Origin of the sequence: Pantoea sp. KPR_PJ (assembly GCF_041386365.1) — a bacterium.
Classification (GTDB): Bacteria; Pseudomonadota; Gammaproteobacteria; order Enterobacterales; family Enterobacteriaceae; genus Pantoea.
This window is the reverse complement of sequence record NZ_JABMIK010000001.1, coordinates 569,523-684,865: the sequence shown is the minus strand read 5'-3', so window position 1 is coordinate 684,865 and position 115,343 is coordinate 569,523. Positions and strand designations below refer to the sequence as shown.

General features: G+C 55.9%; 98 protein-coding genes and 1 pseudogene (2 of these 99 cut by a window edge). 57 read left to right on the top strand and 42 right to left on the bottom strand.

Annotated elements, in window-relative coordinates:
- The 5 genes from HP564_RS03215 to HP564_RS03195 all read left to right on the top strand — a co-directional run.
- Window positions 1–93: the end of a non-oxidative hydroxyarylic acid decarboxylases subunit B gene (locus tag HP564_RS03215; RefSeq protein ID WP_371240116.1), read on the top strand. The gene continues 492 nt to the left of window position 1, outside the view; 93 of the gene's 585 nt are visible here — the last part of the coding sequence; its start codon lies beyond the left edge, outside the window; the stop codon is at window positions 91–93.
- A 9-nt stretch (window positions 94–102) separates the two neighbouring features.
- Window positions 103–1,530: a non-oxidative hydroxyarylic acid decarboxylases subunit C gene (locus HP564_RS03210; protein WP_371240114.1), complete on the top strand. Its 1,428-nt coding sequence runs from the start codon at window positions 103–105 to the stop codon at window positions 1,528–1,530.
- A gap of 9 nt (window positions 1,531–1,539) precedes the next feature.
- Window positions 1,540–1,767: a non-oxidative hydroxyarylic acid decarboxylases subunit D gene (locus tag HP564_RS03205; protein ID WP_371240112.1), complete on the top strand. Its 228-nt coding sequence runs from the start codon at window positions 1,540–1,542 to the stop codon at window positions 1,765–1,767.
- Window positions 1,768–2,011: 244 nt separating this feature from the next.
- Window positions 2,012–2,560, top strand: a complete 549-nt coding sequence (locus HP564_RS03200; protein WP_371240656.1) for a GNAT family N-acetyltransferase — start codon at window positions 2,012–2,014, stop codon at window positions 2,558–2,560.
- A 367-nt stretch (window positions 2,561–2,927) separates the two neighbouring features.
- Complete coding sequence (locus HP564_RS03195) at window positions 2,928–3,323, top strand: VOC family protein (RefSeq protein ID WP_371240110.1); 396 nt, start codon at window positions 2,928–2,930, stop codon at window positions 3,321–3,323.
- Window positions 3,324–3,786: 463 nt separating this feature from the next.
- Here HP564_RS03195 and HP564_RS03190 read toward each other — a convergent pair whose 3' ends face one another.
- Both HP564_RS03190 and HP564_RS03185 read right to left on the bottom strand, forming a co-directional pair.
- On the bottom strand, window positions 3,787–4,176 hold the full coding sequence (locus HP564_RS03190) for a nuclear transport factor 2 family protein (RefSeq protein WP_371240108.1): 390 nt from the start codon (window positions 4,174–4,176) through the stop codon (window positions 3,787–3,789).
- The gene (locus HP564_RS03185) at window positions 4,176–4,424 is read right to left on the bottom strand and encodes a methyl-accepting chemotaxis protein (protein ID WP_371240654.1); all 249 of its coding nucleotides are present in this window, start codon (window positions 4,422–4,424) and stop codon (window positions 4,176–4,178) included. The genes HP564_RS03190 and HP564_RS03185 overlap by 1 nt, the downstream gene beginning before the upstream one ends.
- 575 nt (window positions 4,425–4,999) lie before the next feature.
- Here HP564_RS03185 and HP564_RS03180 point away from each other — a divergent pair.
- The 3 genes from HP564_RS03180 (at window position 5,000) to HP564_RS03170 (ending at window position 7,656) form a co-directional block, all read left to right on the top strand.
- Entirely contained in the window at window positions 5,000–5,482 is a 483-nt protein-coding gene (locus HP564_RS03180; RefSeq protein ID WP_371240106.1) for a glutathione peroxidase, read from the top strand.
- 654 nt (window positions 5,483–6,136) lie between these two features.
- The gene (locus tag HP564_RS03175; RefSeq protein ID WP_371240104.1) at window positions 6,137–6,850 is read left to right on the top strand and encodes a bacteriorhodopsin; all 714 of its coding nucleotides are present in this window, start codon (window positions 6,137–6,139) and stop codon (window positions 6,848–6,850) included.
- Entirely contained in the window at window positions 6,847–7,656 is an 810-nt protein-coding gene (locus HP564_RS03170; protein ID WP_371240102.1) for a Brp/Blh family beta-carotene 15,15'-dioxygenase, read from the top strand. Before HP564_RS03175 ends, HP564_RS03170 begins: the two co-directional genes overlap by 4 nt.
- Window positions 7,657–7,692: 36 nt before the next feature.
- Here HP564_RS03170 and HP564_RS03165 read toward each other — a convergent pair whose 3' ends face one another.
- Window positions 7,693–8,238, bottom strand: a complete 546-nt coding sequence (locus HP564_RS03165) for a GNAT family N-acetyltransferase (protein ID WP_371240100.1) — start codon at window positions 8,236–8,238, stop codon at window positions 7,693–7,695.
- 431 nt (window positions 8,239–8,669) lie between these two features.
- Window positions 8,670–9,236, bottom strand: coding sequence for a TetR/AcrR family transcriptional regulator (locus tag HP564_RS03160; protein ID WP_371240098.1), 567 nt, complete (start codon window positions 9,234–9,236; stop codon window positions 8,670–8,672).
- 129 nt (window positions 9,237–9,365) lie between these two features.
- On the opposite strand from HP564_RS03160, the gene HP564_RS03155 reads away from it, so the two are divergent.
- A complete protein-coding gene (locus tag HP564_RS03155) occupies window positions 9,366–10,775 on the top strand; it encodes an amidase (RefSeq protein ID WP_371240096.1) in 1,410 nt (469 codons plus the stop codon).
- 80 nt (window positions 10,776–10,855) lie between these two features.
- Here the strand turns inward: HP564_RS03155 and HP564_RS03150 are convergent, their stop codons facing one another.
- Complete coding sequence (locus HP564_RS03150; protein WP_371240094.1) at window positions 10,856–11,314, bottom strand: GNAT family N-acetyltransferase; 459 nt, start codon at window positions 11,312–11,314, stop codon at window positions 10,856–10,858.
- Between the two features lie 430 nt (window positions 11,315–11,744).
- On the opposite strand from HP564_RS03150, the gene HP564_RS03145 reads away from it, so the two are divergent.
- Window positions 11,745–12,296 (top strand): GNAT family N-acetyltransferase, encoded by a 552-nt coding sequence (locus HP564_RS03145; protein WP_371240092.1) that lies wholly within the window; start codon window positions 11,745–11,747, stop codon window positions 12,294–12,296.
- Between the two features lie 16 nt (window positions 12,297–12,312).
- On the opposite strand, the gene HP564_RS03140 is transcribed toward HP564_RS03145, so the two are convergent.
- On the bottom strand, window positions 12,313–13,233 hold the full coding sequence (locus HP564_RS03140) for an AraC family transcriptional regulator N-terminal domain-containing protein (protein ID WP_371240090.1): 921 nt from the start codon (window positions 13,231–13,233) through the stop codon (window positions 12,313–12,315).
- 105 nt (window positions 13,234–13,338) lie between these two features.
- Between HP564_RS03140 and HP564_RS03135 the strand changes: the two genes are divergently transcribed.
- Window positions 13,339–14,172: an oxidoreductase gene (locus tag HP564_RS03135; protein WP_371240088.1), complete on the top strand. Its 834-nt coding sequence runs from the start codon at window positions 13,339–13,341 to the stop codon at window positions 14,170–14,172.
- Window positions 14,173–14,446: 274 nt separating this feature from the next.
- On the opposite strand, the gene HP564_RS03130 is transcribed toward HP564_RS03135, so the two are convergent.
- Both HP564_RS03130 and HP564_RS03125 read right to left on the bottom strand, forming a co-directional pair.
- Complete coding sequence (locus HP564_RS03130; RefSeq protein ID WP_371240086.1) at window positions 14,447–15,904, bottom strand: MFS transporter; 1,458 nt, start codon at window positions 15,902–15,904, stop codon at window positions 14,447–14,449.
- A 106-nt stretch (window positions 15,905–16,010) separates the two neighbouring features.
- Entirely contained in the window at window positions 16,011–16,757 is a 747-nt protein-coding gene (locus HP564_RS03125) for a glucose 1-dehydrogenase (protein ID WP_371240084.1), read from the bottom strand.
- Between the two features lie 128 nt (window positions 16,758–16,885).
- Here HP564_RS03125 and HP564_RS03120 point away from each other — a divergent pair, with 128 nt between their 5' ends.
- A complete protein-coding gene (locus tag HP564_RS03120; protein WP_371240082.1) occupies window positions 16,886–17,767 on the top strand; it encodes a LysR family transcriptional regulator in 882 nt (293 codons plus the stop codon).
- A 79-nt stretch (window positions 17,768–17,846) separates the two neighbouring features.
- Here the strand turns inward: HP564_RS03120 and HP564_RS03115 are convergent, their stop codons facing one another.
- From HP564_RS03115 to HP564_RS03080, 8 genes and pseudogenes are all read right to left on the bottom strand, one after another.
- Window positions 17,847–18,149 carry a chorismate mutase gene (locus HP564_RS03115; protein WP_371240080.1) on the bottom strand — a complete coding sequence of 101 codons (303 nt, stop codon included), beginning with the start codon at window positions 18,147–18,149 and terminating at the stop codon, window positions 17,847–17,849.
- A gap of 156 nt (window positions 18,150–18,305) precedes the next feature.
- Window positions 18,306–18,890 (bottom strand): DUF308 domain-containing protein, encoded by a 585-nt coding sequence (locus HP564_RS03110; RefSeq protein WP_371240078.1) that lies wholly within the window; start codon window positions 18,888–18,890, stop codon window positions 18,306–18,308.
- 1,099 nt (window positions 18,891–19,989) lie between these two features.
- Window positions 19,990–20,580, bottom strand: a complete 591-nt coding sequence (locus HP564_RS03105) for a TetR/AcrR family transcriptional regulator (RefSeq protein ID WP_371240076.1) — start codon at window positions 20,578–20,580, stop codon at window positions 19,990–19,992.
- A gap of 99 nt (window positions 20,581–20,679) precedes the next feature.
- Entirely contained in the window at window positions 20,680–21,222 is a 543-nt protein-coding gene (locus tag HP564_RS03100) for a cytochrome b (RefSeq protein ID WP_371240652.1), read from the bottom strand.
- A complete protein-coding gene (locus tag HP564_RS03095; protein ID WP_371240074.1) occupies window positions 21,222–22,265 on the bottom strand; it encodes a catalase family peroxidase in 1,044 nt (347 codons plus the stop codon). Before HP564_RS03095 ends, HP564_RS03100 begins: the two co-directional genes overlap by 1 nt.
- A gap of 475 nt (window positions 22,266–22,740) precedes the next feature.
- Window positions 22,741–23,611: pseudogene (locus HP564_RS03090) on the bottom strand (VOC family protein).
- Complete coding sequence (locus HP564_RS03085) at window positions 23,608–24,738, bottom strand: amidohydrolase (protein ID WP_371240072.1); 1,131 nt, start codon at window positions 24,736–24,738, stop codon at window positions 23,608–23,610. Before HP564_RS03085 ends, HP564_RS03090 begins: the two are co-directional and overlap by 4 nt.
- A 2-nt stretch (window positions 24,739–24,740) precedes the next feature.
- Window positions 24,741–25,004: a hypothetical protein gene (locus HP564_RS03080; protein WP_371240070.1), complete on the bottom strand. Its 264-nt coding sequence runs from the start codon at window positions 25,002–25,004 to the stop codon at window positions 24,741–24,743.
- A gap of 328 nt (window positions 25,005–25,332) precedes the next feature.
- Here HP564_RS03080 and HP564_RS03075 point away from each other — a divergent pair, with 328 nt between their 5' ends.
- From HP564_RS03075 to HP564_RS03010, 14 genes are all read left to right on the top strand, one after another.
- Entirely contained in the window at window positions 25,333–26,334 is a 1,002-nt protein-coding gene (locus HP564_RS03075) for an MsnO8 family LLM class oxidoreductase (RefSeq protein WP_371240068.1), read from the top strand.
- Window positions 26,335–26,349: 15 nt separating this feature from the next.
- On the top strand, window positions 26,350–27,507 hold the full coding sequence (locus HP564_RS03070) for an amidohydrolase (protein WP_371240066.1): 1,158 nt from the start codon (window positions 26,350–26,352) through the stop codon (window positions 27,505–27,507).
- An 81-nt stretch (window positions 27,508–27,588) separates the two neighbouring features.
- Window positions 27,589–28,902 carry an LLM class flavin-dependent oxidoreductase gene (locus HP564_RS03065; RefSeq protein WP_371240064.1) on the top strand — a complete coding sequence of 438 codons (1,314 nt, stop codon included), beginning with the start codon at window positions 27,589–27,591 and terminating at the stop codon, window positions 28,900–28,902.
- Window positions 28,903–28,915: 13 nt separating this feature from the next.
- Window positions 28,916–29,857, top strand: coding sequence for an ABC transporter substrate-binding protein (locus HP564_RS03060; RefSeq protein ID WP_371240062.1), 942 nt, complete (start codon window positions 28,916–28,918; stop codon window positions 29,855–29,857).
- Between the two features lie 10 nt (window positions 29,858–29,867).
- Window positions 29,868–30,380: a GNAT family N-acetyltransferase gene (locus tag HP564_RS03055; protein ID WP_371240060.1), complete on the top strand. Its 513-nt coding sequence runs from the start codon at window positions 29,868–29,870 to the stop codon at window positions 30,378–30,380.
- A 9-nt stretch (window positions 30,381–30,389) separates the two neighbouring features.
- Entirely contained in the window at window positions 30,390–31,319 is a 930-nt protein-coding gene (locus tag HP564_RS03050) for an amino acid ABC transporter permease (RefSeq protein ID WP_371240058.1), read from the top strand.
- Complete coding sequence (locus tag HP564_RS03045; RefSeq protein ID WP_371240056.1) at window positions 31,303–32,097, top strand: amino acid ABC transporter ATP-binding protein; 795 nt, start codon at window positions 31,303–31,305, stop codon at window positions 32,095–32,097. Before HP564_RS03050 ends, HP564_RS03045 begins: the two co-directional genes overlap by 17 nt.
- Before the next feature lie 10 nt (window positions 32,098–32,107).
- Complete coding sequence (locus tag HP564_RS03040; protein WP_371240054.1) at window positions 32,108–33,007, top strand: ABC transporter substrate-binding protein; 900 nt, start codon at window positions 32,108–32,110, stop codon at window positions 33,005–33,007.
- A gap of 202 nt (window positions 33,008–33,209) precedes the next feature.
- Window positions 33,210–33,629 carry a DUF1090 family protein gene (locus tag HP564_RS03035; protein ID WP_371240052.1) on the top strand — a complete coding sequence of 140 codons (420 nt, stop codon included), beginning with the start codon at window positions 33,210–33,212 and terminating at the stop codon, window positions 33,627–33,629.
- A 174-nt stretch (window positions 33,630–33,803) separates the two neighbouring features.
- On the top strand, window positions 33,804–34,049 hold the full coding sequence (locus HP564_RS03030) for a DNA polymerase V (protein WP_371240050.1): 246 nt from the start codon (window positions 33,804–33,806) through the stop codon (window positions 34,047–34,049).
- A gap of 169 nt (window positions 34,050–34,218) precedes the next feature.
- A complete protein-coding gene (locus HP564_RS03025; protein ID WP_371240048.1) occupies window positions 34,219–34,779 on the top strand; it encodes a non-canonical purine NTP pyrophosphatase in 561 nt (186 codons plus the stop codon).
- On the top strand, window positions 34,776–35,570 hold the full coding sequence (locus tag HP564_RS03020) for an SIR2 family protein (RefSeq protein ID WP_371240046.1): 795 nt from the start codon (window positions 34,776–34,778) through the stop codon (window positions 35,568–35,570). The genes HP564_RS03025 and HP564_RS03020 overlap by 4 nt, the downstream gene beginning before the upstream one ends.
- A gap of 105 nt (window positions 35,571–35,675) precedes the next feature.
- Entirely contained in the window at window positions 35,676–36,017 is a 342-nt protein-coding gene (locus HP564_RS03015; protein ID WP_371240044.1) for a YebG family protein, read from the top strand.
- Between the two features lie 1,083 nt (window positions 36,018–37,100).
- A complete protein-coding gene (locus HP564_RS03010; RefSeq protein ID WP_371240042.1) occupies window positions 37,101–38,039 on the top strand; it encodes an omptin family outer membrane protease in 939 nt (312 codons plus the stop codon).
- Window positions 38,040–38,096: 57 nt separating this feature from the next.
- Here HP564_RS03010 and proP read toward each other — a convergent pair whose 3' ends face one another.
- Entirely contained in the window at window positions 38,097–39,557 is a 1,461-nt protein-coding gene (proP, locus tag HP564_RS03005) for a glycine betaine/L-proline transporter ProP (RefSeq protein ID WP_371240040.1), read from the bottom strand.
- A gap of 531 nt (window positions 39,558–40,088) precedes the next feature.
- Between proP and HP564_RS03000 the strand changes: the two genes are divergently transcribed.
- Entirely contained in the window at window positions 40,089–40,829 is a 741-nt protein-coding gene (locus tag HP564_RS03000; protein ID WP_371240038.1) for an SDR family oxidoreductase, read from the top strand.
- A gap of 32 nt (window positions 40,830–40,861) precedes the next feature.
- Here the strand turns inward: HP564_RS03000 and HP564_RS02995 are convergent, their stop codons facing one another.
- Window positions 40,862–42,136, bottom strand: a complete 1,275-nt coding sequence (locus tag HP564_RS02995; RefSeq protein WP_371240036.1) for a Glu/Leu/Phe/Val dehydrogenase — start codon at window positions 42,134–42,136, stop codon at window positions 40,862–40,864.
- A gap of 313 nt (window positions 42,137–42,449) precedes the next feature.
- Window positions 42,450–42,749, bottom strand: coding sequence for a hypothetical protein (locus HP564_RS02990; protein WP_371240034.1), 300 nt, complete (start codon window positions 42,747–42,749; stop codon window positions 42,450–42,452).
- Between the two features lie 314 nt (window positions 42,750–43,063).
- Between HP564_RS02990 and HP564_RS02985 the strand changes: the two genes are divergently transcribed.
- The 5 genes from HP564_RS02985 to HP564_RS02965 all read left to right on the top strand — a co-directional run bounded on the left by HP564_RS02985 (window position 43,064) and on the right by HP564_RS02965 (window position 47,597).
- Window positions 43,064–43,465 (top strand): hypothetical protein, encoded by a 402-nt coding sequence (locus tag HP564_RS02985; RefSeq protein WP_371240032.1) that lies wholly within the window; start codon window positions 43,064–43,066, stop codon window positions 43,463–43,465.
- Between the two features lie 402 nt (window positions 43,466–43,867).
- Entirely contained in the window at window positions 43,868–45,280 is a 1,413-nt protein-coding gene (locus tag HP564_RS02980; RefSeq protein WP_371240030.1) for a sodium:solute symporter family protein, read from the top strand.
- A gap of 2 nt (window positions 45,281–45,282) precedes the next feature.
- Window positions 45,283–46,452 (top strand): exo-alpha-sialidase, encoded by a 1,170-nt coding sequence (locus HP564_RS02975; RefSeq protein ID WP_371240028.1) that lies wholly within the window; start codon window positions 45,283–45,285, stop codon window positions 46,450–46,452.
- Window positions 46,449–46,919, top strand: coding sequence for a YhcH/YjgK/YiaL family protein (locus tag HP564_RS02970; protein ID WP_371240026.1), 471 nt, complete (start codon window positions 46,449–46,451; stop codon window positions 46,917–46,919). Before HP564_RS02975 ends, HP564_RS02970 begins: the two co-directional genes overlap by 4 nt.
- On the top strand, window positions 46,920–47,597 hold the full coding sequence (locus HP564_RS02965; protein WP_371240024.1) for an SDR family NAD(P)-dependent oxidoreductase: 678 nt from the start codon (window positions 46,920–46,922) through the stop codon (window positions 47,595–47,597).
- Here the strand turns inward: HP564_RS02965 and HP564_RS02960 are convergent.
- A complete protein-coding gene (locus HP564_RS02960; protein ID WP_371240022.1) occupies window positions 47,594–48,340 on the bottom strand; it encodes an SGNH/GDSL hydrolase family protein in 747 nt (248 codons plus the stop codon). The genes HP564_RS02965 and HP564_RS02960 overlap by 4 nt on opposite strands.
- A 661-nt stretch (window positions 48,341–49,001) precedes the next feature.
- Here HP564_RS02960 and HP564_RS02955 point away from each other — a divergent pair.
- Window positions 49,002–50,129, top strand: a complete 1,128-nt coding sequence (locus HP564_RS02955; RefSeq protein WP_371240020.1) for an acyltransferase family protein — start codon at window positions 49,002–49,004, stop codon at window positions 50,127–50,129.
- Between the two features lie 123 nt (window positions 50,130–50,252).
- The gene (gene corA, locus HP564_RS02950) at window positions 50,253–51,218 is read left to right on the top strand and encodes a magnesium/cobalt transporter CorA (protein WP_371240018.1); all 966 of its coding nucleotides are present in this window, start codon (window positions 50,253–50,255) and stop codon (window positions 51,216–51,218) included.
- A 43-nt stretch (window positions 51,219–51,261) separates the two neighbouring features.
- Here corA and HP564_RS02945 read toward each other — a convergent pair whose 3' ends face one another.
- Complete coding sequence (locus HP564_RS02945) at window positions 51,262–52,254, bottom strand: sugar phosphate isomerase/epimerase family protein (RefSeq protein WP_371240016.1); 993 nt, start codon at window positions 52,252–52,254, stop codon at window positions 51,262–51,264.
- A 576-nt stretch (window positions 52,255–52,830) separates the two neighbouring features.
- On the opposite strand from HP564_RS02945, the gene HP564_RS02940 reads away from it, so the two are divergent.
- Entirely contained in the window at window positions 52,831–53,154 is a 324-nt protein-coding gene (locus HP564_RS02940) for a hypothetical protein (RefSeq protein ID WP_371240014.1), read from the top strand.
- Between the two features lie 27 nt (window positions 53,155–53,181).
- Here the strand turns inward: HP564_RS02940 and HP564_RS02935 are convergent, their stop codons facing one another.
- The gene (locus HP564_RS02935; protein ID WP_371240012.1) at window positions 53,182–54,384 is read right to left on the bottom strand and encodes an MFS transporter; all 1,203 of its coding nucleotides are present in this window, start codon (window positions 54,382–54,384) and stop codon (window positions 53,182–53,184) included.
- 119 nt (window positions 54,385–54,503) lie between these two features.
- Between HP564_RS02935 and HP564_RS02930 the strand changes: the two genes are divergently transcribed.
- From HP564_RS02930 to HP564_RS02900, 7 genes are all read left to right on the top strand, one after another.
- On the top strand, window positions 54,504–55,067 hold the full coding sequence (locus tag HP564_RS02930; protein ID WP_371240010.1) for a TetR/AcrR family transcriptional regulator: 564 nt from the start codon (window positions 54,504–54,506) through the stop codon (window positions 55,065–55,067).
- 791 nt (window positions 55,068–55,858) lie between these two features.
- The gene (locus tag HP564_RS02925) at window positions 55,859–57,232 is read left to right on the top strand and encodes a NarK family nitrate/nitrite MFS transporter (RefSeq protein ID WP_371240008.1); all 1,374 of its coding nucleotides are present in this window, start codon (window positions 55,859–55,861) and stop codon (window positions 57,230–57,232) included.
- 34 nt (window positions 57,233–57,266) lie between these two features.
- On the top strand, window positions 57,267–61,001 hold the full coding sequence (locus tag HP564_RS02920) for a nitrate reductase subunit alpha (RefSeq protein ID WP_371240006.1): 3,735 nt from the start codon (window positions 57,267–57,269) through the stop codon (window positions 60,999–61,001).
- Window positions 60,998–62,533 (top strand): nitrate reductase subunit beta, encoded by a 1,536-nt coding sequence (narH, locus tag HP564_RS02915; RefSeq protein ID WP_371240004.1) that lies wholly within the window; start codon window positions 60,998–61,000, stop codon window positions 62,531–62,533. Before HP564_RS02920 ends, narH begins: the two co-directional genes overlap by 4 nt.
- A complete protein-coding gene (narJ, locus tag HP564_RS02910; protein ID WP_371240002.1) occupies window positions 62,533–63,222 on the top strand; it encodes a nitrate reductase molybdenum cofactor assembly chaperone in 690 nt (229 codons plus the stop codon). Before narH ends, narJ begins: the two co-directional genes overlap by 1 nt.
- A complete protein-coding gene (narI, locus tag HP564_RS02905; protein WP_371240650.1) occupies window positions 63,219–63,899 on the top strand; it encodes a respiratory nitrate reductase subunit gamma in 681 nt (226 codons plus the stop codon). Before narJ ends, narI begins: the two co-directional genes overlap by 4 nt.
- Before the next feature lie 221 nt (window positions 63,900–64,120).
- Window positions 64,121–64,897 (top strand): YoaK family protein, encoded by a 777-nt coding sequence (locus tag HP564_RS02900; protein WP_371240000.1) that lies wholly within the window; start codon window positions 64,121–64,123, stop codon window positions 64,895–64,897.
- Between the two features lie 54 nt (window positions 64,898–64,951).
- Here HP564_RS02900 and HP564_RS02895 read toward each other — a convergent pair whose 3' ends face one another.
- From HP564_RS02895 to HP564_RS02885, 3 genes are all read right to left on the bottom strand, one after another.
- Complete coding sequence (locus HP564_RS02895) at window positions 64,952–66,418, bottom strand: aspartate aminotransferase family protein (RefSeq protein ID WP_371239998.1); 1,467 nt, start codon at window positions 66,416–66,418, stop codon at window positions 64,952–64,954.
- Window positions 66,419–66,436: 18 nt separating this feature from the next.
- Window positions 66,437–67,819: a diaminobutyrate--2-oxoglutarate transaminase gene (locus HP564_RS02890; protein ID WP_371239996.1), complete on the bottom strand. Its 1,383-nt coding sequence runs from the start codon at window positions 67,817–67,819 to the stop codon at window positions 66,437–66,439.
- A gap of 441 nt (window positions 67,820–68,260) precedes the next feature.
- Window positions 68,261–69,145 (bottom strand): LysR substrate-binding domain-containing protein, encoded by an 885-nt coding sequence (locus HP564_RS02885; protein WP_371239994.1) that lies wholly within the window; start codon window positions 69,143–69,145, stop codon window positions 68,261–68,263.
- A gap of 99 nt (window positions 69,146–69,244) precedes the next feature.
- Here HP564_RS02885 and HP564_RS02880 point away from each other — a divergent pair, with 99 nt between their 5' ends.
- From HP564_RS02880 to HP564_RS02865, 4 genes are all read left to right on the top strand, one after another.
- Window positions 69,245–69,562, top strand: a complete 318-nt coding sequence (locus HP564_RS02880) for a carboxymuconolactone decarboxylase family protein (RefSeq protein ID WP_371239992.1) — start codon at window positions 69,245–69,247, stop codon at window positions 69,560–69,562.
- On the top strand, window positions 69,553–69,942 hold the full coding sequence (locus HP564_RS02875) for a tautomerase family protein (RefSeq protein WP_371239990.1): 390 nt from the start codon (window positions 69,553–69,555) through the stop codon (window positions 69,940–69,942). The genes HP564_RS02880 and HP564_RS02875 overlap by 10 nt, the downstream gene beginning before the upstream one ends.
- Window positions 69,939–70,457, top strand: a complete 519-nt coding sequence (locus tag HP564_RS02870; RefSeq protein WP_371239988.1) for a DUF4865 family protein — start codon at window positions 69,939–69,941, stop codon at window positions 70,455–70,457. Before HP564_RS02875 ends, HP564_RS02870 begins: the two co-directional genes overlap by 4 nt.
- 101 nt (window positions 70,458–70,558) lie before the next feature.
- Window positions 70,559–72,883 carry an FdhF/YdeP family oxidoreductase gene (locus HP564_RS02865; protein ID WP_371239986.1) on the top strand — a complete coding sequence of 775 codons (2,325 nt, stop codon included), beginning with the start codon at window positions 70,559–70,561 and terminating at the stop codon, window positions 72,881–72,883.
- Window positions 72,884–72,904: 21 nt separating this feature from the next.
- Here HP564_RS02865 and HP564_RS02860 read toward each other — a convergent pair whose 3' ends face one another.
- Together HP564_RS02860 and HP564_RS02855 are read right to left on the bottom strand one after the other, a co-directional pair.
- The gene (locus HP564_RS02860) at window positions 72,905–73,768 is read right to left on the bottom strand and encodes an aldo/keto reductase family oxidoreductase (protein WP_371239984.1); all 864 of its coding nucleotides are present in this window, start codon (window positions 73,766–73,768) and stop codon (window positions 72,905–72,907) included.
- 88 nt (window positions 73,769–73,856) lie between these two features.
- A complete protein-coding gene (locus HP564_RS02855; protein ID WP_371239982.1) occupies window positions 73,857–74,621 on the bottom strand; it encodes a hypothetical protein in 765 nt (254 codons plus the stop codon).
- Window positions 74,622–74,944: 323 nt separating this feature from the next.
- Here HP564_RS02855 and HP564_RS02850 point away from each other — a divergent pair, with 323 nt between their 5' ends.
- Complete coding sequence (locus HP564_RS02850; protein WP_371239980.1) at window positions 74,945–76,492, top strand: sensor domain-containing diguanylate cyclase; 1,548 nt, start codon at window positions 74,945–74,947, stop codon at window positions 76,490–76,492.
- 5 nt (window positions 76,493–76,497) lie between these two features.
- Here HP564_RS02850 and HP564_RS02845 read toward each other — a convergent pair whose 3' ends face one another.
- The gene (locus HP564_RS02845; protein ID WP_371239978.1) at window positions 76,498–78,996 is read right to left on the bottom strand and encodes an EAL domain-containing protein; all 2,499 of its coding nucleotides are present in this window, start codon (window positions 78,994–78,996) and stop codon (window positions 76,498–76,500) included.
- 447 nt (window positions 78,997–79,443) lie between these two features.
- Between HP564_RS02845 and HP564_RS02840 the strand changes: the two genes are divergently transcribed.
- Entirely contained in the window at window positions 79,444–81,105 is a 1,662-nt protein-coding gene (locus tag HP564_RS02840) for a methyl-accepting chemotaxis protein (protein WP_371239976.1), read from the top strand.
- 66 nt (window positions 81,106–81,171) lie between these two features.
- On the opposite strand, the gene HP564_RS02835 is transcribed toward HP564_RS02840, so the two are convergent.
- From HP564_RS02835 to HP564_RS02810, 6 genes are read right to left on the bottom strand one after another with little or no spacing between them, the layout of a single operon-like run.
- Entirely contained in the window at window positions 81,172–83,373 is a 2,202-nt protein-coding gene (locus HP564_RS02835; protein ID WP_371239974.1) for a glycoside hydrolase family 2 protein, read from the bottom strand.
- Window positions 83,370–86,060 carry a response regulator gene (locus tag HP564_RS02830; protein ID WP_371239972.1) on the bottom strand — a complete coding sequence of 897 codons (2,691 nt, stop codon included), beginning with the start codon at window positions 86,058–86,060 and terminating at the stop codon, window positions 83,370–83,372. The genes HP564_RS02835 and HP564_RS02830 overlap by 4 nt, the downstream gene beginning before the upstream one ends.
- Window positions 86,061–86,069: 9 nt before the next feature.
- Complete coding sequence (locus HP564_RS02825; RefSeq protein WP_371239970.1) at window positions 86,070–87,473, bottom strand: DUF3131 domain-containing protein; 1,404 nt, start codon at window positions 87,471–87,473, stop codon at window positions 86,070–86,072.
- On the bottom strand, window positions 87,458–89,008 hold the full coding sequence (locus HP564_RS02820) for a DUF3131 domain-containing protein (protein WP_371239968.1): 1,551 nt from the start codon (window positions 89,006–89,008) through the stop codon (window positions 87,458–87,460). Before HP564_RS02820 ends, HP564_RS02825 begins: the two co-directional genes overlap by 16 nt.
- Complete coding sequence (locus HP564_RS02815; RefSeq protein WP_371239966.1) at window positions 89,005–90,360, bottom strand: DUF3131 domain-containing protein; 1,356 nt, start codon at window positions 90,358–90,360, stop codon at window positions 89,005–89,007. Before HP564_RS02815 ends, HP564_RS02820 begins: the two co-directional genes overlap by 4 nt.
- On the bottom strand, window positions 90,357–92,177 hold the full coding sequence (locus tag HP564_RS02810) for a glycosyltransferase (protein WP_371239964.1): 1,821 nt from the start codon (window positions 92,175–92,177) through the stop codon (window positions 90,357–90,359). Before HP564_RS02810 ends, HP564_RS02815 begins: the two co-directional genes overlap by 4 nt.
- Window positions 92,178–92,532: 355 nt before the next feature.
- Between HP564_RS02810 and opgC the strand changes: the two genes are divergently transcribed.
- Genes opgC through HP564_RS02785 form a run of 5 tightly spaced genes read left to right on the top strand, consistent with a single transcriptional unit; the run spans window position 92,533 to window position 96,664 of the window.
- Complete coding sequence (opgC, locus tag HP564_RS02805) at window positions 92,533–93,711, top strand: OpgC domain-containing protein (protein ID WP_371239962.1); 1,179 nt, start codon at window positions 92,533–92,535, stop codon at window positions 93,709–93,711.
- Window positions 93,712–93,725: 14 nt separating this feature from the next.
- The gene (locus tag HP564_RS02800) at window positions 93,726–94,643 is read left to right on the top strand and encodes a hypothetical protein (RefSeq protein ID WP_371239960.1); all 918 of its coding nucleotides are present in this window, start codon (window positions 93,726–93,728) and stop codon (window positions 94,641–94,643) included.
- A gap of 10 nt (window positions 94,644–94,653) precedes the next feature.
- The gene (locus HP564_RS02795; RefSeq protein ID WP_371240649.1) at window positions 94,654–95,877 is read left to right on the top strand and encodes a PP2C family protein-serine/threonine phosphatase; all 1,224 of its coding nucleotides are present in this window, start codon (window positions 94,654–94,656) and stop codon (window positions 95,875–95,877) included.
- Window positions 95,867–96,211, top strand: coding sequence for an STAS domain-containing protein (locus tag HP564_RS02790; RefSeq protein WP_371239958.1), 345 nt, complete (start codon window positions 95,867–95,869; stop codon window positions 96,209–96,211). The genes HP564_RS02795 and HP564_RS02790 overlap by 11 nt, the downstream gene beginning before the upstream one ends.
- A 3-nt stretch (window positions 96,212–96,214) precedes the next feature.
- Entirely contained in the window at window positions 96,215–96,664 is a 450-nt protein-coding gene (locus HP564_RS02785; RefSeq protein WP_371239956.1) for an ATP-binding protein, read from the top strand.
- Here HP564_RS02785 and HP564_RS02780 read toward each other — a convergent pair.
- The 3 genes from HP564_RS02780 to ascF form a co-directional block, all read right to left on the bottom strand.
- Window positions 96,649–97,824 carry an alpha/beta hydrolase-fold protein gene (locus HP564_RS02780; RefSeq protein ID WP_371239955.1) on the bottom strand — a complete coding sequence of 392 codons (1,176 nt, stop codon included), beginning with the start codon at window positions 97,822–97,824 and terminating at the stop codon, window positions 96,649–96,651. The two genes, HP564_RS02785 and HP564_RS02780, sit on opposite strands and share 16 nt — an antisense overlap.
- A 96-nt stretch (window positions 97,825–97,920) precedes the next feature.
- Window positions 97,921–99,351 (bottom strand): 6-phospho-beta-glucosidase, encoded by a 1,431-nt coding sequence (locus HP564_RS02775; RefSeq protein WP_371239953.1) that lies wholly within the window; start codon window positions 99,349–99,351, stop codon window positions 97,921–97,923.
- A 7-nt stretch (window positions 99,352–99,358) separates the two neighbouring features.
- The gene (gene ascF / locus HP564_RS02770) at window positions 99,359–100,813 is read right to left on the bottom strand and encodes a PTS cellobiose/arbutin/salicin transporter subunit IIBC (protein WP_371239951.1); all 1,455 of its coding nucleotides are present in this window, start codon (window positions 100,811–100,813) and stop codon (window positions 99,359–99,361) included.
- Between the two features lie 254 nt (window positions 100,814–101,067).
- Between ascF and HP564_RS02765 the strand changes: the two genes are divergently transcribed.
- Together HP564_RS02765 and eptA are read left to right on the top strand one after the other, a co-directional pair.
- A complete protein-coding gene (locus tag HP564_RS02765; protein WP_371239949.1) occupies window positions 101,068–102,084 on the top strand; it encodes a LacI family DNA-binding transcriptional regulator in 1,017 nt (338 codons plus the stop codon).
- 684 nt (window positions 102,085–102,768) lie between these two features.
- Window positions 102,769–104,403: a phosphoethanolamine transferase EptA gene (gene eptA, locus HP564_RS02760; RefSeq protein WP_371239947.1), complete on the top strand. Its 1,635-nt coding sequence runs from the start codon at window positions 102,769–102,771 to the stop codon at window positions 104,401–104,403.
- A gap of 259 nt (window positions 104,404–104,662) precedes the next feature.
- Here the strand turns inward: eptA and HP564_RS02755 are convergent, their stop codons facing one another.
- Entirely contained in the window at window positions 104,663–105,763 is a 1,101-nt protein-coding gene (locus HP564_RS02755; RefSeq protein ID WP_371239945.1) for an NADH:flavin oxidoreductase/NADH oxidase, read from the bottom strand.
- 461 nt (window positions 105,764–106,224) lie between these two features.
- On the opposite strand from HP564_RS02755, the gene HP564_RS02750 reads away from it, so the two are divergent.
- Window positions 106,225–107,157: a glycosyltransferase family 2 protein gene (locus HP564_RS02750; RefSeq protein ID WP_371239943.1), complete on the top strand. Its 933-nt coding sequence runs from the start codon at window positions 106,225–106,227 to the stop codon at window positions 107,155–107,157.
- A 26-nt stretch (window positions 107,158–107,183) separates the two neighbouring features.
- On the opposite strand, the gene HP564_RS02745 is transcribed toward HP564_RS02750, so the two are convergent.
- The 4 genes from HP564_RS02745 to HP564_RS02730 form a co-directional block, all read right to left on the bottom strand.
- Entirely contained in the window at window positions 107,184–108,434 is a 1,251-nt protein-coding gene (locus tag HP564_RS02745) for an O-antigen ligase family protein (RefSeq protein ID WP_371239941.1), read from the bottom strand.
- A 645-nt stretch (window positions 108,435–109,079) separates the two neighbouring features.
- Window positions 109,080–112,835, bottom strand: a complete 3,756-nt coding sequence (locus HP564_RS02740; protein ID WP_371239939.1) for an NAD(P)-binding protein — start codon at window positions 112,833–112,835, stop codon at window positions 109,080–109,082.
- A gap of 424 nt (window positions 112,836–113,259) precedes the next feature.
- Window positions 113,260–114,027, bottom strand: a complete 768-nt coding sequence (locus HP564_RS02735; RefSeq protein WP_371239937.1) for an amino acid ABC transporter ATP-binding protein — start codon at window positions 114,025–114,027, stop codon at window positions 113,260–113,262.
- Window position 114,028: 1 nt separating this feature from the next.
- Window positions 114,029–114,679 (bottom strand): amino acid ABC transporter permease, encoded by a 651-nt coding sequence (locus HP564_RS02730; protein WP_371239935.1) that lies wholly within the window; start codon window positions 114,677–114,679, stop codon window positions 114,029–114,031.
- A gap of 291 nt (window positions 114,680–114,970) precedes the next feature.
- Between HP564_RS02730 and HP564_RS02725 the strand changes: the two genes are divergently transcribed.
- A protein-coding gene (locus HP564_RS02725) for an ABC transporter substrate-binding protein (RefSeq protein ID WP_371239933.1) crosses the window boundary here: on the top strand, window positions 114,971–115,343 show its beginning. The gene runs 392 nt beyond the window's last position; 373 of the gene's 765 nt are visible here — the first part of the coding sequence; it begins with the start codon at window positions 114,971–114,973; its stop codon lies beyond the right edge, outside the window.

Here is a 115,343-nt window from a genome sequence, read left to right as displayed (position 1 = left end):
ATCATCACCCGGGTTTTGGACCAGTTTGGCCTTAAATTCCCGGAGGCGAAGCGCTGGCAGGGTCTTAACGTCGCTGAAAAATCAATCAATTAGGAGATAGCAATGGCTTTTGATGACCTGCGTAGCTTCCTGGCAGCACTTGAAGAGCAGGGACAGTTGCTTCGCATCGACGAAGAGGTACAGGCTGAACCGGACATTGCAGCGGCGGCCAATGCGACCGGTCGTATTGGTGAAGGCGCTCCAGCCATTTCTTTTCAAAAAATCAAAGGGTTTAAACACGCACACGTCGTGATGAACACGATTGGTTCCTGGCAGAACCATGCAATATCTCTGGGTCTTCCCCCTAATACTCCAGTTAAACAGCAAATCGATGAGTTTATTCGTCGCTGGGATACCTTTCCAGTCGCCCCCGTGCGCAAAGAAAATGCGCCATGGTCAGAAAACACCGTGGATGGAGAAGACATCAACCTGTTTGATCTTCTGCCACTTTTCCGCCTGAACGATGGCGACGGCGGGTTTTATCTTGATAAAGCCTGCGTGGTATCGCGCGATCCGCTTGACCCGGACCACTTTGGTAAACAAAACGTCGGCATTTATCGCATGGAAGTTAAAGGGAAGCGTAAGCTCGGCCTGCAGCCTGTTCCAATGCATGATATTGCCCTCCATCTGCATAAAGCAGAGGAACGTGGTGAAGACCTACCCATTGCGATCACCCTGGGAAATGACCCTATTATCACCCTGATGGGGGCTACACCGCTGAAATACGATCAGTCTGAATATGAAATGGCGGGCGCGTTACGTGAAAGCCCATATCCGATCGCTACAGCTCCTCTGACCGGTTTTGATGTTCCATGGGGGTCTGAAGTCATTCTTGAGGGTGTGATCGAAGGCCGCAAACGCGAAATTGAAGGACCCTTTGGGGAATTTACCGGGCACTATTCCGGCGGACGTAACATGACTGTCGTTCGTATTGATAAAGTGTCTTACCGGACGAAGCCAATTTTTGAGTCGCTGTATCTCGGCATGCCCTGGACAGAAATCGATTACCTGATGGGGCCCGCCACCTGTGTGCCTTTATACCAGCAGTTGAAAGCAGATTTCCCGGAAGTTCAGGCTGTGAATGCGATGTATACGCATGGGTTGCTCGCTATCATTTCGACGAAGAAGAGATACGGCGGATTCGCGCGTGCTGTTGGACTACGTGCGATGACGACGCCGCACGGCCTGGGCTACGTCAAAATGGTCATCATGGTCGACGAAGATGTTGATCCGTTCAATTTACCTCAGGTCATGTGGGCATTGTCCTCTAAAGTCAATCCTGCGGGCGATTTGGTGCAGTTGCCAAATATGTCAGTACTGGAGCTTGACCCAGGTTCCAGCCCGGCTGGCATTACAGACAAACTGGTCATAGACGCTACTACCCCTGTAGCCCCGGATAATCGTGGCCATTACAGCCAGCCGGTAAAAGATCTTCCCGAAACTGCTGAATGGGTAGAGAAACTGACAGCACTGTTATCAAATCGCAAATAAGGAACAAAAATGATCTGTCCACGTTGTGCCGACGAAAAAATAGACGTTATGGCTAACTCACCTGTAGAGGGCGTCTGGACTGTTTTCCAGTGCCAACACTGCTTGTATACCTGGAGAAATACGGAGCCCGCGAGACGCACTGAACGGGAACATTACCCTGAGGCGTTCCGCATGACGCAGAGTGATATAGATAATGCCCCGGAAGTTCCCTCTATTCCGCCTCTGCTGGCGAAATAGTCATCCTGCGGCGGACATAGGTCCGCTGCTTGTATCTGTCCAGGCATATTGTTTGACCTGCTCCCCGATGACTGATACACCGCGATGCCATTAATGTCCGCTGTTCGCTCATAGCGGACACTGGCCAGCACAACATCCGATTTGTGCCGGGCGGGGACAGGAGCACAGTTAGATTGCTCGTGAAAGAAGAATTGTGCATGGTGGTAAAACAGCCTCATCAAATATGCTCAAACCAGGGGAAATGATGACTGCTCAGCAAGCGCCTCGACTTGAAACAGAACGACTGATTTTAAAGCAATTTACGCTCGACGACTTTCCAGCTCTTATGGCGTGCTGGAGCACTCCTGAAATGGCTAAAATTAATGGCGGTGAGAATCCAACGGCAGAAATGGTTTGGAGCCGCTTATTACGTTATATCGGGCACTGGCACGCGTTAGGATATGGCTATTGGGCCGTGTTTGAGAAAGCAACAGGTCGTTATGCTGGTTCGTTTGGCTTCCAGGATGCTCATCGTGATATCACACCTGAGTTAAGATACCCTGAAGCGGGTTGGACGTTGATCCCTGAGTTTCGTGGAAAAGGTTATGCGTCTGAAGCACTGGCCGCAGTTTTACTATGGGCCGACCAGATTTTTTCCTCCCCGGTGTGCTGTATCATTGATGAAGAAAATACGCGTTCCAGTTATCTGGCTGAGCGTTTTGGTTTCCAGTTTCACGATTATGTTAGCTATCGCGGTAAGCAGGTACGCATGCTTGTACGCCAGTCGTTAACCAAACCATTCATGCAAATTTAAGTGGGGCAGTGGGGGAATTTGACGTTAAAGATCTTCGTCGCTTCTGGTTAGTAAAAATCTGACTGGCACTTTTCTTTCGACGCTTTTTTGCCCGCTGTTGCTAACGGAATGTCCGCTTTTCGCTCATAGCGGACACTGGCCTGCACAACATCCGATTTGTGCCAGAAGTGGGCGTTTCTAACATCTGCGAGCACGGATCAGCAGAGAATGAATCTCACCGCATAACAATTCAGATGCGCCTAAATCTTCATAGCCGTTTTTCACGATATAGCCGGGGAGAGGTGCCGGAAACGGTCCGCACGCATCAGGAACGCGCTGAGGGCCTCTAAGGTATGTTATGGTAAATCATGATAAAAATGAGGTGTTTATGGCACTGCAACATATGAGGATAGCCAGACCTGTCAGCGCATTAAGTAAAAGCAGTGAAATGTACTGTAACGGGCTTGGATTAGAAAGAATCAGTGCTTTTACAGATCATGATGGATTCAGCGGATGCATGTTAGGGCTGGATGGCTTGTCCTGGCACCTTGAGTTCACCCAGTGCCATCATCATCCGGTCCTACCTTCACCCTCAAGTGAAGATCTCCTGGTTCTGTACATTCCTGAGAAAGACAGCTGGCGAACCACCTGTGAAAATATGGGTAACGCTGGCTTCACCAGAGTTAAATCATTCAATCCCTACTGGGATCGCAATGGCATTACCTTCGAGGATATGGATGGATACAGGGTTGTTATCCAAAACATGCACTGGGGCAAGCGCTGAGTTCAGTTCCTGGCCGGGATGTTATGCCTAATTTGCATAACATCCCTACCCTGTGAATTTGGCGTCCGTTTTTCGCTCAAAGCGGACCTTTAGCTCAGTTAGCTTGTCCGCTTTATGCCAGAAGAGGAGATCAAGAATGCCTAAAAGAGCCGTACTCCAGGTGAGATGGACACATTACCATCGTCGTTCATCACTCGGGCCTTAAGAGACTCGGCAATAGCTGACATTTTTCTACATAGCTGCGTGCTTAGCCATTTGGTGTAAATATTGCCGTCACTCCAGTCAAGCCATGTCTCTTTGTACTCATCGGCTGGACACAAGTCTGGCAACGGCTCAGGTTCACTGGAAGAACATCCTTATTGTGTATTCTGTATTTTGCTCAAGCGCATGCTGGCCGGTACGTGCGGACCTTGCTGACAAGATGCCCCGTTGCTATCAGCCGCTCTCTCACTTCTGCCCAAGATTAAGGCAGAGACGTCTCGTGAAGATGTCGCCAGATTGCATGATCCTCATCACCCCTTTCAAACACGGCTGTTGAAAAACGGCAAGTTGCTTCCTCTCCAGGTAACTGCTGTATTTCTTTATAGGTGACTGTGGCACCTCTTTCATTTTCAGCGATAACCTGCATATCACTAATTTCAATATTTAGTCCCTGCCGGGTACCACGCTGAGTAGAGAAGAAAGCTTTTAACGCGGCAAAATCGAGCAACACTCCACCCGGTGTCATCATCGAGAATGTTGGGCTGAAGCGTAACAGTAATTTGTCACAGATATCAGCATGCGCATCAGCGTCGCCTAACCAGTTCTGAATCAATATGTGTGTATCCAGCACTTCTTTGAAATAACTGTTCATTACTGCTCCTGATTAACTAAATAAATTACGCGCTGATTACTGAGACGATAACAGCACAGCACGGGAATAACGGCGCTGCATGCTGCTATTCCAAAGCAAAGATGATAAACCTGTTCTGCGGGCAGGTCGGTATTTTCAGCCTGATCCCGGGAAACATGAGCCAGACATCGCACTTCGCCAGCCACCACGGCAAAGTCTTTTCCGGCCTTACCCGCATGCGCAGCTCCGACAGCCGCATTGAGCGCCAGAATATTGGTCTGGAAGCGATATTGCTGATGTCGTGCGCAATCACATGGATGCCGTTTGAGAGGGTTTCCAGTGCGTCCATTTCCTCACCCGGACGTCCCTGTGGCTGCTGACTCTGTTTTACCAGATTGCCGTTGGTGCGAAGCGTCCTTTCGGCCAGCGTCAGCGCTTCCCCCTGATGCTGGGTGTCTGCTCCCAGCCCCGACAGCGCCTGAACGGCAGGGGCCAGCTCCTGCTGGTCGTTTATCACGTGCGACAGCACGCCCGACTGGACCCGGTTCAGTGCATCCCAGCGGACGAGTTTGTGTCAGGCGGACGGGGAATCGTCTGCATGAGCGGCCCCATGCGGCGTGTTGACAGGCCAGCTAATCTGCTGCAAGTGCCTGAGCTGGCAACTATAATAGGGGACTGAGTGTGGCTACAGCTACATCATGCTGTAGTGTGAGCCTGCTGGAACCGCAATGCACGTTGTCGTCACGGCAGTAACTAACAGAGGCGATGGCTCCCTCACTATTTTGCGCCTGCCAGCTTCACAGCCTGCGCAGCGTCAACTTGATCCTGTTCTGAGGAGTGCGATATGGCCCCCTTTTATCAGTTTACGGCCACCAGCCTGCGCGGCGAGCCTGTTTCAATGGCCGACTATGCGGGCAAAGTGGTTCTGGTGGTAAACACCGCCAGCCGCTGTGGATTTACCCCACAGTATGCGGGTCTTGAGGCGCTTTACAAAAAATACGCCGCACAGGGACTGGTGGTGCTGGGATTTCCCTGTAACCAGTTCGGTAAGCAGGAACCGGGCGGAGCGGATGAGATCGCACAGACCTGCTTCATCAATTATGGGGTGAGCTTCCCGATGTTCGGGAAGGTCGAGGTTAACGGAGCGGCTGCGCACCCGGTGTTTCGCTACCTGAAACATGCCTTGCCTGGCGTACTGGGTGAACGGATTAAATGGAATTTTACCAAGTTTATGATCGGGCGCGACGGCCAGCCTCTTAAACGTTTTGCGCCTGTCTCCACGCCAGAGAAAATCGAGGCCGCACTCCTTTCTGCACTTAAGGCCTGAATGCGGCACCGATATTCAGCGGATTACGTCAGAGCGTTAAAAAAAACCATGATGGAATTTATCGCATAATGCAAACAGGCTGGCAGTCGCTGTTATCAGGCTGCGGGTCTGTTCTCTGTTACCCGACGGTGCCCATTCTCTTTATTTATCTCCACCCGGAGATTGATCATAAAATCCGCATCATAAATAAAAATCGCTTGTGATCTTTGCTCAATCACTTTGAAGAGTAATCCTGCAGGATTTTTAATCTCCCTTAGCACAGATGGCTTATTTTCCCACAAGAAAATATAAAACTTGCAATCTTATCGCGCGCGAATAGTCGTGTGGATATACTATTTATCATTTTATATGATTGATTTTAATCACATTTTTATCATTAAGCGGTACGGTGATGATGTTGATACAGATTTGAATGACACTAAACGAAACACAAAATTACATAGAGAGGGCTTAGTTGCTATCGCGGGCATTTAAATCAGGGATAAATCTTTTCAGAGTGCTTCAGAAAAAAATGCCTATGGCTTGTTAATTAGCAGGCTGGCGATCCCGCCATATACTCAAAAGATATTCCTGACGGAATATGAGCGTTATTAACTTTTAATTTTGGCAGCGCAGCAGGCGCAATAAGGGCATCTGTGCTCAGGAGAGATTAACATGGATCAAACCGCATTCTTGATCGGCTTTTCGGTCATGGCAATTGCGTCACTGGTTATTTACGCCACCGGCGGCAAAAAATTTCCCTCTCGTCACCATACGCTGATGCACGCATCAGTTCCTTTTATAGCCGCGACCGCCTATCTGGCGATGGCGCTGGGGGTAGGTAACCTGACGCTGGACAGTGGCACGGTGGTTTATATGGCGCGTTATGCTGACTGGTCAATCACCACGCCGCTGTTGCTGGCGGGACTGGTGATGCTGGCCTTCCATGAGCAGGGCAAGCCGGGCGAAATGGGCGGCTTTCTGACCGCCATCATTGTGCTGGATGTGATGATGATCGTTACCGGTCTGCTCTCCGCCCTGGCGGAAAGTGCCGGTACCAAATGGGTCTGGTATCTCTGGTCTTGTGCGGCATTCCTCGGCGTGGTTTACCTGCTGTGGGGACCGTTGCGCGTGATGGCTACAGAGCGCGGCACTGCTCTGGCAGGGGCCTATGCCAAAAACGTGACGCTGCTGACGGTGGTGTGGTTTATCTATCCAGTCGTTTTTCTGGCAGGGCCTGAAGGGCTTAAAATTATTACCGATCCGTCATCGATCTGGGCATTTCTGGTGCTGGATATCATTGCCAAAGTATTTTACGCCTTTTACGCCGCCTCGAACCTGGAAAAAGCACTCTCGCAGACCCGGCATACGGCTGGCGCGAGGATATGATCCTGCCCCAGCGAGTCGGGTGGACAGGACTATGGGGGGCAGCACTGGCTGCCTCTTTTAGCCCGCTGTCCGGGCAACTGTTATTTGCGATTGTGGCGACGGGTATGATCGGCATGGCGCACGGTGCCAGCGATCTGGCCGTTGTCAGACAGGCGCGTCAGTTGCCCTTTCTTGCCCTCTATGGACTGGTGATGGTGTTCTGCCTGCTCTGGTGGCATACCAGTCCGTCTATGGCGCTGCCCCTGTTTTTACTCGCCTCCGCGGTGCATTTTGCGCTTGAAGACGCTCCTCAGGGAGGGGCAATGGAACGCCTGACGCGCGGCGTCAGCATGATCGCCACCCCCGCTGCGTTACACGCAGGCGAGTACAACATTATCCTGCATCAGGCAGGGCTGGCCGCTTCAGCGCCTGGCGCGCTGGCATGGGGTATCGCCATTACTGGCGGAGCCTGCGCAACGGGCCTTATAGCCGTGGGTCTACGCCGCTGCGACAGGCGCCTTCTGGCCGGGACGCTGGCGTTACTGATCCTTCCGCCGTTTGTCGGGTTTTCGATGGGCTTTTTAATTCTGCATGCGCTTCCACAGACCCGCCTGCGGCGCGATCGGCTGGGATGTGCCAGCTATACCGGCTACTTGCGGGCAACCTGGCCCGTGCTGACGGCGGCCATTCTGCTGGCGACGGCGATCGTTGTTATAATGCTGCCTGCGGACAAAGCAGGGATTCAGTCACTGTTTGCCGCACTGGCTGCGCTTGCTGTTCCGCATATGCTGATCACACCCTGGTTTGAGCCGCCACAGTCAACCTGACGCCGGGGGCAGAGCGGCTGTGAACCGGCGGGCCGTTTATGCGCCGCACTGCTTCCGGCGCGTCCACGCCTCGCGGGTGAGCGTGAACATCAGGTTGGCAGGGGGATCGTCCAGATTCTCAATCCGCTGAGTCAATACCAGCCCGGCTTTTTCCAGCACGCGGCGAGAGGCGAGATGATTTTCGCGGGTCACACCGACAACGTCAGCAAGCTTCAGCTCGTCAAAGGCGTAGCTCAATGCGCGACGGGCCAGCTCCGTTGCATAGCCTCTACCCCAGGCTGCGGGTTCAAAGCGGTAGCCCAGATTGTTGGTCTGTTCGCCATTAAATTCGCTGACGAACACGCCGCCAAAGCCGATAACCCTCTGCGGGTCACACTTTTCAGCCACTGCCCAGTCATCAAAACCGTAGCGTTCGCGGTCTGCTGCGCGCTGAAGGATCACGCGACGGCTCTCCTCAATGCTCTGATGGGGGCCGCGTGGATTAAACGCATGGGTTCTGACATCGCCATATATGCGAAACAGCGCGTCCACATCCGACATCCTCACGGGCCGGTAAAGCAATCTCTCTGACTCCCAGTACATGGGGTTCTCCTCCCTGAGTTGAGGCAATTTGCATTCGTTCGTCAGCAACAGCTGGAATAAGCAGAAGGGGGCCTCCCCCTGTTGCTTTCTTCGTTGTTTTGTCCGGCGCGGAAGCCGCTGAAATCAGCACTCTCGTCGACCTGTTCGCTTCTGCCTGACGCCTGCTGTTGTGCTGCCACGCGGGGTCATTACCTCATACCTGCGCATAATAAACAATTGATTAACCTACAGGACGCGTGCGGCGAGGTATGTCCGTATGACCCATCAATCGCTGATAGTCCACCGCGCGCGGGCAGGCTGACAAAAAAGATAGGGAGATGGTTGACTACACGACCTGCAGCTCAGATGTGGGCGGTGCCTGAAGCGCTCAGGCGCTCAACCCTGTTCCGCAGCAGACCACGCGCTGCGGATTGTAACTCCGTTGATACGTTTCAGCGTGCGGGCAGCAGACCCGCCGCCCGATACCCCTCAACCAGCCGATCGAACAGCGCAATATCATTGCGGCTTCTGGCCATTAGCTGAGCGCCTGCGATAGCAGAAAAAATGGCAGCAGCCCTGATCTGGCTCTGCTCTGGATCGGTTATTTCCGCCTCACGCAGCTGGCGGGCAAGCCAGGCAATATTGACGTCGGCAAATTTTTGCACTTCTGTCTTAACCGCCTCTGGCAGATCGTCATATTCCGCCGACATAAAGCTCCCCATACAGAGGCGGTTTTCGCTTTCAAGCGAGCGGCGGAAAATCTGCGGATAGCCGTGCAAACTCGCCCGGGCCGAGCCGGTTTTTTCTTTGATTGCGTCGAGATCGCGAGCGGTATCTTCCCAGTAGCGCTGCGCCACGGCCGCGCCCAGCTCGGCCTTGCTGGAAAAGTGGTAGTAGATGCTGGCCGCTTTAATTCCGACCTCATCCGCCAGGCCACGGATATTCAGGCCGGTATAGCCGTGGGCCTGCGCAAATAGTCGGGCGGCAACCAGGATCTCGTCCCGGGATGTTTTGCTCATTGTTCGCTTCTCCTCGATAGCATTGCCCCTATTCTAACATGTGTTAGGTCAGTATTGACAACCCTGGAACAGAGGATTATGGTTTACCTAACAACTGTTAGTTAGTTTAATCCACCACGAGGAAAGACCATGAGCCAGGACATTTTTTATTCTGATGCTACCGAACTTGCCCAGATGATCCGCCGCCGCGAAATTTCACCCGTTGAGGTTATGCAGGCGCATATCGACCGTATTGCAGCCACTAATCCTGACGTTAACGCGGTGGTAACGCTTGCCGAAGACGCCCTGCAACAGGCTGCTGCTGCCGAAAAGGCCCTTATGCAGGGTGACGCAACAGGCCCCCTTCACGGCGTGCCTTTTACCGTCAAGGACTCTATTGATACGGCAGGCGTGTTGACTCAGCGCGGTTCGCCCATTTTTAAAGGCCGTCGTCCTGACAGCGATGCCGTCAGCGTGTCGCGCCTTAAGAAGGCGGGCGGCATATTGCTGGCGAAAACCAACCTGCCTGAGTTTTCTTACTGGATTGAGAGTGACAACCTCCTCTCCGGGCGCTCAAATAACCCCTGGGATCTGACCCGAACGCCGGGCGGCTCCAGCGGCGGTGAGTCCGCTGCCATTGCTGCCGGTATGTCACCGCTGGGGCTGGGAACCGACCTCGCCATTTCGGTGCGCGGCCCTGCTGCGCAGACCGGGATCACCTCAATGAAAGCCACGCACGGCAGCGTACCCATGACGGGCATCTGGCCGCGCGCTCCGCGCCGCTTCTGGCACGTTGGCCCGATGGCCCGTTCTGTGCGGGATATTGCGCTGGCCTTTTCGCAGCTTTCCGGACCTGACGGTCATGACGCCTTCTCCAGCAATGCACCGGTCTATTCTGACGGGCTGCCCCTGGTGACCTCACGCCCGCTGCGAATTGGCTGGATGACCGGTCCTGGCTTCGGCCCCGTTGATCCAGAAGTGGTCGCCGTAGTGAAGGCAGCGGCGGACGCGCTAAAGGCACCGGGCGTTGACGTTGAGCAGGTGGGTATTCCGGCACTGGAGCAGGACTTTGCGCTGGACGTCTTTAACCGCATTCACGTTATGGAGATGAAGCCGGCTTTCGCGGCGGCAACGGCTGGCCATGGGGCAGATGAACTCTATAAAATGGCAAAAACGATGCTCTCTCTGCCCGATACCTCCATGGCTGATTTCATTGATGCAGAGCAGGGGGCAGAACGGTTACGCGACGGTTTTGCGGAGTACTTCTCACGTTTTGATGCGCTGATCACCCATGTGCTGCCCATTCCGGCACACAAACATGGCGTGGATCAGTTTGTTATCGATGGTCAGGCGGTGGACGCAACTTATCTGCAAGGGGCGACGGTGCCACTCAACGTAACGGGCCTGCCAGGTATCTCGCTGCCGTTTGGCAAAAGTCATGAAGGCATGCCCATCAACGTGCAGATTGTGGGCAAATGGCATGACGAACCGCTAATTCTCCACGTTGCCGCTCTGCTGGAGGCCGTCAGTCCGGTGAAAGGTTCTCATCCGTCACTGTAAGGATGTCAGCGCCCCGCGATCTCCGCGGGGCCTCTGGCGATCGGGCGGGTTCCGCCCGGCCAGGGGCGAGTGTTACACCCTTATCCAGCTGATAAAGATTTTGCCAGGCATACCGCCTCTTCCCGCCCCACATAAGGGCCGTAATTCTCAATGCGTACGTAGCCGTTTCTCTCATAAAACTGCACCGCTTTTTGGTTGACGCGTCGGGTTTCTAACCAGATTTCACGATAGCCCAGCTCCCTTGAGCAGGCTTCCAGAAAGGTGAGCAGGGCCTGGCCGATTCCGGGTCGACTCCGATCTGAATACATCCTTTTAAGTTCAGCAATATCTGACGCCATCGGCCGGATAGCGCCACAGCCCGTGGCGTTGCCGTTACTGTCCCTCGCCACTGCCCAAACCGCTCTTTTCCCCTCCAGCGAGGCGAGGCTAAAATGGCTGTTACCGCTGTCACCGGTAATGAACGCAAGTTCTGCCGACAGTTTTTCAGTCAGGTAGCGGGCATCAGGTGAACGTGGATCGGCCTTTTCTACTGTTATCATGATGCATCCTTTGTCATTGTGGTGAGCAGGTTTATCGCCGGCACGAGAGTAGCATACTGGTGAAAACGGTACGCAACCAGCAACCCGGAGCGGCCTGATCTGCAGAAACAGAGGCGAACCGGATCAGGAAGGGTGTAATGATGCGACATGACATGTCGGTGATAGCCATCATGGAGGCGATGTAGTGCCTGTATGCCCAGACTCCCTCTTTGGCGCGGACGCCATGCGCCGATCGCTTGCAGGCAGGGTGGCCTGTGAGTGACAGCCTGAATGAGGAGAGGGCCGTGGCCGGATCTGACTGTGGTTATCGCCCGAGCTTTGCCCTTGTATCCGTCACGCAGATGCGGGGTAACCTACCCGATGAACGGCTACTGCAGGTTCTGCAGAGAAGCAGATTAACATGCCTTCACCACGTCTGAGGAGCACGCTTATGCCTGATATTGCCGCTTCCCGGCTGACTTATCGCAGCCTTGAGGAAAACGACTGGCCCTTTTTCCTCGCCCTGCACCAGCAGCGCGACCTGATGCATTACATCAGCGAGGCACGTACGGAGGAAGAAATTCGTCTCCACGCGTTTGAGAAACGGCTACATCCCTGGCATAAAGGCAGCGAGCACTGGCTATGCCTGGTTATCAGCGAAAAAAACAGCACGTTGCCAGTAGGCCTGACGGGGTTTATCGAGCGAGGGGAGGGCATGGCTGAAGTGGGGTTTATTCTCGCTGCCGCGTTTCATGGTCAGGGCATTGGCAGTGCCTCTCTGCACGATATGGCCTGCTTCGCCTTTCATACCCTGGGGTATCGCAAGTTAACCGCGACGGTAACGTCGGGAAACGAAGCGTCACGCAGGACCTTGCTCAGGGCAGGATTCAGGCAAGAGGGCACGCTGAGACAACACTATTATCTGCACGGCAACTGGCAGGATGAGTGGATATTTGGTCTGTTAAAGGAAGAGTTCAGGGGAGAGCCGATCTCCTCCTGGTAACCATACTGAAGCAGCCTCAGTGAGAGGATACAAACAGTGACGACTGCTGCACAGGCGGAACGGCGAAACTACGCTGCATACGTTTGACCTCCTCAGCCGGAGTCAGGCCAAACAGACGCTTAAATTCACGATTAAACTGCGACGGACTTTCATAGCCCACCGCGTAGCTTGCGGCAGCGGCGGTAAGCTGCTGTCGCACCATCAGCAGGCGCGCCTGGTGCAGACGTATCGACTTGACATACTGCATGGGCGGCGTGCGGGTTATTGCTTTGAAATGAAGGTGAAAGGTTGGCACGCTCATGCCTGCTTCCGACGCCAGCTGCGTCAGCGTCAGAGGCTCCGCGTAGGTGGCATGGATGCGCTGAAGCGCCTTACCAATTTTGCCAAACTGTCCCTGCAGCGCCAGTGCGGCGCGCATAGCATTACCCTGTGGGCCCGTCAGCACGCGAAAATAGAGCTCACGCAGGCGCGCCGGGCCGAGGATGGCCGCTTCCAGCGGCGTATTCAACACCTCAAGCAGGCGCAGCACCGCTGTTTTTACCGCATCATTCATCGGGCTCGACATCATGCTTTGCGGCGCGGCGGGGGGCTGTGGAAGGCCGTGTTGTTCAATTTGAAGCATCAGCTCTGCGGCAAGTCGAAAATCGAGATGGAGATAGATCGCCAGCAGCGGGCGTTCTGCCGACGCCTCCGTTTCCATAACAAAGGGGACCGGCACCGAAACGGCCAGATAGTGTTGCTCATCATACAGGTAGGTTTGCTGGCCGAAATAGCCTCGTTTGCTGCCCTGGCAGACAATCACAATGCCTGGATCGTAAAGCACTGGCGTTCGGGCGAGCGGGCGGTCAGCGCGTAAAATGCGCACGTCGGGCAGCGCTGTGAGGTTATACCCTTCCTGAAGCGCAAGGGCCTTAATCAGTGGGATCATGGCCGACATCCGAACACCTCATAAAATCAGGCAATAAAACGAGAAGATATGACCTAAAAATGCATGATGCCAGAGAATACTCTGCAATCTCTACGGTTCATGGAGGTTATTTTTATGGCATCAGCTAAAACCCTTTTTATTACCGGCGTCAGCAGCGGCTTTGGCCAGGCCCTGGCACAGCACGCCCTTGCCGCAGGGCATCGGGTGATTGGCACAGTGCGCAGCCGCGAGGCACTACAGGCGTTCGAAGCGCTTGATGCGACGCGTGCGGTTGGCCGCCTGCTTGACGTCACCGACGCTGAGCAAATTGATAAGGTGGTCGGGGAGATCAGCTCCAGCATGGGTGAGGTGGATGTGCTGGTAAACAACGCGGGTTACGGCCATGAAGGTATTCTGGAAGAGTCCTCTCTGGCAGAGATGCGCCGTCAGTTTGACGTCAATGTGTTTGGCGCAGTCGCGATGATCAAAGCGCTGCTGCCGGGCATGCGTCAGCGCCGCCGCGGCCACATTATTAATATCACCTCGATGGGCGGGTTTATTACCCTGCCCGGCATCAGCTACTACTGCGGCAGCAAATTTGCGCTGGAGGGAATTTCAGAGACCCTGAGCAAAGAGCTTGCTCCCTTCAATATTCACGTGACCGCCGTGGCGCCCGGCTCCTTCCGCACTGACTGGGCAGGGCGGTCGATGGTACGCAGCGCTCGCACCATCCCAGACTATGACGCCCTGTTCGATCCCGTTCGCCAGGCGCGTCAGGAGAAAAGCGGCAGGCAGCCTGGCGATCCGGTCAAGGCCGCCCAGGCCATACTGGCTGCGATTGAGAGTCCGAACCCGCCCGTCCATTTGCTGTTAGGCAGCGATGCCCTGAGTCTGGTGCGGCAAAAACTCGCGGCGCTGAGCCAGGAGATCGCCGAGTGGGAAACACTCACGCGTTCCACGGATGCCTGACGCGCTAAAGAGGTTATGGGTGGCGGAAAGACACAGGAATGGCCGATTGCACAATCGGCCTTTTCTCGCGGGCCGCGGGCGGCGGCTGACAGGGCTTTCCGCTCCGATAATCCATCAGGCTTTGGGGCTGGATAGCCTTCGCCACGGCTTATCTTTGCTGACCCTCACCCGTCTGGTTCAGTCCGGAAAGCAGGCTGTCCGGTTGATCGCCAGCCTGGTCTGTTCGGCGTCGGGTAATGGGCGGCCACTCTGCTCAAGGGTGGCCTTTGCAGCGCTACTTAAGTGAAAAGCTGGCTGGCGTCGAAGCACGCCGGGAGGCGCGCCGGATAAGTCGGATGCTCAGCCCTGCACCAGCAGCGAGGCAGCCCGCCATCGCCAGAAGCGCGACGATAAAGGCATGTGTAATGGCAGCCCCGCTGCCGCTGTCGCCCAGCAGACTGTAAAAAAGGCCGCCGATGACTGCAACGCTCAGCGCGGTGCTAATCTGCAACGCTGAGCTGGTGATGCCTGCAATCATCCCGGAAAACGGTGGGGCAACCTGACCAGTGACCATACGCACCAGCGTTGGCATCGCCAGCCCCTGACCCAGCCCGGTGATAAACAGGAGTAGCGCAAGGGGCAGCATAGCCGGAGTCATGCCTGCCGGCGTCTGGGTGATTAACCCCGCCATGCCCGCTAACCCGGCCGTCTCCAGCCCCATCCCGATGGCGCTCAGGTAATTCCCGGCAAAACGTCTTAGCCAGGGCGTCAGCAACGGTCCAACCAGAAAGCCAAGGCCGAAGGGGAGAAAAAGGGTGCCCGCCGTCAGTGCGTGCAGACGCAGCGCGCCCTGCAGGTAGATCGAAAAGAGCAGAAAAAACGCGCCGATGGCGTAAAAGAGCAACACGATCGTTAGCCCCTGGCCCAGCCCCGGCGTCCGCAACACGGCGGGATCGAGCAGTGGCGAACCGCCACGCTGGCTCAGGCGACGTTCATAGCGCCATAACCCCGCTGCCAGCAGCGGCACGGCAAGAAAGAGCAGCCACGTCCACCAGGGCCACTGCGCCTCACGGCCTTCGATCAGGGGAAGGATCAGCGCGCTCAGCGTCAGGCTCGCCAGCAGCATACCGACGGGATCCAGCCGCTGTGCAGACGGCGCTCGCGTCTCTTTCAGCAGCGGCAAGCCAAAAAGCGTCACCAGTATCGCCACCGGCAGGTTAACAAGAAAAATAGCGCGCCATCCCAGACCGAACAGATCGGCTGCGATCAGAATGCCGCCCAGCACCTGCCCGATAACAGAGGCCAGACCAAATACGGCGCCATAGAGACTCAACGCCAGCGGCTTCTCCGCTTCCGGAAAAATGGCCTGCACCGAGGCCAGCGCCTGGGGGGCCATAATCGCGGCGGTTGCGCCCTGTAAGATGCGCCCGGTGATTAATACCCAGGGTGACCAGGCCAGACCGCACAGCAGCGATGCGCCAGCAAACCCGATCAGCCCAAGGAAAAACATTTTTCCGCGCCCGTAAATATCTCCGAGGCGGCCGCCGGTGATTAAGGTCACCGCATAGACGGCCGCATAGGAGGAGATAACCAGCTGTTCAGCCGAGGAGGAGGTGCCCAGCTCTCCCTGAATAGCAGGCAGCGCGACGTTAACGATAAAAAAATCGAGCGGCTGCAAAAATGCCCCTACCAGTAAAATAATGAACATTGCCCAGCGACGCGGCTCGGCGTGCGTGATATCCGGTGTCGACATAGAAGACTCCTGACTGAAAGTTATGCTCCCCGGAAAGAGAGAGTGACAGGTCATCGAGCTGGCTGTGCAGGCGCGCAGCCTCCAGCCAGCCCGACGGGCGAGAGGATCAGCGCATCCCCCCCGAGGCCAGAATGATCTCGCCGCTGATCCATCCCGCCTCTTCGGAAGCGAGAAAGGAGACGATCGGGGCAACATCCTGCACCTGACCGATGCGGCCGAGCGGGGTGAGCTTTTCATTCCAGGTCTGAAAATCCGAGTGCATCGCGCCCGCACGGTGGCTGCCTTCCGTTTCTGTCAGACCCGGGCTGACCGCATTGACGCGAATGCCTCTGGGACCCAGTTCTTTCGCGAGCACCCCGGTGATGGCGTCCAGCGCGCCTTTGGCACCGCTGTAGATGGCGCTCTCAGCGATAAACACGCGGGTGACGAAGGAGCTGATGTTGATAATGCTGCTGCCAGGACGCAGGTGAGGTACGGCGGCGGCGGTGACCAGCAGCGGGCCCAACACGTTAATGTCGAACTGCTTGCGGTAGAGCGCCTCGGTGCTCTCTTCAATGCTGGCGAACTGATAGATGCCGGCGTTGTTCACCACAATGTCCAGCCGGCCGAAATGGCGAAGGGCCGCATCAGTCAGCCTCTCGACCTCGGCCTGACGGGTGACATCCGCTGCGATTGCCACCGCCTGGCCTCCGGCGGCCGCGATCTCTGCAACCACCCGATCGGCACCGCTTTTGTCCGAGGCGTACCCGACGATGACTCTTGCCCCCTCCGCCGCCAGCTGGCGGGCAATGCCAGCCCCGATACCTTTGGATGCGCCGGTAATAAGCGCCACCTTCTCTTGTAATTTGCGCATGGTATTAGCCTCTGATAGCGCCGCCTGAGGCGACTGAAAAGATGAGACCAGAGTGCTACTTACAAAGATGTTTGAGAACTGACACTTTTGTAGTTACGATGTTCATTTTTGTACGGTGAGGCGGCAAAATGGAGTGGGGAGACGTTCAGGTATTTCTTGCGGTTATGCGCAAGGGATCGTTCGGGAAGGCGGCGGAAAGTCTTGGTGTAAGTCATCCCACGGTTGGACGTCGCATCAAGGCGCTGGAAGAGGAGGCGCAGCAGGCGCTGTTTCGCCGGACCAGTGAGGGGCTGGTGCTGACGGATGCCGGTGACAGGGTTATGAAGCTGGCCGAAGCGATGGAGAGTTCAGCACTGGCAATGGAGCGGCGTCTGGCAGGTAATCACGAGCGCCTTGAAGGACTATTACGGATCTCGTCGGCAGAGTGGTTTGCCAGCTACGTGCTTGGCCCGGTGCTGGACGAGCTGACGCATCGCCATCCGGCGATCGTGCCGGAAATCATTGCCAGCTATCGCCTGCTCGACCTGGCGCGCCGTGATGCTGACATCGCCTTTCGTCTTGTACCCTTTACCGATCCCGACATTGTTCAGCGTCGCCTGATGCGTATGCCTTATGCCCTTTATGGCACGCCTGAAAATGCTCAGGCGCTGCTTACCGATCCCGCCTCGGTCGGGCTGATCATGATGAACACCGGACAATCACACTTTCCTGACGTCTCCTGGCTGGTTGAGCGATTTCCACAATCGAGACCGGCCTTTAAGAGCACCAGCCGGGGAATTCAGGCACAAATGTGCCTGCGAGGGTTGGGCGTCGCCGTGTTGCCACAGCCGCTGGGTGATGCGACGCCGGGATTGCAGCGTATCGCCACGCCAGATTTGCCGCCCTCAAGAGATATCTGGGTAGGCTACCATCAGGATCTGCGGCATATGGATCGCCTGCGCGCCCTGCTGGATATTACAGACCGTATGCTGGCGTCAAAAGCCGATGCGGCGAGTGCCCCCTCCGCCTGAACGCGAGGCGGCATCGCCTCGCCTGCCACGTCTGTCACCTGTGCGCCCCACACCTGAAAGGCGTGGGGCGCACCCTGCGTCAACGCGGACGGTCAGCTCGTAATTGCCCATGCCTGCGCACTACCTCGTCAATAATGTAACGCATCAGACCTTCAGCAAAATCCGCGTCGAGCCTGGCATCCTGTGCAATCTCTCTGATTCTGGAGAGCTGCACTGCCTCGCGGCTTTTATCACGCTCCGGCAGATTATGCCTGGCCTTAAGCTCACCCACTTTTTGCGTACAGCGGAAGCGCTCGGCCAGCAGGTAGATCAGTGCGGCATCAAGATTATCGATGGTGAGTCGGTGCGACTGAAGCGGTGTTAGGTTATCAGAAAGAAACACGGGTTCGCCTCTTACAGTTAAGCGGTTAAAAAAGGGGGGCGGCGCTATGACGCCGCGTCGGGAAGTGAGGTGTCTGCCTGACGGCATAATTCAGGCGCCAAACCCTTAGCGTTGTCACAGATTGCCCGCTAAGCCATCAGGTTGCGCGTGTTACACTTATTGCCTGGCCAGGGGTGGAGTTTTACGGTTGTTTTTTATCGTCAGTGAGATGGCTGAAATCAAAAAATACACGACGCCAAAAGCCGCATAGGGTGCAACCGTTGTGACATCCAGAGCCATGCCGCTGCTGGCTTGTTTGAACATAAATCCGCCCGCCAGCGTTGACTGCGCACCGCTTAACATCATCGCCCATTGTCCGTCAGAGGCTTTCCAGCGACGAACCGAGGCAGAAAGCTGAAGTACGCCAGAAAAGATTGCCCATAATCCAAACACTTTGATGGTTGCATTTATGCTGACTGAAAGCGCCCAGATAATCGCCAGGGCGATCAGCAGGCTGACAACAACATTCCATTTCTGCGGTGGGTTGGCGGTCAGGCCGCCCGATTGTCTGGCGTCGAGATAATTAGCGAATGCGTCCCACGCGGGATAGAGAATAAGCAGCGCCGCGCCGACAGCAGAATGATGTTTGCCGATAAAGAGCGCAAGCAATATCCATATAATGGACGCGGTTGCTCGCAGATAATAATAAGACTGCAGCCATTTGTTTTGTGAAGGAGGGGATAATAACGTGATAGTTTGCATAACCATATCTCCCGATATAAAAGGGTTATTACGTTCAGTCAAGGTGCCTGTCTGAGCGGGTGCTGCAACAGAGCAGGGTAAAAAAACACATTAGTGCGCCCTGACAGAGCCGGGTAATAAAGCAGGCCGTCGGGGAATTGCAGAACAGCGTTGGTCCGGTACATCTGCTGCCGCGCGTCGCGGGCATTAAAAAGTCAGGCTACTTCTTTTCATCACGCCGGATAGCGGACTGGTGATAACCCAGCCGATTGAGCCCGCGAAGTCTGCGTATACGCAGTGGCGGTGCGCTGAGGGAAAACACCACGGGAAACCGGATTATTTCAGGCGGGATCCAGATAAAAAAATTTGCAACCGCTACGTTCGTTACAGGCGGTAACGGGCACGCGTGCAGCTGAGCGGCAACCGCGCACACTGCGCCGCTATCGCCTGATGCAGCGGAGCCAACTACGCCGTACCAACAGGCCGGAGCGTCAGTGACAGCGTCCCGGACAGGGGTTTCCTTCATACAGACTGAATGCGCTGGTTCTGACGGTATTGTCCTGCTGGCGAGCAACTGTCTGAGCAGCCTGTCTGCCTCTGATTGACCGGGAGAGATTTTTGCCGGGCGCGTAAGGGGCTTATCTGCCAACGCTGAACCCTGAGTCTGAAGGCGCTTAACCCGATTTTGCAGCTGCGTCTGAAAACCCAGCGTAATGGCGTCAGGAGACTGCATCTGTATTTTCTGACGGTTTAATTCTGTAATGTCTGTTAATAACGGCGGCGCGGAAATAGCGTTCATAAAAAGTGTCCTCGTGTCAGATTGAGCCTGAAAAAAAACTGTGTTTGACGTCACTGCGGCTATCTTGATTGCCTTTCTAAAAAAGGGGCGCTTTGTCATCGCGCGCGTCGCCTTATATACCTACTAGAAGGTAGGTTGATGGTCAGCAATGCCTGAAATTCGTTATGTCGCCTGTCATCACCCGCGCATTTTCAAAATGAGAGTGAGTCAGGCACTATTTGCACGCATGCAATAAGAATTAATTTGCAAGCAAGTCATAAAACAGCGCGCTGCGAACATGAATAAAAGCCACTGCGCGCCGCTCGTCATACACGCCACCGTTTAGCGAGGGGCGATTAACTTATTCAGCACCGGCTTAACAATCTGGAGAAAAAGATCGGCATTGTTAAAAGCACGTGCGGCGACCATGGCACCGTGCACCGTCGCCATCAGAGATTTAGCCTCGACCGCTGCACTCTCCCGCAGGATAAAGACGCCGCTGGTGGCTCCCCGCTGCAGTATGTTGGTCAGCCAGCTGGCAAGATCGGAAAAATGCCCGCTGACCTCCTGCGCGACCTCTTCAGGTAATTGCGGCAACTCTACCGCCAGCATTACGCAAATACAGAAAGGGGAGGTGTTCTCCTTTATACAGGTCGCCCAGTAGTTGACGTAGCCGTTAATCTCACCCAGGGCATCACCCGCAAAATGCTGGCTGGTTGCTGCCATGCCCGCCCGGGCCTCCTGACGATAATCACTGACGACCGCCTGTACCAAATCTGCCTTACCCGGGAAATGGTGGTGAATACTGGCTTTGCGGATCTGTACGCGCTCGGCTAGATCGGCGTAGCTAAAACTTTTATACCCGCCTGTCGTAAGCAGCATTCGGGTGTGGTGAATAATTTCTTCAGCTTTCGGTGAACGTTCGGTACTCATGCATGCTCCGGCAGCGGTGCTAAATTCGCTGCAATATACGTATCGGCCCTGAACCTACTGACCGGCCATCAGGTTGTCAAGCGCAGCAGACAACAGGCGTCAGCGCTTACGCAGGCCGGATCCCGCCATGCTGTTAAAGACGCCATCGCGCAAAATCAACGCGTGAAACAACGCGGCGGCAAGATGCAGCAAAACGGTGATAAACAGCGCCAGCGCGACCCAGGTGTGAAGCGGTCGCAAAAGCGCCCAGGTATCATTACTGACTGGCACCAGCGGCGGCAGCACCAGACTACCCAGCGTGACAGGATAGCCTGCCGCCGACAGCATCGCCCAACCAATCAGCGGCTGCGCCAGCATCATGGCATAGAGCGCCCAGTGGGAGAGGTGCGCTAACGCTTTCTGCCAGCCGGGTAAGGTAGCAGGGAGAGCGGGTTTAGCGGTGGTAAAGCGAAGCCAGAGTCGCACAATGACCAGCAGCAAAATCATCAGCCCAAGCGGCTTATGAATGGCCACCAGCAGGTTGTGTAAAGAGGAGACCGTGGCAACCATGGCAACGCCGATAAACAGCATCGCCATAATCGCCGCCGCCATCAGCCAGTGGATCGCGCGCAGTGCCGGGTGGAAAGCGTCAGTCTGTTTCATCATTGGGCCTCAGCCTGTTCGTGGGTGCGAGCATGATAAGATTTGGCATAGGCGGATGAGCGGGCACTGAGAAGCGGATCATCCGAAGCCGTGATGCCATCCGGTAAAATCAGCGGGTCATAATTAATGTCGTTACAGGCCCCTGCCTGCTGGGGTGTTGTCCGGCTGATGGTCAGGGTGCCCGCGTTGATCGTCTGACGATCGGCAGGCCACGCGACCGTTGCATCGTCGCCTCTGTCCTGCGGGCCGGCGACGGTGACGATCAGATCCCATTGTTGAGGGCCCTGTGCCAGCCGCTGCTGTAAATCGTTGCTCAGGAAATTAGCGTCCTTTTTCTCTTGCGCCTCAGCAGGCTGATATTTCGCGTGCGGTACCATGCTCCAGCGCACCAGGTGTGAATGGCCTGCAGCATCAATAAAATTAAACGCGTTAATGCTGTTAAAACGGTCGCGGATCCAGCTGGAAGAGGGCACATACTGCTTCGCCCAGGCAAAAAAGGGTTTAATTTCAGGATGCTGCTGAACAAACGCCTGAACCTTAGCAGGATCGGGCTTGCCGCTTTGCTTATCCGGCAGCGTGGCAACTTGCAGATCGTAAAAACCCTGCACACTTTGCACCGGAAAGAAAGGCATCGCATTCATGCCGGTGCGCCATTGCTCACCATCTTTTTGATAAAAAGCCAGCGCCATGCTGCGTACTGGCACTGCATAGTCTGGCGCACCGGGATTGCCTCCCGCGATGGCAAAACGCCCCACAACAGGGGTGACACCAGGCGCGAACAGCGCCGCGCGTGAGAGCGTTGCGGCCTGGCCGCTGGAGGTAAAGTCGCCAAAGATACAGACTCCCTTGGCATGATTGCGGCGATAGCCCGGGTGGTGGCCACCAGCCTGTTGCAGTGCCGTCACCAGTTTGTCCGACGTCAGTCGTTCAGGCGTCAGCCAGCCCCCCACCCACAGCATGAGTGCTATGAGTAACAGCGGAATCAGCGCAATGAATGCCAGACGCATCAGTGTCTGGCGCGTAGAGAGCGTGGGTTTATTCATAAACAGACTCAGGGTAGCGAAAATTTAAGCAAAGCCCACCTGTGCATCCGCCGTCTGGTCTGGCGCGTGGCAGCAGAATGAGGTTCAACATTCAGCAAATCTGATTTGAATCTACTAGTAGGTAGGTTAAGTGTCAATCGAACTTTGTCTAAAAAACAGCCCTTACCGCGCGCGTGCCCCAAATAGTTAATCTTCGCCGGGCGCAGGAACTCTTCGTGACGTGGCTGAGTGCAGGATTCGTTGCCCAATGTCGCCGCGCTGGACGTTATCTCAGGGATAAAGGTTATCGCAACAGCAGTTACTGCGTGACCCGCCGCTGATGCTATGACGCTGCGGGCTCTGAGAAGGGCGTGAACCGGGCAAAGAGCCTGCTGTCACCGGACGATGTCAGGCCAGCAGGTGTGAAGCTGCCGCGGCGCAGGGGTGCAACAGCCTGCAAAACCCGTGGGGTTGCCCGGACAGGGTTACGCTCACCTCAGACGTGAAAGCGTAGCGCCACATTAAACCCCTGCTCCGCCGCAACGACAATTGCCTCCTGCTCCTCACGGAACGGAATATCGCCCAGCAGCAGGCTCGTTTTCACCTTAGCAAGATCGTTGCTGCGGAAACTGAGCGCAGACATGCGCGCTGAACCGTCATAATTTCCGGCAGCGATCCGAAACGGGTCTGTGCGTAGCTGGCAGAGGCAAAGCGCACCTGCGCCGCCCCGGCCTTCAGCACAAAAGCGCCGTCATGACAGGCAAGGATGCGATCCGTGCCAAACAGGTGGCTATAGACCTGAGCGGCGAGCGCCGGGTCCTGTGCCACGATGACAAACTCGCTGATAGTATGCACGCCGTTTGGATGCGGCTGCCAGGCGGCCTGCCACACCGCCTGCGGCGTATCGTGCTGGCAGAAAAACTCTGGCCGTTGGGGATCAGCGCTGGACGCAGCCGCACGGTGCGAAAATGCGCCTCGCTCGCTGCACCGTCCGGCAGGGTAACGGGACGGTAAAACGTAGCGGGTGCCTCGCCGTCCAGATCCTGGCGCTGCAGGTGCTGAAAGGCACTCTCTGCATCCTGGGTTTTCCACACCAGTCCGGACAGGCCGAGCGGAGCCTGCCACAAATCCTTGTGTTGTTCGCCGCGCCCTGGCGCATAGCCCAGCAGCGCCAGATAGTTCTCGGCAAAAATCGCCAGATGGTGGCTGGAGCCAGGCGTTGGGTGACTTCGCTCGCTGAGCTGAAAACCCAGCCGACGATAGCGCGCGCTCGCCTCATCCAGCCGGTTAGCCACGGTAATTACGCCATGATCCAGTACCGGTACAGGAGCCTGAGAAGTCCTCTCTGCTTTTCTCTTTCTTGTCATAAGCGGGCCACGATCGCCAGCGCACGCGTTGCCAGCTCGGTAAAGTAGTCCACCGCTGGGGCGATAATCCCCTCATCGGGATCGAAACCCGGGTGGTGGAGACCAAACGGGCTGGCGCTGCCAATAGTGACAAACGCGCCCGGCACATGGCGCAGGTAAAAAGCAAAATCCTCGCCGCCCATCTGCGGTGTAGTGCGCTCAATACGGAAACCGCGCGCCTGCGCCAGCGCCAGCGCAAAGTCAGCCCAGGCGGGGGTGTTCACCAGCGCTGGCGGCCCGGCGATCCACTCGAGTTCGGCATCTGCGCCAAACCCTGCGGCGATACGGCCAGCCAGCTGCCGGATTTTGTGTGGCATCACCTCGCGAATGACGTCGTTATGGGTGCGCACCGTGCCCTCCAGCTCAGCGCTCTGCGGCAGCACGTTCCAGCTGTTGCCCGCGGTGAAGCGCGTGACGCTCAGTACCACCGACTCCAGCGAGCTGAATACGCGGCTCGGCAGAGTCTGCAATGCCGTCACGATATGGCTACCGATAACAATCGAGTCGATACCTTCGTGTGGCCGCGCGGCATGCGCGCCCTTGCCCTGTATGCGGATACGAAAGCGATCGACGTTAGCGTATAAGGCACCACCGCGCGTGCGCAGCGCGCCGAGCGGCAGATCAGGGGCGTTGTGCATGCCAAAAATAGCCTGCACGCCCTCCAGCGCTCCCGCCTCAATCATCTGCTGCGCGCCGTTAAAGGTCTCTTCAGCTGGCTGAAACAGGATACGCACCCGGCCCGGCAGCTGTGACTCCTGCTGGCGCAGGCGATGTGCCACGCCCAGCATCACCGTCGCGTGCAGATCGTGGCCGCAGGCGTGCATCACCCCGGCCTGCTGCGATCTCCACGGATGATCTACTGCCTCATCCACAGGCAATGCGTCGATATCAGCGCGCAGCGCAATGAGCGGCTCGCCATAGCCTGTTTCCGCGACCACACCGGTTTTTAACGGCAGCGGCAGCAGGCGGATATCGGCCTGTCGCAGCCAGCGGGTGAGACGCTGTGTGGTCTCAAATTCCTGGCTGGAGAGCTCCGGATGCTGATGCAGCTCGCGTCGCCAGGCAATCAGTTGATCAGGTGAAAACATGGCTATCCTTGTGCGTCAGCAGGCAGAAAGGACTCGCCGGGCGTCAGCCTCAGGCGATTTGACCGAACGAAAGACGCGGCCGACGGGATCAAATCGAGCTGCGCCAGCGTATCCGAATCGAATGTCAGCCAGTCGCTGAGATCGACAAAGCCCGCCGCACAGGTAGCAATCGCCGGTTTAGCCTGCGTATAAGCAGGCGAGAAAAGTCTGTCGATCACCTGCCTGGTATGGGTGGCGTGCGACAGCGGCGAAAAACGAAATCGCATGATGTGAATCCCTTTATTATCAACTGCCTTTTACGGCGAAATTCATCATCGAATGCGACGTCGACCAATTGAACCAATGATTTGCGCAAAGCTTATTTGAAAATAACAATTAGCACGCTGGCGATATGATTTGTCGTTCTTATTTTTCAGGAAGCGCGTTTTCCCTCTTTATCTGGCAAAGCCGAAAATAATGACGTTTTATTTTTGCCGTCGGAAAACCCGTATTGTTATGCCACTTTTGATGTTCCCTTTTTCATATTTGTTGTTTTACGAACTATTAACCTGACTTCACACTGAGTCGCAACTGGATTGAGGTGAGGAAAGGTGAATGTCATATCGTCTGAGTTTGTTGGATAAATCGCCAGTGCTGGCGAATGAGTCAGCCAGCAGTGCCCTGCAGCGCACGCTACAGCTGGCACAGCAGGCGGAACGCTGGGGCTATCATCGTTTCTGGCTGGCTGAGCACCACAACAGCGCGCAGCTGGCAAGCCCGTCGCCGGAACTGCTGATCGCCTGGATTATCGGGCAGACGCACCATATTCGCGTCGGCTCTGGCGGCGTGATGCTGCAACACTACAGCCCCTATAAAGTGGCTGAAAATTTCAATCTGCTGGCGTCGCTGGCACCGGGCCGTATCGACCTGGGCGTCGGTAAAGCGCCGGGCGGCCTGCCACTCTCAACCCGCGCGCTACAGGCGGGCGTTGATGCGCAGGCAAAGGGCAGTTTTGCCGATCAGCTTCAGCAGCTCAGTCAGTGGCTGAGCGCGCCACAGCAGGCGCAGGCCGAGGAGGAAGAAGGACTACAGGCAACGCCGCGTCCGCCGCGTCCGGCCAACCGCTTTTTGCTGGGTGCAAGCGAAGAGAGCGCCACGCTGGCCGCGCAGCAGGGCTGGCAGCTGGTGTTTGCCGCCCACCTCAACGGCGACCGCCAGCTGATGGAAAGTACACTCGGCACCTATTACCGTCTCAGTGGCCAGCGCGCCTTGGTGGCGGTGCAGGTGGTGGTGGCTGACTCGCCGGCCGAGGCGGATCTGCTGGTCAACGGTCTGCGCCACTTTCACGTTAAGGTCAACGGCGGCCAGGGGGTCAATGTCGGTAGCCTTGAACAGGCAGAACGCTATGTTCGGCAAGGGGGCTTTACCGATTACGTGATTGAGCCGCGCACTCCGTCGCTGCTGAAAGGCACTGCCGCGCAGGTGCATGCCCAACTGGAGACGCTGCAGCAGCACTATGGCATCGACGAGTTTGTTATCGACACGCCGATCGACGAGCCAGCCGCCCGCGTGCGTTCGCTGGCGCTGCTGGCGACCCATCATCTGGTTGCGGCGTAAGCGGCGGAGATCACCATGAACACACCTTTCGACAGGCAGCTGATTGCGTGGCGTCGCGAACTGCACACCTGGCCGGAGCTATCCGGTCAGGAAAAGGCGACCACGGCGCGCCTGCGCGCATGGTTGCAGGCGGCGGATATTACGCTGCTGGATCATCCGCTGGCAACCGGGCTGGTGGGGGAGGTGGGTCAGGGTGAGGCGCTGATTGCCCTGCGTGCCGATATTGATGCGCTGCCGCTGCATGAGGCGAGCGGCGTCTCTTACCATTCGCGGCGTCCCGGGGTGATGCATGCCTGCGGACACGATGTGCACAGCGCGGTCATGCTGGGGGCGGCACTGCTGCTGAAGCAGCAGGAGGCAGCACTCAAGGGGCGCGTGCGGATCCTGTTCCAGCCTGCAGAAGAGATTGCCGCCGGTGCGCGTCAGTTCATTGAGGCGGGCGTGCTGGACGGCGTCCAGGCGATTTTCGGCATGCACAATGAACCGGCTCTGCCAACCAACACCTTTGCCACGCGCGCCGGCGCGTTTTACGCCAATGCCGACAAATTTATCATTCGCGTCAGCGGCAAAGGAGCACATGCTGCCCATCCGGAACAGGGTGTGGATACGATTGTTGCGGCCAGCCAGATTATCCAGGGGCTGCAAAGCCTGACCAGCCGCAGCTTTAACGCGCTCGACAGCCTGGTGCTGAGTATTACGCGCATTGATGCCGGTAAAACCTGGAACGTGTTGCCTGGCAGCGTGGAGTTTGGCGGCACGGCACGCACCCACGATCGTGACGTACGCGCCGGGCTGGAGGCGCGGGTACGAGCGCTGGTCACACATTTTGCCGAGGCGGCAGGTGCCGAAGCCACGCTGAGCTGGCATGCCGGCCCGCCGGTGCTGGTGAACGATCCCGAGTGGACGCGCTTCGCCAGCGAAATGGCTGAACAGGCGGGCTATCGCGTGCAGACCGCTGACCTGCACCTGGGCGGCGAAGATTTTGCCTTCTATTTGCAAAAACTGCCTGGTGCCTTTGTCAGTATTGGCAGCGCCAGCGAGGCGGGGCTGCATCATCCTGCCTTTAATCCCGACGAGGCGCTTATCGCGCCTGCGGCGCGCTACTTCGCGCAGCTGGCCCAGCAGGCGCTGCTTCACCTCAACGCGCGATGTTGTGACGCCATTCTGACCTGATCCCCGGATTTGAACGGCTTCTGCCCGGCCTGACAGTCGCGCAGCGGGCACCGTTGTCACAAAATTCATTGAGAGACGATTATGACCAAAAGAGAACTTCGACTGGGAACCATTCTGCACGGTGCATCCGGCAACATGTCTGCATGGCGACATCCAGCCGCCCAGGCCGATGCCAGCATCAGTCTGGCCTATGCAACACGCATTGCGCGCAAGGCGGAAGAGGGCAAACTCGATTTCCTGTTTGTTGCCGATGGCCTCTATATCAATGAAAAGTCGATACCCCACTTTCTCAACCGTTTTGAACCGCTAACGCTGCTCTCCGCACTGGCAGGCGTGACCAGCCACCTCGGCCTGGTGGGCACGGTCTCTACCTCCTACAGCGAACCGTTTATTACCGCGCGCCAGTTTGCCAGCCTCGATCATCTGAGCGGCGGCCGCGCGGGCTGGAATGTGGTCACCTCGCCGCTGGAGGGATCGGCGAAAAACTTTTCCCGTAAGCAGCATCCGGAGCATGCGCTGCGCTACCGCATTGCCGATGAGTACCTCACCGTAGTGAAAGGGCTCTGGGACTCCTGGGAAGAGGGCGCCTTCGTGCGCGACAAAGTGAGCGGCCAGTTTTTTGACGCCACTAAGCTGCACACCATTGATCACCACGGTGATTTCTTTCAGGTTGCCGGGCCGCTGAATATACAGCGCACGCCGCAGGGCCGTCCCATTGTGTTCCAGGCGGGAGCGTCTGAGGATGGCAAAAAGCTGGCGGCGCGCCATGCCGACGCGATCTTCACCCACCAGCCTACGCTGGAAGAGGCGCAGGCATTCTACCGCGATGTAAAGCGGCAGCTGGTGGAGAACGGCCGCCAGCCGGAGGATCTGCATATCTTTCAGGGTGTCAGCGTGATTGTCGGTGACAGTGCGGAAGACGTGGAGCAGCAGTATCAGACCACCGCCGCGCTGGTGTCGATCCAGGACGCGCTCAACTATCTGGGACGCTTTTTTGACCATCATGACTTCTCTCAGTATCCGCTGGATGCGCCTTTCCCTGAGCTGGGGGCTATCGGCCAGAACAGCTTTCGCAGCACCACTGACGAGATTAAGCGTAAGGCGCGCGAACAGGGGCATACGCTGCGTCAGGCGGCGCTGGAGGCCGCTACGCCGCGTCCGCTGTTTCATGGCACGCCAGAAGAGGTGGCAGACGGTCTTCAGGCGTGGTTCGAGCACGCCGCAACCGACGGCTTTATTATCCAGGGCGGCACGCCCGACACCTTTGAGCGCTTCGTTGATCACGTCGTACCGATCTTACAGGCGCGCGGCCTGACCCGACGCGAATACCCCGGAACGACATTGCGTGCCAGCTTTGGCCTCAAGGAACCGGCTAATCAGTTTTCTCCACACTAAGAGCACCTTCGCTATGCAGACCCAGAAAACCCTTATCGCCCTGCTGTTGCTGGCCGTTTCAGGCAGCCTGTACGCCGAAGGCACTAACGTTGCTTACAATGGCCAGCGCGTCAGCCTTGAGGCCAATAAAGATCCCATTAACACCGCGAAGAACGCACAGGCGGTGGCGCAGATCCCCGCCGGGCATCACTTTGTGGTGCCGGGTTCATTTACCGTGGCGGTGGCCGCACTGAATTCGCCACCGCTGACGGTCTTTTCTGACGACAACAAAACGCTGCTTGGCAGCGAGGTAGATATTGCTCGTCTGGTGGCCGATAGCCTTGGCCTGAAGCTCAATGTGGTGCCGACCTCGTGGGAAGACTGGCCGCTCGGCGTGACGTCGGGCAAATATGATGCGGCCATTTCCAACGTGACCGTGACCAGAGAGCGCAAAGAGAAGTTCGATTTCGCCACTTATCGACGCGATACGCTGGGCTTCTACGTCAAAACAGACAGCAACATTAAAGCGATCACTCGCGCTGAGGATATTGCCGGGCTGCGCATTATCGTGGGGTCCGGCACTAATCAGGAGGCGGTGCTGCTGGAGTGGGATAAAGCCAATCAGGCAAAAGGGCTGAAGCCGTTTACGCCGATCTATACCCGGGATGACGCCGCCCAGACGCTGGCGTTGCAGTCGGGCCGCGCTGACGCTTTCTTTGGGCCAAACGTGATTGGCGCATGGAAAGCGGCGCTGAGCGGCAAAACCCGGCTGGTGGGGAGTTTCGACGGCGGCTGGCCGAAAGTCGCGCATATCGCCGTGACGGTGAAAAAGGGCAGCGGCCTGGCCGAACCGATCAACACGGCGCTGAATGGTGTCATCCAGAACGGCGATTATCTGCGGGTGCTCAACCGCTGGGGTGAGGGCGTTGAGAAGATCGACCGTTCTGAAATCAATCCGCCGGGCCTGGGCGACTGAGGAGATCAGCATGAGCCAGCAGTTTTTTCGTGATGTGTCGCCAGAGGATCCTGAGCTACAGCCGATCCTGACCGGGTTGTTTGCATTTTATGCCTCGCGCTACGGCGACTTTTTCCACAGCCAGCAGGAAGTGGAAAAAACGGAGTGGTATCTGCCGCCGCGCGGGCTTTTTATCGTGCTGGAGCGCGACGGGGAGATTATCGCCATGGGGGCTTATAAGCCGTTTGATGATGAGACCGCCGAGCTGAAGCGCATCTGGACGCGCGGCGATCTGCGGCGTCAGGGGCTGGCGCTGCGGGTGGTGCAGGAGCTGGAACAGCGTGCGCTGGGGGCCGGTTATCGTCGGCTCTATCTCACTACCGGGTTTCGCCAGCCGGAAGCGGTTCGCCTTTACAGCGGGTCAGGCTATCAGCCGCAGTTTGATCTCAGCGGAGATCTTGAGCGCTATGGCCAGCCGCCCTATGACGGCCGTCTGCGGTTTATCAAAGTGATCGACGTGAACAGCGTCGCTCAGGCAAGTTAAGGAGTCGAGATGAGCAGGGATCATCAACAGTTAACAGTGGTGCCGGCGCGCTATCCAGGCCGGACTGTCGGGGCGATTGTCGCCCTGTTTATTCTGGCGGGCGTGGTTGAGTCTGTCGCGCTTAATCCTCGCTGGGAGTGGGGCGTGTTCGCCCGCTGGTTTTTTGACCCGGTTATTCTGCACGGTCTGGGGCAGACGCTGCTGCTGACGCTGCTTGGCACAGTATTCAGCCTGATCGCTGGCGGCCTGCTGGCACTGGCTCGTCTCTCCTCGTCGTGGCTGTTAAGCAGTCTGGCGTGGGGCTATATCTGGCTGTTCCGCTCGCTGCCGCTGATTGTGGTACTGATTATTCTGTATAACTTCTCCTATCTTTACGACACGCTCTCGTTTGGCGTGCCCTTTACCGCGCTCGCCTGGGGCCACTTCCAGACCATCAATGTGCTGGGACAGTTTCCCGCGGCGGTGATCGGCCTGACGCTGGTACAGGCCGCCTACAGCGCGGAGATTATTCGTGGCGGCTTCCTGGGCGTCGATCACGGTCAGACGGAGGCGGCCTCGGCACTGGGCCTCTCTGCGACCCGTCGCACCTTCCGTATTATTTTGCCGCAGGCGCTGCGCGCCATAATTCCTACCGCCTTTAATGAAATCATCAGCCTGGCGAAAGGCACGGCCATGGTATACGTGCTGGCGATGCCGGAGCTGTTTTACACCATTCAGATGATCTACAACCGCAACCAGGAGGTGATTCCGTTGCTGATGGTGGGGGCGGCCTGGTATCTGATCATTACCACGGTGCTGTCGGTGATCCAGCATAGCGTTGAGCGCTGGCTGGCACGCAGCGTCACCCGCGATGCGCAGCCTTCTCGCTGGCGGCAGTGGCGCACGCGTCTGAACCCCGTACCCGCAACTGAGGAGATTAGCCATGTCCGAAGCCATTGATTATCGTCGGGCGCACGCAACGGGTGCCATTACCATTACCGGCGTCAGCAAAAGTTACGGTCGCCATAAGGCGCTGGATAACGTCTCGCTGGAGCTGGAGCCTGGCTCCGTCACGGTCATTGTCGGGCCTTCCGGCTCCGGTAAGTCGACCCTGCTGCGCACGCTCAATCACCTTGAACGCGTAGATGAGGGATTGATACAGATTGATGGCGACTACATTGGCTATCAGCGGCGCGGCGACCGGCTCTATGAGCTGAAAGAGAAGGCGATCCTGCGTCAGCGCATTAATGTCGGCTACGTGTTTCAGAACTTCAATCTGTTTCCGCACCTGACGGTGCTGGAGAACCTGATCGAAGCGCCCGTCGCCCATCGACAGCTTTCTAAGCGCGACGCGATTACGCGCGCCGGGGAACTGCTGGATACCGTCGGGCTGCGGCACAAGGCTGACGCCTGGCCGCGTCATCTTTCTGGCGGGCAGCAGCAGCGCATCGCTATTGCCCGTGCGCTGATGCTTAACCCGCGCGTGATGCTGTTTGATGAGCCCACCTCGGCACTCGATCCCGAGCTGGTGGGTGAAGTGCTTGACGTGATTAAAACCCTGGCGCGCTCCGGCACTACGCTGGTGATTGTGACGCACGAGATTGGCTTCGCGCGCGAGGTAGCGGATAACGTGGTGTTTATGGTCGACGGTAAAATTGTCGAGCAGGGCAGCGCGACGCAGGTGCTCACTAATCCGCGCCACGAGCGCACGCGCCGCTTTCTGGCGCGCGTGCTGTAAGGCGGCTGAGATGAGAAACCTGATGTTATCCGCGCTGCTGTTCTGCGCCGCGCCCCCTTTGCTGGCGACGGCGCGGCTCGATGCCGTGAAAAATGAAACGCCCATTGAGGCACCGGCAAATCCGCAGGCGATAGGCCAGATCCCGCCAGGGTTCCGCTTCGTTGAGCCTGGCTACCTGACCGTTGCGACCGCCAATACCAACTCGCCACCGCTTGGGCTGCTGGCGTCCGACAACAAAACCCGCATCGGCAGCGATGCGGACTTTGCGCGACTGCTGGCCGACAGCCTGGGGCTGAAGCTGCGCCTGGTGCCCGCGGCCTGGGAGGACTGGCCGCTCGGCGTGACCGCCGGACGCTACGACGTGGCAATGTTTAACATTGCGGTGACGGAAGAGCGTAAGAAGAAGTTTGACTTCGCCACCTATCGGGCTGACGGCCATGCGTTTCTGGTGAAAGCCAACAGTCCGATTAACGCCATCAGCAAAGCGGAAGATGTGGCGGGGAAGCGGATCATTGTTGGTTCCGGCACTAACCAGGAGCGCATCCTGTTGGGCTGGGATGAGAAGAACCGTGCGAAAGGGCTGAAGCCGGTCACGCCGGTCTACCTGACCGATGAGGCGGCGGCGACCCTGACGCTGCTCTCTGGCCGTGCCGACGCGCTGTTTGGTCCACAGTCGATGGCTGCCTGGAAAGTGGCCTCGCGCGGCGATACCAAAATTGTAGGCTACGGGCCGGTGCGATCCTGGGTGGCGGTGACGACCAAAAAAGGCAACGGCCTGGCGGAGGCGTTGCAGACAGCCATTAACGGCACTATTGCCGGGGGCCAGTATCAGCAGGTGCTGAGCCGCTGGGGAGAAAAGAATGAGGCGATCAAGGCGTCAACGGTGAATCCGCCGGGCATCGTTTACTGATATCAGCGCATCAGGCATGGCAACCGCTGTGGCAGGCTGCTGTGCTTGATTCTCTGAACGGCCAGCGAAATCACCATAATAACCCCACAATCTTTAATGAGTTTTACGCAAGTGCTGAATACTTTTCCGTTACGGCAGAGTATAGTGCAGCGCGCAACCATACAGGCTGTGTGGTTTTTTTAACAAAAGGAATAACTGGCTTATGAAAAAAATCGCCTTCACTCTCGCTTTAGTGGCTTCCCCTTTTTTCTCTCACGCGGTAACGCGGTCATGCAGCGATCAGGTGGCTGAGTTAAATGCCAAAGTTGCCGCCGCTACGCGTGCCGGTAACAGTGCTGAGGTCTCGCGCCTCCGTTATGCGCTGACAAAAGTGAAAACCTATTGCACCGATGAACGCCAGGCCAGTCGGGCCCGCGAGGATGTCAGCGATCGCCAGCTCAATGTAAAAAAAGCTGAGCATGAACTGCTGGACGCTCAGCAGGAATTAGCCGAGGCGCAGGCAAACGGCCGTGCTGACAAGATAGCGAAAAAATCACGCAAGGTAGAAGAGAAGAAACGCAAACTTCAGGACGCCCGGAACGATCTCAGCCGGGCTCAGGACTCTGCCGCCCGTCTGCCGTAGACGTTAGCCAGGGCTCGCCCTGACAGGCCGTTGTCGCCAGCCCTCTTATCCTGTTATCTCTTTTCGCCATCTTATTGAACGAGCAAGCGGATGGATAAATATCACCTGTAGCCGCTTGCTCCCTGCGCACCATAGCATTACTGTATATAAATACAGTTTTTTATGGAGAAAGTCATGATGCGCGAAGATGACAGAGAGCGTGCCTTCAAAAACGCGGTCAGGCGTGATGATCTGGGACGCTATATCGTCAGCACTGAGGATTTCGTCAGTGAACTGGCCCGGCTGGACTGGCACCTGACGCCTAAAGAGGCGAATCGCTGGGTTGAAATTCATACAACCATCTTTCGCGACGTCTCCACGCAGGAGGGCGAAGCACGTCTCTTTCAGGTGTTTGATCTCCAGGACGAGAAGAGGCAGTAAGGTGCGTCAGCGGGATCCCGCCCGTATAGCCCTCATGTGTTCTGCGCGCGCGCGTGCAGATCCCATCCTCCTTTCTCTGGCCGCTGCTGGGCAAATTTGCACCAGCGCACAATTTGCAGGACAATATTACTACCCTTCACCAAAAACGCATGTCATACATAGGGTTGTGATGAAAATCCGCTTTCTGTCAGCCAATGAATACAAGCTGTCTGAGGTTCGTAAAATTCTTGAGCCGGTGGGTGTTGATGTCGTACCTATCGCGCGACGTATCGAAGAGATCCAGACCGAAAACGAGCTGGAGCTGGTGCGCGACAAGCTTACCAAAGCCTTTTCGATCATCGGACGTCCCCTGTTTGTCGAGCACACTGGCCTCTATCTTGACGGGCTGAATGGCCTGCCTGCCGGCCTGACGCGCATTTTCTGGAACCGCCTTGATGCGGAACGCTTCGCAAAGCTGGTTCAGGGCCTTGACAGCCAGGCGGTCACGGCCAAAACGGTGCTGGGCTACTGCGACGGGCGGAAAATGTATCAGTTTCATGGCGAGCTGCGCGGCACCATTGCTGCGAAGCCCGCCGGGTCGCGTGAATTTCAGTGGGATTGCGTGTTTATCCCGGAAGGGCACAGCCAGACCTTTGCGGAAATGGGCGAGCTGAAAAATGAGATTTCGATGCGCAAGCTGGCACTGGACCGTTTTGCTGAGTTTTTAAAAACCGCCCGAGGAGTGGCATGAAACCTGAACTAAAACGCGCCTATGACTCCGGGAAGCTGATTCTGTTCGCGGGTGCGGGCATTTCACGCAATCTGGGCTTGCCGGAGTGGCATGAGCTGATTGCCCATCTCGCCAACGAGCTGGGCTACGATCCCAAAATATTTAACACCTACGGTACCCATCTTTCTCTGGCGGAATATTACAAGCAGAAAAAGGGCTCGCTGGGGCCGCTGCGCAGCTGGATGGATCGGGAATGGCACCGCCCCGATATCGATGTCCGCTCGTCAGAAATTCATACCATGATTACCCAGGGTAATTTCAGCCGCATCTACACCACGAACTACGACCGCTGGCTGGAAGCGGCGCACGAGGCGCACGGTGTCCCCTATAGCAAGGTGGCAAACGCGGCAGATTTAGTTTCGCTGACCGAAGACAAGCGCCATATCATCAAGCTGCACGGCGATTTTGACGATGATACCTCCATCGTGCTGGATGAGAGCAGCTATTTTGAACGCCTCTATTTTGACTCACCGCTGGATATTAAGTTGACCCATGACGTAATGGGCAGTTCGGTGCTGTTTGTCGGCTACAGCATCAGTGATTTCAACATTCGCCTGCTGTTTTACCGCCTGACAAAAATGTGGGGCAGAACCGGACTGGCCACGGCCCGGCCAAAGTCTTATCTCTTTACAAACCGCAATAATCCAGTCGCGCGCGAGGTTCTGGGGCAGTGGGGAATCGAGATGATCGTGTCGGAAGAGGATGATCCCCGAAAAGCGCTGGCTGACTTCCTTAATGAGCTGATTTCCTGAATAAAATTTTCTCGTTGCCCGCGTCTGCCAGGGGGAGGAAAAAAGGATGCAATCCCGTCTCAGGCGCGATATACTGTATATATTAACAGTATCGGAGAGGCAAAAATGGCTGTCGAAATTAAATATGTCGTCGTCAAGAAGGGTGAAGAGAAAATGACATTTGCCAGCAAAAAAGAGGCGGATGCCTACGACAAGATGCTCGATATGGCGGAAGCCTTTACCGACTGGTTAGCGCAGCACCAGCCCGATATGGATGAATCACAGGCGGAAACCCTTGGCCTGCTGCTGGCAGAGCAGAAAGATGCCATTCAGCATATTTTGCGCACCAGCAAACTTCCTGATGTTGCCGACGCCGCGAAAAAGGCGGGGGCATCAGACGCGGGTGACGACAGCGCAGAGGGCGGCGTCGCCCAGCCCAAAAAAGTGCGCGCGGTTAAAGCTGCCTGATTCAGCGCATTAAAAAACGCGCCGCAGTGACTTCGCCTGCGGCGCGTTTTTTTATCAGCGCTAATCTGTCTCTGCCTGACTACGTATATTAGTGAGTAAACAGGCTGAAGGTTCCCGAATAGTAATTCGCCATCCACGCCACATAACCCAGCCATATCACCAGTCCACCCGTCAATGCGATTTTTCCTGTCATAAGCCCCTCTCTGACATTTATGTTTTTGCTTACCGTTGTCACAAATTGACAGAAGGCGGGGCGGCGTGATTTGTTCTGGATCAAATAACCTGCATGCAGCAGAACAGGTCCGGAATGAGGTAAATCAAAGCCTGTATCACCGCTGCGGGTTTTCCTGCAACCCATTACTGTTCGCTGACAGCCCCGACAGCCCCGACAGCCCCAACGGTATCGACGCCATTGACGCCTCGACACCACCGACGCCCTAATACCCCCGACATCCCCAACCCCCGTGACACCACTGACACTACCGACAGCCCCGACACCCAGCCGGGCCGTCGATGCGCCATTCCGCTATCCCGTCGGGGGCAGGACCCGACCCGGAGGCGAACGTCTGAGCGTGTTACCCCGCCGAGACATGCCAGTAATTTGTCGCGGCTGATGCCCCGTTACCCTGAAGTGGCAAGGCAAGAGGCGGGGCCTGTTAACTGGCGCGAACTGTCACTGTCGTCAGCGAGGAAATTTACCTTAAGCGAACAGATGAAAATATTTCGCGTAGAGGGAAGGCGCTTTATTTTTGCTTAAAAAAACGCCAGTTTTATTTTAAGTCAAACTGACCAGGGTCTGAATCTGCGCTGTTTACTAGGGTAAAAGATGAGCAACGTCTGTTTGCAGGCAGTTATTTCAAGGCTGACATAGGATCAGGCAAAAAGGCTGTCTGAAAAAAACAGTGCAGACGATAATCCGCAGCCAGTCAGCTGTTATCGACAGGCTTTAATAAAGAATTAATTAATTATACTTAACTTTATATCCCCTTTTTCAGGCGTGAAAATTACGCTTGCCTGCCTCTTCTCTGCCTTTTAGTCTGTGCCCGCCATTCAGGGGTAATATAATTTATAGCAGGATATTTAATGAAAAAGAGCACACTGGCGGCAATGATGATGGCCGTATTTTCAGGCAGTACGGTAGCGGCCGCCACGTCACTGGCACCCGATTTCTCATCTGACAGCGTCAGCGTATCTGCGTCGGTGGGTATGCTGGGCGGCAAATCTAAAGAGCTGGTTTATGACGCCAGCAATGCGCGTAAAGTCAGTCAGCTTGACTGGAAGATCAAAAACGTTGCGATTCTCAAAGGTGATATTTCCTGGGATGCCTACTCCTTCCTGACGCTGAGCGCACGCGGCTGGACTTCGCTGGCATCTGGCGCTGGCCATATGGATGACTATGACTGGCAGAACGCGCGTCAGTCGAGCTGGACCGATCACTCCTCGCACCCCAGCACCGATGTGAATTATGCCAACGAATACGATCTGAACCTGAAAGGCTGGTTTCTGCAGGATGACAACTATAAGGTCGGCGCGGTAGCAGGCTATCAGGAAACACGTTTTAGCTGGACGGCTTACGGCGGTGCCTACAGCTATGATAACGGAAATTATATCGGCAATTTCGCCGCTGGCGAGCGCGGTATCGGCTATAGCCAGCGCTTCTCTATGCCTTACGTGGGGCTGGTGGGCCAGTATCGCGTCAACGATTTTGAGTTTAACGCGCTGTTCAAATTCAGTGACTGGGTACGCGCACACGACAACGATGAACACTATATGCGCGACCTGACGTTCCGTGAAAAAACCGCAAATTCACGCTACTACGGCGCAGCGGTCGATGCGGGCTACTATGTGACCGAACATGCAAAGGTGTTTGCTGAGTTCACCTGGAACAAGTATGAAGAAGGTAAGGGTGGCACGCAGGTGATCTATACGCCGACCGGTGAATCCGCTTCTTACGGCGGTGACGCTGCGGGTCTCTCCAACAAAAACTACACCGTGACCGTGGGTCTGCAATATCGCTTCTGATAAAAAGAAAAACCCGCCAGCGGCGGGTTTTTTATTTCAACAGCAGAGCATGAGCGATTACGGCGTGGGCTGCTGCTTGCTGCGTGAGCGGAGTTTCTTCACCAGGCGGTGCGCTTCCGCTTCGCTGGCGACCGCAGGCGATGAGCCGCGCAGCGGTTTACGCGCTGACTCGTGCAGCGTAAGCACGGTCAGCAGCCCAATGGCCCCTGCAACCATCAGATAGTAAGCCGGCATCATCAGGTTATGGGTGGTATCCACCAGCCAGGCGGTGATCAGCGGAGTCGTGCCACCAAACAGCGATACCGACAGGTTGAAACCAATTGCCAGCGCACTGTAGCGAATATCGGTGACAAACAGCGCCGGTAAGGTAGCAGGCATCGTGCCGCTGAAGCAGGTATGCAGCATGCCCAGCACAATCAGACCAGCAAACACCAGCCACATATTGCCGGAAGTGATCAGCATCATGCAGGGGATCGCCAGCAGGATCAGGCCAAGTGCGCCACTGCCGATGACCGGACGACGGCCAAGACGATCTGCCCAGTGCCCCCAGAAAAGCGTCAGTGGCATCATGACAAACATCACCACCATGATCAGCAGCAGGCTACTCAGTTCACCCATGCCGAGTATGCCTGTCAGATAACTCGGCATATAAGAGGTCAGCATATAGTTGGAGACGTTAAAGAGCAGTACCAGTCCGATACATTTCAGCATCGGCTTGTGGTGTTTCTTCAGCATCTGCATCACTGACAGCGCGGGTTTACTGTGCTCCAGCGCCTCCTGTTTCTCCATGTGCTGCTTGAATGCTGGCGTTTCTTCCAGTTTCAGCCGCACATAGAGACCGAAAAGACCGAGTGGGGCAGCAATAAAGAACGGCACGCGCCATCCCCAGTCCAGCATCGTCTGCTCAGGCAATACTGAAGTGAGTGCGGTAACAAAGCCGGCACCCAGCAGATAGCCTCCCAGCGTACCAAATTCAAGAAAGCTGCCCATGAATCCGCGGCGGTTATCCGTGGAATACTCTGCAATAAAGGTGGCCGCACCGCCATATTCGCCGCCGGTTGAGAAGCCCTGAACCAGACGCGCCACCAGCAGCAGGATCGGAGCCAGGATACCGATGCTGGCATAGGAGGGGATCAGGCCAATACAGAAGGTGCCAATCGACATCATAATCATGGTCACTGCCAGCACTTTCTGACGGCCAATGCGGTCGCCCAGTGGACCAAATACCAGCCCCCCAATAGGGCGCACCAGAAAGGCGGCAGCAAAAGTACCAAAGGCAGCAATAAGCTGCGCTGTATTACTGGCACTGGCGAAAAAAACTTTACCGATGGTGACGGCCAGATAGCTATATACGCCGAAGTCGAACCACTCCATGGCGTTACCTAATGCCGCAGCGCCAACGGCGCGTTTCAGCATGTCTTTGTCGACAATCGTAATATCATCGACCGTCAACTCCTTCTGTTTTTTCTGCCAGAAATGTTTTCTGGCTTTATCCGCTGGTTGATTCCCGGTGCTCATATTTTCCTCATCACTAGTATGAGGCTCTTATAGCTTTCGTCGCCGAACTGCCAACTAAGGGAAAGAAAGCTATAAGCAGCCTGTCAAAATAAATTATGGCAGTTTGTTTACAAGAATTTACCTTACTATAAAAACGGCCTCGTTTACAAATTAGCAGGTTTTTACGCTGCGACAGGGATAAGCGCAAAAAAAATCATCTCAGGATAGAACGTCTTAATGACATTTCACGCTATTACTCACAGGCTTACTGCCAGATACACATTGACAAAAATCTGATGAAATTGAGTTATTACTTTATCGCCTGTCCGAACCTGCCCAAATAACCGGAGGAAAGTCAGGGGTAATTTGCGGCTCTTAACTGCCTGCAGTGCCAGATTATTTTTGGGCCAGCGATTAATAAACAGAGCCCTATAGTCATCACATCATCACTGACAAAATGCCGCGTTATTATGGTTGCCAGCTAATATTCAAGGAGAATGTTTATTCTTATGCTGTGGCTGCTCTGGCCTGCGGCACATCTGGAGAAGCGAAATGGCCCGATTTAGTGGCAAACGTATTTTAATTACCGGCGGCACCAGTGGAATGGGACTGGCTGGCGCACAGCGTATCCAGGCTGAAGGCGGACGTGTGGCGATCACCGGCCGCAATCCCAGCCGATTGCAGTACGCTAACAGCGTGCTTCACGATAACGCGCTGGTATTGCGAAATGATGCCTCACTGGAGGCAGATATTGAGGCGCTGGGTGAGGCGGTTGAAAAATGGGGCAGGCTGGATGGCCTGTGGCTTAATGCGGGCTATGCGGAGCTGGGCGATCTGGAATCGGTGTCGGCTGAAACCTTTAATGCCATGATGAATGCTAACGTGCGTGGTCCGATGTTGCAGCTGGCGCGGCTGTCGCCGTTGCTCAATCCTGGCGCCTCCGTGGTGGTCACCTCCTCCTCCTCTACGTATGAGGGGGCGGCGATGACCAGTCTGTATGCCGCTACTAAAGGGGCTATTGTGGCGATGGCGCGCAGCTGGGCATCGGCGCTGGCCACGCGGGATATTCGCGTCAATGTCATTATCCCCGGCCCGATTGAGACTCATTTTCGCGATTTTTTGCCGGAAACGGCGCGCCAGCAGTTCGAAGATTTTGTTATCAGTCAGGTGCCGCTGAAGCGCGCCGGGAAAGCGGAAGAGGCGGCGGCGGTGGCGCTGTTTTTGCTCTCCAGCGACGCCTCTTATGTTACAGGGAGCCAGTACGCCGTGGATGGTGGACTGGTGCGCTACTGAAGACAGGGCAGCCTGCGCTGCCCTTACCACACTTAACCGGGATAGATGCCGCGCTCTTTACGTGCCATCAGGATCCGTTCACAGGCAACAATATAGGCGGCAGTGCGCAGCGAACACGCTTTCTCTTTCGCTTTGTTCCAGACGTGTACCATCGCATCCGTCATGATTTTGTCCATGCGTGCGTTAATCTCCTCTTCGCTCCAGAAGAAGCTCGCCATATCCTGTACCCATTCAAAATAGCTGACCGTGACACCGCCTGCGTTACAGATAACATCTGGCACGACAATAATGCCGCGTTCGGCCAGCATGTCATCTGCATCGGGATAAGTTGGGCCGTTAGCGCCCTCCAGTACCAGTTTGCAACTCAGGCTGGCAGCGCGCTCACGCGTAATCTGGCCCTCAAGCGCGGCCGGGATCAGGATATCCATCTGCGTGTGCCAGAAAGCTTCTTCATCCACTTTCTGCGCGCCAGGAAAGCCAAGGATCTGTTTATGCTCCTGCTGCCAGCGCGTCAGTTCAGCCATATTGATGCCGTCTGAATTCACCAGGGTAGCGCTGTGATCCTGGATCGCCACTACCGAGGCGCCAGCTTCGCTGAAGAGACGAGCGGCCTCGCTACCCACGTTACCGAAGCCCTGAACCGCAACGCGCGCGCCCTCCACAGCAATGCCTTCGCGACGGGCGACTTCACGGCCAGTGATAAAGACGCCGCGCCCGGTCGCTTTTTCACGTCCCAGTGAGCCGCCGAGGTGGACCGGCTTGCCGGTCACGACGCCGGTGACGGTGGTGCCGCTATTCATGGAGTATGTATCCATCATCCACGCCATCACCTTGCTGTTGGTGCCCACATCTGGCGCGGGGATATCTTTCTGCGGCCCGATAATGATGCCGATTTCGCTGGTGTAACGACGCGTCAGGCGTTCCAGCTCTCCTTCCGATAACGCGAAAGGATCGCAGCGAATGCCCCCCTTGGCGCCACCGTATGGCAGGTTGACCGCAGCACACTTAATGGTCATCCAGGCGGAGAGCGCCATCACCTCGTTCAGGTCAACGTTGGGGTGGTAACGAACCCCGCCCTTGCCTGGCCCGCGTGACAGGTTGTGCTGCACGCGATAACCCTCGAAGTGGCGGATGGTGCCATCATCCATTTGCAGCGGAATATCGACAATCAGCGCGCGCTTCGGATGGCGCAGGGTATCGATCCAGCGTGCCAGCTCGCCCAGATAGGGTGCGACGCGGTCGATCTGCTGAAGATAGGTGGACCAGGCAGATGTACTGTTTTCAGACGCGTAGGATAACTTTTCCATAAAGACCTTTCTTTTTTTACAGTCGTTTATTATGTGTTGCCGTGGATGAGAAGCGGATATAGCCGCTCCCCGATAATTTACCACTTACCGCGAAAAGAACATTTTCCTGACACGCTGGAAAAACTCCGTTTGCCACATTTTGGTGCATCCGGATGCATAAATTATTCAGATGGAGGCGATTACACTGAATAAAGATGTAATGATGTTGCATGAGTGTTGCATAAATAAATTTTTATTGAGTTTTCAGTTCCTTGAGTTACCTCATAAATTGCACAAAATACGCCCGCTTCGTATTGACTTAAGCGGCTGAAATTCACTGCATGAGCATAACTAATGGATTGATTACTTTTTGTAATAGCATGCTAACGCTCTGGCCAGGAGCATTAGCATGGCTTCCATTTCTCTTTTCAAATGAGATAAAAAGCTGGTCGATCTCGACTACCGCACTGGCTGTGAGAGGGTTGCCACAATGGCGAGACAGTGCGTTACGCAGTGCCGTAATATCGCTGAAAACTGACATAAATAAGGTCACCTTGATCCGTGCATGGAAGCCGGTCTTTTCCACTCCGGCAAAAAGGGCTGACTGCTGAAGTAATGCTTCATCCTGCTTCATCAGAGGATTGCCCTGTGTCGCGCGACTGACTGGCGTGAGGCCCGAAATAGAGCGCGTTGAGATGTGTACTGGCGCATGGACATAAGATGCCCTGTTACTCAGGGCAGCATAATTAACAGGTTCTGGCGATGACGGGCACGGCTCGGTGCGCTGAAAAAGGAGTGATGTGAGAGCGATTATCCACGCAACCTCCGGCTGGTGGAAATTACGTCAGACAGACGAATTCGGAACATGCTGACGCATTGTCTGGTGGGAGAAAGTGTGACGTAGCGCTAAAATAGAAGCTTAGTCGCAGCAGAGGCCAGACAAAAATAATGATTTTACGTTTTTCCCCCATCGCTCTTCTTGCCGTAGTCGCCCTCAGCGGCTGCGCCAAAAAACACTCTTATCAGGATGACCCTTCCTTCGCTGCCGGTCCGGCTCAGGTCAGCGTTTCCCACGTGAAGACGCGCGCTGATGATGGCTCTTCGGTCTTTGTCACCGTGGACGGCAAAGATGCCGGTCAGCTTAATGGTGGAGAAAATAAAGATCTCTTCCTGACGCCTGGCAAGCATAAAATCGGCGGGTATGTGGCTACGCTGTTTGGCCTGGGGCGGGTCACAATCAGTCCCGTTGAGATCACCACCGCACAGGGTGAGGTGAAGCATGTTGCTTACGAGGTGAAAAGCGATAAACCCACCTTTACGGCGTTGTCGACACCGCCTTCTGAAGGCTAACGTCAGTATGCTCAGTGGCCGGATGTCACCGGCTGCGCTGACGCTGTCCAAAGAACGTCACTCTCGCCCCCCCGGCCCGCAGAAGCGGGCTTTTTTCGCGTTATTTGTGATTATATAAAATCATGATTGATTATATGTGAGCACGATCAATTTATTAACGCCCCGGTTATCCTATAAAGTCTCACGTGAAGCCTTCATCAAGAAAGCGCTCTGATTAAATTCAATCAATCTGCTTCCCTACAGGAGATTAACGTGGCAAATCTACATAGCGGCTCTGTCTGCGTCGTTTTTGCGTTGCTGGCAGTGCGGATGCGCTAGTCCGCCAGTACGCACACGCGATCATCAGAAAATAAACGAGGGTACAGTCCCTCACGGTTTCGCTCGTCCTCAAGAGAGGCTCAGATGAATACGTTTAATGCTGAAGACACTTTGATCATTGTTGGCATCGTGGTGGCCTATATCGGCTTTACCACCTGGCTGACCTGGCGGCTGCGTAGTAAAAGCAGCGGCGATTTTATGGAAGGATCGCGCGCCATGCCGGCGCTGGTGGTGGGTATTCTGCTGATGTCAGAATATATTGGCGCTAAATCCACCATTGGCACCGCACAGGCCGCGTTTGAAGGCGGCTTTGCGGCCTCCTGGTCGGTTATCGGCGCAGCCATCGGCTTTCCACTGTTTGGTTTTCTGCTGGTAAAACGCATCTATAGCACCGGAAAAATCACCATCTCTGGTGCCATTGCCGAGAAGTACGGCAACACTACCAAAAATATTATCTCTGTCATTATGATTTACGCGTTGCTGCTGGTGAATGTGGGCAACTACGTCAGCGGCGCGGCGGCCATCTCTACCATTCTTAAGGTCAATCTGCCCATTGCTGCGTTTATCACCGCCATTGTCAGTACCTTTTATTTCTGCTTCGGGGGGATGAAAGGGCTGGCCTGGGTCACCATGCTGCACAGCGCGCTTAAATACTTCGGGATCCTCGCCATTATGGGCTTCGCGCTTTACAAAACAGGCGGCTTCACTCCGATGATTGAGCAGATGCCCGCGTACTACTGGACGTGGGATGGTCATATCGGCGCAGGCACCATTGTTGCCTGGCTGATTGGCACCATTGGTTCCATTTTCTGTACGCAGTTTGTTATCCAGGCGATCTCTTCTACGAAGGATGTGCGCTCAGCGAAGCGCGCTACCTGGGTTGCGTTCTTTTTCTGTTTGCCGATTGGCCTGGCGATCGCTGTGATCGGCGTGGCAGCAAAATATCTGCACCCGGAAATTAACAGCCTTTATGCCATGCCAGTTTTTCTTCAGGACATGAATCCGTGGATGGCGGGCATTGTGACCACGTCACTGGTTGCCTCTATCTTCGTCAGCGTCAGTACTGTGGCACTGGCTATCGCCTCGCTGGTGGTCAAAGACTTTTACGTGCCGTATCGCAAGCCTACACAAGAGCAGGAGTTTAAAGCCACGCGCTGGCTGTCGCTGATCATTGGCTTTCTGCCGCTGATTTTCGTGCTGCTGGTGCCGGAGGTATTGAAGCTGTCATTCTTTACCCGTGCGATTCGTCTTTCGATTTCGGTGGTTGCAGTGATTGCGTTCTATGCACCCTTCTTCAAGAGCGCCCGGGGTGCTAATGCCGGATTGATTGGAGCCTGTGTAGTGACCTCGGTCTGGTATCTGCTGGGCGATCCCTTTGGTATTAACAACATGTATATCGCGCTAATCACGCCAGCTGTCATCATGGCAGTCGATCATCTGATTCCTAACAGACAGGAAAGTAAAACACGCCACACCGTTGAACAGAGAGGAGTATAGAAATGTCCGTATCCGTAAACCGCGATGGCGTGCTGCGCCCAACTGAGCAGGACGCGCGGGTTGTCACGGCGATGCTGCCGTCACCGTGCCCGCAAAACCATGCCGCCAATATTCTCCCGCTGCCTGATGGTTCGCTGATGTGCGTCTGGTTTGGTGGCACCCAGGAGGGCGTAGCGGATATCTCAGTCTATAGCTCGCGCCTGGCACCCGGTGCGGATCGCTGGAGCGACGCGGAGAAGCTCTCTGACGATCCTACCCGCTCTGAGCAGAATCCGGTGCTGTTTCTCGCACCCGATAATGTGCTGTGGCTACTGTGGACGGCGCAGATCTCTGGCAATCAGGACACGGCGATTGTGCGCTACCGCCAGTCACAGGATTTGGGCGTAACCTGGGGAGAAATTAAGACCCTGCTTGATCGGCCCGGCACCTTTATTCGCCAGCCTGTTACCGTACTGGACAATGGCAACTGGCTGCTGCCGGTGTTTTACTGCCGCACCCGGCCGGGCGAGAAATGGGTAGGTAATGATGATATCAGTGCGGTAAAAATCTCCAGCGACGGCGGCAAAAGCTGGCGAGATGTAGAGGTGCCTGGCAGCCTGGGTTGCGTGCATATGAACATCACCGCGCTGCCGGGCGGCACGCTGGTGGCGCTCTATCGCAGTCGCTGGGCAGACCATATTTATTACAGCCAGTCAACGGACGGTGGAGAGAGCTGGTCGCAGCCTGAACCCACGGTGTTGCCTAATAATAACTCCTCCATTCAGGTGACTACCCTGAAGGACGGTATGCTGGCGCTGGTGTTTAACAACATGAGTGCGGCTGGTGCCACCGAGCGCCGCGCCTCGCTTTATGACGAAATTGACGACGGCGATGACAGCCGTAAAGAGCCGCAGGCGCGGGAAGGCCGCAGCGCCTTCTGGGGTGCGCCGCGTGCGCCAATGACGGTGGCGCTGTCGCCAGATGGAGGAAAAAGCTGGCCGTGGCAGCGTCATCTCGACGAAGGTGACGGCTACTGCATGACCAACAACTCCCGGCAAAAACTGAACCGCGAATTCTCTTATCCGAGCATTAAACAGGGTGCGGATGGCGAGCTGCATATTGCCTATACCTACTTTCGTCAGGCGATCAAATATGTGCGCCTGTCGCCAGCCTGGGTTAAGGAGGCACCATGATCATTGGTAATGTGCAACACTTATCGATGGCCGGGTTACCCGCCGCGCTGCGCGCTATCCTTGCACGCGAGGATTGCACGCTTGAGGCGCTGCAACAGCGTGAAGAGGGGCGTTTTCAACCGGATGGGGTAAGCTGGTTCTGCCAGATCGGACCGGCGCAGACCGAGCCTGCGGCGCAGCGGCATACTGAATATCATCATCAATACGCCGATATTCAGGTGGTGCTTGAGGGTGACGAGATCATCAACGCCAGCCAGCAAAACCTGGCCAGAGCTGGCGATGAGGAAAGAAAAGCAGACCTGTTTATTACGGCCGTGCGCACGCTACCCGTTTCAATGCATCTGACATGTGGAGATTTTGTGGTATTTCTGCCCGGCGAACCCCATCAGGCGCTCTGCGCCGCGCCGCAGCCGCAAAAGGTGCGTAAAGCCGTATTCAAAATCCCACGTTCGCTTCTGGAGGCCTGAATGCCGCATGCGATTGTTACCGGCGCCAGTTCCGGTATCGGCGAGGCTATCGTCACCGCGTTGATAGAGAAGGGCTACCAGGTGATCGGGTTAAGCCGTAGTCGGGTGGAGCGTGACAGTGCGCAATTTCGCAGCGTTCAGGTCGACATTACGGATGAAGCTGCGCTGATCCGCACCCTTGCCGATCTCCCGGTGCCGGATGCGCTGGTGCACGCGGCCGGAATGATGGCCGCCGCGCCGGTAGGGGAACTCGATCACGACGTCAGTGCACGTCTCTGGTCGCTGCACGTGCGTGCAGCGGAAATTATGGCCAGCCGCTTCGCCCCGGAAATGGGCAGGGGAGGCCGGATCGTGCTGATTGGTAGCCGGACGTCGCGCGGGGCCGCTAATCGCTCGCAATACGTTGCCACCAAAGCAGCTATGGTGGCAATGGCGCGCAGCTGGGCCATTGAGCTGGCGTCGCGCGGCATCACGGTTAACGTGGTAGCCCCTGGCGCCACTGAGACACCGATGCTTTCACAACCGGGCCGCGAGGCGTCGAAGCCGGTGATGCCGCCTGTCGGGCGGCTCATACAACCGCAGGAGGTCGCCGCGCTGACTGCGTTTTTGTTATCGCCGGAGGCCGCCGCCATCACCGGTCAGGAGATGGTGATCTGCGGAGGAGCGTCGCTGTTTTAGGGTGAGCCTTTTAACGCCGCGAGCTGCGCGCCAAAATGGCGCTCGATCACCTCAAAGGTCTCCAGCGCCTTCAGGCGGTAGAGTTTTTCCGAAGGGTGAATGCAGTCAGGTGACATCATGCCGCGCCAGTGCGGCATGTTTTGTATCCGCTGGTACTGACTGACCAGCGGCACGTTTTCTGCGCGGGCGATGGCGTTTAGCCGCGCGGCATATGGCGCCACATCCCATTTTTCTGCTCGCCCGCACAGCGGGTGTGGCTCCTGCAACACCACTGCTTTTCCATGCTCTCTGGCGCTGTCGATCAGCGCTGTCATCACTTCGCTATAGCGCTGCGGGCTGACCTGATAGGGTTGCTCAATGTCATGGAAATGAAAATGACGGGCGTCATTCGTGGCAAAATTCAACAGGATGAGACTGGCATCAGAGTGCTTCATCACCTCCGGCCAGGGCGGGTTATGAGCATATTTGTAGCGGCCATTAAGCAACTCAATGGCCTGGGCAGAAGGCGCGCCATGGTTTATTACGCGTACGCCGGAGCCATATTTTTCCTGCAGCAGCTGGTTCAGTATGGCTATCTCATTATGTCCGGTGACAATATTACGCAGCCGGCCCGCCTTTCGCACGGCCATGACACCTTTAGTGCTGGAGCCTCCCCAGGCTTCAATAATAAAAGAGGTTGAGGGCGCAGCTTTAGCGGTGGCCAGGCCGGGAATGAAAGGACAGAGCGCAAGGGTTAGCGCCATTTTATAAAATATCTTTTTAAGCGACATATCACTCTCAGCGTTTTGCTTTTATAGCAATCGCAGTTCAACGACGGAGGAAAATTACCCTAGCAAATTTAACGGGCGCTCAACAGAGCTAAAAACGTATATCCCTGACGAGGGTGCGCGCTCTGCACGCTGATTTAAGCCAGTCTAAATAATATTTCCCTGTAAAATGGCAGATTTCTGATCGCGCCAGCCTCACAGAAAATCCTCTTCGCTACTGAATACGTTAAAAAAGTTTCTTCTATTAGCTGGCCTGAACAACCGTCTCGCTTACGGGATGCGGGGCATTATCGCTCGCTGGCTTAACAGGAAAACGCACTATCATTTCATTAACACAATGAAAATAAACACTAATTAAGTGAGTTCTTTCGCCAGTGTTGCTGCTCTGCGGACGTTTATTACCTGGCGTTTATCCTAAAGCACCCCGTTTCCTCCAGGTATATTCCTAATGTCCTCTCAGCAGAATGCTTTTTAACGTTAAGTAATGATACGCTTTACCTACCCAGGCCAGGCGGGATTATTCTGATTCTTGTGTGGCTTACTTCACCCGGTCAGACTTTAAAGCCTCTTACGTCTCGTTGTTAAAAACGTGGCGGCAGCGTGCGGCGTCATGACGAATTTATGAGAAGGGTTTAACGTGGAAAATAAAGCGTTTCTCTCAAGCCGAAATATCGGTCTGGATTTCCTGCGCGCGCTGTTAATTCTGGAAGGTGTTTTATATCATGCGGCGCGCAGCCTTCCCGGCGGAAATAGCTGGTACTATATTTCAGGTAAAAATGAGGCGGATGGATTTACGGCACTGATTGAATTTATGCATACCTTTCGTATGGAGGCTTTTTTTTTCCTGTCGGGTATGTTTTCGGCGATGGTGATCCTGCGTAAGGGGACCGACTTTTTTTACCGTAACCGGCGCAAACGCGTGCTGGTGCCGCTGATTTCAGCCTTTCTGTTTATTCCAGGATTAATGTATTTAATCAGTTCAGAAATTAAAGGCGAAGCCTTAACCACGCAGGGCGCGCTGGGGGCCTATACCTACCTGCACCACCTGTGGTTCCTGGTGTCGCTCTCCGCTATGTCATTTTTTGTTCCCGCCAGCCTTTACCAGCGTGTGGCGACAATAGTGCGCAGGCTGCCTTTCCCGCTGCTGCTCGCAATGTTGATGGTGACCGCTAACGCCTTTTTTGTGGTCAAATTCTTTGTGAAAGACTTTGGTGAATGGATCAATCTCATTCCGGTTACCGCCCGCTTTATGGTCTTCTATGCGGCAGGCTATGCGCTTTATCTCAACAGCGATCAGATCCCGCAGCAGGCGCGCAATATACTGGTCAGCACAAAAATGGTGGTAGCCGTTGGCCTGGTTTGCTGGCTGGCCTTCTTTGCCATTTACCACTTCAACATTACCAGCAGCCTGAAATATCTGCCGGTGCTCTGCGCCAGCATCTTCTCGGTCATCTTCTCTTACTGGGTGGTCTTTACGTTTGAAAAAATGCGTATGAAAGAGAACCGCATGATTCAGGCCGTGGTGGACTCAGCGCTGGTGATCTATCTGATGCACTATCCGCTGGTAATCACGTTTGCCTGGATACTGGATGGTTATCTGCCAGACGCGCTGCCGGTCACCTATGTCGCGGTGGTCACGCTGTTCGCTCTCATTGGTAGCGCTGCCCTCTACGGAGTGATCAAACAGCTTCCGCTGCTGGCGATGCTGTTCGGTCTGAAACCCGCGAGGCCCCAGAACGTCCCAGCCATTAACTCCCGCAGCTGATAACCCGGCCCTGAAGCCCGCCAGAGAATGTCTGGCGGGCATTCTGTTACAAACCTCCCGCTGTGTCGTCGCTAAAACCCGTTATGCTGTTAACATTTCACACAACCGTGTAGCGCAGGGATCATGATTGTAAATTGCATGGTATATCGCCCGGGGCAGACCGGGCAGGAATTAGAGATTGATAAAATCAGTGACGTGCTGACTGAGCCGGGCGCCTTTATCTGGCTGGGACTGTACCAGCCCGAAGCAGACTTTATGCACCGCATCCAGCAGGAGTTTGGGCTGCATGACCTGGCGGTAGAAGACGCGCTGTGCGCCCACCAGCGCCCCAAGATAGAGCAGTATGGCGAGTCGATGTTTATCGTGGTGAAGACCGTAAGCGCTGAGAATCAACATCTCCGTTTCGGCGAAACCCACTTTTTTGTCGGCAAGAACTTTTTGATTTCTCTGCGACATGGTGCCTCTGACAGCTATACGCCGGTGCGCGAGCGCATTGCGCAGAACAGCCAAATGCTCGGCCATGGGCCCGGCTATCCCCTTTACTGTATTCTGGATTTTGTGGTTGACCGCTATGCCGAATTTACCGCCACCCTTGGCGATAACATCAGCGAACTGGAAGCGGCACTGTTTCGGTCAGAGTTTGATAACACTGCGGTAAAAAAAGTTTATCGCCTGCGGCGCGAGCTGCTCAGCCTGAAAAACGCGGCGCAGCCGCTGGAAGAGATCTGCCAGCAGCTTATTCGCCTGCATGAAGATATTGTGCCAAAGGAGCTACGCGCCTACCTGCGTGATGTGCAGGATCATGCGCGCCATGTGGTTACCGATGCAGAGGATATGCGTGAGATGCTGACCAGCGCCATGCACGTCAATCTGGCTATGGTGGCCGTACAGCAGAATGAGGTCACGAAAAAACTGGCAGGCTGGGGGGCGATTCTGGTGATCCCGACGATCATCTTCAGTATGTACGGCATGAATTTCAAAAGTATGCCCGAGCTGGATTCCCCTTTCGGCTATCCGCTGGCGCTTGGCGTCACCTTTGTTGCCTGTTTTGGGCTGTGGCGGCGCCTGCGTAAATCGGGCTGGCTCTAGATAAAGAGGGCGCCGCAACGCGCGGCGCGTTGCGGCATCGCGTTTATTCTTCCAGCGAGGTCAGCAGCGCATTTTGAATAATGCGCTGCGCTTTTAACGGGTTCTGCTCCAGCTGTGCTGCCTGTAGTGCAGGCATATCGAGCTTGTCGAGCGCACGATAGATATGTTTCAGGAAGCGAATGGAGAGAGCAGCGGCCTCAACGTGATCTTCACGAAACGGAAATTGATCGAGCTGCCAGACACCGTTCCAGTTATTGCATTTCAGCACATAGAAAAACTCGAAAATTTCCGTCATATGCACGGTGCCTACCACCAGGTCATCATCCCAGCCGCGCAGGTTGTCATTCACATCCATTCCAAACAGACGGCCGCGATCGATAATCAGCTGCGCCGATCCAGCCGGTGATTCTCCGGCGAAGAGCGCATGGCCGAAATCCAGCAGGATCCCGACGTTATCCAGACCTATCTCCTCAATACCCAGCAGCGACTTCGCTGCGGAATCCCAGGTCATTTTTACCCGTGGTTCACGCGGTTTGTACTCAATGGCAAATTTGACATCCGGATTAGCACTGGCCAGCTCACGCATGCCGTTAACGGCCAGCGCCCACAGATTTTTATGATCGACCTGGAAAGGATAGTCCCAGCCGTCCTGGCCCGGCCAGACTTTGACATAGCTGGCACCCAGTTCCCGCACCACATCGGCAGCCTCATTCATCAGCGCCAGCGCCTCGGCGCGGACCGCTGCATCCGGATGGGTAAAAGCACCGCGCGAAAATTTGCGCAGGTAGATTTCAGGCGTGACGCCAATGGCCTTTAAGCCCGCCTCCTGCAAAGCTTGCTTAACATCGCTAACGGAAACGCCCGGCGTAAACGGATAAGGAACATCAACATAAGAAAGGTCCTCGACTTCGGCCGCCAGCGCGATTTGCTCCAGCGTAGAACGCGCCGGGCCGTAGCCGTCAACGGCATAACGGTCAATATAGTTGGCAAAATGCCACAGACCAGCGCCAAATTTCGGGTAATTGTAGGTGCTCATGGCTGATATGCTCCGTTCATGATGCAGCGAGACAGGGTGGCAGCGTCGCATAACGCTCTGCCGTTTGAATATATATTCATTAAAGATTATTTATTCCATTGTGCGGTCAGAGAGGATCGGCTTGCCAGCGATCTGCGCAATAACTGTAAAGTAAGTCACAGAAAATCGCGGCAAATAAGAGGCAGGGAAAAGAACGCGGCTCACGTGCCACCCGCGACATCAGCAGGATTGACTACAACCTGCACCCGGCAGCAGCGTCATCAGGCGCGTCACGCGCATTTTCCGGGTGCAGCACGCAGCTCGCCTTAACGGTAACGCTAACGGCGCTACCCCCTGAGGCCAGCGCCATCGCGATCCGCCCGGCGAGACGACGAAAAGAAAACGCCGGCCTGCTCTCTGAACCACTGCTGACATAAATGCAGTGATGGATGTCCGCGACGGCCTGGCTACCGGCAGAAAGCAGACCAGATAAAAATCCAGGAATATGCCTAATTCACGATAAATCATGCGAGATTTCAGGCACGGCTGCGTTAACTGTCTATACTGAGTCTGGACTTGATAATAAGTGAGGGAATCATGAAAAAGACAATTATTGCACTTTCTGCTCTGATGCTGGCAGCACCGGTATTCGCGGCTACGACACATGCTACCGATGACACTGTGGCTGAAGCCCATAAAGGCGCAGACACCGCAAAAGAGAAACTGCACAAAGCGCAGCATCAGGGCGCTGAGCAGAAGCTGAAAGCTGAACATGCCGCTGAAGGTAAGCGTGACGCGACCACCAGCAAGATCAGCGAAGGGTCGCAAAAAGCCTGGCACAGCACCAAAGAAGGCAGCGAAAAAGCCTGGGATAAAACCCGGCAGGGCGCTGAAGAGCTGAAAAATAAAGCCACTAACTAAAAATAAGGCCGGTTTAACCGGCCTTTTTTATCCTCTTTCTGCCCGGGATCCCGCTGGCATTCGTCCCGCCAGCAGGGACAGCGTCGCCATCAGCAAGATCCCCAGACAGTAGTAGTTAGCGGTTGCTGTCAGTCCCAGTTGCAGCACCGCAAACCCTGCCACCATGGCCGGTAATGCAAAGGCAAGGTAGCTCTCCACCAGAAAGGCGGCAAACAGCCCGGCGCGCTGATGGCTCTCAGCCAGTGGCATGACTATTTTCATGATGGTTGAAAAAACCGATCCAAACCCCTGCCCGGCAATCGCGGTGCCAAGAAACAACAGGGTAGAGAGATGATGGTTGATCCCTGACAGCGTAACGGCTACGCCGCCGATCAGTGCCAGGGTACCGAGTGAAAGTGCTCGCGGTGGTGGCAGGCGACGGAAGAGAAAGACTGATGCAGTGGCGCTCAGCATCAACGTAGACACGACGCCCCCGCCGATAAAAGGCGAGTCCGATCCCGTTGCCAGGATCGCCAGCGTCGGCATCAGCGACAGATAGAATCCCCCCAATGCCCAGGTGGCAATATTGACCGGCAGTAGTCGCAGCAGCGGCCCCAGCGCGCGTGGGGGAACGGCGATCTGAGGTTTAAGCGCGCTGAGCGCGCCGGAAACAGGCGTGACGGTTTCTGGCATCAAGGGCAGCAGCGCCAGCGCCAGCAGCATGAGCATAAACAGCAGCGCATAGATCGAAACGGTAGGGAACGGGGCGTAGGTCACCAAAGTAGCGCCGGCCAGGCTGCCAGCCAGCAGGCCAAGAAATGCCGTCACAGAGTTTAACAGCGGGCCGCGCACTTTATTGCCGTCGAGGATCGCTGCACCAAAGGTCGGCAGCGCGATGCCGGTGGCCAGACCCTGAATAACCCTTGCCAGAATCAGCATGTCTGCCGAGTGTGCCAGCATAAATATCGCCAGCGCGGCAGCATTGCAGAGCAGCGCGGCCAGCATCATGGCGCGACGTCCGACAAAATCGGAGAGGCGGCCGAGCGTTAGTAACGCCAGCAGCAGAGCAAATGCGTAGCTGGCAAAAATCACCGTGATCATCGCTGGCGACAGGTGATACAGGCTACGATAAAGCGGATAGAGCGGTGTCGGTGCGCTGCTGGTTGCGGAAAACAACGTGGCGCAAATAAAGCCATAGAGCGTTATGCGAGCAGCGCTCGCGTCGGTCAGGGGAAGAGCGTGCTGGGTCATGAGGTTCACCTTAAAGCAAAGAATTAGCTTTAAGAGAGGTATACTTGCATTTTGCTGTTAACGCAATATCTTTGCATTAAACAATTTTTACCGCAGTAAATCTATCCAGAGGAGAAAAGATGGCCAGGGAGATGATCAGACAGGGAGGACGGAGTGCGCGTATTCAGGAAGAAGTGCACCGGGCAGTTAATACCCTGCTGGCCACGCATGACCGTAGCGAGATCACCATGCCCATGGTGGCGGAAGTGGCAGGCGTAACTCCGTCTACGCTTTACCGGCGCTGGGGTGATCTCAGTCAGCTGCTTGCTGACGTAGCGGTCGCGCATATGCGTCCGGTTGGCGAGCCGGAAGATACGGGCGATACGCAGCAGGATGTTGAGACCTTTGTGCTGCAATATGTAGAGGAGATGTCCTCGCGAGTGGGGCGACAGATGCTAGCGGATGTGATTGGCAGCGGCGGAGGCAGCGCAACGGTCAAGTGCTGTGGCTTTACCTATATGCATCTTGAAACCCTGAATAACCGTGCGCTGGCACGTCGTGAGACGGGATTTTCCGTGGATGAGATGGTGGATTTTGTCATTGCCCCGGTCATTTACCATATTCTGTTTGAAGACCGTGAACCAACGGCTGACTATTGCCGGCAACGTGTTGCGCGTTTCTTCCAGCGTGAAGAAAAGGGCTGAGTGATAGCGGCGAGGTGCCGCTATTGCAAAACGTCAGGTCAGAACCAGCAGCACCTATATAGTTACAACATACATATATTTTGGTTATTGGTGCCAGCACGTTATCTGATTGCGACTTATGTCTGACAGGTTACCGGTGGCCGCATAAGACCGCTGAAGCGGCTCTGCATAACGTTGGAAAGGATCAACGATAAAAGCAGTATTATAAATCGGTCAGATCTGAGTTAGAAAAATTAACCGGCTCATTTTTGATGGGTAAGGGTGTAAATAACGATTCATCGATGCGCTAAATAAGGATGCGCCACAGAAAAGAGGCTTTTTACCTGTCGTTAAGCCAGGCTTTATTCAACTCCTGATGAATCGGAAAGTCGCATTAGGCTTTTATTTGATTCTGATCAAAAGCATTATTATCAGACCGGGTTTTTCAATTCGGTGACTGCCAAAATATACCCATTATTAGGTAGTTAGTGCAACCAGCACATCATTGCAACTCTGCGTTGCTTTGCGCTATATCATGAAAGCCCTTATAAATCCTCTTGTTTTTTCACCCCTCTGAGTTAGGCTTGTTAACCATTCTGCAGGGCGAGAAGCATCGTCAGATAATGGCCTCTGATGCTGCCTGAATTAGCCTCAGACTTACTGGTTATTCGCTTAAAGATGTCTGACATCATCATTACGTTATTTCGCACTTTTTTTCCTGATGGCGAATAATTGATTTTCTGATTAATTACTTTTTTATTATGACCTGCAGACAGCGGGATAGATCCGTCTGCTGCATATTGGGAGGATGTGTGAGTGTAAAATCGCATTCTGATCGCGGCGCGCTGAAAAACTGGCTACCCGAAGATCAGCAATTTTGGGAGAGTCAGGGTAAACCGATAGCGCGACGGAATTTAATTATCTCCGTCAGTGCACTGCTACTGGCATTCTGTGTCTGGATGCTGTTTAGCGCCGTTGCCGTCAATCTTAATCGGGTAGGGTTTAATTTCACTGTCGATCAACTTTTTCTGTTAACCGCATTACCCTCTCTGTCAGGCGCACTCTTTCGCGTGCCATACTCCTTTGTTGTGCCGGTTCTGGGTGGCCGCTTATGGACGGTGTTAAGCACTGCCGTGCTCATCATTCCCTGCGTCTGGCTGGGTTTTGCCGTGCAGGATACCACTACACCCTTTAGCGTCTTCATTATTATCTCCCTCTTTTGCGGCCTGGCCGGCGCAAACTTCGCCTCCAGCATGGGCAACATCAGCCTCTTTTATCCCAAAAGCAAACAGGGCGCGGCGCTGGGAATTAATGGCGGCCTGGGCAATCTGGGCGTGAGCGTCATGCAGCTTGTCGCACCTTTAATCATCACTGTGCCTTTCTTTGTTGGCGGCGTCACCCTTGAGAATGGCAGCCAAATCTGGCTGGCGAATGCGGCCTGGATCTGGGTGCCGCTGCTGGCGATAGCGACTCTCGCGGCCTGGACCGGCATGAACGATATTGCCGGAATGCGCGCCTCGCTGCGCGAACAGTTACCTGTACTGAAGCAGGGCCACCTCTGGACGATGGGGATGCTTTATCTGGCGACCTTTGGCTCCTTTATCGGCTTCTCTGCCGGTTTTGCAATGCTGGCGAAAACGCAGTTTCCGCAGGTCGATATTATTCGTCTGGCTTTCTTTGGCCCCTTCCTGGGGGCGCTGGCGCGTTCAGCGGGGGGATTCCTTTCCGATAAGTTTGGCGGGGTGCGCGTCACTGCCGCCAGCTTTACGTTAATGACCCTGTTTTCCGCGCTGGTGTTTTTTACGTTACCTGGCAGCACGGCGGGATCTTTTATCGGTTTTTACCTCGTCTTTATGGGGCTGTTCCTGGCTGCGGGTCTCGGCAGTGGCTCTACTTTCCAGATGATCGCGGTGATCTTCCGCCAGATCACGCTTGAACGAATGACGAAGCAGGGACGGACAGCGGAAGAGGCGCAGCATGCTGCTGTAACCGATACCGCCGCCGCGCTGGGCTTTATTTCTGCGCTGGGTGCCGTTGGCGGCTTCTTTATCCCTAAAGCTTTTGGTACCTCGCTCACGCTGACCGGTTCGCCCGTTGGCGCAATGAAAATTTTCCTTATTTTTTACGTCGTCTGTCTGCTGGTGACCTGGCTGCTGTATGGCCGTCGCAGAACACATAAAAACTAAGCAGAACAATGACTACCTATACTGGAGATGCGCAATGAGTAAACTTCTCGACCGCTTCCGCTATTTCAGGCAGAAAGGCGACAGTTTCGCAGAGGGTCACGGTCAGGTATACCATACCAACCGCGACTGGGAGGACAGTTACCGTCAGCGCTGGCAATACGACAAAATCGTACGCTCAACGCACGGCGTGAACTGCACAGGTTCCTGTAGCTGGAAGATTTACGTCAAAAATGGTCTGGTCACCTGGGAAACGCAGCAGACAGACTACCCGCGAACCCGCCCCGACCTGCCTAACCACGAACCACGCGGCTGTCCTCGCGGTGCCAGTTATTCCTGGTATCTGTACAGCGCTAACCGACTGAAGTATCCGCTGGTGCGTAAGGTTCTGCTGGAAATGTGGCGTGATGCACTGGCACAACACCGCGATCCGGTAGAGGCCTGGAATGCGCTGATGACGGACAGCGAAAAAAGCCGAACCTACAAAGCACAGCGTGGCCGCGGTGGTTTTGTGCGCGCCAGCTGGAAAGAGATGAATCAGCTGATCGCAGCAGCCAATATCTGGACGGTCAAAAACTATGGTCCTGACCGCGTGGCCGGTTTTTCACCGATTCCGGCGATGTCCATGGTCTCCTATGCGGCAGGTACACGCTATCTGTCGCTGCTGGGCGGCACCTGCCTGAGTTTCTACGACTGGTACTGTGATTTACCGCCAGCCTCACCGATGACCTGGGGCGAGCAGACCGATGTGCCAGAATCCGCCGACTGGTACAACGCCAGCTACATCCTCGCCTGGGGCTCTAACGTTCCGCAGACGCGCACGCCCGATGCCCACTTCTTTACTGAAGTTCGCTACAAGGGCACCAAAACCGTAGCCATCACGCCTGACTATTCCGAGGTGGCGAAGCTAAGCGATGAGTGGCTGGCACCGAAACAGGGCACTGACAGCGCGCTGGCAATGGCGATGGGTCACGTCATCCTCAATGAGTTCCACCTGAAAAACCCCAGCGAGTATTTCCTCAATTACGCGCGTCACTATACCGATATGCCGATGCTGGTCCTGCTGGAGCCGCGTGAGGATGGCAGCTACGTCCCGGGACGCCAGCTGCGTGCGGCGGATCTGGCCGACAGTCTGGGCGAAGAAAATAACCCTGAGTGGAAAACGGTCGCCCTTAACGAGGCGGGCGAACTGGTGGTACCGAATGGCTCAATCGGTTTCCGCTGGGGTGAAAAAGGGAAATGGAATCTGGAGCAGAAGGCTGCCGGTACGCCGATTCAGCTCAACCTCTCGCTGCTTGACCAGCACGATGCCGTACTGGATGTCGCCTTCCCCTATTTTGGCGGGATTGAGAATCCACACTTCCGCCACGTGAAGCAGGATGATGTTCTGCTGCATAAAATCCCGGTAAAAACCCTGACGCTGGCCGACGGCCGCGAACTGCCTGTGGCCTCAGTCTATGATCTGACGCTGGCGCATTACGGCCTCGATCGCGGTCTGGGCGATGTTAATTGCGCCAGTGACTACAGTGATGTGCGCGCCTACTCGCCCGCCTGGGCAGAAGAGATTTGCGGTGTGCCACGCAGCCAGATTGAGAAAATCGCACGTGAATTTGGCGAAACCGCACACAAAACTCACGGACGCTCAATGATCATTGTCGGCGCGGGCATGAACCACTGGTATCACATGGACATGAACTACCGTGGACTGATCAACATGCTGGTGTTCTGCGGCTGCGTGGGCCAGACCGGCGGTGGCTGGGCACACTATGTGGGCCAGGAAAAATTGCGTCCGCAAACCGGCTGGACGCCACTGGCATTCGCCCTCGACTGGCACCGTCCGCCGCGCCAGATGAACAGCACCTCGTACTTTTATAATCACGCCAGTCAGTGGCGCTTTGAAAAGTTACAGGTAAGCGAACTGCTGTCGCCGCTGGCAGAGGCCAGCCGGTTCAGCGGTCAGTTGATCGACTTCAACGTACGCGCTGAGCGCATGGGTTGGCTGCCTTCTTCGCCGCAGCTTGCTATCAACCCGCTGCACATCGCCGAGCAGGCGAAACGTGCTGGCCAGTCGGAGCAGGCATGGACCGTGGAGGCGCTCAAGTCTGGCAAGCTGCGCATGGCGTGCGAAGATCCCGACAGCGGAAGCAATCATCCGCGCAATATGTTCATCTGGCGCTCAAACCTGCTCGGCTCGTCGGGTAAAGGCCATGAATATATGCTGCGCTACCTGCTGGGCACCGAGAGCGGTATTCAGGGCGAGCCGCTGGGCGAGGAGGATGCGCATCCGGAAGAGCTGGTGTGGCGCCGTGACGCACTGGAAGGCAAGCTTGATCTGCTGGTGACGCTCGATTTTCGTATGTCGAGCACCTGCCTCTTCTCGGATATTGTTCTGCCCACCGCCACCTGGTATGAAAAAGACGATATGAATACTTCGGATATGCATCCGTTTATTCATCCGCTTTCCGCAGCGGTCGATCCCGCCTGGGAATCAAAAAGCGACTGGGAAATCTACAAAGGGCTGGCAAAAACCTTTTCAGAACTTTGTGTCGGCCATCTCGGACAGGAAACGGACGTGGTGCTGCAACCGCTGCAGCATGACTCGCCCGGCGAACTGGCTGCAGGTGAAGTACGCGACTGGAAGAAAGGCGAATGCGATCTTATCCCTGGCCAGACCGCCCCGCAGATCGTCAGCGTAGAGCGCGATTATCCGGCGCTTTACGAGCGCTTTACCTCGGTGGGTCCGCTGCTGGAAAAACTGGGCAACGGCGGCAAAGGCATTAGCTGGAACACCGATAAAGAGGTCGATCTGCTGCGTCGCCTGAATTACACCAAACAAGAGGGCGTCGCTAAAGGCCAGCCGATGATCAATAGCGCCATTGATGCGGCGGAAGTGATTCTGACGCTGGCACCGGAAACCAACGGTCAGGTGGCGGTAAAAGCCTGGCAAGCGCTGGGCGAATTCACAGGCCGCGATCACACGCATCTGGCACGACCAAAAGAAGAAGAGAAAATTCGCTTCCGGGATATTCAGGCGCAGCCGCGTAAGATCATCTCCAGTCCTACCTGGTCTGGTCTCGAAGATGAACACGTCTCCTATAACGCTGGTTACACCAACGTGCATGAGCTGATCCCGTGGCGCACGCTCTCTGGTCGCCAGCAGCTTTACCAGGATCATCCGTGGATGCGTGCTTTCGGGGAAGCGTTCTGTGCCTACCGGCCGCCGGTCGATACGCGCAGCGTGCAGAACCTGGCACATATCCCCTCTAACGGTTTTCCGGAAAAGGCGCTCAACTTTCTGACGCCGCATCAGAAGTGGGGTATTCACTCCACCTACAGTGAAAACCTGCTGATGCTCACCCTGTCACGCGGGGGCCCGATTGTCTGGATGAGTGAGGATGACGCGAAAGAGCTAGGTATTGAGGATAACGACTGGATTGAGGTCTTTAACGCTAACGGCACGCTGACGGCGCGCGCGGTGGTCAGCCAGCGCATCCCGGCAGGCATGACCATGATGTATCACGCACAGGAACGCCTGATGAATATTCCGGGCTCGGAGATCACCGGCCAGCGCGGGGGTATCCACAACTCCGTGACGCGCACCTGTCCGAAGCCGACCCATATGATTGGCGGCTACGCTCAGCTCGCTTACGGCTTTAACTATTACGGCACCGTCGGCTCCAACCGCGATGAATTTATTATGGTGCGCAAAATGAACAAGGTGAACTGGCTGGATGATGAAGGCCGCGATCAGGTACAGGAGGCGACAAAATGAAAATCCGCTCTCAGGTCGGCATGGTGTTAAATCTCGACAAGTGCATCGGCTGTCATACCTGTTCCGTCACCTGTAAAAACGTCTGGACTTCGCGTGAAGGGGTGGAGTATGCCTGGTTTAACAACGTAGAAACCAAACCTGGCGTGGGCTATCCCCAGGCGTGGGAAGACCAGGAAAAATGGCGCGGCGGCTGGATCCGCACCATTAAAGGTCGGCTGGTGCCGCGTCTCGGCAACCGCACCTCGGTAATGGCGAAAATCTTCGCCAACCCGGTGGTGCCGGGCATCGACGACTATTACGAACCCTTTACCTTTGATTATCAGCACTTACATACCGCCAGCGCCGGCAAGAGCCAGCCGACGGCCCGCCCGCGTTCGCTTATCAGCGGTCAGCGCATGGATAAAATTCATGGCGGGCCAAACTGGGAGGAGATCCTTGGCGGCGAGTTCAGCAAACGCTCCGCAGATAAAAACTTCGAGGCGATGCAGAAGGAGATGTATGGGCAATTCGAAAACACCTTCATGATGTATCTGCCGCGTCTGTGCGAGCACTGTCTCAATCCGAGCTGTGCGGCAACCTGCCCGAGCGGCGCCATTTACAAGCGTGAAGAAGACGGCATCGTGTTGATCGATCAGGACAAATGTCGCGGCTGGCGTTTGTGCGTCAGCGGCTGTCCCTATAAAAAAATCTACTTCAACTGGAAAAGCGGCAAGTCAGAAAAATGCATCTTCTGCTATCCCCGTATCGAGTCGGGCATGCCAACCGTCTGCTCGGAGACCTGCGTGGGGCGTATCCGCTATCTTGGCGTGCTGCTCTACGATGCCGATAAGATTGCCGACGCAGCCAGCACCGAGCAGGAGACGGATCTCTATGCACGTCAGTGCGACGTATTCCTTGATCCCAACGATCCCGACGTGATTGAAGAGGCGCTGAAGCAGGGAATACCGCAGAGCGTAATCGATGCGGCGCAGGCGTCACCCGTGTGGAAACTGGCGATGGAATGGAAACTGGCGCTGCCGCTGCACCCGGAATATCGCACGCTGCCGATGGTGTGGTATGTGCCGCCGCTGTCACCGATTCAGTCTGTGGCTGACGCGGGCGGTCTGGTCTCGCAGACCAGCGTGCTGCCGGATGTCGATAGCCTGCGTATTCCAGTGCAGTACCTCGCTAACCTGTTGACCGCCGGCGACACCGCACCGGTACTGCGTGCGATGAAACGTATGATGGCAATGCGCCATTACAAACGGGCGCAGAGCGTCGAGGGCGTGATCGATACGCGCGCGCTTGAGGAGGTCGGGCTGAGCGAGGCACAGGCCGAAGAGATGTACCGCTATCTGGCGATTGCTAACTATGAAGACCGCTTTGTGGTCCCCTCCAGCCATCGCGAGCTGGCGCGCGACGCTTTCCCGGAACGCAATGGCTGTGGCTTTAGCTTTGGCGACGGCTGCCACGGTAGCGATACCAAATTCAACCTCTTTAACAGCCGCCGCATTGACGCCATCAACGTTGGCGACAAAGCAGGGGGTGAGTGATGGTGCTCCTTAAACTTATTGCTCTGCTGCTGGAGTACCCCGACGAGGCGCTGTGGCAAGAGCGCGATGAGGTTTGTGCGCGGGTGACTGACCAGCAGCCTGAGCTGCTGCCGTTTGTTGAGCGTTACTTCGCCACCCCGCCGCTGGATATGCAGGCAGAGTGGTGCACGCTGTTTGAACGCGGTCGCGCGACCTCCATGCTGTTGTTTGAGCATGTACACGCCGAGTCACGCGAGCGCGGTCAGGCAATGGTCGACCTGATGGCACAATATGAGCGTGCAGGACTGACGCTGAACTGTCGCGAACTGCCAGACTATCTGCCGCTCTATCTGGAGTATCTCAGCACGCAGCCTGCCGCTGACGCGCAGCAGGGATTGCTGGATGTCGCGCCGATTCTGGCGCTGCTGGGGGGCCGCCTGAAAGAGCGCGACAGCGACTTCAGCCAGCTGTTCGACGCGCTGTTGCAGGCCGCAAACAGTCCGCTCAGCAGCGACAGCGTGGCCGACCAGGTGGCCAGCGAAGCCCGTGACGATACGCCAGCCGCAATGGATGCCGTCTGGGAAGAGGAGCAGGTGAAGTTTATCGACACGGCTACCTGCGACAGTTCAGCACAACAGCAACATCAGCGGCGTTTCCGCCAGGAAACTGCGCCGCAATACCTTGATCTCTCCACTGGAGGAACAGCCTGATGCACTATTTAAATGTGTTGTTCTTTGATATTTACCCCTATCTGTGCGGCACGGTTTTCCTGGCAGGAAGCTGGCTGCGTTATGACTATGGCCAGTACAGCTGGCGCGCCTCTTCCAGCCAGATGCTGGACAAGAAGGGCATGCGCGTCGGCTCAAACCTGTTCCACATCGGCATTCTCGGCATTTTCTTTGGTCATCTGTTTGGCTTACTGACGCCACACTGGATGTATGAGCCCTTTCTGGCCATTGCCACCAAGCAGAAACTTGCCATGGGTGCGGGCGGCGTGTTTGGCCTGATGACGCTGGCTGGCGGCTTCCTGCTGCTGAAGCGTCGTCTGCTGAATCCGCGTATTCGCGCCACCTCCACTACGGCCGACGTGGTGATCCTCGCTATTCTGCTGATGCAGTGCATACTGGGCCTCACCTCTATCTTCTTCTCTCTGCATCATCTCGACGGCAAGGATATGATGAAGCTGGTTGGCTGGGCGCAGACGATTGTGACCTTCCGGGGTGGCGCATCACAGTGGCTGGAAGGTGTAGAGTGGATTTATCGTGTTCACCTGGTGCTGGGTATGACGATTTTTCTGGTCTTTCCGTTCACGCGACTGGTTCATGTCTGGAGCGCGCCAGTAGAGTATTTCACCCGTCGTTATCAGGTGGTAAGGGCGCGTCGCTAATCTTTCTCTTTCGCGCCAGCAAATATCAGAGCTGGCGCCATAACTCTCTCTCATCTGATTGACTTGTCTGATCCTTACCGGCCGTTGACATTACTAGAGACTGCGCCGGTTTTTTTTAAGTTATTTAACATTTTTATTAACTCATTTGAGCTCAAGGATGCGACAGGGATCGCATTATTCCCTACGCTTTATCCTGGGTAATCAGAAAAGGTGAAGCGTCCATGTTGATAAAAATGAAGCGAGAGCGTTCCCATACCGAAGATCGTTATCTTGCTGTCTGGCTGGCGACAGCCGCCGGCCTGCTGAATGCCATGGCCCTGGGCGCATTCGGTTTTTTTCCCTCGCATATGTCTGGCAATACCTCTCAACTCTCCAGCGAAGTTAATAACAGCGACCTGCGCGACCTCACCTTCCTCGGCTGTTTGCTCATCGCTTTTGTTACCGGAGCCGTTACCGCGCGGCTGGCTGTCATCGCCGGGCTGAAACATAATCTGCGCACGATTTTTTGTCAGGTACTGGTGGCAGAGGGCATTGTGCTGCTGGGCCTGTCACTGTTTGAGATCTTTTTCTACTCTTCCAGCAATAATCGTGAGGTGCTGGTGCTGCTGAGCTTTCTCATGGGCGTACATAACTCAACCTCGACCCAGCTCTCCAACGGGCGCGTGCGGGCCACGCATATCACCGGCACGCTGACCGATGCGGGCATTTCATTCGCCTCGGTACTGAGCGCCATGCTGCGACGCGATCCGTCGAAGCACGCACATACGCAAAAAAAGCAGTTAAAAACGCATCTGACTACAATTTTCTCGTTTCTGGGCGGCGGCATTGTCGGGCTGTGGCTGTTTCGTCACGCGGGATTTCACGCGATGGCGGCGCTGGGTGCAGTGCTGATTTTACTGGCGCTGGCGTCAATGGCGCTGACGCTGATAAAGGTCAGAGGGGGCGCAATGGCGACAAGGCGGCAGGTATTGCCGCAGCAGAGCAAAAAACAAGGATAAAAAAAAGCCGGTAATGTCGATTACCGGCTTTTTAGTTTGTACGGGCGCTAACCTTTAGCCCACCAGCGGCTTCGCGGTTTTCTCAACCAGTGCCAGCAGGACTTTAACATCCTCAAGCGTCACGGTCGGATTAAGCAGCGTCAGCTTCAGGCAGGTCACACCGTTATGCTCGGTCACGCCAACGTTCGCGCGGCCAGACTCCAGCAGGGCGTCGCCGATGCGCTGATTCAGCAGCGCAGTCTCGGCCAGATCGTGGCAGCCGGTTTCCGGATGGAAGCGGAACAGCACGCTTGCCAGCTGCGGCTTCATCACCAGTTCCAGCAGCGGATGCGCGGTAACATATTTTGCAACCTGCTGCGCCAGCGTCACGCCGTGATCGATGATTGCGGCATACTGTTTCTGGCCCAGCGCTTCCAGACCCATCCACAGCTTCAGCGCGTCAAAACGGCGCGTGGTCTGCAGCGATTTAGATACCAGGTTAGGCACACCCGCCTCTTCGTCAAACTCAGAGTTGAGGTAGGCTGCCTGATAACGCATCAGCTCGTAGTTCGCTGCATCTTTCAGCAGGAACGCGCCGCAGCTGATGGTCTGGAAATACTGCTTGTGGAAGTCCAGCGTAATGGAATCAACCAGCTCCAGCCCGTCCAGATAGTCGCGATACTTTTCCGACAGCAGCAGGGCGCCGCCCCAGGCTGCATCGACGTGGACCCAGATATTGTTCTGAGCCGCCAGCGCAGCGATATCGCGCAGCGGATCGATGGCGCCCGCATCAGTGGTACCTGCGGTAGCAACGATGGCGAGGATCTGCTCACCGTTGGCTTTCGCCTGGGCGATCTTTTCGGCCAGGTCAGTCACGTCCATGCGCGCGTACTCGTCGGTTTTCACCTGAGTGACACACTGATAGCCGAGACCGAGCAGTGCCATGTTCTTTTGCACCGAGAAGTGTGCATTGGCCGAACAGAACACTTTCAGCTTGCGCAGGTCACCTGTCAGGCCATCCTGCTGCACGGAGTGGCCCTGACGCGCAAAGAAGGCGTCGCGCGCCAGCATCAGGCCCATCAGGTTGCTCTGGGTGCCGCCGCTGGTGAAGACACCTGCGTCGCCCGCGTCATAACCCACCTGGGCGCGCAGCCACTCGATCAGCTTCATCTCAATGATGGTCGCTGACGGGCTCTGATCCCAGGAATCCATGCTCTGGTTTGTGGCGTTGATTAGCACTTCCGCGGCCTGGCTCACCACCAGGCTCGGGCAGTGCAGATGCGCAACACACTGTGGATGATGCACCGCCAGGCTGTCTTTCAGGAAGAACTCCACCGCGCGCTCAATCGCGGCCTGGTTGCCCAGGCCGGTCGGATTGAAGTCCAGCGCGATACGCTCGCGCAGTTCCGCAACGGTTTTTCCCTGATACATTTCAGGCTGCTTCAGCCACTCAACCACGGCTTTGCTGCTCTGCTCAATAACCTGCTGATAGGCTTCAATGCTCTGGGCAGAACCGGCGAGGATCGGATTTAATTCAGACATGATTTCGTTCCGCTCCACTTAAACCGGCTGAACGCCAGCGGCCAGCAGTGCCTGCTCGAATTTATCGAGGAACACTTCCAGCTCCTGATTGGTAATCAGCAGCGAAGGAAGCAGGCGCAGCACGCAACCGTGACGGCCACCGCGCTCAAGGATCAGACCGGCTTCAAAACACTTCTTCTGCAGCAGCGCAGAGAGGTCGCCGTCTGCCGGGTAGCAGCCCAGCTGATCTTTCGCTTCGTTCGGCTTGACGATCTCAATACCGATCATCAGACCCAGACCGCGTACGTGACCAATAACCGGGAAGCGTTTCTGCATCTCAGCCAGTTTGCCTTTCAGCCATTCGCCTTGCTCAGCCACTTTACCGGCGATGTTCTGATCTTTCAGGATCTTCAGCGTCGTCAGGCCGGTCGCCATCGCCAGCTGGTTGCCGCGGAACGTACCGGTGTGGTGACCCGGTGCCCAGGCGTCAAACTGCTTCTTAATGCCCAGCACGGCCAGCGGCAAGCCGCCGCCCACGGCTTTAGACATCACGATGATGTCGGGCTGGATGCCTGCGTGTTCAAATGCAAAGAATTTACCGGTACGCGCAAAGCCCGCCTGCACTTCGTCGATGATCAGCAGGATGCCGTGCTCTTCAGTCACTTTACGGATGCGTTGCAGCCATTCAGCCGGCGCCGGATTCACCCCGCCTTCGCCCTGTACCGCTTCGAGGATGACCGCTGCAGGCTTGCGCACGCCGCTTTCAACGTCGTTGATCAGGTTTTCGAAGTAGTAGGTCAGTGCCTTAACGCCTGCTTCGCCGCCAATGCCCAGCGGGCAGCGGTAAAGGTGCGGGTAGGGCATAAACTGCACTTCCGGCATCATGCCGTTAACGGCTTCTTTCGGTGACAGGTTGCCGGTCACGGAAAGTGCACCGTGCGTCATGCCGTGGTAGCCGCCAGAGAAGGCGATAACGCCAGAACGACCGGTTGCTTTTTTCGCCAGCTTGATGGCGGCTTCTACAGCGTCAGCGCCAGACGGGCCGGTAAACTGCAGCTTGTACTCTTTGCCCTGTTCCGGCAGCAGAGAAAGCAGGTATTCAGAAAACGCATCTTTTAACGGCGTAGTCAGATCGAGAGTATGTAACGGCAAGCCGCTGGTAATGACATTTTGGATGCTCTGAAGCACGTCAGGATGATTATGGCCCAGCGCCAGCGTGCCCGCGCCTGCCAGGCAGTCGAGGTACTCTTTATTATCGGCGTCGGTAATCCATACGCCTTTCGCCTGGGTAATCGCTAACGGTAACTTGCGGGGATAACTTCTGACGTTTGATTCGAACTCAGCCTGACGGGCTAAATAGGTTTCATTGTTGGCGTTTGAAGTAGCATCTAAAGAATCAATACGGACTTTATCCGTCATCATATCTCTCCTACAACCGGGGCAAGCGTGTGTGCCGCAGTTGAATAAATGTAAAAAAACGGGTTACCTGATTTTAGGCGCGGCCAATATAGAGCTTTTGCGATTCGGGCTCAATCTTTTATTTTGTTTAGCGTTGTTGGTGCTTATTTAAATGAATCCTTTATAAGGTCACTGGCTGAGCAGCAACGTGGCGCAGGCCTTATGAGAGTAGTGTTAACAGAGCGTGACGGCCAACAGGAAGCGGGAAACAACGCAAGGGTGAAAAACGATAAAATGGGGAAGAAACAGGCAATTAAACCACCGGTTTGCTAACGATATAAACAAACGGCGCACTTAAAATTATCACCGGGTAAATTAATCCGCTACGCGAAGGTTAAGTTATATAAAACTCTTAACCCTGCGTGCTGGAAACATATTTAAACTAAATTGTTCTTCGTGGAATCTTTAGCGAAGCAGACAGGGAATCAGTGCGGTGGAAATGGAATCGTGCAGCACCCGCTGCGCTTTAAGGTCAAGATCACCGTTTAGCCACAAGCTAATCCCCATCGTTCCCACCGTCGGCAAAGGGGCACTGATCGTAGTGAGGGCCGGTGGCAAGCCAATGGACGATCGCAGCGTGATGCCCAGGCCCGCCCGGACGGCGGCCCAGATGCCGCTGAGGCTCAGGCTGGTAAAAATTACCTGCCAGGCGATCCCGGCACGATCCAGCGCGGCGATGGCGCGGGAGCGCATCTGGCAGGGGCTATCAAACATGACCAGCGGTAAGGGCTCACCGCGCGCCAGCAATGCCGCCACATCCAGCTGCGGCGAAGCGATCCACGCCAGCGGGCATTCCCCCAGAAACACGCTCTCTTCAAGAGCCTGCTCCGGCTGCCAGAGCAGGGCAACATCAACATTCTTTTCCAGCGCCGCCTGACGCAGTGCGCGGTTACGGTCTATGCGCGCCATAATGCTGAGGTCGGGATGCTCGCGGCGAAGCTGACTCAACATATCCGGCATGATCGATTCGCCAAAATCTTCCTGCATGCCGATATGCAATTCGCCGTTGAGCTGTTCGTTGCGAACCGCACGCTGCGCTTCATCATTCAATGCCAGCAGGCGGCGCGCATAACTCAGCAAGATCTCGCCGCCCGGCGTTAGCCCCAGCTTGCGGCCCTGTTTAACCACCAGTTCAGTGCCGCACTGCGCCTCCAGCTTTTTTAGCTGGGCGCTGACGGCCGAGGGGGAGCGGCACAGCCGCTGGGCAGCAAGAGCAAAGCTGCCATATTCAATGCCTGCGACAAAACTTCGCAGCGCATCCATATCCAGAGAAACCGGCAACCTGTTCATATCGTCCTGCTTTACGGGATGGTTGATGCTGAATAATTTGATTTTCAGGATGGTAGCAGAGGGGCAGACTCAGTGGAAATTTCATAGCAAGGAATCACTATGCGTCACTCCCTGACCCGACACACGCTACAACAGGCTTCCCCCAGACTGGCAGAGATTACCGAAAACCTGCTGTTCGGCGACATCTGGCAGCGAAACATCCTGTCACCACGCGAACGCAGCCTCATCACCCTGGCGTGTCTGGCGGCACAGGGGCGTGAACCACAGCTCGCCTGGCATATTCGCTTCGCACAAGCGAATGGGCTCAGTCGTGAGGAGCTCAGCGAAGCCTTTACCCATCTGGCTTTTTACGCCGGCTGGCCAGCGGCCGTTACCGCCCTGGAATACCTTCCTGAGGAGACACCGCTATGCCCTTAACGCGTATTACCCTGCCTCAGAACAGCAGTGAATCACATATTGCCGCGCTCTCAGAGATCCTGCATCGCACGCTGGTTGAAACATTTGATGTTCCTGAGCAGGACCGGTTTCAAATTTTTGAGCGCCTGCCCGCCTCGCAGCGCGTGTATGACCGGCACTATCTGTCCGGCTCGCGCAGCGACAACTTCACGCTCTTTATGTTGTTTGCCGGTAAGCCCCGTTCAACTGCGCAAAAGGCGGCCTTCTGCCATCAGCTGGTGCAGCGGCTGGAACAGCAGTTAGCGATTCATCCTGACGATGTCATGGTGGTGATCCAGTTCAATACCCTGAGTGACTGGAGCTTTAGCCAGGGCCAGCTCTGCGATCGGGAGGCAAAATGATTGTGATGCACTACAGCTTTACGCTGCCCGCAGATTACGACATGACGATTATTGAGCGGCGTATTGCGGAAAATGGCGCAGCGCTCGACGGCTTTCCTGACCTCTACGCTAAGGCCTATCTGTATGCGCGACGTGATGAGGGCGCAATAGCCAACCGTTATGCGCCGCTCTACCTCTGGCACAATACTGCGGGCCTGACGCAGTTCTTACGGAGTGCGGGCTTCGCCAGGCTCATCGCTGATTTTGGCTGGCCCGCCCTCACGCTCTGGCTCAGCCTGAGGGTGCCAGACGCAGATCAGCTGCAACGCGCCCGTTTTGCTTCGCTACAGCATCAACCGCTACATCCCGGGTGCGACCTGACCACGCTCGGGCCGCAGGCCGATCTGACGGGCTGGAATATTCAGAGTGCGTCACTGCTTAATGCAGACTTTGCAGCTGACCAGGCTACTTTACGCGGAGAGATTTACCGCATTGGTTACCTTGCCTGTGGCAAAAGGTCAGGCGATGCGCCGTAACATCCTGAAAGAATAAATTTAACCTCTTTAACCCGGTTGCCGCCGCAGTTGGGGTCTGCTCGCCTACGCTAAAAAGGTTTAGCACTGGAGAGCAACGTCAAATGAAAGAACAAAACAACACGACAGGTATTGCGCCCTATGGGGGTTCTGCTGGCGGCTGGGGGGCATTAAAAGCGGTGGCCGACGCCATCCGTGGTCAGATGTCGGTTAAGCAGGATGTGATTGCCCTGTTTAAAGTTAATCAGCCCGAGGGGTTTGACTGCCCGGGCTGTGCCTGGCCCGATCCGCAGCACCGTTCCTCTTTTGAATTTTGCGAAAACGGAGCGAAGGCCGTTTCCTGGGAAGCAACCAGCAAGCGCACCACGCCTGCGTTTTTTGCTGCGCACACCGTTAGCGACCTGTGGCAGCGCAGCGCTTTCGAGCTGGAGGGAGAGGGTCGGCTGACGCATCCGATGAAATATGATGCAGCCAGTGACACCTATCAGCCCATCGAATGGGAAACCGCCTTCAGCGAAATCGGTGCGCTGCTGCGTGGCTATGACGATCCCGACAGAGTGGAGTTTTACACCTCGGGTCGCGCCTCTAACGAAGCGGCCTTTCTCTGGCAGTTGTTCGCGCGTGAATACGGCACCAACAATTTCCCAGACTGTTCAAATATGTGCCATGAACCCACCAGCGTCGGATTGCCGCAGTCCATCGGTGTCGGCAAGGGTACGGTTGAACTGGACGATTTTGACCACTGTGATTTAGTACTCTGTATTGGCCACAATCCCGGCACCAACCACCCGCGCATGCTGGCGACGCTGCGCGACGTGTCGAAACGCGGCAAAACCATTGTGGCGATCAACCCGCTGCGCGAACGCGGTCTGGAGCGCTTTACCTCACCACAAAACCCCATAGAAATGTTATCGATGGGCTCCACGCAGCTCGCCTCAACCTACTATAAAGTGCGCGTGGGTGGCGACGCGGCCATGCTGAAAGGCGTGATGAAATGTCTGCTGGCGATGCACGACAAGGCGCTGGCGGCGGGGGAACCCGGCGTACTGGACGAGCAGTTTATCAGCGAACATACTGAAGGCTTTGCCGCGCTGAAGGCCGATCTGGAGGCCACCGAATGGCCGCATATTTTGAACGTCTCCGGCATGGCGCGCGAAGAAATTCAAAATATCGCCCATCTTTACGCCTCAGCTGAAAATACCATTATCTGTTACGGCATGGGGATCACCCAGCACCAGTACGGCACCCAGAACGTGCAGCAGATTGCTAACCTGCTGCTGCTGCGCGGCAACATCGGTAAGAAAGGCGCGGGCATCTGTCCGTTACGCGGTCACTCCAACGTGCAGGGCGATCGCACCGTTGGCATCACCGAAATTCCGCCGCAGTGGATGCTGGACAACATTGAAAAGGTGTTCGGCTTTAAGCCACCGCAAAAGCACGGCCACGGCGCGGTAGCGGCTGTTCAGGCAATGCGTGACGGCAAGGCAAAGGCGCTACTCTGCCTCGGCGGTAATCTGGCCGAAGCGATCTCCGATCCGCAGGTGACGTTTGAGGCGATGCGCAAGCTCGACCTGGTGGTACATATGGCGACCAAGCTTAATCGCTCCCATCTGCTGCTCGGCAAGCATAATTATCTGTTTCCCGTCATCGGACGAACCGAAATCGATCGTCAGGCGTCGGGGGAGCAGAGCGTCACGGTTGAGGACTCTATGTCGATGGTCCATGCCTCGCGCGGCACGCTGACGCCCGCTTCACCGCACCTGAAGTCGGAACCGGCGCTGGTCGCTGCGCTGGCAAAAGCCACCCTGCGCGACTCCCGCGTTGACTGGGATAAGATGGTCGGCGACTACAGCTTTATCCGCGATGCCATTGAAGCGGTAATTCCTGGCTTTGAGGAGTACAACAGCCGCATCATGAAGCCGGGTGGATTCCGTCTGCCGATTCCGGCGTCACATCGCGAGTGGAAAACACCGAGTGGCAAAGCACAGTTTAAGGTGATGCAGGGCATCAATGAGGATCCGCGATCGCTAAAGTGCCACGACCTGGTGCTGACCACGCTGCGCAGCCACGATCAGTACAACACCACGCTTTATGGCCTGAATGACCGCTATCGCGGCGTAACGGGCCGTCGCGATGTGCTGTTTATGGCGGCAGACGAAGCGGAAAAGCGCCAGCTGCGCGTCGGAGACAAGGTCAACATGGTGGCGCTTGATCCCGATGGAGAACCTACTCAGCGGCGTCTGGATAACCTGACCGTGGTGGTGTATGACATGGCTCCGGGTTCGGTAGCCGCTTACTATCCTGAAGCCAACGTGATGGTGCCGCTCGACAGCCACGATACCGAGAGTGGTATCCCCGCCTATAAGAGCATTCCGGTCAAACTGGAACGGTGCGAAGCGCCAGTGGCAACCTCAGGCACGCTGCGTTAAAACAGGGCCGCTTACGCGGCCTTATTTTTTGCCAATGCGGTTCAGCGTGGCCAGCGCCTCATCAGGTAACGTCAGGGACGCCGCCGCCATATTTTCACGCAGATGTTCAGGCGACGAAGTACCGGGGATCAGCAGGATGTTAGGTGAACGCTGTAACAGCCAGGCCAGCGCCACCTGCATCGGCGTGGCATTAAGCTGCTGCGCCACCTCCGTCAGCGTCGTCGACTGCAAAGGCGTAAAGCCGCCGAGCGGAAAGAAAGGCACATAGGCGATCTCCTCTCCGGCGAGCTGGTCGATCAGCGCATCATCCTGGCGGTTGGCGAGATTATAGAGATTTTGCACGCAGGCGATTTCCGTCAACTGCTGTGCTTCTTTGACCTGCTGCGGCGTCACGTTACTCAGGCCGATATGCCGGATCACGCCTTGCTCTTTCAGGTTCATCAGCGCCTTAAGCTGGGGTTCCAGCGAACCTTCTGCCGGTTTTTGCGGATTAATCATGCTGCGCAGATTCACAATCTCCAGCACGTCCAGATCGAGATTGCGCAGATTATCCTCTACCGCGCTGACCAGCTCGTCCGGCCTGAAGGCGGGCAGCCAGCCGCCTTTTTCATCCCGTCGCGCACCGACTTTCGTCACAATAATCAGATCGTCCGGATAGGGATGCAGCGCTTTTTTTATCAGCTGATTTGTCAGATGCGGGCCATAAAAATCGCTGGTGTCAATATGACGCACGCCCGCCGCGATGGCGTCGCGCAGTACCTGAATGGCTCGCGCTTCATCTTTAGGCGGGCCAAACACGCCGGGACCGGCCAACTGCATTGCACCATAACCCATACGACCGACTTCATCGTCACCCAGACGATAACGAAGGGAAACCTGAGACATAGCAACCTCCTGATTGAATGAACTCAGTAAGTGTAATCGCTGCGGTAAAATTAAGCAGAAAAGAGAGAAGGGGAGTAAAGGCGGCCGCTCAGGCGGCGACCGCTGGACGTTGTGGATAGTGATGATGGAGTCGGCTGTCAGGGCCACACAGCATCACAGGCTGCCCTTTGCCAAGACGAGTCTGGTAGTTCTGATGCATCAGTTCGGTCATTCCTGCGCCGCACCACAGCAGATGGTGCTCATGCGCGCACGCGCTGACGTCGGCCGTCATACCCAGCAGATGAACCTCGACGCAAAATCCCATGCTGCTCAGTCTGATCGCTTCCAGCCAGATTTCCGTCTGATTTCTTTCACTCAGGCTTTCCAGCAGCAGCGGGATGGCCGCCATGCGTCTGGCGTGACGGATCATGCAGTCGGCATGGTTAACAATCAGTGCATGAAAACGCGCCATCCGTCGTGCTGCGCCAACGCGTGTGTCATCATGCAGCCATCGATTAAGCGGTCGCAGCAGCCTGAAGATAAAGTCGTCGCCGGTAAAGTTGCTGGCCAGTTTGCGTAATAACAGGGTCAGCGAGCGATCGCTGCCAAATTCCAGCTGCCACAGCATGTCGCCGCGCCTGGCCGTCCAGCCCCCGGTACGTATCGGACAGTCAGCCTCCTGCGCTATCCTGATCTCCCTGATGGTTGCGCCCTGACTGGTCAGTTGCGTCATCCTTAGCACATCCCTGAGCTGCGTCTCAGACCACGCCTGGTCGGCAGTATGGCGATTGATCAGGCCGCTGCGATACCAGCGTTTTATGTTAAGCCTGTCGGCACCCGAAAGTGCGCAGAGGGTTTCAAATGAATAGGACATGTGCTCACTCCTTAATCGGAGAGCGAATAGCCACCGTCATGTAAGGTGGATGAATACACAGTGTGAACCGGAGCAGTGCCAAATGAAACAGCATAAAATATTGTTTTCGATACCGTATCGCTTATTAACGCAGTGACCTTGTTTTTAATCAGTGGCTTAGATGTTAATGTATTGAAATGTGAATGTTTTATCTCAAATACCTTTTACGTTAGCTGACACAGGAAAAAGTGCCGCAGGCTGGAGCAGGAATGAACCTTTATCTCTTCACTCTCTTCGCGCTTTCATGTGCTTAACTCATTAAGTGGATTTTAATGAGGCGGGACATGAGAAAACAAAGGAGAATGGACCGGGCGACATCTGTTATCCGCTCGCTGCCCAGAACTATCGCCTTATCTGGCATCCTTTTAAGCGTAGCCGTGGTCGGCCTCAACGGCTGGAGTCTGCGCGAAGCCTGGCACGAAACCATTAGTCAGGCTCAGCAGATGGCCGTGAACCTGTCACTTTCCCAGGCGCGTCAGGCGGATGACACGCTGCTGCAAACCGAGCTGTCACTGCGTGAGGTGCAGCATCAACTGCTCGATCAGAAAGGAACAGGCGTTAACGGCGTGGTTCTGAGTAAAACGATGCTGGAGTTGCAAAGCCGGCTGCCTCAGTTACATGGCCTTTTCTATTACGATGCACAGGGAAAATGGATCGCCACCTCGGAAAGAATTGTACCCAAAGGCATCAATAACTCCGACCGCGAATATTTTCGCTTTCACCGCAGTAATCCGCATGACGGTGTGCATATCGGCCCGGTGATCCGCAGCCGCAGTACGGGCGAGCTGGTAATACCGGTTTCACTGCGCGTGAATGACCAGGCTGGGGGATTTAACGGTGTATTACTGGCAACGATTCGGGTCGATTATTTTCGCCGCTACTATAGCTATTATGAGATGGGACCCCAGGATGTGCTGGTCCTGATGCTTCCTGACAGTACTGTGCTCTATGCCCGGCCGATGCCTGACAGCTACATCGGTAAAAACCTCTCTTCCAGCCACCTTTTTCAGTCGCTGCTCGCCCACGGCGATCGAGGAGGCGGGCAATGGCATTCCGCGCTGGATGGCCAGGCGCGCGTTTTTGGCTTCGCACGCTCAGAGCGCTATTCACTGGTGGTGGTCGCCGGTTACGACAAGCAAAATTTGTTTATCGGCTGGCTTAAGGGACGGGTAGAGGATGTTGTGCTCGATCTGGCACTGCTGCTGGGAATTGTGCTGCTGGGGGCTTATGTCCTCCGTCAGGCAAAACGCAGTGTGCGCTATCAACAGGAGCTGACCCGGCTTCGCGATGAGCTGACGGCAGCCAATCTGTCGCTGGAAAACCTGGCGCACGCAGACGGGCTAACGGGCCTGGCAAACCGTCGCCAGTTTGATCTCTTATTGCAGCAAAGCATGCTTCATGCGGCTGAGCGGAATCAGCCCGTATCGCTGATCATGATGGATATCGACTATTTCAAACGCTACAACGATACCTACGGGCACGTCGCCGGTGACGCCTGCCTGAAAACGGTCGCCGGCGCGCTAAAGGGCCTGACGCTACGCAGCACTGACACCGTGGCAAGGTACGGGGGAGAAGAGTTTGCCATTATTCTGCCGGGGGCGACGTCATCTGATGCGCTTGATATCGCCAGCGAGGCGGTCGCCGCTATCAGGTCGTGCGCGCTTCCCCATAACTCCTCTCCTGTTGCCGCCTGTGTCACGCTGAGTGCAGGCTGTGCTACCTTTACGGGCGGAGGAGCCCCACTCGATCCCCGCTGGCTGATTGAGCAGGCGGACGAAGCGCTTTACCTGGCGAAGCACAGTGGCCGCAATCAGGCGCGACGCTGCGCATAAAGCCCTCAGCATGACGACAGGGTACAGTAGCTTTCGACAATCTGCGCCAGCGGCTGGGGTTTACCAATGTAGTAGCCCTGCAGGGCATCACACTCCAGCTGCTGTAACAGCTCCATCTGCCGCGCGGTTTCCACGCCCTCTGCCGTAATGCTCAATGAGTAGGCTTTGCCCAGACCCACCATGTTCTCCACAATCTGATGTGCCTGCGGCGAGCCGTCGAGTGGGAAAATAAAGGATTTGTCGATTTTGATGCCGTTAAACGGGAATGTGTGCAGATAGCTGAGTGAGGCATAGCCCGTACCAAAATCATCAATCAAAAACGTCACGCCCAGCGCTTTGATGGCCGCCATCACTTCCAGCGTGGTCTCTGGATCCTGCAGCATTGCGTTTTCCGTCACCTCGATCTCTAGCCGGTTACCGGGCAGCCCGGACGCGTCCAGAGCGGCACGGATGCGCTTAGGCAACCCTTTGTCGCGAAATTCCGCAGCAGAGAGGTTCACCGACACCGACAGTCCCGACAGCTCACGACGTGCATCGCTGCACGCCTGAAGCAGCACCCAGTCGCTCAGCGCGCTGATCAGGCCAGTCTCCTCTGCCAGCGGGATAAACTGATCGGGCATCAGGATACCGTGCTGTGCATGTTGCCAGCGCACCAGCGCCTCAACGGCCGTAACGCGTGCGGTGCGAACATCAAAGCGCGGCTGCCACGCCAGCTGCAGTTGCCCCCCCTGAATCGCTTCACGCAGTTCGCGCTCCATTTCACGGCGCTGAACAATTTTCTCGCCCATGTCGCGCTGGAAAAAGACCCAGTTATTTCGCCCTGAATTTTTCGCCTTGTAAAGCGCGATATCCGCATAGCGCAGCAGATCGCCGGCGTTATCGGCATCCTGAGGTGCCAGTGCGATCCCCAGGCTGGCACCAATAAAGACCTCGCCCCCGTTAATGGCAAAGGGCAGATTGATTTCAGCAATGATGCGGCTGCACAGCTCGCCAATGGCTTCACGGCTGGGGATATCAGAGACAATCATAATGAACTCATCGCCGCCCAGCCGAGCCGTCATTCCGGCCTCCTTAAGGCAGGCGTTGAAGCGGGCAGAAACCTCATGCAGCACGCTGTCGCCCGCGGCGTGGCCATAGAGATCGTTGACCGGCTTAAACTTGTCCAGATCGATCATGATCACGGCCAGCGGGCGATCGTCATGCAACGTGGCGCTGAGCTTGCCCGTCAGACAGGCTTTCATCTGGGTTCGGTTAGGCAAACCGGTCAGCTCATCAAACTGCGAAAGATATTTCACCCGGGCTTCAGCTTCGACCTCAAGCGTCACGTCAGTGGCCGTGCCACGATAACCCGCAACGCCGCTGGCCAGCATTACCGGCCGCAGCGTCAGGTTGCAAAAGCGAATATGCTGCTGCGCGGAGCGATAGCGGCAGCGCGAAAGCGTCAGCGGTTCGCCAGGCGGATCACCCTGTACCAGCCGCTGACGCAGATCCGCGTCATCAAGCAGGAATTCACTCAGCGGCCGATGCAGCCAGTCGCGGCTAAGGTAGCCGGTCACGGCGGGAAATCGCCCGGAAAGCCATGTAAAGCGCAGCCGGGAATCGGCTTCCCAAATCCAGTCTGTAATGCTCTCCGCCACATCACGAAAGCGCTGTTCACTGGCCGTCAGTGCCTGCTGGCTCTGTTCCAGCAGAAAGGTGCTGACGTCGCTGTGACGTGCTTTGCGCAGCGCGTTACGCATCAGCATAAAGGCGGTAAAAAAGGTCGCACACATCAGCAATACCAGCAGCGGCAGCAGCCAGGTCAACAGCGCACCGCCGGGATTATCGCTCTGCCACCTGAGCGTAGCCGCACCCTTCATCGTAGTGAAATGATACCCCACCCCTTTTTGCGCCGCAGAATAGCTCAGGTGCTTTATGCCGTATTCCGCGCCGGCACGCGCCAGCTTAGCCGGCGTCAGGCGATCAACAAAAATCATTACCGAATGCGCACCCTCAACCCGACGCACGCTCTGATCGCCACCGGTCGTGATCCAGGACGCCCCGACCAGCGCGATCTGACCGTCAGAGAGCACGAATCGGGTGAGGGCCTTGCCCTCATTTTGTTGCAGCAGCGCTTTCAGACGGAGAAGGGTGTCAGACCCCAGCCATGCCTGAAAACTCTGGCGTTGCAGCAAACCGTTGATCACGCTATAGCCTGTCTGACCATCTGGCCTGATAACAAATACGCCTTCATAACCAAAAGTCTTATACAGCCCATCTCCCAGGTTCTGATTTTGCCAGGCCCAGTCAAGGTTAATTCTGCGGTGCAGGTTGTCATAGGCTTCACCCCATTCCGCATTATCGCTCAGGTGAAAGCGCATGCTCTCTTCGCGACTGGCAAAGGCTTTGTCCAGCAGCAGCGCGGTGCGCTGATCGGCTTTTTGATTGAGATCGCTGGCCACCCCCAGCAGTGCGCTCAGCGCAGCAAAAAAGGTGATGCCGAGCAGAGTCAGCATAAGGATCATCGGTTTCCGTACCAGGCCGCGTGCGCGTCCGGCAACAGGCGATTGAGAAGGGAGAGAAATCATAGCTATGTGCTTCACCTGTAAAATGGATACCCGCTTCAGGCGTGTTATCGGCAGCTGACAGGCAGGGCTACAGGTCTGGGAAACGACATTTGTGACGCTGGCCTGGCCGCTGCGGAAGAAAACAAATGAAATCAGTGAGTTATTTCTACACGCTTTTCACCCGGCGGGGGCAGGCACTGTTTATCCTCTGGCAACGCCCTGCGGTGCGGTTCTGCGGGCCACCTTTGCCGCCTTCCTGACGTTAAGTTTAACCTGAGCTTTACAAAAATCAGGGCCAGTGAAAATACATCCCCCCTAACTAAAGCACCGCTGCTGCCGATGATAAGGAAGCGAAACCCTGCCTGATAGCCTGAGGGCCGGGAAACTTATCTTATGGAGAACAGGATGAATATCACCCAACGCCTGCTGTTGGCTTTTTCGCTGCTGTTTGGCGCGATTATTTTACAGGCCATACTGGCTATCTCGCTGCTGTCCGGCTTTCAGGATCGTTTCGAGTACGTGCAGGCTAATGCTATTCCTTCGATCAAAGATCTGGGGAAAATGATCGACGAGAGTAACCAGCTGGCGCTGACGCTCTATAAGCACCAGAGTCAGACGGAAGATGCGAAGTTTGCCGGTGTGGAAAACATGATTGCTGCGAATCTGGCGCAGATCAAATCTCAGATCGACTACTACATGGCCAACGATATTTCCAGCGATGAAGACAAGCGCCTGACCAGCGTGGCCTACCAAAACCTGCAAACCATTTCTGAACGTCTGCCCGCTTTTCTGGCGGCCTCGCATGCCCATCAGGATACGCTGAGCCTGAATCTGATTGAGGGAAATGACGGTATCGGTGCTGCCATTCGTCAGCTCATCGCTGACTATCAAAAACAGCTGACGCTTAACATTGATATCAGCAATCAGCTGCGCGATACCAACCGTGCGCTCTTCAAAACCGTCTTGTGGACGACCATTGGCGGCGTGACTGCAACCGTGCTGCTGTTTGGTGCTTTCTGTACGCTGACTATCCTGCGAATCCGCCGCAGCCTGTCGGCCGTTGGCGATGTAATGACCCGAGCCAGTGACAACCTCGACCTGACGCTGAGCGCCGACGAGAGCCGCCGTGACGAAATAGGCACGATGGCGCGCGCCTTTAACCATCTGATGCAGCGCGTGGCCTCTGCGCTGACCTCGGTCAACCAGGCGTCACAGTCGGTCAGCAGCGCATCGGTACAGATCTCCGCCGGTAACGAAGATCTCTCCTCCCGCACTGAACAGCAGGCGGCGTCGCTGGAGCAGACGGCAGCCAGCATGACCGAGCTGAGCGAAACCGTGCGTCAGACCGCCGACAATACCCGTCAGGCCAGCCAGCTCGCGGCCAATGCCAGCACGCTGTCCGAGAAAAGTGGAGCGTCGCTCTCTACCATGCTGGCGACGATGGACGATATTCGCGGTAGCTCGCGCAAGGTCAATGATATTGTCTCACTGATTGAAGGTATCGCTTTTCAGACCAATATCCTGGCGCTGAACGCCGCGGTAGAAGCTGCCCGTGCGGGTGAACACGGTAAAGGTTTTGCCGTAGTAGCAGGTGAAGTGAGAAATCTTTCACAGCGCTCTACTGCCGCCGCACATGAGATCAAGGCGTTGATTGAAGCCTCTCATCAGCTCACCGAAGCGGGGGCGGCGCAGGCCAGCGACGTAAGTCGCAACATGGATGTCATGAAAGAGGCGATTCGCCAGGTGAGCGATTTGGTGGGTGAAATCGCAGCGGCCGCCGTTGAGCAGAGCCAGGGTATCGCACAGGTGCATCAGGCCATTAACCAGATGGATGACGTCACTCAGCAGAACGCCGCGCTGGTTGAGGAGGCCTCGGCAGCGGCACAATCACTACAGGAGCAGGCGGGGGCGCTGAACGCGCTGGTTGGCAAGTTCCACGTGGGAGAGGGGCACGAGATGCCGAAACCGCGCGCCGCCGCGCCCAAGGCTTCACCGGTTACCCGTTTGCTGCCCGCTGCGCCCCAGCGCGTTGCCGTTGTGAATGATGCGGAGTGGCAAAGCTTTTAATCCGCACCGATCGGGGCCGCGCCCTGGCCGGATCGCTCTCCGGGAGCCTGACCGCTTCCGGAAAGGTCACTGGGGCCTCACCTCAAACTCCCTCTGGTTACGCGCCAGCAGCTGTTGCTTCTCGCTGAGGATCTGCACCGTCACGCGCAGCGTCCCGCGAACGACGGGCGTCACCGGCAGATCCACGATTTTGCTTCCGCTGTCTCCCGCGATATCCACCCGCTTTTCCCCCTCCACCAAAACGGTCTTGCCCTGAGCGATCTGCCACACCAGCCGACTGCCGCGATGCGGATGCGGCAAATCGTTAATGGTCCACAGACTGATCTGCCCCGGCTGTCCCACTTTCCAGTCCAGATTTTTCGGCTCGATGGAGGGCAGCAGCGGCTGATAAGCCCGTTTCAGGGCGTAGTAGCCCGCTTTCGGCTGGCGCAAATAGTCCACCACACCCCAGTTTACCGAAGGCCAGGTTTCAACAAACATAAACTGGAACAGGGCTGTCACCGGCTGAAAACGCTGGCGTCGGTAACTCTCGGCGGCCAGAGCCACCAGCTGCGCCTGGTAGCGCTGCGTGTTGTTAATAAAGGTTTTAATGTTGTCGCCGCGTGAGATCTTCGCATTCTGGAAAGTCTGAATAGGCTGAAAATTGTGGTATTTCCAGCGCGTCCACAGGGGATCGCCTGGCTGAGTAGTAGCTGGCCAGCGCTCACTGCGTGGGATAAAGGTGCGCAGCGTCGAGAGTTGCGGCAGCGCCTGGGCACCAAACTCCGTGATGGTCGCGGTTTTCGCTGGCTCCAGCAGATTTGCCAGTGTCCCGAAGTACCAGCCCGCCCAATAATGCTCCTCCACCGCTGAAAAGGGATGCACGATACGGCTGGTATCTTTAGCCAGCGTATCTGCAACGCGCTGCGTCAGCTGACGGTTAAGATCGGGGTTCCAGTCGGGGAAGCGTTTGCCCATCCATGGCGAATTAAACGGCGGCTCGTTTTGCCCGCCCCACACCACGATCGACGGCGAATTGCCAAACTGATCGACCATCTCCTGCGTCTGCCGGGCGGCATTATCCGCAAAGGCGGGGGTATCGTTATAGCCCCACTGTAGCGGCACATCCTGCCAGATTAACAGTCCGCGCTCATCAGCGGCCTGATAGAGCGAGCGACCCGCAACGTGACCATGCACACGGATGGCATTGGCGTTCATCTTCTCAACCAGGGCAAAATCGCGCGCATAGCGGGCCTTATTCATGGTGCTCAGCCAGGGTGAACCAATGTAGTTCGTGCCGCGAATAAACAGGCGCTGGCCATTAATCAGCCAGCCCTGGTTATCTGGCTGCTCAACCACCTGGCGCAGTCCGGTACGACTGCTGCGCTGATCGAGAATACCGCGATCGTCGCGCAGCCTGACCTGAACCTGGTAGAGACTGGGCTGACCGTAGCCCGTTGGCCACCAGAGCCGGGCCTCTGGCATCGGCAGAGTAACGGCAATGCGCTGCGTCTCTTTGCCGGTGGCCTGAAGCGTGACGGGCTGCTCCAGCTGAAACGCGTTGCCGCTGAAATTCGCGGGCCGGGCGCTGAGGTGCAGCGTGGCCGTTTTCGCAACAGGCGCGCGGTAGACCAGCTCAACGCGCAAGCGCGGCTGCGTCAGCCCCTGTGACCAGTCAGGGCGCAGGATCAGATTATCGATCGCCACCCCCCGGCTCAGACGCAGTCTGACCGGCGCCCAGATGCCGCCGGAATTGGCATCCTGCCCCTGTGGCGACCAGGCACCACCCGGACGCGAATCGTGCTGATTGAGGATGCCCTTCATCAGGTTTTTACGCAGCGGCCAGGTCTTTTGAGGATCCTCAAACGGGCTGTCGACGCGCACAGCCAGTCGGTTATAGCGCGTCAGACCCTCACTGATATCCACCGCAAACCGCTGGAAATAGCCCTCATGGCGCGCCCGCTTCTGGCCGTTAAACCAGACGTCAGCGAAGTAATCAACGCCGTCAAACTCCAGCGTCGCCAGTCGATCGGCCGTTGATGGTGGCAGGGAAAATTCGGTGCGATACCAGAGTGCGCCCTGATGATCCCAGCCAGCGCTGTACCAGTTCGCCGGAACACGCAGCGTTCGCCAGTCACGGTCACTGCCTCGCCAGCCGACAAAATCGGCGTCACTGGCGTCATGAACGCGCCAGTTTCCCGCCAGCGACCAGCTCGTAGGCGGTGGAAGCGGCGCGGCGAACAGCGGCGCGCAAAACAGCACGCTCAGCAACAGGGCGTTACGTATCATGGCTTCTCCTGTAGGTGGCGGAGTTGGGTAAGCAGGATCGCGGACTGCTGATCCAGTTCGGTCAGCAGTCCGGTACGCGCCAGCGTGGCCTCTTCGCGTGCTGTCTCTTCCAGCGACTGTAAAAAACGGGTGAAGTCATCGAAACCAAAGGTGGACGCTTCGCCGCGCAGCTTGTGTGCCAGGCGGCGAATACGCGGCATATCCTCGTCAGTAAGGGCGCTTTTTAGCTGGGTCAGCAGCTCAGGAAGCCCGACGGCAAACAGCGCCAGCAGCTCACTGAGTAGCACGTCATCCAGGCCAAGACGCGCCGCCAGCCTCTGGCGATCGGGCGGCAGTAAAGGCGCGGCAGGCTGCGCCGACGGCATCAGGGTGATCACACGCAGGATTTCGTCATTCAGCGACTCGAGGCTGACCGGCTTTGCCAGATAGCCATCAAAGCCGTGCTGGAGACAGAATTCTTTGTCGCCCTTCATGGCATGGGCTGTCATGGCGATAATCCGCTGGGGCGGGCGCCCGGGCCGGGCCGCCTCCCGCTCACGAATCAGATGCGTCGCCTGCTCACCATCCAGCTCAGGCATTTGCAAATCCATTAAAATCAGATCCCATTTCGCTTTATCGAGCTGTTGCAGCGCCTCCAGGCCATTACCAACGATGGCAAACTCATGGCCCAGCCGGGTCAGAAAGTGGGCGGCCAGTTTCTGGTTCACCAGATTATCTTCAGCCAGCAGGATGCGGAGCGGTCGATCCGCACTGGTGACGCGCTCCGCCAGCGCCGGGGCGGGTGCAGCGGCGGGCTGCAGCGCCAGCGCCTGCGCAATGACGTCGTACAGGTCGCGCTGGTCGACGGGTTTGCCGAGAAAGTAATTCACGCCGATGCTGGCCAGCTGGCCGGCATCCATAGAACGACTCATTGAGCTGAGCATCACGATTTGGCTGCTGGCCAGCGCGGGCGTCGCTTTAATCTCCTGAGCCAGCGCCATGCCGTCTTTATCTGGCATCTGCGCATCAAGCAGGATAACGGGAAAGCCAGCATGGATGTGGAGCAGCGCCAGCGCTTCATCAGCACTTTGGGCCAGGCTGGGCATCAGCCCCATGTTGCGCAGCATGTCGCTCAAAATGTGTCGGTTAGTCGCGTTATCATCCACCACCAGCACCGGCAGGCTGCCAAAGCGCGGCGACGTTTTTAGCTCGTCGCTGGCGGGCATCTGAGGCGCAGGCAGGCTGAAGCTGAAGATACTGCCCTTGCCGGGCTCGCTCTGTACGCTCAGCTCTCCACCCAAAATTTCTACCAGCCGTGCCGATATGGTCAATCCCAGCCCGGTGCCGCCATATTTTCGCGTGGTCGAGGTGTCCGCCTGGTTGAAGGACTCGAAAATCAACTGCTGTTTATCTGCCGGAATGCCAATGCCGGTATCCCGCACCTGAAACAGCAGCTGGTGCGTCGTCGCGTCCCGCCTTACCGACAGTTCCACCTCTCCGGACGGCGTGAATTTCAGCGCGTTGCTGGCAAGGTTGGTCAGCACCTGACGCAGGCGCACGCTGTCTGCCGTAAGCGCGTCAGGGACATCCGGCGCGACATTAACCAGTAGCTCAACATTTTTCTCACTTGCCGCCGGCATCAGCGGCCGCATCAGCGCGTGCAGGAACGTCCGAAGCAGGAACGTCTCCTCGTCCAGCTCGACTTTGCCCGCCTCGATTTTGGAATAGTCGAGAATATCGTTGATCACGCGCAGCAGGGTGTGCGCCGAATGATAGACCAGGGTCATATATTCGCGCTGCTCGGCAGTGAGCTGGGTATCCAGGCAGAGCTGGGTCATGCCAAGAATGCCGTTCATTGGCGTGCGGATTTCGTGGCTCATATTGGCGAGGAAAATGCTTTTCGCCTCGTTTGCGGCGCGAGCGGCGGCCAGCGCCTGCAGGGAGATCTGCTCCGCCTCTTTGCGTTTAGTGATGTCCTGTAGCGTGCCGATCACCCGGGCGGTTTCTCCCTTCACGGTCACGCTGGCCACCTGACCAGACAGCAGCATCCAGCGGTAGTTTCCGTTACGGTGTAACAGACGAATTTCGCTCTCAAATACCGGTTGCTGCTGATTACTGGCGCTGGAGAAAAGCTGTTGCAGCGGCTGGCGGTCGTCGGGATGCAGTAGCGTATCGAGAAAGCTGGCGCTGTAGTGCCAGGTTTCGCGCGGGTAGCCCAGCATGTTGAGTAGTGCATCGTTGACCTGCAACAGATCCTGCTGCTGCTGCCAGTCCCAGATGCCAATCTGCGTAGACTCCGCCGCCAGGACAAAGTCGGCATGCAGCTGATTGCGCGACGCGTTGATCAGCTCAAACCCGGACATATCAATATGCAGGCTGACGATCCCTCCTTCTGGCGTGCGGTTGTGCTGCACAAAAACCTGACGACTGGCGATGCGCCGCATCTCACTGTGATTATCCAGGCGACAGCAACTGACCAGGTTATCGACCATGGCCTGACGGCGCGGAAGGTTTTCCGTCATGTAGGCTGAGGCAATAAACGCCTCGGCCAGCTGCGTCAGCGTCATGCCCAGTCTGATGCGGTGTTCAATGCCGGGATAGAAGCGCACCACCTGACGGTTAAAGGCGATCAGTCGCTCTTGATCGTCATACATCAGCACCGCCGCTCGCAGGGAATCCAGCGCTTCAGGAAGCTGGCTTTCAGGCATTGTACCTCCTTACTCTGAGCCGCCGCTTACGGCCGCTCGGTTGAGGGGAAAACAGCGCTGCGGTGCAGTAAAGGGATCGGCCAGCTGACGACGGAAATAGCTTTCCGCGCCGGGCTCACCGTCACGCAGTAGCGCGCCCATGTTGGCTTTGAACAGCAGCGCCTCGAGCACCATGGCGTTAGTGGAGAGCGTAATCGTGCGGTTGTAGTCGCCCGTTGCCTCTACGCGCCCTTCAAACCAGCCGCGCTGGGGATCGTTCTGCCGCTGCGTCATCGCCATCAGCGCATCGGTAAACGGGGTTTGCCAGAGCGCCCAGAGTCCGAAAACGGCGCGCGTCGAGACCTGCGCCAGTCGCGGCACCCATTTGCCATCGTCTGCCAGCGTATTCCAGGCGTAGCCGTTGGCAAAAATCGTGTCGTTGACGTGCCATGGCGGCGCGGAGAGAGTGAAATCGCTGCGAGCGGTGAGAATATTTTTTTGCTGCCAGCGCATCTCCTGCACGCGATAGATATTGCTGGCGCGCTGACGCTGCAAATTGATTATGTCGCGATCGGCGCCCGGCAGCGTCCAGGCATACTCCATGCCGCTCAGCACATAGGGTGTGGTGGTAATGGCGGCGGGCGTCCAGGTGGTGCGCGGGTCGCGCGCGTCAATGTCCAGCGCCAGACCGTCGATAATCACATGCTGCACAGGCGGGCGCAGCGACTGATCGTTGGCAAACCCCCAGAGGCCAAATCCTGCCGCGCTGTATTCGCTGTCGCCCAGCCGCCCCTCCGCCTGCGGCGTCAGCGTCTGATTGCGCATCTGACCGGCATAAAGCTGCCCTTTATCATCCACCACGCGGCAGAAATCCCAGCGCAGGATAATTCGCTCCAGATATTCACTGTACTGGGGGTGAAACGCCGCTACGATACGCAGCGCCATCATCAGCCGCGCCATATCTTTTGCTGACCAGCCCACTACCTGAGGCGTGTTGGCATAGCCCACCATGGTCACGCTGGTGGTGCTGTAGAGCAGATTGGGCACCTTCGCCGAAGTGAGCGGCAGACGGTTGAGCGTGCCGAGGATCGACGTCAGCCGCCGGTCAAAGATCTCCTCGTCAATCAGATTAAGCTCGCGGGCGGCCGTCAGCGCAATCAGGGTATCGCCCATCTGCCACAGACTCGCTACCGGACGCTTATCACTGCCGTTAACCAGCCCGGTTTGCGGCTGAGTGTTATTCTCGAAGTAGCGCCACGCAATGGTTGCCCAGCGCCGCTCGTGATCGGTCAGCGCGCCCAGCCGCGCGGTGGTATGCCAGCCGCCGTTAATCAGCCAGCGCCAGCCCGCAGCCTGGTTGCGCGCCAGCAGACCGGCGATCAGCGCCATGACCAGCAGCAACACCATCCCCAGACGTATTACTGTTTTAGGCATGTCGTCGCCACCGGCGGTAACTTAACGGGCGCCTGGCTGTCACAGCGCGCACATTTGCAGGCCTGACATGATGGGGCGCTGCGCACGGCGGTGCCGCTCTGTTCGCACCAGCTTTTGATGCCGGGCGTAACGTTCAGGAACGGACGATTGCGCGGCGTGTTGTTAGGTTCAAAAATATCAACCAGCCGCTTCTCCCACATTGAGGGCGCGTAGCTCGCCTTGCGCGGGTCGTTGCTATTGAAACGCAGCAGCTTGCCCTCTTTTTTAAACAGCAGCGCTTCCAGCATGATGCCGTTGTTATTGGCGGTAAATTCTTTGATCGGCCCGTCGCCGTTTTCATAAAGGCCTTCGTAATAGCCTTTGTCTTTCTCGTCGGCGTTTTCAATGGTGTCAAAGAGGCGATCGGTATAAGGCGAATCCCACAGCACCCACATGCCAAGCGCCGCCTTCAGTGATACCGCCGCAACGTTTGGGACATACTGGCCTTTGTCGGTAATGGTGTTCCAGTTGAAGCCATCGCTGTAGACGGTGTCGTAAACAAAGTAGGGGGATTTATCAAGCTGGTGCTCCGAGCGTGCCGTCAGCGTCCCGGTGATCATATAGCGATTCTCCTGCGCCTGGTAAACGCGATCGGCGAAGTTCTTCATCCACGGATGGCTGAAGTCCGCGCTGTCGTTATCGCGGTCGTCGGCGTTGTCCCAGCCCATCTCCAGGCCGTGCAGCAGGTAGGATTCGGTTACCACGTAGTTGTGCTGGCTGGTCATGCGCGGATCGCGCGAGTCGTAGGGCACCAGCACGCAGTAAATATCCGCCAGCGCATAGGGTTCAGGGCGGCTCGCCTGGCAGGTGGTAAAGCCCCAGAGCTGATAACCCGCTGCCGCATACTCCTCGTAGCCCAGACGTCCCTCCTGCACGTACTGCGGCTGTTTTTTGCCGTCAAGATAGGCGCCGTGCAGCGTACCGCAGTCGTCCACGACGTGGGTAAAATCCCAGCCCAGCACCACGTTGTCGATACTGTTGCTGTACTCCGGATAGCGCTCTTTGAGTATTTTCAGCCACAGCAGCATACGGCCAATATCAATAGCGGAAAAACCGATCTCGCCGGGCTTGTTGAGGTAGTCCACTTTCTGCCCGGTGATGGTGTTGTAAGCCTTGTTGGGCACCTGATTCTGAAACAGCACCAGCTTGTTCAGCGTTGCCAGAAACTGCAACAGACGCCGGTCAAACTCCGCTTTGTCAATGATGCCCAGCTCGCGCGCCGCCGTCATAGCCGCCAGATAGGAAGCGCTGTCCCACATGGTGGTAGAGGGATATTTGTTTACCGCATTGACCAGCCCGGTACTGGGCTGGTAGTTGGCAACGAAATAGGACCAGGCATTTTTCGCCACGGCCATCTCACGCCCGGTCAGTTCCCCATGGCGCACCTTGTAGTCGGAGGCGGGCAGACTGACCGCCGCCTGAAGCACCGGAGAAAGAAGCACCAGCGTAGCCAGCAGGGCAGCGAAGCCGGACCGGCGAAGCCTTAAAAATCTCATTTCGTTATTACTCCTTGTTGCTGCGGCTGCTTAACGGGCAGAGGGGCGGCGAGACAGCCCAGGCACAGTAGCTGGCCGTGGGCAATGTAGGAGAGGCTTTCCAGCACCATGGCGTTGGTGTCTGCGTCGATGGCGGCATTAACCGAGCCGTCAGCGTTGAAACCCGCCTTCCAGCCTTTACCGGGCGCGATCATCGGCAGCATTGTTTTACGCAGCGCCTCGCTCCAGCGATTACGGAACAGGGCATACCAGGCGAAGGCAGAGCGGGTTGAGGTCAGTGCACGGCCGGTTAGTCCGCTGGCGTCGTCATTCAGATTCTGGATGGGCAGCGGCTGGCTACCCGGCAGTGCGCCAGCGAAATCGGGCACCTGCTCGGCATAGTCATTGTTGATCTGATCGGTGTCGGAGGGCGTGCCGGTGCGGTTCTGCACAATCTGCATGATGCGCCAGGTAATTTCGCCGCTGCGTGCGTCGAAGCCTTGCTCCAGCCCGGTCAACAGATAAGGCAGGCTGATCAGAGAGGGTTGCTTGCCCCAGGGCGTGCGCAGCCCCTCATCAGGCACGGCATAGCCATCAATCTCGACCAGCTTGAGACCGTCCGGTGGCTGACTGACGGCCAGTCCGGCCGAGGCGTTAATCAAGCGCAGCACGCTGCCGGCATAAAGACGATAGCCGTAACTGCCGCGCGGATCGTCCGTGCGGATCACCCAGCGGTTAAGCGGCAGGCTGGCACCCTGCGGCCCGCTGCTTTGCAGCAGACTGGCGAGTTGCCAGCGCGACAGCAGCTGACTGACCGCCGCCGCATGCTGGGGATAGCGCCACAGTAAGATCTGTAGTGGCATCAGCAGACGTCCCATATCGATGGCCGACCCGGCGTTTTGATCCGCCGAGGGCAGCGCGTCCAGCGTTTCCGCCTGATAAAAAGCAGCCGGCAGACCGTCTGGCTTTAGCGGCAGAGCGGCCAGCGCATCCAGCGCCGACGCAATGCGGTCGTCAAACTCCGCATCGGGAATGATGGCGAGCTGCTGCGCGGAAATCGTCGCCAGCAGGTAACTACCGGTGCTCCACAGGCTCAGCCAGGGTTTACCGGCTTCGCCATTCACCAGCCCGTTCGCCTGGGTATTATTTACAAAGTACTGCCAGGCAATGCGCGCCCAGACAGCTTCATCAAAGGTAAGCTCGCGCTGCTGCGGCAGCGGTGGAAACGACTTACTGAGCACAATGCCATCGGTCGTTTCCACGCGCGCAGGCATCTGTCGCTCGACCCACAGCACAATCGCGAAGCCGAGCAGAAAGCCAATAAGAATCGTCAGATAGCTGCGCGCGCTGTAAATGCCTGATTTCAGGCTCATTCTGCGTCTGCCTCCTGCGTGGCAGGCGGCGTCCACATCGCCGCCATAATCATGGGCATCATGGCGGCGATATTGACCGCTCCCCAGAAGATGTTAATGACATAGCCTGAGGGATCGTCGACGTTACCGCGCGCCACCTGAATGCCGCCCCAGATCAGCCCGAGCAACGTCAGCGCGACAATCGCCAGCTGTGGTTTGACCAGGTAGAGAAAGCGTCCCGACTGACGCTCTTTGGGTGTCACGTGAAATTTCACTTTCTCACCGCGCAGCACGGTGTTGAGCGCCCGCAGGTTTACGGAAAAGAACGCCAGATAGGAGGAGCGCCCATCCCAGGCGGAAATCCCCCAGGTGCCAAACATAAACGCCAGCTCTGACACGATAAAGAAAGGAAGAAAATGCAGATAAAAGGGCGTTGAATAGGCCGAAACGGGAGGAATGCCGGTAAACAGGTAGATGAGCGGTGAGAGTAAAAACACCGTATTCCAGAGACAGGCGAGATAGGACCAGAAGGTGGTGCCATACATCAGCGTCTGGCCCAGGCTGAGCCTGAAGCGGCGGCGGCTGAAAATCTTGTCGTGAAACAGGATATCCAGCGAGCCGGCGGCATATTTAAAACGCTGAATCATCCAGGTCAGCAGATCCTGCGGCGACAGCATTTTTGATTCAATGCCGGGATGCATCACCGAGCGCCAGCGGCGTCCGCTGTCGCCGTGCAATACGATAGAAGTGTAGATATCTTCTGAGACGTGAAATTTATAGGGCGTCAGCTCGATATCGGCAATGACATGCGGACGCATCGCCTGGCTCAGCGTCGCGCGCATCTCCTCATCGCGGATATCGCGGGTGTGACGCGCAATCTCCTCTTCGACGCTGAACACATAGCTGCGCAGTGCGGCCTGCATCACCGCCTCACGCCGGTGGACCGACGCTGCACCGCAGCAGAACGCGGCGTTGGCCCAGTTGCGACGGCGCAAAATCACGTCATAAAACATGCGCGGATCGTTAAAGAAGGGATCGCTGCCCACCGTCAGGCGACCCACGATCGACTCTGTCGCGCGGCCAAACAGGTAGCCCGGTAGCCCGGCGCGGCGGCGCAGCCAGTCAGAGAAGCGTTCGCCCTCAGGCAGATCGTAGAACCACTGCGGCGTCTGCACCCAGGCCACATCGGGGTCGCGGAAATACCCCAGCGTGTTCGTCAGCAGGGTAGGGAAAACGCGCGTGTCGGCATCGCATATCACCATAAAGTCACCGTCAGTCTGCTCCATGCCGTTGCGTATGTTGCCCGCTTTAAAGCCGACATTGGTTTCGCGTGTGATGTAGTTGACCCCTTCCTGCTCGCAGACCGCACGCATCTCAGGGCGGCGACCGTCATCCAGAACATGGATCGCCAGATCGAGCGGCGTCGGATAGCTCAGCTTCAGCGCATCCTGAACAGAGAGGCGTACCAGCTCGGGATCTTCTGAATAAGTGGCGATAAAAAGGTCCACTTTGGGTGGCCGCGTCTCCGTTTGGTCCTGCTCCAGCAGGCACTGATTGATCTCTTTGGGGGGAGTGGGGCATGGCGGGTCCTTGACCTGCCAGATATTGATGGTAAACAGCAGCGTGCCCACCCAGGCCAGCGTTTCAGCCAGCGCCAGCGGAACGGCATACCACAGGGCGTCCATGTTGAGCGACGCCATCCAGCGCCAGCGAATGTAGTTGGCACCGAGGATCAGCCCGGCAACGGCCAGCACCTGCCATAGCCTCATGACCCAGACGGGCGTATTCAGCGGAGCGGGCGGGCGACGATGTTCAAAACGTGAAAAGTAAGAATCCATGGCGTCTCGTATCGATAGCAGAGGCAACTGTAGGCTGTCTTTTCACCTGGTGGGGCGAAATTCATTAGCGATAAAAATGAAACCAATTAAGCATTTATAATATTTACTACTCTGTTTTATCAGCGAGCATGATCAGGCTCGCTTCTTTATCACGCTGCTTTAAATTTTATAGTATTGAATTACAGACATTTACAAGGGTAATAAGATTTTTTTCATTTCATCGTGACTTAAACCGCAACAGCGCTAAACTTTTCCTCACACTGCAAAGATCTACAACACTTAACTAAAAAACCTTATCCCATCACTGGCGGTAATGAATATGGCGGATTTGGCCTATCAGCCCGGAGCAACAAGCATGGAGTGGCGAGCGTGGCGCTATGACGTGCCTGGAAAACGCGATCTGCGCGTTGATATGCTGCGCGGCATTGCGCTGGTGATGATGGTGGTGGCGCATACAGAGCTGCTTTCGCTGGTGAATATCTTTACCTGGGAGCGTTTTGGCCTGACGACGGGCGCAGAGGGTTTTGTGATCCTGTCGGGCTTTATGCTGGGTATGCTCAATCGCCAGCGGCTGCAAAAAGAGGTGCTACTCACCGTTGGCTGGACTCTCTGGCGGCGGGCCGGAAAGATCTATCTCGTCAATCTGATCATTATCCTAATCATGCTGCTGCTGTCGCGCCTGCCCTTTATCAATACCTTTGAAGTTACCCACTTTGTCGATCGCCACTCAGGCACGGTCTGGGCGCTGTTTCCCACTACGCCGCAGATTAAGGAGACCGGGTTTAACATCATTCTCTATCTGCAAATCGGTCCGCATCAGACGCAGATACTGGGACTTTATATCTGCCTGCTGCTGGTGAGTCCGCTGTTTCTGGCGCTGCTCAAGGCGCGGCGCGTCGGCTGGCTGGTGCTGGCCTCGCTGGCGGGCTACGTCAGTTATCACCTCTGGCCAACGCGCCTGACGGTCGCGGAGTTTGAATTCGCCTTTCCTCTGCTCGCCTGGCAGCTTATCTATGTTTTAGGTATGTGCTGCGGCTGGTACAAAGATGAGCTCATGTCACTGGCTCGCACGCCCGGCGGTTATATGGTGACAGGGCTGATGGTGGTTTATGCGCTGGGGATGATGTTCGTCGCGCAAAATCATACCAACCCTTTTATGCCCTCGTTTCTGCTGCTGCATATTATCCCACCTGCGGATTTCAACTGGTTTTACTACCACCTCGCCAGCAAAAACGCACTCGGTCCCTGCCGCGTGCTGAATGACTTTAGTCTGATGCTGCTGGTCTACCTGGTGCTGACCTTCTGCTGGCGGCCAGTCAATCGTGCGCTGGGCTGGTTCCTGATCCCACTGGGTCAGCATTCGCTGTACACCTTTATCCTGCACGTTTTTGTTGTGATGGCGGTGAGCCAGTTTGTCCCCTTTGATCTCTGGCATCAGGCGTGGATTCGCAACACCCTTATCCATCTCGCGGCGCTGGGCGTGCTGTGGTGGATGGCAAAGAAAGATATTGGTGGTCGTTTTATTCCTAACTGAGCGAGGAGTGCTGCATGGTTCACCCCAGGCTTTCGGCGAGAGGCACAGGATGGCTGACGATCGCGTTTGCCGCCGGTACGGCGATGCCTGTTTTTGCGGCTGTTACCGATAATGAACCGGTTTCTGCCACCAGCGAGCCTGTTCAGGCAGGCGTTTTTACCAGCCGCTGGGGCCGGCTTTTCTCTGGTAACAAAGACACCTTTTCCAGCGCGCTGAGTTTTACCAGCGGTCTGAAGGAGCAATGGCTGACCATTCCCAATGGCTCAGAATCGGCGCAGCAAAAGAAGAAAATTAACCAGCTTCTCAACCTCAGCCTGCAATATTCCCCCTACAGCTTCTGGTTTGCCAACGTGACGCTGCGCGCGCCGGTGTCCGATTTTGATAAATACGCCACCGATTTTCGCTACAGCTTTGGCTACGACGACTGGCATCCCAATACCTTCAGTCTCGTCTACAGCAACTATGGCGATAACCGCCTGTTTCCTTCCGGCAGCAAGCGCTTTACCTATTTTGAACAGGGCGCCTTCACCTTCGCCTATAAATTCTCGCTGCCCAGGGCGCTGGAGAAACATTTGCTGATTAACAAGGGTGATGCTCTGACCTGTCAGGTCGGCGTCAGCTGGGTGCCGCGCTACTACTCGCTGGCTGATAACGACCTGCGATCTAACAAGCAGGTGGGGCTGGGCGGCTGTGGCTACACCTTTAAACAGCACTTTTTTGTTCGCGCCACGGCCTTCTGGTACCCCCATTCCGATCAGCAGCAGCCGTGGAACGGAGACTACAGCTACAGCTTTGGCTATGCCGGTTATACGCCTGGCTCCCTGTCAGTTCAGTACAGCAACTACAGCGGTACGCGCTTTCCAGGACGCAGCAGCAGCAATGCAAAATTTCGTGAAGGTACTCTTTCGCTTATCTGGTTTCTCCCTTTCTGAGGTCTTTGTGATGGAAGGTCAGCCTCAATCTGTTCTGATCGTCGATGACGCTCTGCTCTACCGCAGGCTGCTGGCAGGACTGCTGCGCCAGTGGGGCTACCGCATTTACGAAGCGGAGAATGGCGAGCAGGCTCTGGCGTTACTGGCGCAGGAGACAGTTAGCCTGGTCATCAGCGACTGGGAGATGCCGATCATGGATGGTCTGACGCTCTGTCATGAAATTCGCCAGCAGGTCCAGGATCGCTATATCTATATTATCGTTCTGACCGCACGTGACAGCGTGGAAGATCTGCGCGTCGGCTTTGCGGCAGGCGCAGATGATTTTTTACCCAAGCCGGTCAACCAGGTTGAGTTGCGGGCGCGGCTGCATGCGGGTGAGCGTATTCTGCAACTTGAAGCATCGCTCGCCAGTAAAAATCGCCGCCTGAGTGAGGCGCTGGCACAAATCGAGCAGGATTTGCAGGCGGCTGCGACCCTGCAGCGCAGCATTCTGCCGCCTCACCACCTGTGCCAGGGTGACTATTTCGCTGACTGGCTGTTTATGCCTTCCGCCTGGGTTTCAGGCGATCTGTTTCATCTGTTTCCGCTTAATGAAAAGGCGGTAGGCTTTTACTGCGTCGATGTGGCCGGTCATGGCGTTACGGCGGCGATGATGTCGGTAGCGGTGGCTCGTCAGTTTCTGCATGGCCGCACCGTCGATCCCTTTCTGTTTGACGGCGCAGCCCTGACGCCACCCGCGCAGGTAGTGCGCCTTCTCAATGAACGCTTTTGTGCCCAACATTCCGACGTCACCAGCTATTTCACCCTGGTGTATGGCGTGCTCGATCGCCACAGCGGTGAAGGGCGTCTGTGTCAGGCAGGCCATCCCACGCCGCTTGTGGTCAGTACAACCGGCGAGGTGCGAGGGATTGGTCAGGGCGGGCCACCGGTAGGCCTGTTCGACCATCTTGACTGGGAGGAGAGCGCTTTTCATCTTGCGCCAGGTGAACGGCTCTGCCTTTACAGCGACGGCATCAGCGAGTGTGAAAGCGGCGAGGGCGAAATGTTTGGCGCCGCGCGACTGAGAACCCTGCTGGCTTCGCTGCATGACCAGCCACTTGCCACCCTGCTGGCGCGGGTTGAGCAGTCGCTCACCCAGTGGCGCGGTGCGGCAGCGTCCGCGGCGGATGATATTTCCCTGCTGGTGATTGAGCGCCAGCAGCGATTACAACAGGAGATAAACGATGAAGCTTGAAACGGAAAAAATTGACAATGTGCTGCTGGTGACGCCGGTAGCCCGTCGCCTTGACGCCTCGGTGGCGCTGCGGTTCAAGGAGGCGGTGGCCGCGCTTATCCAGCAGGGGGAAACGCAGCTGATTCTGGACTTTTCCCGCGTCGATTTCATCGACAGTAGCTGCCTGGGCGCGCTGATCTCGCTGCTGAAATCGCTGAGCGGCAAAGGGCAGCTGGTGCTCTGTTCGCTTAACGCCAATATCAAAGCGATGTTTTCCCTGACGCGTATGGACAGGGTATTTACCCTGTGTGGCGATCGTCGCGAGGCGCTGACGGCCCTCCAGGGGGGAGACTAATCTATGTTTAAGCCCCACCGGGAAAAAGAGCTCGGTTTATCTGCAACGATTAACAGCCTGACGACACTGGGTATTACACTGCGTCAGTTCCTGGCGGAACTGCCGGTAGATGAAACCTGGATCTACCCGCTTGACCTGGCGTTATGTGAGGCGGCGAGTAATATCATTCGTCACGGCTATCACGACGATCCCCAGGCGCGCTATCGGGTGCATTTTAGCCACGATGGACAGTGGGTCACAGTAAGCCTGTTTGACAGCGGCGTACCGCTGCCTGAAGAGAAGCGCCTGCCGCCGGTGCCCGATCCGGATGCACCGCTGGAGCTGGCAAGTCTGAGCGAAGGCGGGCGCGGAATGCAACTGATCTTCTCGGGCGTAGATCGGGTGAGCTACCAGCAGGGTGAAACGGAAAATCAGCTCACCCTGGTGAAGGTGCTGCCTCACTTCTCCGGCTGAAACAGCTGCTGAACAAAGTCAATATAGGCCGGCCGCCATACCTCCATCTCATGTCCCAGCGTCGGGTAGCTGTGCCAGACATAATGGACACCCCGCTGATCCAGCTGTGCCCTGAATCCGGTCATATCACGCCCGGTAATGATATCCTCTTCACCACTCACCAGCGTCAGCCGTTTAAGCTGGCGGTTAATCACCGCAGGCTTTTTCAGCTGCGCGGCGACGCGGAAATCTGGCACCGACTCCGTGGTTACGCCGCTAAAAATGCCCAGCCAGGCAAACTTATCCAGGTGGCGCATCCCGCTGACCAGCGCCTGATAGCCACCCTGAGACAGGCCCGCCAGCGCCTGACTTCCAGCGTCGCTGCGAATGCGGTAACGCGTGGCGATCAGCGGCATAATCTCCTGAATCAGCTCTTTATCCGCCGCCTGCGCGTTGCGCGGATAGAAGGATTCGCGTCGCGTTGCGGGGGCAAACTGTTCCGGTATCGCATCCTGTGCATCGGTTTCGGTATCAGGCATCACCACCAGCATCGGAACAATTTTCCCTTCAGCGAGCAGATTGTCCATGATCTGCGGCACGCGCCCCTGCGTCAGCACCGACAGGCCGGTGTCGCCAAAGCCGTGATAGTAGTAGAGCACCGGCAGCGGGGGCGAGTCTGGACCCGTGCCGGGCGGTACCCAGACAGACACCTGGCGTTCACGCTTCAGCGATGGGGAGTGCCAGGTAAGCGTATGGATCTCGCCGTGCGGCACATTGCGCTCATCCAGCAGACTGCCCGGCACCAGGATCAGGCTGGTGTTTACCTGGCGCTGCGGTTTTGGCAGCGCGCTGCCGGTGTCGAGGGTGCGGAAGCCGTCCACGTTAAAAAAGTATTCATATAAGCCCGGCTGCATCGGCTCACTGGTCAGAGACCAGATCCCCTGTTCGTTTTTGACCAGGGGGTGCGAGCGGTAGCGGTCAGGAGTGGCGCCGGTCACCACCTCAACCGCTTTGGCCGCAGGCGCCCATAGCTGCCAGGTAATGATGTTATTATCATTGACCCTGCTGATATATTGCGCAGGCGGAAGCGTCTCAGGCGGACGTTGCGGCAGCGGAATCGCCAGCAGAGAGCAGCTCCACAGCGCCAGACTCAGCCCCAGAAAAGAGCAGCGAAAATTCATCAGGTTTCCTTAACAGAATGCGGGTCTGTTAAGTGTGGCATACGCTGAAAAAAAGGGGCTGTCCGCGCTGAATTTTGCTGTCTTTTCCGGTAAACGTCAGCTGAGGTCGCGCCCGTTGCTGGCAATCACTTTTTTATACCACCAGAATGATTTTTTGCGCGTGCGCGCCAGCGTGCCCTGTCCCGTATCATCCCGATCAACATAGACGAAGCCATAGCGCTTGCTCATTTCGCCGGTTGAGGCGGCAACCAGATCGATGCAGCCCCAGGTGGTGTAGCCCATCAGCGGCACGCCGTCGTCAATGGCCTGCGCCATTGCCTGAATGTGTTCGCGCAGGTAGCTGATGCGGTAATCATCGTTGATGCTGCCGTCAGCCTCCAGCTTATCCTGCGCGCCAAGCCCGTTCTCCACCAGAAACAGGGGCTTCTGGTAACGGTCATACATCATGTTCATGGTAATGCGTAATCCAAGAGGATCGATGCCCCAGCCCCAGTCGCTGCGTTTGATGTAGGGGTTGGTCAGCGACTTGACTACGTTGGCTGCACTGCTGTTGTGCTCATTCATCTCAGCTGACGCACAGCGCGACGCGTAATAGCTGAAGGAGACGAAATCGACGCTGTTTTTCAATATCTCTGCATCGTCACTTTCCATCTGAATCGTGATGCCTTTCTCACGGAACAGGCGGGCAGCATAGGAGGGATAAGCCCCTCTGGCCTGGACATCAATAAAAAACAGGTTCTCGCGATCCTTTTCCAGCGCCGCCCAGACATCTTCTGGCCTGCATGACCAGGGATAAAAGTTACCGCCTGCCAGCATACAGCCCACCTGGTTCACCGGGTTAACCTCATGGGCGATGCGCGTGGCGAGCGCGCTGGCAACCAGCTCATGGTGCGCAGCCTGATATTTCACCTGCTCGCGGTTTTCTCCCTCTTCAAACACCAGGCCCGCGCCGGAGAAAGGGCTGTGCAGCAGGATATTAATCTCGTTAAAGGTCAGCCAGTACTTCACCAGCCCGTCAAACGCTTCAAAACAGGTACGCGCATAGCGGGTGAAAAAGTCGACCATTTTGCGGTTGCGCCACGAGCCATACTCCTTCACCAGATGCATGGGAACATCGAAGTGACAGAGTGTGACCAGGGGTTCAATGCCGTGCTGTTTGCACGTCTCGAACAGGCTGCGGTAGAAAGCAATCCCCGCCGCATTGGGCGTCTGCTCATCTCCGCGTGGGTAGAGGCGACTCCATGCCACAGAGGTGCGGAAAACCGTGAATCCCATCTCCGCCATCAGCGCAATATCGTCTTTGTAGCGATGGTAAAAATCGATCGCCTGATGGCTTGGATAATATTCATCCTCGCGCAGCGTGAAGCGCTTCTCCAGCCCCAGCTTGACGGCCATGCGCGCGTCGCCGTGCGGGATCATATCTACCGTCGTCAGCCCTTTACCTCCTTCAAGATAGCCGCCTTCAGACTGATTTGCGGCTAGCGCGCCACCCCATAAAAAACCTTCTGGAAAGGCCAGTTCTGACATAAATACCTCAGTGATGAATAGCTGCCTTTACAGGCTTGATGGCTTCGGTTTGCGTCGATGCGGCGCTCGCGTCTGGCTGGCTTTGCGGAATATCGTCAAAGCCTAAAATCAACGTCAGGATAAAGGAGAGCACCACGGACAGGACCATGACCGCTACCACCCAGACGATGCTCATCGGGTTGGCAGGATCAAAGAACTGGACGCTGGTAAAGAGTCCCGGTGATGCCATGGAATGACTGGCCAGACCGCCAATACCGGCCACGGCCCCACAAATGAATCCGCTGATCAGGCAGGCAATCAGCGGTCGCTTCAGCCTTACCGCCACGCCGTAGAGGGCCGGTTCGGAGATCCCGGCGACGATGGCGGAAGCCGCCGCCGCCAGCGCCGTCTGGCGTAGCTCGCGGTTTTTGGTTCTGAACGCCACCGCCAGCGATGAGCCCCCCAGCGCCAGATTGGCACCGATTTCCGACGGCATCACCATGCCCTCTTTACCGGTTTCCGCGATAGTCTGGATAATGGTCGGGGTAAAGACGCGGTGCATACCGGTCATTACCAGCAGCGGCCAGATAGCGCCCATAATCGCCACCGACAGCCAGCCAAGATAGCCGTGTATGGTGTAGACCAGCGCAGAGATGCCGCTGCCGATCCAGATCCCCAGCGGGCCGATCAGCACAATGGCAATCGGCGCGGCAATGAGCACAATCAGCATCGGCTTCAAAAAGTTTTTTGTCACCGCCGGCGTGATGCGGTCAACTATCTGTTCGATATGGGAGAGCAGCCAGGTCATTACCAGCGCCGGGATGACGGTATAGGTATATTTCACTGGCGTAATGGGAATGGAGGCAAAATCGACCGCCTGTCCCTGCGCCGCTTTTGCCATCAGCTCCACAAAGCCGGGATGGACCAGCACGCCAGCAATAGCAATTGCCAGTGACATATTGGTTTTAAACTTCAGCGCCGCGGAAGCCGCTACCATCACAGGCAGAAAGAAGAATGCTCCGTCGCCAATCAGCATCAGAATGGTCAGCGTGGAAGAACCTTTTGCCAGCACGCCGCTCATCTCCAGCACCATCGCCAGTAGCTTCACCATTGAGCCGCCGATAATGGCCGGAATCAGCGGTGACATTGTGCCGACCAGCGCATCAAGAATGCCGGCACCGATACGCTTTAGCGTGATTTTGCGTTTCACCGGCGTGGTGTTTTGCGCGTCAGGCGTGCCGAGATCCAGGATCGCCTGATAAGCCTTGCCGACGTTATTGCCAATAATGACCTGACACTGCGTATCGTTGTCGACCACGCCCATGACGCCGGGGATCGCTTTCAGCGCCTCAGGATCAACCTGCGCCCGATCTTTCACTACAAAACGCAGGCGCGTCATGCAGTGGGTAACCGCCTCAATATTGTGCATGCCGCCCAGCGACTGCACGATGGCGCGAGAGACTTCTGCATAGGGATTAGGCATAGTTTTTTGTCTCTTTTGTTATCTGTAGGGGGTAACCGGCGACGTACTGTTGTAGGGACAGGGCGATTCCGCATAAAAAAGAATCACAGGAAACCGGTTTCACAAAATCATGAACAGATGCAAAATTGATAACAAGAGACCTGGAGGGGACTTTTTTTAAATTGTGAGTAATGTCACTCCGTGCAGTGCAGGGTGAATGGCAGCGCGCCGGGTTGGGTAGACTGCGTAGCAGGTTGAGGGAGAAGGGAAAAATTATGGCTACCATACTTGAGGTCGCAAAAAAAGCAGGGGTCTCGAAAGCCACGGTTTCACGGGTGCTGTCCGGCAACGGCTACGTCAGTCAGGAAACACGGGATAAAGTCATGCAGGCGGTTACTGAAACCGAGTTCCGGCCTAATCTGCTGGCGCGCAATCTGGCGGTGAAATCGACCCAGACTGTCGGCCTGGTGATGACCAACACGCTCTACAGCGGCAGCTACTTCTCTGAGCTGATGTCGCACTCCGCCCGTATGCTGGAACAGCAGGGCCGTCAACTGATCCTGGCTGATGGCAAACACAGCGCGGCGCAGGAGCGGGCGGCGATAGATTTTCTGCTCGACCTGCGCTGCGACGGCATCATCATCTATCCGCGATTTTTAACCGTCGATGAAATGGATGAGATCATCGCTCAGCACAAGCAGCCGATACTGGTGGTCAATCGCCGTTTACGTCAGCACCAGAGCTACTGTATCTACGCCGATCAAAAGCAGATCTGTATGATGGCGGTAAAATCGCTTATTGATTTAGGACATCGTGACATCGCTTTTATTACCGGATCGCTCGATTCCCCCACCGGTAAAGAACGCCTGGCAGGTTATAAGGCGGCACTGGAAGAACAGGGCATTCCGCTACGCAACGGCCTTATCGCCGAAGGCAACTGGCACGCGCAGAGCGGCGCGCAGGCAGCGGAGGCGTTGGTTGCTGGCGACTGCACGTTCAGCGCGCTGGTGGCCAGCAATGATGAAATGGCGCTCGGGGCCATCAGGTTTCTGAGCACTGCCGGTATTCGTGTACCTGCACAGGTATCGGTGATGGGCTTTGATGATATTCCGCTGGCACCCTTTACCGTTCCGGCGCTCTCCAGCGTCAAAATCCCCGTTAACGAGATGATTCAGGAGGCGATTGCGCGCCTGCTGGCGATGCTTGATGGCGGTTGCTGGCAGAATGCCGATTGCTTTGCCGCCAGCCTGATGCTGCGCGAATCAGTGACCTCAGGTCCCTGGCTGCGCTAGCTTGCGCGCACAGTAAGCCACTCTCCCGACGGTGCCCGTGCTGCACAACAGAGGCCAGCTCAACCGCGTTAACGGCCAGAAAGCAGGGCGGTTGGCGATTCCGCTCTGTTTGGTGTCAGGGCAAACGACAATAGTGCTACAGGCAAAGCGGATCACCCGCAGACAGGCGATATAGGAGGGGCGATCTGGCACCCTGCAGGGCTGCGCTGACCAGCAGATGGCTCAATAAAACCCGACCGATTTAGCAGGCTGTCAGGAAAATAAGCCCTTGCTGACAGCGCACGCAAAGACCTTCAGAACCTGATTCGTGACGTTGTCACTAATCACGGTATGGTCGCTGCCTGTCTGGTTAGCCCGCCGCGAGCATATCGATTAAGTTTCCTTTGCTGGCATACCGGCAGGTTTTGATGTCCGGGTCAGGATAATCTGCCCGTTATCACGGTCGGGCGGGGTGTGAAAAGGTGCCTGAGGAGAAGCCGCAACCCGGCGTGTCAAAACGGAGACCACCGCAAGCAATCAACGCAGTGCCATCCTCTTTTTTCTGAAGCAGCCTGTAACAGGGTTAACCGGTTTGCCTGCTTAATCGCGGCAGCATGAGGATAGCGGCTCCGGAGCGGCAGCTTAAGGTTTCCCTAAAGTTAACGCGGCATAGTGTCGGTTCCTGTTAACAGATGGACTGTATGCATGTTTTTTCCGCTCAATAAAAGACCGACGCTGAGTCGGCTTTCCTTTCTGCTGCTGTTTTCAGCGTATATTGCGGTATGCCTGAACCTGGCCTTTTACCATCAGGTGATTGCTGCCCTGCCGCTGAATACGCTGCGCAACTGGCTGGTCTTTCTCTCAATGCCGCTGGTGGCGATATCCGTAATTAATATTGTGGTAACGCTTGCTTCGTTTCTCTGGCTCGACCGACTGACCATCGCGCTGTTTATTCTGGTTTCGGCTGCCGCGCAATATTTCATCTGGAACTATGGCATCATTATCGATCGCTCGATGCTGGTGAATATTCTGGATACCACACCCGCAGAGAGTTTTGCCCTGATGACGCCCAGGATGGTGGTTACGCTGCTGTTGTCCGGGGTAGTCATGGCGGGCGTCGCCTTCTGGATCCGCATTCCTGCTACCGTGCCTTTCTGGAAAAGTGCGGTCTACCGTATTGTCAGCGTCGCTGCATCCATCATCTGCATCTTGCTGGTGGCCTCGCTGTTTTATAAAGATTACGCCTCGCTGTTCCGTAATCAGAAGGAGCTGGTGAAGTCGCTCAGCCCCTCTAATGCCATTACCGCGACGCTCTCCTGGTATAAACATGAGAGAAGGGCGAATCTGCCGCTGGTGAAAATTGGCGAAGATGCTCACCTTTCGCCTGCCAGGCTAAACGGCAAACACAACCTTACTATCCTGATTGTCGGTGAAACCTCCCGGGCAGCCGATTTTTCCCTGTCGGGCTACCCGCGGGAAACCAACCCGCGATTAGCGAAGGACAACGTCACCTATTTTCCCCATACGGTATCCTGTGGCACGGCCACGGCGGTCTCGGTTCCCTGCATGTTTTCCGGTATGCCGCGCGCACGTTATGACGACGCACTGGCTGAGCATCAGGAGGGGCTGCTGGATGTTATCCAGCGCGCCGGCGTAAAGGTGCTGTGGAACGATAATGACGGGGGGTGCAAAGGTGCCTGCGATCGCGTGCCGCACCAGGATATGAGCAGCCTGAACCTGCCGGGGATGTGTATTAAAGGGGAGTGTTATGACGACGTCTTGTTCCACGATCTGGATAATTACATCCAGCAGCTACAGGGCAATGGCGTCATCGTTTTGCATACCATTGGCAGTCATGGGCCGACCTACTTTAACCGTTATCCGCCTGCGTTCCGCCGGTTTACGCCGACCTGCGATACCAGTCAAATCCAGGACTGCTCGCAGCAGCAGCTGATCAATACCTACGATAACACCGTGCTCTACGTGGATTTCATCGTCGATAAGGCGATTAAGCTGCTCCAGGCGCATCAGGACAACTTCACCACCAGCCTGGTCTACCTGTCCGATCACGGTGAGTCACTGGGCGAGAACGGCACCTATCTGCACGGTATGCCCTATGCGATTGCGCCAGAGGTGCAGAAACATGTGCCGATGCTGATCTGGCTCTCGCCGGATTATCAGACGCGTTATGGCATCAATAAACGTTGTCTCGACAAACTTGCAGCCCAGGACAACTTTTCGCAGGACAATCTGTTCTCTACCCTGCTGGGTCTGACCGGCACCCAATCGCACGTTTACCGGGAGGAGGATGATATTCTGACGTCCTGTCGCAAAAGCTAATAAAAAGCCCTGCAGATGCAGGGCTTTTTTTGCTGTGAGGCGATGGGGGTAAGCAGGCTAGCTTCTGAACCAGATAGCTAAAAAACTGACAATGCTAAAGGCAGAGATCGCCAGCGCCAGATATTCATCGCGGGTACAGGGCAGGATGTGTTTCATTTTACTCTCCTCAGTCACTGAGCAGAGTTTTACCTTTTGCAGCTTAGTTTAACCTTAAGAGTGCACCTGCCCTGAACGGCTCACCCGCTGGATCATGCCCCCGTTAACGGTTTGCTTTCAACGTCCCCTTCAGGCCATGCGGCTCAGAGCGCAGGTATTGCGGCGGCGCGCTCGCCTGCGCACCCAGCTCAGCGGCAGCATGCCAGGGCCAGCGTGGATCGTAAAGCACCCCACGCGCCAGCGCGATCAGATCGGCCGTACCTTCCTGCAGAATGGCTTCAGCGTGTGTCGGTTCGGTGATCAGACCAACGGCGATCACGGGGATGGAGACCTCCTGACGAATGTCGCGTGCAAACGGCAGCTGATAACCGGGACCCACGCTGATCGACTGCTGCGGCGCAAGGCCGCCGCTTGACACGTGGATATAGTGGCAGCCCAGAGACTCGAGCTGCTTGCTGAATTCAATCGACTGCGCATTGTCCCAGCCGCCCTCGATCCAGTCAGTGGCGGAGAGACGGACACCAATCGCGACAGTGTCGCTGACCGCCTCACGAACCGCCTTAAAGATTTCAAGCGGGAAACGCATACGGTTTTCCAGCGAGCCACCATATTCATCTTCTCGATGATTGCTGAGCGGCGACAGGAACTGATGCAGCAGATAGCCGTGTGCAGCATGCAGCTCCATCAGCGCAAAACCCAGGCGCTCGGCGCGCTGAGCGCTCTCAACAAACGCTTGCCTGATACGCGTCAGCTCATCACGGCTTAGCGCAAGCGGTGGGCGATCTTCCTCGTGAAAGGCCACCGCTGAGGGTGCAACGGTTTCCCAGCCGCCCTCATCAAGGCTGAGCTGCTTGCCGCCCTGCCAGGGTGCGGCGCAGGAGGCTTTGCGCCCGGCATGGCCCAGCTGTATCCCCAGCGGGACAGGTGAATAGGCGCGAACATCTTCCAGCACGCTGCGTAAGGCAGCTTCCGTTTCATCATCCCACAGGCCAAGATCGCCCGGCGTAATGCGGCCAGCCGCGTCGACCGAGGTGGCTTCGATAATCAGCAGGCCTGCGCCTGAGAGCGCAAGCTGTCCCAGGTGAATACGGTGCCATGCCGTAGCTTTACCTTCACTTGCCGAGTACTGACACATCGGTGCGATGACGATACGGTTTTCCAGTGCCAGCGGGCCAATCTGCGTTGCGCTAAAAAGTTGACTCATGAATACCTCGTTTCCTTTTTGTGTCGGTCTTGAAATAAGAAGTGTAATCGACGCCAGACAGTTCATCGCCTTCCCTGGAAAAATAGACTTTGAGCAGTTGAGGCCTTTTTCATAAAAGGCGCTGTCCGTAACTTTTTTCACTTACCGCGCGTCTTTTCTGAGTGCGCCCGATGCGAAGTAAAAAATAGTGTTGTTGCGCCCGCCAGATAACGGCCGAATAAGGTGCCTGTCTGAATGAAAACTACAACTATGCCTAAATGGCAATTATAAATTCTGCTGTACTTCTCCTGAAACCAGTACCGGTTGACGGGGATCAAAACAGACCGTGTCCTGAGGATTTACTCTCCCGCTAAAAATCATCCATATCAATGATATAGCAATGATTTAACCCTCGCGCTCAGTTAACCACGCCGCGCATAAACCAGGCTTCTGTTTAATACAGCACATTCAAAAGGTCATATATGGCATTTCCTCAATATGCCGCACTCAGCATTGTCGTGACTGCACATAATTGCGAATCCTTCCTCAGCGCAACCCTGTTAAGTATCGAGCAGGCATGTGGAGAACTCCTGGAGCAACAGGAAATCATTTTAATTAATGACAGCTCAACAGATCGCACGCAGGCAATCTTTGACGCATTCCAGTCGCGACATAAAAATGTCAAAACGTACCAGGTTAATTTTAAAAACATTGGTAAGGTGCGAAACTTTGCCCTGCGTCAGTGTACCGGTCAGTTCGTAACGATGGTTGATGGTGATGATCAGCTCCTGCCAGACTCACTGAAAGAGATTATTCCTTACCTGCTGGAAAAAAAGCCGGATGTTTTTCTGGCTCCGCTTAATGAGGTATATGAAGATCAGGCCAGCTCGCTAAGCTGGAAGGGCATTGATGCCTGTCCGCTCTCTCAGGATAAAGTGATAAAAAAATTTCTGATACATCGCGAGCTGCAGGCGCATTTTATCGGACAGTTTTTTAGCCGGGCGATCATTCAGCGAATATCTTTCCCGGAATTTATCTGCTATGAAGATGCATGGGCATTCCCTTTACTGCTGAAAATGAGCTCATCCATTATCTACTCTTCGTCGGGTCACTATGTTTACTACAAGCGTAAGGGGAGCCTGTCTGAGAACATTACCGCAGAGAAAGTCAGCCTTTTAATAGCGGCAACCGAACAGATGAATGTGAATTTTGAGCAGAGCTATCTCAGCTTAGTCGCTTGTCACTGGATTAACATTTTGCATAAGTATGAGAAAAAGATAAAAAGCATTGACGATCTCAATAAAGTAAAATGCGCCATTCAGCAAACGTCGCTGTTCCGTTTTCTCATCGATCCGCTGGTCAGATTAAGCTTTAAAAAGAAAATTATTAAGCTTAAGCTATCAGGCAAAATCTGAGCCTGCTGTCATCACCATTTTCTTGTTTATCTGTCCCGCTCCGCCGTCAGGGTGCTGACTAATACTGTCAGCACTGAGAAAACGACGATATATTCAACAGATGTCATCAGTACATCTGTCATGCCATACAGCAATGTCAGCAGGCCCATAATGGCCAGAGGCGTCAGGCTTTTGTTATGTTTGATTTCCATAAAGGCAAAAACAGAAAAAAACCACAGTAGTCCCCCCACGCCGGCTAATCCAAACAGGGATGCGTACTGAATAAATTCGTTGTGCAAGTGAACATTAATATACAGCAGTGCCCAGGAGTGACTGTTGCCATGCTGGCTGAGATAATCCTTGATAAAAGCATTTCGTGTCTCCTGGGTCTGGCCTAAAGGGGATTGTTCAAAAGCCAGCATGCCCACTTTCCACAAGGTGAAGCGCGATCCCAGCGAGGTCTGGTCGTTGCCGTGGGTAAACGCACTATATTCAGTAACCGTCCCTTCCAGGCGGTTCACAATCACATGATGAGAAAGCGCCGCCGTCACCAGCATGGCTACCGCGAACAGCAAATGCATAGTCTTTCCTTTCGTCGACGAAAAAATCTGCAAAAAAAGGATCAGAATAAAGACGAGGTGCATGATCATTGCCGCACGCGTTTGCGTCAGCGTAATAACATATAACGAGAGTGACGCCAGACCAAAAAAAGCCATTATTGCTGCTGTACCCTTTTTTCGGTCAACCAGCAGTTTCATTATCACCAGAGAGAGCACAGAGTAAATATACGCTGACATGGTCGCTCGATTAATCCCCATGACGACGCGATCATCTGATAAAACTGCCTGAACTATCGCGTAGCTGCTTGCGCTGAAAAAAGCGGCGATTAACGACAGGTAAGACAGGCGTTTTATCACCTGCGGTTTGATTACGCCGCTTTTAGTGATGTGAGCAATATAGGCAATCATGATAAAAGCCAGAAGACACCGTTTTCCGGGGGTAAAATAGAACTCGGTCGCAGAGGGTGAATGGTGACTGGCATAAAATGACCAGACAGAGAAAAGCATGCCTAAGAGTAAGAAGGCTATCGCTTTTTTATCAGGCAGACTAAACCTGATATTGTTCCACTTTTCGATAATTATCCCGACAATTGAAAAAACAGCACTCCAGTAAAAAAGTATTCTCGCGCCTTTTTCATATAAAAAAGCACAAGGAAGAGTGAGCGCAATAAAGAAAAAAGTAAGGTATGCGACCACTATCCTGCTATTCAGATTATCTGTTCCCGCCAACGCCATCATTATCTCGCTTAACACTATAAACAATTTTTCTACAAACCGTCATCCTGACAGACTGGCCAGTAACACCGATCCCATTTTATCGGGTATTCCTTCTCGCGTGGCTAAATGGAATCCAGACAGGAAAAATGAAAGAGACCAGTGGGTACACTATCCTGACGCCAGCTATATTCATCATCGATCGCTGACGTTAAATCTATTTTATTTTATTCAGTGAGCGTTAACGAACGTGACGGCCGAATTAATTAAGTAATGCGCATTGCCATGTGTTGCATCAACTTTGTATCAATCAGTCAACCAATCCCTTAACCGGTGACAGGATCAGTAATCAACCCGTTAGCCCTCTGCGCGATACCAAAACTGACGGGTCGTCCAGGCCTTGCTGGCGATAAATCGGGCAGGACAGCGACAGGGTTTAGGCAAAAGACAGGCAATCACATGGATGCGCTACGTGAAATCTGACAAAAATGCAGGGGTGTTACCGTGCAGAATTTACGTAGCGTTGCCGAAAAATCAGGCAACAGAGACGCTCAGCGACCAGTAAGACTTTATATAATGCCTATTATATAAAGTTACGGACGGAAGAACGGACAAACAGCGGATAGATGACGGTCGCCTGATGTCCGCTATCAGGCAACCGTTATAATGCTAAGCCGTTGTTTTCCTGTTATTAAGTAGAGATTTCACTGATTCAGCCGCGCGTTTTCCTGCCAGAAAAGCATGATCAGAGTTGTAATACTCCCATTCACTGTAGCGGCCAGAGAGGTGAATACCCTGCGCTGCCAGCCAGTTGCGGATCAGGGCCACGTTCGCCTTACGGTGGTGATCGTAAACCACATAGGCATAAGGCATATCCACTTCATTGGCAGTGAGGATGACGTCATCGGCGCGGATCATGCCGACACGAATGCAGTCATCAATGCAGCGCTGGATCAGCGCGTCACCTTCCAGCGGCAGAGGCTGGTCGGCGCGGTAGGTGATTTCACAGGTCAGCCCAAAGCCACCTTCGGGATTGCATTCCGGGCTGGCGTTGCCCTGAAGAAAAATGCGATGGAAAAGGGTATCTCCGGGATAATAGATCCAGTGCTTGTCGCTGAGGTTAGCACGGCCAATCCCCAGGTTAACGCAGCGCACCGAAACGTGACGCAGCATTGACGCGGCTTTTTGCACCGCGTCCGGCGCGCGGTTACCCATAAGCCTGACCAGTTCCGGTAGCGGCAGGGTACTAATCATCTGATCGTAATGGTAGTGACGTCCATCTTTGAGAATGACGCTGCGCGTCTGAGGCTGAATCTCCGCAATCTCCGATCGCGTCTCCAGCCTGCAGCTGAGATGCGGCAGGAAACCATTCATCAGTGCCTGAAAGCCCCCACGTTTGGGATAGCCAAAGCGCGCATTCGGCCCGACCGGTTTATCCAGCGGTGCGAGCGCCCCCGAAATAATCTGCTGAAGATCGGGCAGGGGCACGCGGCCACCCAGCCATGAGGTTTCCATATCGGCAAGCGGCGTTTTCCACAGCTTACGGTTGTAAGGCACCGCAAAGTGATGCGCAATGCCTTTGCCCCAGGTCCGGTAGATAAAGTGTTCAAAATCCTCACCTTCATCCTGCGCCTGAGCCGGTTCTGTCGCCTCATTGCCCAGTACGCCATCTGCGCAGCAGTCCCGGCACTCTGTGTTAGCTGCCGTTCTGACCGTACTCAGCGGGGTGGCCTCTGGCTTATTTGTGACGCCGTAACGTGCTTCAATGGCGCCCAGCACGCACTCGCCAATCACCTCTGCGGGCAGGCCATGCAGTGCGGACTGAAAAGGATAGCGGGTGAATACGTCGTGGCTGTATACCCAGGCTTCACGCATTTGCCAGTGGAGATTATCTCCCAGAAGTTTTTCATAAAGCTGAAGAACATAGGGATCGTTGGAAAACATGATGTGACCCGCATAGTCAAAGGTAAACCCCTTATCTTCTATTGAGCGACACCAGCCCCCCGGCTCACTGTTTTTTTCCAGTACCAGCGCGCCTTCGCCGTAATGATAACCCGCGCTCAGTCCGGTCGGTCCCGCCCCCAGGATCAAACATTCAACCGGTCGCAGCGTTACGGTATGCACACGTTCGTGGGACTCAGGCACGTTAGCGGCGGCAACGGGTGGCATCACGGCATCGCGTAACTCCGCAAGATGAGCCTGCATTTGCTCAGCAGTATGATCCCAGGATGTATCGGCGATAATTGCCGCCATCTGCGCCGCCTGTTCGCGACGCTGCGCGGCATCCAGCTGAAGTGCGGCTTCACAGGCGTCAATAAACACCTGGCTGGAATCAGCAATGCTGACCACGCTGGCGTGATGCCGCACCACGTCCGGTACGGCGGTACTGACGATGGGCAGTTGCGCCGCCATATATTCGAGCACTTTAGTCGGGCTGATGTAGCGCGTTGACGCATTGAGGGCAAAAGGCATCAGGCAGACATCCCATCCGGCCAGGAAGTGGGGCAAAGCCTCATAAGGCTGCTGGCCGAACCAGTGCAGATTTTCCCGCTGCGGCAGACTGTCAGGATCGATTTTAACCACCGGGCCAACCATCACAATTTGCCATTCAGGGTGGGCATCGGCCAGTGCCGCGATCAGCTCCACATCCATACGCTCGTCAATTACGCCATAGTAGCCGAGCCGTGGTCGTGGCAGGTTTTCCTGCAGTGGATGACTATTGCTGCGATCGAGCGCCTGTTCAAAATGGGCTGCGTCTACGCTGCTGGGAAAACAGTAGACGTTCGGGTGGCGGTCTTTTTTCGCTTCATACAGACTGGTGCCGCCGGTAAAAACCACATCAGCGCGGCTGAGCAGAGCCGACTCACGCTGCTGAAGCTGACGCGGCGCCATTTGAAACGCTGAAAGCTCATCCATACAGTCATAGATAATTGCGCTGGGGGTAAAGCAGGTGAGCAGCGGTAACGCCATTGGCGTATAAAACCACACCAGCGGCTGCTCATCCTTATCCAGCAGCGAGGCGAGCAACGGCTGCAAAACCGGGATCTGGCTGTCGTGAAAACCCGGTGCTTCAACGTCGGTATGAGGTTCAATAACGGTCACATTCGGCGCAGGAGAATATTGTCGTAATCCTGCTTCCCCGTGCTGATGTACCGGCTCCTCAATAAACAGGATGTGATGGTGCTGTGCGAGCCGTGAGAGTAAATGCTGTGGACGTTGAAACACAAAACCCCAGCGAAGATGACTAAAAACCACCAAAACGGACTGTTTCATACGGAACTCCTGTGGCTCGCTGACCGATGTCATAAGGGCATGAAATCGGTGAAGCGAACGTTGTGATTGCCGCAGGGCTGCGGCAGTTGGCTGGTGTAACAGACGCGTGAAATCAGGGGCAACATCCCAGAGTCCGCTGCGCGGCCAGTGCTGGAGATCTTCCCAGAGAGGACTTTCAATGATGGGATAAAGACAGACGCCCTGAATGTCACAGCCCGCAAGCTGTGCCTGAGCGATTTCGGCAGTAATATGGGTTATCCAGGCGGGGCGGCCGCTGCCGACATGGCTGGTCTCAGCCAGTAACAGCGGCTGCTGATAGCGCTGGTAGAGCTCAGTAAGCATCTGATGCAGTGGCTTACGTCGTCTGTCACCCAGATGCCATGCCAGCCGCTGATTAGAAGTCGTCTCCCACTGATTGCCGTGATAGTAGTTGACGCCCACCATATCCAGGTAGCGGGGCGCGCCGCCCAGCTCCGGTTCACGCAGGCCGCTGAGCATATCCCAGGCCTGAAATTGCGCGGCGTTTAAGCTGGCGGTGAGCTGACTACAGGCTTCGTTTTCTTCATCGGGGACCAGATGGATAACCGGATCGCAATGAAGAAAACGCGCCCGTGGGTCGGCCTGCCAGATAGCATCACAGCCCGCCAGAGTGGCGCGGACCAGCTGACGCTTGATGGCATCGGGGTCGGCATCCCGATAGTGGCCGAACAGCCCGACGGAGAGTCCCCAGCTGAAAAACGAAATCTCATTCATCGGGGAATAGACGGGCGAAGAGGTATACCAGGGGGCAAGAAAGGAGGCGACACGATGGCAAAAGCGGGCAAAGCGCGGGACAAAATCCTCTGCGAAGAGCGTGAGATCGTCCGGCCAGCCATAGTGACAGAGCGTCCAGTTGATCTGTATCCCCAGCTCATGGGCTGCCTGCATCTTCGCACGCAGCAGCGCAAAGGTGTGATCCGGATCCTTTTCTGTCTGACGCCAGCCAATGCTTTCCCGCACGGTTCGGATGCCAAATTGCTGTAACGCGACATAGTCGCTGTGAAACTGTCTTTGATGATCGGTCGCGGCGTCCATGACCAGATGCTGGCCTGACGTATTGATATGATCGGCCCCTTCATACCCGGCCTGCCAGAAGCTAGAAAAAGGCAACATCGCATCCTCCTGTAACAAATGCAGGAAAAAAGAATCCTCACTGGCGCACAGGCAGGGCATCCCCCGGCATGGCAATCAGGATGGCGTGAGCTAATGAGATCGGCGTTGCTGTGACGAATTCCGTGTCTGGAAAAGGTGGTGGGCGGCTGAACAGAAGCTGGCCGCAGAAAAAAGCGTTATCCTGCACGCAGAGAAAAGGTGTAACAAAGGTTATTCGTGTCAATGAGTAATCATTGTAGTTCGAAGTATAACCTGGGTGGCTTTTCTCACAAGTAATTGAAGGAAAAAACAAAAAAGCAAAGCGGTACTGGTAAGGCTAAAAAAAGAGAAGGTGCGTGATGGCACATAAAAATTGCGTTTTTTTTCACAAGATTATGCCGTTTTCCATGATCTGCGCGGACAGCTGGCCCGGATGTGTCAGACGCTACACCGCTTCGCGACACTGATGACAATAATGACTATCGCTGCTGCCCAGCACCCGACGCAGGAAATCCTGCGTGCGCGCTTCCTGAGGGTGCAGCAGGATTTGCTGCGCGGGGCCCTGCTCAACAATCTGCCCGCTGTGCAGGAAACAGACGCGATCGGCGACCTCGCGTGCAAACTGCATTTCATGGGTGACCACGATCATCGTCATGCCTTCCCGTGCCAGGGTACGCATCACCTGCAACACTTCACCAACCAGCTCCGGATCGAGTGCTGAGGTCGGCTCATCAAAAAGGATTGCTTTTGGCTGTAGCGCCAGCGTACGCGCGATGGCGACGCGCTGCTGCTGTCCCCCGGAAAGCTGAGTCGGCCAGGCGTTGACTTTGTCCGCCAGTCCCACCAGCGCCAGCAGAGATTTAGCGCGTTTTTCCGCTTGCGCACGCGATTCGCCGTTCACGTGAATCGGCCCCTCCATCACGTTTTCCAGCACGCTACGATGCGGAAACAGATTGAACCGCTGAAACACCATGCCGATTTGCCGACGCAGATCGTTAATGCTTTTGTGGCGACTGTTAACGCGCTGACCCAGCACGCGGATTTCTCCGCCCTCATAGGTCTCAAGCCCGTTAATACAGCGCAGGATCGTTGATTTGCCAGAGCCAGAAGGGCCGATCAGACAGACCACTTCGCCAGGCTCCACGTTAAAGCTCACCCCTTTAAGCACCTCAACGCGACCAAATTTTTTATGCACCGCATCAATCTCAATCATCTTATGCTCCTTTGATCTGGCGTTTTTCCAGCCGCCTGGTCAGGGCCATTAATGGCATACATAACAGCAGGTAGAGCACCGCCACCAGCGTATAGACCGTGGTGTTATCAAAAGTCGAGGCGGCAATCAGCTGTCCCTGGCGGGTCATCTCCGTAACGGCAATCGTGGACGCGAGCGCAGAATCTTTCAGCATCATCACCAGGGTATTGCTGTATGGCGGCAATGCCACGTGAAACGCCTGGGGTAAAATCACGCGGCGCATCGCTTTGCCAAAGCTCATTCCCATCGAACGTGCCGCTTCGAGCTGACCGCGATCGACCGACTCAATTCCGGCACGAAATATTTCAGCAATATAGGTAGAAAAACAAAAAGCGATGCCGATAACGCTGGCCTGAAAGGAGGTTAGCGTGATGCCAATATCCGGAAAAACAAAATAAATATAAAACAGCACCACAATCATTGGCAGGCCGCGCGTGATATTAATGACCGTTGCGACCGGCCAGGCAATGATTTTCCAGGGGCACATTTTAGCCGCGGCAAATAACAGGCCGAGCGGGGTACTGATCACCAGCGATAACAGTGTGATCGTGATTGTCATTTCAGCCCCTTTCAATAAAAAGGGCAGATAGGTATGAATGCTGCTCCAGTCCATCTTAGGCTCCTGGTCGTTCTGCACAATGCATAGCAGGGCAAGGGCGTTTCATTATAATGAATATCTTTGTTGGCAAAGCGCTGTCAATAAATACCCTTGCTGTGAAGATAGCGAATACTTATTACCGCTATAAGCTTCAGCTATAGATTGGCATAAGTGGAAAAGCAACGGTGTAGTGGGCAGGGTGTGAAGTCTCGCATTTTCACAAAATAAAACGTTGACAGCTGCCGCACTAATTTCATTATAGTGAAAAAGACGTTCGCCCTTTTCATACTGATACAGGAGTGAGTTATGTCTGCTGCCCGTTATAAACGTGTTGTAAGCCTTTGCGTGGCCCTGGGTCTGGCTGCCAGCGTTACCAGCCATGCAGAGGCGGCTGTGCTGACGGCAGGATCGCCCCCTTCCAGTGCCCCCACCACTTTTCTCAATACCCAGAGCGGAAAAATTGAGGGTTTTATGCCCGATGTGGCCGCAGAAGTGGCGAAACGCCAGCACCTGGATGTGGACTTCACCGCCGTGCCGTTTTCCACACTGATACAGTCGGTTATCGCAGGCAAGATCGATATGATCGTCGCCGGTATGACGCCAACGCCCGATCGCGCAAAGCGTATTGGCTTCTCACAACCGGTCACAGCGTTCGGCGCGGGTCTGGTGGTGCGTGACG

What these genes read in the sequence shown, in the direction of transcription:
- HP564_RS03180 (WP_371240106.1), top strand. Translation starts at nt 5,000, where the DNA reads ATGGCCCCCTTTTATCAGTTTACGGCCACCAGCCTGCGCGGCGAGCCT.
- HP564_RS02790 (WP_371239958.1), top strand. Translation starts at nt 95,867, where the DNA reads ATGAAGCTTGAAACGGAAAAAATTGACAATGTGCTGCTGGTGACGCCG.
- HP564_RS02940 (WP_371240014.1), top strand. Translation starts at nt 52,831, where the DNA reads ATGAAAAAGACAATTATTGCACTTTCTGCTCTGATGCTGGCAGCACCG.
- HP564_RS03060 (WP_371240062.1), top strand. Translation starts at nt 28,916, where the DNA reads ATGCAGACCCAGAAAACCCTTATCGCCCTGCTGTTGCTGGCCGTTTCA.
- HP564_RS03070 (WP_371240066.1), top strand. Translation starts at nt 26,350, where the DNA reads ATGAACACACCTTTCGACAGGCAGCTGATTGCGTGGCGTCGCGAACTG.
- HP564_RS02775 (WP_371239953.1), bottom strand. Translation starts at nt 99,351, where the DNA reads ATGTCAGAACTGGCCTTTCCAGAAGGTTTTTTATGGGGTGGCGCGCTA.
- HP564_RS03110 (WP_371240078.1), bottom strand. Translation starts at nt 18,890, where the DNA reads ATGCAAACTATCACGTTATTATCCCCTCCTTCACAAAACAAATGGCTG.
- HP564_RS03195 (WP_371240110.1), top strand. Translation starts at nt 2,928, where the DNA reads ATGGCACTGCAACATATGAGGATAGCCAGACCTGTCAGCGCATTAAGT.
- HP564_RS02855 (WP_371239982.1), bottom strand. Translation starts at nt 74,621, where the DNA reads ATGTCCTATTCATTTGAAACCCTCTGCGCACTTTCGGGTGCCGACAGG.
- HP564_RS02840 (WP_371239976.1), top strand. Translation starts at nt 79,444, where the DNA reads ATGAATATCACCCAACGCCTGCTGTTGGCTTTTTCGCTGCTGTTTGGC.
- HP564_RS02970 (WP_371240026.1), top strand. Translation starts at nt 46,449, where the DNA reads ATGATCATTGGTAATGTGCAACACTTATCGATGGCCGGGTTACCCGCC.
- HP564_RS02880 (WP_371239992.1), top strand. Translation starts at nt 69,245, where the DNA reads ATGCGTCACTCCCTGACCCGACACACGCTACAACAGGCTTCCCCCAGA.
- HP564_RS02825 (WP_371239970.1), bottom strand. Translation starts at nt 87,473, where the DNA reads ATGCCTAAAACAGTAATACGTCTGGGGATGGTGTTGCTGCTGGTCATG.
- HP564_RS02890 (WP_371239996.1), bottom strand. Translation starts at nt 67,819, where the DNA reads ATGATGACGGATAAAGTCCGTATTGATTCTTTAGATGCTACTTCAAAC.
- narH (WP_371240004.1), top strand. Translation starts at nt 60,998, where the DNA reads ATGAAAATCCGCTCTCAGGTCGGCATGGTGTTAAATCTCGACAAGTGC.
- HP564_RS02885 (WP_371239994.1), bottom strand. Translation starts at nt 69,145, where the DNA reads ATGAACAGGTTGCCGGTTTCTCTGGATATGGATGCGCTGCGAAGTTTT.
- HP564_RS02945 (WP_371240016.1), bottom strand. Translation starts at nt 52,254, where the DNA reads ATGAGCACCTACAATTACCCGAAATTTGGCGCTGGTCTGTGGCATTTT.
- HP564_RS03030 (WP_371240050.1), top strand. Translation starts at nt 33,804, where the DNA reads ATGATGCGCGAAGATGACAGAGAGCGTGCCTTCAAAAACGCGGTCAGG.
- corA (WP_371240018.1), top strand. Translation starts at nt 50,253, where the DNA reads ATGATTGTAAATTGCATGGTATATCGCCCGGGGCAGACCGGGCAGGAA.
- HP564_RS02985 (WP_371240032.1), top strand. Translation starts at nt 43,064, where the DNA reads ATGATTTTACGTTTTTCCCCCATCGCTCTTCTTGCCGTAGTCGCCCTC.
- HP564_RS03145 (WP_371240092.1), top strand. Translation starts at nt 11,745, where the DNA reads ATGCCTGATATTGCCGCTTCCCGGCTGACTTATCGCAGCCTTGAGGAA.
- HP564_RS02765 (WP_371239949.1), top strand. Translation starts at nt 101,068, where the DNA reads ATGGCTACCATACTTGAGGTCGCAAAAAAAGCAGGGGTCTCGAAAGCC.
- HP564_RS03130 (WP_371240086.1), bottom strand. Translation starts at nt 15,904, where the DNA reads ATGTCGACACCGGATATCACGCACGCCGAGCCGCGTCGCTGGGCAATG.
- HP564_RS02965 (WP_371240024.1), top strand. Translation starts at nt 46,920, where the DNA reads ATGCCGCATGCGATTGTTACCGGCGCCAGTTCCGGTATCGGCGAGGCT.
- proP (WP_371240040.1), bottom strand. Translation starts at nt 39,557, where the DNA reads ATGAGCACCGGGAATCAACCAGCGGATAAAGCCAGAAAACATTTCTGG.
- HP564_RS03065 (WP_371240064.1), top strand. Translation starts at nt 27,589, where the DNA reads ATGACCAAAAGAGAACTTCGACTGGGAACCATTCTGCACGGTGCATCC.
- HP564_RS02850 (WP_371239980.1), top strand. Translation starts at nt 74,945, where the DNA reads ATGAGAAAACAAAGGAGAATGGACCGGGCGACATCTGTTATCCGCTCG.
- HP564_RS02980 (WP_371240030.1), top strand. Translation starts at nt 43,868, where the DNA reads ATGAATACGTTTAATGCTGAAGACACTTTGATCATTGTTGGCATCGTG.
- HP564_RS02795 (WP_371240649.1), top strand. Translation starts at nt 94,654, where the DNA reads ATGGAAGGTCAGCCTCAATCTGTTCTGATCGTCGATGACGCTCTGCTC.
- HP564_RS03165 (WP_371240100.1), bottom strand. Translation starts at nt 8,238, where the DNA reads ATGTACTGGGAGTCAGAGAGATTGCTTTACCGGCCCGTGAGGATGTCG.
- HP564_RS03035 (WP_371240052.1), top strand. Translation starts at nt 33,210, where the DNA reads ATGAAAAAAATCGCCTTCACTCTCGCTTTAGTGGCTTCCCCTTTTTTC.
- HP564_RS02785 (WP_371239956.1), top strand. Translation starts at nt 96,215, where the DNA reads ATGTTTAAGCCCCACCGGGAAAAAGAGCTCGGTTTATCTGCAACGATT.
- HP564_RS02755 (WP_371239945.1), bottom strand. Translation starts at nt 105,763, where the DNA reads ATGAGTCAACTTTTTAGCGCAACGCAGATTGGCCCGCTGGCACTGGAA.
- HP564_RS03105 (WP_371240076.1), bottom strand. Translation starts at nt 20,580, where the DNA reads ATGAGTACCGAACGTTCACCGAAAGCTGAAGAAATTATTCACCACACC.
- HP564_RS03150 (WP_371240094.1), bottom strand. Translation starts at nt 11,314, where the DNA reads ATGATAACAGTAGAAAAGGCCGATCCACGTTCACCTGATGCCCGCTAC.
- HP564_RS02800 (WP_371239960.1), top strand. Translation starts at nt 93,726, where the DNA reads ATGGTTCACCCCAGGCTTTCGGCGAGAGGCACAGGATGGCTGACGATC.
- HP564_RS02920 (WP_371240006.1), top strand. Translation starts at nt 57,267, where the DNA reads ATGAGTAAACTTCTCGACCGCTTCCGCTATTTCAGGCAGAAAGGCGAC.
- HP564_RS03020 (WP_371240046.1), top strand. Translation starts at nt 34,776, where the DNA reads ATGAAACCTGAACTAAAACGCGCCTATGACTCCGGGAAGCTGATTCTG.
- HP564_RS02960 (WP_371240022.1), bottom strand. Translation starts at nt 48,340, where the DNA reads ATGGCGCTAACCCTTGCGCTCTGTCCTTTCATTCCCGGCCTGGCCACC.
- HP564_RS02860 (WP_371239984.1), bottom strand. Translation starts at nt 73,768, where the DNA reads ATGTCTCAGGTTTCCCTTCGTTATCGTCTGGGTGACGATGAAGTCGGT.
- HP564_RS03125 (WP_371240084.1), bottom strand. Translation starts at nt 16,757, where the DNA reads ATGCGCAAATTACAAGAGAAGGTGGCGCTTATTACCGGCGCATCCAAA.
- HP564_RS02995 (WP_371240036.1), bottom strand. Translation starts at nt 42,136, where the DNA reads ATGGAAAAGTTATCCTACGCGTCTGAAAACAGTACATCTGCCTGGTCC.
- HP564_RS02865 (WP_371239986.1), top strand. Translation starts at nt 70,559, where the DNA reads ATGAAAGAACAAAACAACACGACAGGTATTGCGCCCTATGGGGGTTCT.
- HP564_RS02820 (WP_371239968.1), bottom strand. Translation starts at nt 89,008, where the DNA reads ATGAGATTTTTAAGGCTTCGCCGGTCCGGCTTCGCTGCCCTGCTGGCT.
- HP564_RS02845 (WP_371239978.1), bottom strand. Translation starts at nt 78,996, where the DNA reads ATGATCCTTATGCTGACTCTGCTCGGCATCACCTTTTTTGCTGCGCTG.
- HP564_RS02875 (WP_371239990.1), top strand. Translation starts at nt 69,553, where the DNA reads ATGCCCTTAACGCGTATTACCCTGCCTCAGAACAGCAGTGAATCACAT.
- HP564_RS02990 (WP_371240034.1), bottom strand. Translation starts at nt 42,749, where the DNA reads ATGAAGCAGGATGAAGCATTACTTCAGCAGTCAGCCCTTTTTGCCGGA.
- HP564_RS03080 (WP_371240070.1), bottom strand. Translation starts at nt 25,004, where the DNA reads ATGCGATTTCGTTTTTCGCCGCTGTCGCACGCCACCCATACCAGGCAG.
- HP564_RS03190 (WP_371240108.1), bottom strand. Translation starts at nt 4,176, where the DNA reads ATGAACAGTTATTTCAAAGAAGTGCTGGATACACACATATTGATTCAG.
- HP564_RS02815 (WP_371239966.1), bottom strand. Translation starts at nt 90,360, where the DNA reads ATGAGCCTGAAATCAGGCATTTACAGCGCGCGCAGCTATCTGACGATT.
- HP564_RS02975 (WP_371240028.1), top strand. Translation starts at nt 45,283, where the DNA reads ATGTCCGTATCCGTAAACCGCGATGGCGTGCTGCGCCCAACTGAGCAG.
- HP564_RS02895 (WP_371239998.1), bottom strand. Translation starts at nt 66,418, where the DNA reads ATGTCTGAATTAAATCCGATCCTCGCCGGTTCTGCCCAGAGCATTGAA.
- HP564_RS03015 (WP_371240044.1), top strand. Translation starts at nt 35,676, where the DNA reads ATGGCTGTCGAAATTAAATATGTCGTCGTCAAGAAGGGTGAAGAGAAA.
- HP564_RS03025 (WP_371240048.1), top strand. Translation starts at nt 34,219, where the DNA reads ATGAAAATCCGCTTTCTGTCAGCCAATGAATACAAGCTGTCTGAGGTT.
- HP564_RS03040 (WP_371240054.1), top strand. Translation starts at nt 32,108, where the DNA reads ATGAGAAACCTGATGTTATCCGCGCTGCTGTTCTGCGCCGCGCCCCCT.
- HP564_RS03045 (WP_371240056.1), top strand. Translation starts at nt 31,303, where the DNA reads ATGTCCGAAGCCATTGATTATCGTCGGGCGCACGCAACGGGTGCCATT.
- HP564_RS03200 (WP_371240656.1), top strand. Translation starts at nt 2,012, where the DNA reads ATGACTGCTCAGCAAGCGCCTCGACTTGAAACAGAACGACTGATTTTA.
- HP564_RS02900 (WP_371240000.1), top strand. Translation starts at nt 64,121, where the DNA reads ATGTTGATAAAAATGAAGCGAGAGCGTTCCCATACCGAAGATCGTTAT.
- HP564_RS02930 (WP_371240010.1), top strand. Translation starts at nt 54,504, where the DNA reads ATGGCCAGGGAGATGATCAGACAGGGAGGACGGAGTGCGCGTATTCAG.
- HP564_RS02745 (WP_371239941.1), bottom strand. Translation starts at nt 108,434, where the DNA reads ATGATGGCGTTGGCGGGAACAGATAATCTGAATAGCAGGATAGTGGTC.
- HP564_RS03170 (WP_371240102.1), top strand. Translation starts at nt 6,847, where the DNA reads ATGATCCTGCCCCAGCGAGTCGGGTGGACAGGACTATGGGGGGCAGCA.
- HP564_RS02780 (WP_371239955.1), bottom strand. Translation starts at nt 97,824, where the DNA reads ATGAATTTTCGCTGCTCTTTTCTGGGGCTGAGTCTGGCGCTGTGGAGC.
- HP564_RS03085 (WP_371240072.1), bottom strand. Translation starts at nt 24,738, where the DNA reads ATGTTTTCACCTGATCAACTGATTGCCTGGCGACGCGAGCTGCATCAG.
- HP564_RS02935 (WP_371240012.1), bottom strand. Translation starts at nt 54,384, where the DNA reads ATGACCCAGCACGCTCTTCCCCTGACCGACGCGAGCGCTGCTCGCATA.
- HP564_RS03010 (WP_371240042.1), top strand. Translation starts at nt 37,101, where the DNA reads ATGAAAAAGAGCACACTGGCGGCAATGATGATGGCCGTATTTTCAGGC.
- HP564_RS02835 (WP_371239974.1), bottom strand. Translation starts at nt 83,373, where the DNA reads ATGATACGTAACGCCCTGTTGCTGAGCGTGCTGTTTTGCGCGCCGCTG.
- HP564_RS03055 (WP_371240060.1), top strand. Translation starts at nt 29,868, where the DNA reads ATGAGCCAGCAGTTTTTTCGTGATGTGTCGCCAGAGGATCCTGAGCTA.
- HP564_RS03095 (WP_371240074.1), bottom strand. Translation starts at nt 22,265, where the DNA reads ATGAATAAACCCACGCTCTCTACGCGCCAGACACTGATGCGTCTGGCA.
- HP564_RS03100 (WP_371240652.1), bottom strand. Translation starts at nt 21,222, where the DNA reads ATGAAACAGACTGACGCTTTCCACCCGGCACTGCGCGCGATCCACTGG.
- eptA (WP_371239947.1), top strand. Translation starts at nt 102,769, where the DNA reads ATGTTTTTTCCGCTCAATAAAAGACCGACGCTGAGTCGGCTTTCCTTT.
- opgC (WP_371239962.1), top strand. Translation starts at nt 92,533, where the DNA reads ATGGAGTGGCGAGCGTGGCGCTATGACGTGCCTGGAAAACGCGATCTG.
- HP564_RS03205 (WP_371240112.1), top strand. Translation starts at nt 1,540, where the DNA reads ATGATCTGTCCACGTTGTGCCGACGAAAAAATAGACGTTATGGCTAAC.
- HP564_RS03140 (WP_371240090.1), bottom strand. Translation starts at nt 13,233, where the DNA reads ATGTCGGCCATGATCCCACTGATTAAGGCCCTTGCGCTTCAGGAAGGG.
- HP564_RS02740 (WP_371239939.1), bottom strand. Translation starts at nt 112,835, where the DNA reads ATGTTGCCTTTTTCTAGCTTCTGGCAGGCCGGGTATGAAGGGGCCGAT.
- HP564_RS03175 (WP_371240104.1), top strand. Translation starts at nt 6,137, where the DNA reads ATGGATCAAACCGCATTCTTGATCGGCTTTTCGGTCATGGCAATTGCG.
- HP564_RS02735 (WP_371239937.1), bottom strand. Translation starts at nt 114,027, where the DNA reads ATGATTGAGATTGATGCGGTGCATAAAAAATTTGGTCGCGTTGAGGTG.
- HP564_RS02750 (WP_371239943.1), top strand. Translation starts at nt 106,225, where the DNA reads ATGGCATTTCCTCAATATGCCGCACTCAGCATTGTCGTGACTGCACAT.
- HP564_RS02870 (WP_371239988.1), top strand. Translation starts at nt 69,939, where the DNA reads ATGATTGTGATGCACTACAGCTTTACGCTGCCCGCAGATTACGACATG.
- HP564_RS03210 (WP_371240114.1), top strand. Translation starts at nt 103, where the DNA reads ATGGCTTTTGATGACCTGCGTAGCTTCCTGGCAGCACTTGAAGAGCAG.
- HP564_RS03000 (WP_371240038.1), top strand. Translation starts at nt 40,089, where the DNA reads ATGGCCCGATTTAGTGGCAAACGTATTTTAATTACCGGCGGCACCAGT.
- ascF (WP_371239951.1), bottom strand. Translation starts at nt 100,813, where the DNA reads ATGCCTAATCCCTATGCAGAAGTCTCTCGCGCCATCGTGCAGTCGCTG.
- HP564_RS03120 (WP_371240082.1), top strand. Translation starts at nt 16,886, where the DNA reads ATGGAGTGGGGAGACGTTCAGGTATTTCTTGCGGTTATGCGCAAGGGA.
- HP564_RS02810 (WP_371239964.1), bottom strand. Translation starts at nt 92,177, where the DNA reads ATGGATTCTTACTTTTCACGTTTTGAACATCGTCGCCCGCCCGCTCCG.
- HP564_RS03135 (WP_371240088.1), top strand. Translation starts at nt 13,339, where the DNA reads ATGGCATCAGCTAAAACCCTTTTTATTACCGGCGTCAGCAGCGGCTTT.
- HP564_RS03155 (WP_371240096.1), top strand. Translation starts at nt 9,366, where the DNA reads ATGAGCCAGGACATTTTTTATTCTGATGCTACCGAACTTGCCCAGATG.
- HP564_RS03075 (WP_371240068.1), top strand. Translation starts at nt 25,333, where the DNA reads ATGTCATATCGTCTGAGTTTGTTGGATAAATCGCCAGTGCTGGCGAAT.
- HP564_RS02730 (WP_371239935.1), bottom strand. Translation starts at nt 114,679, where the DNA reads ATGGACTGGAGCAGCATTCATACCTATCTGCCCTTTTTATTGAAAGGG.
- narJ (WP_371240002.1), top strand. Translation starts at nt 62,533, where the DNA reads ATGGTGCTCCTTAAACTTATTGCTCTGCTGCTGGAGTACCCCGACGAG.
- HP564_RS02830 (WP_371239972.1), bottom strand. Translation starts at nt 86,060, where the DNA reads ATGCCTGAAAGCCAGCTTCCTGAAGCGCTGGATTCCCTGCGAGCGGCG.
- HP564_RS03160 (WP_371240098.1), bottom strand. Translation starts at nt 9,236, where the DNA reads ATGAGCAAAACATCCCGGGACGAGATCCTGGTTGCCGCCCGACTATTT.
- HP564_RS03050 (WP_371240058.1), top strand. Translation starts at nt 30,390, where the DNA reads ATGAGCAGGGATCATCAACAGTTAACAGTGGTGCCGGCGCGCTATCCA.